The sequence below is a fragment of the Ignavibacteriales bacterium genome (assembly GCA_026390815.1).
In the GTDB taxonomy this organism is placed as follows: Bacteria; Bacteroidota; Ignavibacteria; order Ignavibacteriales; family SURF-24; genus JAPLFH01.
The window spans coordinates 1-115,343 of sequence record JAPLFH010000007.1; the positions used below are offsets into that span (position 1 = coordinate 1).

General features: G+C 33.5%; 105 protein-coding genes, 1 tRNA gene, 1 other RNA gene and 1 pseudogene (1 of these 108 running past the window's edge). 89 read left to right on the top strand and 19 right to left on the bottom strand.

Annotated features, from left to right (window positions below; all coding sequences use genetic code 11):
- Window positions 1-269: 269 nt before the first annotated feature.
- The 45 genes and pseudogenes from NTX22_02450 to NTX22_02670 all read left to right on the top strand — a co-directional run bounded on the left by NTX22_02450 (window position 270) and on the right by NTX22_02670 (window position 50,641).
- Window positions 270-776, top strand: a complete 507-nt coding sequence (locus NTX22_02450; protein ID MCX6149367.1) for a YCF48-related protein — start codon at window positions 270-272, stop codon at window positions 774-776.
- On the top strand, window positions 703-1,305 hold the full coding sequence (locus tag NTX22_02455; protein MCX6149368.1) for a T9SS type A sorting domain-containing protein: 603 nt from the start codon (window positions 703-705) through the stop codon (window positions 1,303-1,305). The genes NTX22_02450 and NTX22_02455 overlap by 74 nt, the downstream gene beginning before the upstream one ends.
- 23 nt (window positions 1,306-1,328) lie before the next feature.
- Window positions 1,329-2,252, top strand: a complete 924-nt coding sequence (locus NTX22_02460) for a glycosyltransferase family 2 protein (protein MCX6149369.1) — start codon at window positions 1,329-1,331, stop codon at window positions 2,250-2,252.
- A 26-nt stretch (window positions 2,253-2,278) separates the two neighbouring features.
- Window positions 2,279-3,418: a UDP-N-acetylglucosamine 2-epimerase (non-hydrolyzing) gene (wecB, locus tag NTX22_02465; protein ID MCX6149370.1), complete on the top strand. Its 1,140-nt coding sequence runs from the start codon at window positions 2,279-2,281 to the stop codon at window positions 3,416-3,418.
- A 251-nt stretch (window positions 3,419-3,669) separates the two neighbouring features.
- Complete coding sequence (locus NTX22_02470; GenBank protein MCX6149371.1) at window positions 3,670-4,842, top strand: glycosyltransferase; 1,173 nt, start codon at window positions 3,670-3,672, stop codon at window positions 4,840-4,842.
- The gene (locus NTX22_02475) at window positions 4,839-6,059 is read left to right on the top strand and encodes a glycosyltransferase family 4 protein (protein ID MCX6149372.1); all 1,221 of its coding nucleotides are present in this window, start codon (window positions 4,839-4,841) and stop codon (window positions 6,057-6,059) included. Before NTX22_02470 ends, NTX22_02475 begins: the two co-directional genes overlap by 4 nt.
- Window positions 6,060-6,128: 69 nt before the next feature.
- A complete protein-coding gene (locus NTX22_02480) occupies window positions 6,129-7,535 on the top strand; it encodes a sugar transferase (GenBank protein MCX6149373.1) in 1,407 nt (468 codons plus the stop codon).
- Window positions 7,536-7,549: 14 nt separating this feature from the next.
- Window positions 7,550-8,653, top strand: a complete 1,104-nt coding sequence (locus tag NTX22_02485) for a DegT/DnrJ/EryC1/StrS family aminotransferase (GenBank protein MCX6149374.1) — start codon at window positions 7,550-7,552, stop codon at window positions 8,651-8,653.
- 120 nt (window positions 8,654-8,773) lie between these two features.
- Entirely contained in the window at window positions 8,774-9,493 is a 720-nt protein-coding gene (locus tag NTX22_02490) for a polyprenol monophosphomannose synthase (GenBank protein ID MCX6149375.1), read from the top strand.
- Between the two features lie 88 nt (window positions 9,494-9,581).
- Window positions 9,582-11,567, top strand: coding sequence for a glycosyltransferase (locus NTX22_02495; protein MCX6149376.1), 1,986 nt, complete (start codon window positions 9,582-9,584; stop codon window positions 11,565-11,567).
- Window positions 11,568-11,691: 124 nt separating this feature from the next.
- Window positions 11,692-12,642 (top strand): acetyl-CoA carboxylase carboxyltransferase subunit alpha, encoded by a 951-nt coding sequence (locus NTX22_02500; protein ID MCX6149377.1) that lies wholly within the window; start codon window positions 11,692-11,694, stop codon window positions 12,640-12,642.
- 116 nt (window positions 12,643-12,758) lie between these two features.
- Window positions 12,759-13,181 carry a thioesterase family protein gene (locus NTX22_02505; GenBank protein MCX6149378.1) on the top strand — a complete coding sequence of 141 codons (423 nt, stop codon included), beginning with the start codon at window positions 12,759-12,761 and terminating at the stop codon, window positions 13,179-13,181.
- Entirely contained in the window at window positions 13,178-14,029 is an 852-nt protein-coding gene (gene nadC, locus NTX22_02510; GenBank protein ID MCX6149379.1) for a carboxylating nicotinate-nucleotide diphosphorylase, read from the top strand. The genes NTX22_02505 and nadC overlap by 4 nt, the downstream gene beginning before the upstream one ends.
- Before the next feature lie 160 nt (window positions 14,030-14,189).
- A complete protein-coding gene (locus NTX22_02515; GenBank protein MCX6149380.1) occupies window positions 14,190-15,692 on the top strand; it encodes a flippase in 1,503 nt (500 codons plus the stop codon).
- 1 nt (window position 15,693) lies between these two features.
- A complete protein-coding gene (gene dut / locus NTX22_02520; protein ID MCX6149381.1) occupies window positions 15,694-16,152 on the top strand; it encodes a dUTP diphosphatase in 459 nt (152 codons plus the stop codon).
- A gap of 320 nt (window positions 16,153-16,472) precedes the next feature.
- Entirely contained in the window at window positions 16,473-19,940 is a 3,468-nt protein-coding gene (gene dnaE, locus NTX22_02525; GenBank protein MCX6149382.1) for a DNA polymerase III subunit alpha, read from the top strand.
- An 87-nt stretch (window positions 19,941-20,027) separates the two neighbouring features.
- Window positions 20,028-20,876 (top strand): SDR family oxidoreductase, encoded by an 849-nt coding sequence (locus NTX22_02530; GenBank protein MCX6149383.1) that lies wholly within the window; start codon window positions 20,028-20,030, stop codon window positions 20,874-20,876.
- Between the two features lie 243 nt (window positions 20,877-21,119).
- Window positions 21,120-22,265: an acyl-CoA dehydrogenase family protein gene (locus NTX22_02535; GenBank protein MCX6149384.1), complete on the top strand. Its 1,146-nt coding sequence runs from the start codon at window positions 21,120-21,122 to the stop codon at window positions 22,263-22,265.
- A 96-nt stretch (window positions 22,266-22,361) separates the two neighbouring features.
- Window positions 22,362-22,682, top strand: coding sequence for a thioredoxin (trxA, locus tag NTX22_02540; protein ID MCX6149385.1), 321 nt, complete (start codon window positions 22,362-22,364; stop codon window positions 22,680-22,682).
- Window positions 22,683-22,890: 208 nt separating this feature from the next.
- The gene (locus NTX22_02545) at window positions 22,891-25,191 is read left to right on the top strand and encodes a T9SS type A sorting domain-containing protein (protein MCX6149386.1); all 2,301 of its coding nucleotides are present in this window, start codon (window positions 22,891-22,893) and stop codon (window positions 25,189-25,191) included.
- A 146-nt stretch (window positions 25,192-25,337) separates the two neighbouring features.
- The gene (locus tag NTX22_02550) at window positions 25,338-26,189 is read left to right on the top strand and encodes a hypothetical protein (protein ID MCX6149387.1); all 852 of its coding nucleotides are present in this window, start codon (window positions 25,338-25,340) and stop codon (window positions 26,187-26,189) included.
- 29 nt (window positions 26,190-26,218) lie between these two features.
- Entirely contained in the window at window positions 26,219-29,089 is a 2,871-nt protein-coding gene (locus NTX22_02555; protein ID MCX6149388.1) for a TonB-dependent receptor, read from the top strand.
- Between the two features lie 40 nt (window positions 29,090-29,129).
- Complete coding sequence (locus NTX22_02560) at window positions 29,130-32,393, top strand: hypothetical protein (GenBank protein ID MCX6149389.1); 3,264 nt, start codon at window positions 29,130-29,132, stop codon at window positions 32,391-32,393.
- A gap of 62 nt (window positions 32,394-32,455) precedes the next feature.
- Window positions 32,456-33,496, top strand: a complete 1,041-nt coding sequence (locus NTX22_02565; GenBank protein ID MCX6149390.1) for a PorV/PorQ family protein — start codon at window positions 32,456-32,458, stop codon at window positions 33,494-33,496.
- A 64-nt stretch (window positions 33,497-33,560) separates the two neighbouring features.
- The gene (locus NTX22_02570) at window positions 33,561-34,925 is read left to right on the top strand and encodes a GWxTD domain-containing protein (GenBank protein ID MCX6149391.1); all 1,365 of its coding nucleotides are present in this window, start codon (window positions 33,561-33,563) and stop codon (window positions 34,923-34,925) included.
- Between the two features lie 216 nt (window positions 34,926-35,141).
- Window positions 35,142-36,515 carry a GWxTD domain-containing protein gene (locus NTX22_02575; protein ID MCX6149392.1) on the top strand — a complete coding sequence of 458 codons (1,374 nt, stop codon included), beginning with the start codon at window positions 35,142-35,144 and terminating at the stop codon, window positions 36,513-36,515.
- Between the two features lie 11 nt (window positions 36,516-36,526).
- Window positions 36,527-37,402: a lysophospholipid acyltransferase family protein gene (locus tag NTX22_02580; GenBank protein MCX6149393.1), complete on the top strand. Its 876-nt coding sequence runs from the start codon at window positions 36,527-36,529 to the stop codon at window positions 37,400-37,402.
- Window positions 37,390-38,430, top strand: coding sequence for a glycosyltransferase family 9 protein (locus NTX22_02585; protein MCX6149394.1), 1,041 nt, complete (start codon window positions 37,390-37,392; stop codon window positions 38,428-38,430). The genes NTX22_02580 and NTX22_02585 overlap by 13 nt, the downstream gene beginning before the upstream one ends.
- Window positions 38,414-39,046, top strand: coding sequence for an L-threonylcarbamoyladenylate synthase (locus tag NTX22_02590; protein MCX6149395.1), 633 nt, complete (start codon window positions 38,414-38,416; stop codon window positions 39,044-39,046). The genes NTX22_02585 and NTX22_02590 overlap by 17 nt, the downstream gene beginning before the upstream one ends.
- Before the next feature lie 63 nt (window positions 39,047-39,109).
- Window positions 39,110-39,940, top strand: coding sequence for a M23 family metallopeptidase (locus NTX22_02595; GenBank protein MCX6149396.1), 831 nt, complete (start codon window positions 39,110-39,112; stop codon window positions 39,938-39,940).
- A 12-nt stretch (window positions 39,941-39,952) separates the two neighbouring features.
- Window positions 39,953-40,318, top strand: a complete 366-nt coding sequence (locus NTX22_02600) for a polymer-forming cytoskeletal protein (protein ID MCX6149397.1) — start codon at window positions 39,953-39,955, stop codon at window positions 40,316-40,318.
- Window positions 40,319-40,460: 142 nt separating this feature from the next.
- Entirely contained in the window at window positions 40,461-40,724 is a 264-nt protein-coding gene (locus NTX22_02605) for an AtpZ/AtpI family protein (GenBank protein MCX6149398.1), read from the top strand.
- 368 nt (window positions 40,725-41,092) lie between these two features.
- A complete protein-coding gene (gene atpB, locus NTX22_02610; protein ID MCX6149399.1) occupies window positions 41,093-41,941 on the top strand; it encodes a F0F1 ATP synthase subunit A in 849 nt (282 codons plus the stop codon).
- Window positions 41,942-41,971: 30 nt separating this feature from the next.
- On the top strand, window positions 41,972-42,190 hold the full coding sequence (gene atpE / locus NTX22_02615; protein ID MCX6149400.1) for an ATP synthase F0 subunit C: 219 nt from the start codon (window positions 41,972-41,974) through the stop codon (window positions 42,188-42,190).
- Between the two features lie 55 nt (window positions 42,191-42,245).
- Window positions 42,246-42,794 carry a F0F1 ATP synthase subunit B gene (gene atpF / locus NTX22_02620; protein ID MCX6149401.1) on the top strand — a complete coding sequence of 183 codons (549 nt, stop codon included), beginning with the start codon at window positions 42,246-42,248 and terminating at the stop codon, window positions 42,792-42,794.
- 2 nt (window positions 42,795-42,796) lie between these two features.
- Entirely contained in the window at window positions 42,797-43,351 is a 555-nt protein-coding gene (gene atpH, locus NTX22_02625) for an ATP synthase F1 subunit delta (protein ID MCX6149402.1), read from the top strand.
- Between the two features lie 123 nt (window positions 43,352-43,474).
- Entirely contained in the window at window positions 43,475-45,025 is a 1,551-nt protein-coding gene (gene atpA, locus NTX22_02630; protein MCX6149403.1) for a F0F1 ATP synthase subunit alpha, read from the top strand.
- Window positions 45,026-45,068: 43 nt separating this feature from the next.
- A complete protein-coding gene (gene atpG, locus NTX22_02635; protein MCX6149404.1) occupies window positions 45,069-45,956 on the top strand; it encodes an ATP synthase F1 subunit gamma in 888 nt (295 codons plus the stop codon).
- A gap of 63 nt (window positions 45,957-46,019) precedes the next feature.
- A complete protein-coding gene (gene ffh, locus NTX22_02640; GenBank protein MCX6149405.1) occupies window positions 46,020-47,348 on the top strand; it encodes a signal recognition particle protein in 1,329 nt (442 codons plus the stop codon).
- Window positions 47,349-47,374: 26 nt separating this feature from the next.
- Window positions 47,375-47,614: pseudogene (rpsP, locus tag NTX22_02645) on the top strand (30S ribosomal protein S16).
- 286 nt (window positions 47,615-47,900) lie between these two features.
- Window positions 47,901-48,134: a KH domain-containing protein gene (locus NTX22_02650; GenBank protein MCX6149406.1), complete on the top strand. Its 234-nt coding sequence runs from the start codon at window positions 47,901-47,903 to the stop codon at window positions 48,132-48,134.
- 11 nt (window positions 48,135-48,145) lie between these two features.
- Window positions 48,146-48,661 carry a ribosome maturation factor RimM gene (gene rimM / locus NTX22_02655; protein MCX6149407.1) on the top strand — a complete coding sequence of 172 codons (516 nt, stop codon included), beginning with the start codon at window positions 48,146-48,148 and terminating at the stop codon, window positions 48,659-48,661.
- Complete coding sequence (trmD, locus tag NTX22_02660; GenBank protein ID MCX6149408.1) at window positions 48,648-49,331, top strand: tRNA (guanosine(37)-N1)-methyltransferase TrmD; 684 nt, start codon at window positions 48,648-48,650, stop codon at window positions 49,329-49,331. Before rimM ends, trmD begins: the two co-directional genes overlap by 14 nt.
- 2 nt (window positions 49,332-49,333) lie before the next feature.
- The gene (rplS, locus tag NTX22_02665; GenBank protein ID MCX6149409.1) at window positions 49,334-49,678 is read left to right on the top strand and encodes a 50S ribosomal protein L19; all 345 of its coding nucleotides are present in this window, start codon (window positions 49,334-49,336) and stop codon (window positions 49,676-49,678) included.
- A gap of 207 nt (window positions 49,679-49,885) precedes the next feature.
- Entirely contained in the window at window positions 49,886-50,641 is a 756-nt protein-coding gene (locus tag NTX22_02670) for a hypothetical protein (GenBank protein ID MCX6149410.1), read from the top strand.
- A 447-nt stretch (window positions 50,642-51,088) separates the two neighbouring features.
- Here NTX22_02670 and NTX22_02675 read toward each other — a convergent pair whose 3' ends face one another.
- The 4 genes from NTX22_02675 to NTX22_02690 all read right to left on the bottom strand — a co-directional run bounded on the left by NTX22_02675 (window position 51,089) and on the right by NTX22_02690 (window position 55,528).
- Window positions 51,089-52,273: an NAD(P)-binding domain-containing protein gene (locus tag NTX22_02675; protein MCX6149411.1), complete on the bottom strand. Its 1,185-nt coding sequence runs from the start codon at window positions 52,271-52,273 to the stop codon at window positions 51,089-51,091.
- A gap of 161 nt (window positions 52,274-52,434) precedes the next feature.
- Entirely contained in the window at window positions 52,435-54,093 is a 1,659-nt protein-coding gene (gene hutU, locus NTX22_02680) for a urocanate hydratase (GenBank protein MCX6149412.1), read from the bottom strand.
- A gap of 2 nt (window positions 54,094-54,095) precedes the next feature.
- Window positions 54,096-54,428 carry a hypothetical protein gene (locus tag NTX22_02685; GenBank protein ID MCX6149413.1) on the bottom strand — a complete coding sequence of 111 codons (333 nt, stop codon included), beginning with the start codon at window positions 54,426-54,428 and terminating at the stop codon, window positions 54,096-54,098.
- Window positions 54,429-54,439: 11 nt separating this feature from the next.
- The gene (locus tag NTX22_02690) at window positions 54,440-55,528 is read right to left on the bottom strand and encodes an adenosine deaminase (GenBank protein MCX6149414.1); all 1,089 of its coding nucleotides are present in this window, start codon (window positions 55,526-55,528) and stop codon (window positions 54,440-54,442) included.
- Window positions 55,529-55,922: 394 nt separating this feature from the next.
- On the opposite strand from NTX22_02690, the gene NTX22_02695 reads away from it, so the two are divergent.
- The 6 genes from NTX22_02695 to NTX22_02720 all read left to right on the top strand — a co-directional run bounded on the left by NTX22_02695 (window position 55,923) and on the right by NTX22_02720 (window position 64,839).
- On the top strand, window positions 55,923-57,089 hold the full coding sequence (locus NTX22_02695) for a tetratricopeptide repeat protein (protein ID MCX6149415.1): 1,167 nt from the start codon (window positions 55,923-55,925) through the stop codon (window positions 57,087-57,089).
- Between the two features lie 85 nt (window positions 57,090-57,174).
- Window positions 57,175-57,504, top strand: coding sequence for a DUF3467 domain-containing protein (locus tag NTX22_02700; protein ID MCX6149416.1), 330 nt, complete (start codon window positions 57,175-57,177; stop codon window positions 57,502-57,504).
- A gap of 46 nt (window positions 57,505-57,550) precedes the next feature.
- Window positions 57,551-60,511 (top strand): triple tyrosine motif-containing protein, encoded by a 2,961-nt coding sequence (locus NTX22_02705; protein MCX6149417.1) that lies wholly within the window; start codon window positions 57,551-57,553, stop codon window positions 60,509-60,511.
- A 214-nt stretch (window positions 60,512-60,725) separates the two neighbouring features.
- Window positions 60,726-61,682: a T9SS type A sorting domain-containing protein gene (locus NTX22_02710; protein MCX6149418.1), complete on the top strand. Its 957-nt coding sequence runs from the start codon at window positions 60,726-60,728 to the stop codon at window positions 61,680-61,682.
- A gap of 64 nt (window positions 61,683-61,746) precedes the next feature.
- Window positions 61,747-63,387: a hypothetical protein gene (locus NTX22_02715; protein ID MCX6149419.1), complete on the top strand. Its 1,641-nt coding sequence runs from the start codon at window positions 61,747-61,749 to the stop codon at window positions 63,385-63,387.
- 9 nt (window positions 63,388-63,396) lie between these two features.
- On the top strand, window positions 63,397-64,839 hold the full coding sequence (locus NTX22_02720) for a DUF5723 family protein (protein MCX6149420.1): 1,443 nt from the start codon (window positions 63,397-63,399) through the stop codon (window positions 64,837-64,839).
- A gap of 93 nt (window positions 64,840-64,932) precedes the next feature.
- On the opposite strand, the gene NTX22_02725 is transcribed toward NTX22_02720, so the two are convergent.
- Both NTX22_02725 and NTX22_02730 read right to left on the bottom strand, forming a co-directional pair.
- Complete coding sequence (locus NTX22_02725; GenBank protein ID MCX6149421.1) at window positions 64,933-66,015, bottom strand: LptF/LptG family permease; 1,083 nt, start codon at window positions 66,013-66,015, stop codon at window positions 64,933-64,935.
- Window positions 66,002-67,372: an LptF/LptG family permease gene (locus tag NTX22_02730; GenBank protein MCX6149422.1), complete on the bottom strand. Its 1,371-nt coding sequence runs from the start codon at window positions 67,370-67,372 to the stop codon at window positions 66,002-66,004. The genes NTX22_02725 and NTX22_02730 overlap by 14 nt, the downstream gene beginning before the upstream one ends.
- Before the next feature lie 344 nt (window positions 67,373-67,716).
- On the opposite strand from NTX22_02730, the gene NTX22_02735 reads away from it, so the two are divergent.
- From NTX22_02735 to NTX22_02865, 27 genes are all read left to right on the top strand, one after another.
- Window positions 67,717-69,081 (top strand): dipeptidase, encoded by a 1,365-nt coding sequence (locus NTX22_02735; GenBank protein MCX6149423.1) that lies wholly within the window; start codon window positions 67,717-67,719, stop codon window positions 69,079-69,081.
- 66 nt (window positions 69,082-69,147) lie between these two features.
- The gene (locus tag NTX22_02740; protein MCX6149424.1) at window positions 69,148-69,996 is read left to right on the top strand and encodes a hypothetical protein; all 849 of its coding nucleotides are present in this window, start codon (window positions 69,148-69,150) and stop codon (window positions 69,994-69,996) included.
- 141 nt (window positions 69,997-70,137) lie between these two features.
- Window positions 70,138-71,235 (top strand): hypothetical protein, encoded by a 1,098-nt coding sequence (locus tag NTX22_02745; protein MCX6149425.1) that lies wholly within the window; start codon window positions 70,138-70,140, stop codon window positions 71,233-71,235.
- Entirely contained in the window at window positions 71,232-71,780 is a 549-nt protein-coding gene (locus NTX22_02750; GenBank protein ID MCX6149426.1) for a cob(I)yrinic acid a,c-diamide adenosyltransferase, read from the top strand. The genes NTX22_02745 and NTX22_02750 overlap by 4 nt, the downstream gene beginning before the upstream one ends.
- A 54-nt stretch (window positions 71,781-71,834) precedes the next feature.
- Window positions 71,835-72,199: a transfer-messenger RNA gene (gene ssrA / locus NTX22_02755) on the top strand.
- A gap of 12 nt (window positions 72,200-72,211) precedes the next feature.
- Window positions 72,212-72,454, top strand: a complete 243-nt coding sequence (locus NTX22_02760) for a GIY-YIG nuclease family protein (protein MCX6149427.1) — start codon at window positions 72,212-72,214, stop codon at window positions 72,452-72,454.
- Between the two features lie 178 nt (window positions 72,455-72,632).
- Complete coding sequence (gene dapF, locus NTX22_02765; GenBank protein MCX6149428.1) at window positions 72,633-73,514, top strand: diaminopimelate epimerase; 882 nt, start codon at window positions 72,633-72,635, stop codon at window positions 73,512-73,514.
- On the top strand, window positions 73,515-73,817 hold the full coding sequence (locus NTX22_02770) for a hypothetical protein (GenBank protein MCX6149429.1): 303 nt from the start codon (window positions 73,515-73,517) through the stop codon (window positions 73,815-73,817).
- A 160-nt stretch (window positions 73,818-73,977) separates the two neighbouring features.
- A complete protein-coding gene (locus NTX22_02775; protein ID MCX6149430.1) occupies window positions 73,978-74,850 on the top strand; it encodes a hypothetical protein in 873 nt (290 codons plus the stop codon).
- A 9-nt stretch (window positions 74,851-74,859) separates the two neighbouring features.
- Window positions 74,860-75,459 (top strand): tetratricopeptide repeat protein, encoded by a 600-nt coding sequence (locus NTX22_02780; GenBank protein ID MCX6149431.1) that lies wholly within the window; start codon window positions 74,860-74,862, stop codon window positions 75,457-75,459.
- A gap of 1 nt (window position 75,460) precedes the next feature.
- Window positions 75,461-76,789 (top strand): NAD(P)-binding domain-containing protein, encoded by a 1,329-nt coding sequence (locus tag NTX22_02785; protein ID MCX6149432.1) that lies wholly within the window; start codon window positions 75,461-75,463, stop codon window positions 76,787-76,789.
- On the top strand, window positions 76,786-78,366 hold the full coding sequence (locus NTX22_02790) for a cytochrome C (protein ID MCX6149433.1): 1,581 nt from the start codon (window positions 76,786-76,788) through the stop codon (window positions 78,364-78,366). Before NTX22_02785 ends, NTX22_02790 begins: the two co-directional genes overlap by 4 nt.
- Complete coding sequence (locus NTX22_02795) at window positions 78,345-81,611, top strand: hypothetical protein (protein ID MCX6149434.1); 3,267 nt, start codon at window positions 78,345-78,347, stop codon at window positions 81,609-81,611. Before NTX22_02790 ends, NTX22_02795 begins: the two co-directional genes overlap by 22 nt.
- Window position 81,612: 1 nt before the next feature.
- Window positions 81,613-83,238 (top strand): hypothetical protein, encoded by a 1,626-nt coding sequence (locus NTX22_02800; protein ID MCX6149435.1) that lies wholly within the window; start codon window positions 81,613-81,615, stop codon window positions 83,236-83,238.
- Between the two features lie 91 nt (window positions 83,239-83,329).
- Window positions 83,330-84,376, top strand: coding sequence for a PHP domain-containing protein (locus NTX22_02805; protein MCX6149436.1), 1,047 nt, complete (start codon window positions 83,330-83,332; stop codon window positions 84,374-84,376).
- Window positions 84,377-84,446: 70 nt separating this feature from the next.
- Window positions 84,447-84,520 (top strand) — tRNA-Arg (locus NTX22_02810).
- A 130-nt stretch (window positions 84,521-84,650) separates the two neighbouring features.
- Entirely contained in the window at window positions 84,651-85,340 is a 690-nt protein-coding gene (locus NTX22_02815; GenBank protein ID MCX6149437.1) for a hypothetical protein, read from the top strand.
- 154 nt (window positions 85,341-85,494) lie between these two features.
- Window positions 85,495-86,058, top strand: a complete 564-nt coding sequence (efp, locus tag NTX22_02820; GenBank protein MCX6149438.1) for an elongation factor P — start codon at window positions 85,495-85,497, stop codon at window positions 86,056-86,058.
- A gap of 15 nt (window positions 86,059-86,073) precedes the next feature.
- Window positions 86,074-86,541, top strand: coding sequence for an acetyl-CoA carboxylase biotin carboxyl carrier protein (gene accB / locus NTX22_02825; GenBank protein ID MCX6149439.1), 468 nt, complete (start codon window positions 86,074-86,076; stop codon window positions 86,539-86,541).
- A 30-nt stretch (window positions 86,542-86,571) separates the two neighbouring features.
- Window positions 86,572-87,909: an acetyl-CoA carboxylase biotin carboxylase subunit gene (gene accC, locus NTX22_02830; protein MCX6149440.1), complete on the top strand. Its 1,338-nt coding sequence runs from the start codon at window positions 86,572-86,574 to the stop codon at window positions 87,907-87,909.
- A 12-nt stretch (window positions 87,910-87,921) separates the two neighbouring features.
- A complete protein-coding gene (gene gcvH, locus NTX22_02835; protein MCX6149441.1) occupies window positions 87,922-88,302 on the top strand; it encodes a glycine cleavage system protein GcvH in 381 nt (126 codons plus the stop codon).
- A 68-nt stretch (window positions 88,303-88,370) separates the two neighbouring features.
- Window positions 88,371-89,912 carry a glutamine-hydrolyzing GMP synthase gene (gene guaA / locus NTX22_02840; GenBank protein ID MCX6149442.1) on the top strand — a complete coding sequence of 514 codons (1,542 nt, stop codon included), beginning with the start codon at window positions 88,371-88,373 and terminating at the stop codon, window positions 89,910-89,912.
- Between the two features lie 2 nt (window positions 89,913-89,914).
- Window positions 89,915-90,787 carry a tetratricopeptide repeat protein gene (locus tag NTX22_02845; GenBank protein MCX6149443.1) on the top strand — a complete coding sequence of 291 codons (873 nt, stop codon included), beginning with the start codon at window positions 89,915-89,917 and terminating at the stop codon, window positions 90,785-90,787.
- A 50-nt stretch (window positions 90,788-90,837) separates the two neighbouring features.
- The gene (radC, locus tag NTX22_02850; protein ID MCX6149444.1) at window positions 90,838-91,515 is read left to right on the top strand and encodes a DNA repair protein RadC; all 678 of its coding nucleotides are present in this window, start codon (window positions 90,838-90,840) and stop codon (window positions 91,513-91,515) included.
- A 117-nt stretch (window positions 91,516-91,632) separates the two neighbouring features.
- A complete protein-coding gene (locus tag NTX22_02855) occupies window positions 91,633-91,902 on the top strand; it encodes a hypothetical protein (protein ID MCX6149445.1) in 270 nt (89 codons plus the stop codon).
- A 39-nt stretch (window positions 91,903-91,941) separates the two neighbouring features.
- Window positions 91,942-92,652 (top strand): LysM peptidoglycan-binding domain-containing protein, encoded by a 711-nt coding sequence (locus NTX22_02860; GenBank protein MCX6149446.1) that lies wholly within the window; start codon window positions 91,942-91,944, stop codon window positions 92,650-92,652.
- A gap of 93 nt (window positions 92,653-92,745) precedes the next feature.
- The gene (locus NTX22_02865) at window positions 92,746-93,729 is read left to right on the top strand and encodes a PhoH family protein (protein MCX6149447.1); all 984 of its coding nucleotides are present in this window, start codon (window positions 92,746-92,748) and stop codon (window positions 93,727-93,729) included.
- A 43-nt stretch (window positions 93,730-93,772) separates the two neighbouring features.
- On the opposite strand, the gene mazG is transcribed toward NTX22_02865, so the two are convergent.
- The gene (mazG, locus tag NTX22_02870; protein MCX6149448.1) at window positions 93,773-94,531 is read right to left on the bottom strand and encodes a nucleoside triphosphate pyrophosphohydrolase; all 759 of its coding nucleotides are present in this window, start codon (window positions 94,529-94,531) and stop codon (window positions 93,773-93,775) included.
- A gap of 127 nt (window positions 94,532-94,658) precedes the next feature.
- On the opposite strand from mazG, the gene NTX22_02875 reads away from it, so the two are divergent.
- Window positions 94,659-95,117 (top strand): RidA family protein, encoded by a 459-nt coding sequence (locus NTX22_02875; GenBank protein ID MCX6149449.1) that lies wholly within the window; start codon window positions 94,659-94,661, stop codon window positions 95,115-95,117.
- A 34-nt stretch (window positions 95,118-95,151) separates the two neighbouring features.
- Here the strand turns inward: NTX22_02875 and trpA are convergent, their stop codons facing one another.
- From trpA to trpE, 8 genes are read right to left on the bottom strand one after another with little or no spacing between them, the layout of a single operon-like run.
- Window positions 95,152-95,946, bottom strand: coding sequence for a tryptophan synthase subunit alpha (gene trpA / locus NTX22_02880; protein MCX6149450.1), 795 nt, complete (start codon window positions 95,944-95,946; stop codon window positions 95,152-95,154).
- Between the two features lie 38 nt (window positions 95,947-95,984).
- Window positions 95,985-97,181 carry a tryptophan synthase subunit beta gene (trpB, locus tag NTX22_02885; protein ID MCX6149451.1) on the bottom strand — a complete coding sequence of 399 codons (1,197 nt, stop codon included), beginning with the start codon at window positions 97,179-97,181 and terminating at the stop codon, window positions 95,985-95,987.
- The gene (gene aroF / locus NTX22_02890) at window positions 97,169-98,200 is read right to left on the bottom strand and encodes a 3-deoxy-7-phosphoheptulonate synthase (protein MCX6149452.1); all 1,032 of its coding nucleotides are present in this window, start codon (window positions 98,198-98,200) and stop codon (window positions 97,169-97,171) included. Before aroF ends, trpB begins: the two co-directional genes overlap by 13 nt.
- Entirely contained in the window at window positions 98,194-98,814 is a 621-nt protein-coding gene (locus NTX22_02895) for a phosphoribosylanthranilate isomerase (protein MCX6149453.1), read from the bottom strand. Before NTX22_02895 ends, aroF begins: the two co-directional genes overlap by 7 nt.
- Window positions 98,804-99,598, bottom strand: coding sequence for an indole-3-glycerol phosphate synthase TrpC (trpC, locus tag NTX22_02900; GenBank protein MCX6149454.1), 795 nt, complete (start codon window positions 99,596-99,598; stop codon window positions 98,804-98,806). Before trpC ends, NTX22_02895 begins: the two co-directional genes overlap by 11 nt.
- Window positions 99,595-100,617: an anthranilate phosphoribosyltransferase gene (trpD, locus tag NTX22_02905; protein MCX6149455.1), complete on the bottom strand. Its 1,023-nt coding sequence runs from the start codon at window positions 100,615-100,617 to the stop codon at window positions 99,595-99,597. The genes trpC and trpD overlap by 4 nt, the downstream gene beginning before the upstream one ends.
- Window positions 100,614-101,180 carry an aminodeoxychorismate/anthranilate synthase component II gene (locus tag NTX22_02910; protein ID MCX6149456.1) on the bottom strand — a complete coding sequence of 189 codons (567 nt, stop codon included), beginning with the start codon at window positions 101,178-101,180 and terminating at the stop codon, window positions 100,614-100,616. Before NTX22_02910 ends, trpD begins: the two co-directional genes overlap by 4 nt.
- A complete protein-coding gene (gene trpE, locus NTX22_02915; protein ID MCX6149457.1) occupies window positions 101,161-102,636 on the bottom strand; it encodes an anthranilate synthase component I in 1,476 nt (491 codons plus the stop codon). Before trpE ends, NTX22_02910 begins: the two co-directional genes overlap by 20 nt.
- 322 nt (window positions 102,637-102,958) lie before the next feature.
- On the opposite strand from trpE, the gene NTX22_02920 reads away from it, so the two are divergent.
- The 5 genes from NTX22_02920 (at window position 102,959) to argS (ending at window position 106,462) form a co-directional block, all read left to right on the top strand.
- The gene (locus NTX22_02920; GenBank protein MCX6149458.1) at window positions 102,959-103,303 is read left to right on the top strand and encodes an aspartate 1-decarboxylase; all 345 of its coding nucleotides are present in this window, start codon (window positions 102,959-102,961) and stop codon (window positions 103,301-103,303) included.
- Window positions 103,304-103,413: 110 nt separating this feature from the next.
- Complete coding sequence (locus NTX22_02925) at window positions 103,414-103,911, top strand: hypothetical protein (GenBank protein ID MCX6149459.1); 498 nt, start codon at window positions 103,414-103,416, stop codon at window positions 103,909-103,911.
- Complete coding sequence (locus NTX22_02930; protein MCX6149460.1) at window positions 103,912-104,418, top strand: LytR C-terminal domain-containing protein; 507 nt, start codon at window positions 103,912-103,914, stop codon at window positions 104,416-104,418. It begins immediately after the preceding gene.
- A 10-nt stretch (window positions 104,419-104,428) separates the two neighbouring features.
- Window positions 104,429-104,791, top strand: a complete 363-nt coding sequence (gene rsfS / locus NTX22_02935) for a ribosome silencing factor (GenBank protein ID MCX6149461.1) — start codon at window positions 104,429-104,431, stop codon at window positions 104,789-104,791.
- Between the two features lie 42 nt (window positions 104,792-104,833).
- Window positions 104,834-106,462 carry an arginine--tRNA ligase gene (argS, locus tag NTX22_02940; GenBank protein ID MCX6149462.1) on the top strand — a complete coding sequence of 543 codons (1,629 nt, stop codon included), beginning with the start codon at window positions 104,834-104,836 and terminating at the stop codon, window positions 106,460-106,462.
- A gap of 1 nt (window position 106,463) precedes the next feature.
- Here argS and NTX22_02945 read toward each other — a convergent pair whose 3' ends face one another.
- From NTX22_02945 to surE, 4 genes are read right to left on the bottom strand one after another with little or no spacing between them, the layout of a single operon-like run.
- The gene (locus NTX22_02945; protein MCX6149463.1) at window positions 106,464-107,171 is read right to left on the bottom strand and encodes a ComF family protein; all 708 of its coding nucleotides are present in this window, start codon (window positions 107,169-107,171) and stop codon (window positions 106,464-106,466) included.
- A gap of 6 nt (window positions 107,172-107,177) precedes the next feature.
- Window positions 107,178-109,328, bottom strand: coding sequence for a hypothetical protein (locus NTX22_02950; GenBank protein MCX6149464.1), 2,151 nt, complete (start codon window positions 109,326-109,328; stop codon window positions 107,178-107,180).
- Complete coding sequence (locus tag NTX22_02955; GenBank protein ID MCX6149465.1) at window positions 109,328-110,194, bottom strand: PhzF family phenazine biosynthesis protein; 867 nt, start codon at window positions 110,192-110,194, stop codon at window positions 109,328-109,330. Before NTX22_02955 ends, NTX22_02950 begins: the two co-directional genes overlap by 1 nt.
- Complete coding sequence (gene surE / locus NTX22_02960) at window positions 110,178-110,963, bottom strand: 5'/3'-nucleotidase SurE (protein MCX6149466.1); 786 nt, start codon at window positions 110,961-110,963, stop codon at window positions 110,178-110,180. The genes NTX22_02955 and surE overlap by 17 nt, the downstream gene beginning before the upstream one ends.
- A gap of 192 nt (window positions 110,964-111,155) precedes the next feature.
- On the opposite strand from surE, the gene NTX22_02965 reads away from it, so the two are divergent.
- The 5 genes from NTX22_02965 to NTX22_02985 all read left to right on the top strand — a co-directional run.
- A complete protein-coding gene (locus tag NTX22_02965) occupies window positions 111,156-112,007 on the top strand; it encodes a hypothetical protein (protein ID MCX6149467.1) in 852 nt (283 codons plus the stop codon).
- Window positions 112,008-112,014: 7 nt separating this feature from the next.
- Window positions 112,015-112,926, top strand: coding sequence for a GNAT family N-acetyltransferase (locus NTX22_02970; protein MCX6149468.1), 912 nt, complete (start codon window positions 112,015-112,017; stop codon window positions 112,924-112,926).
- 474 nt (window positions 112,927-113,400) lie between these two features.
- Window positions 113,401-113,733: a hypothetical protein gene (locus NTX22_02975; protein MCX6149469.1), complete on the top strand. Its 333-nt coding sequence runs from the start codon at window positions 113,401-113,403 to the stop codon at window positions 113,731-113,733.
- Between the two features lie 67 nt (window positions 113,734-113,800).
- A complete protein-coding gene (locus NTX22_02980; protein ID MCX6149470.1) occupies window positions 113,801-114,361 on the top strand; it encodes a class I SAM-dependent methyltransferase in 561 nt (186 codons plus the stop codon).
- 572 nt (window positions 114,362-114,933) lie between these two features.
- Window positions 114,934-115,343 carry the beginning of a TonB-dependent receptor gene (locus tag NTX22_02985; GenBank protein MCX6149471.1) on the top strand. The gene runs 2,134 nt beyond the window's last position, so only the first 410 of its 2,544 coding nucleotides appear in the window; it begins with the start codon at window positions 114,934-114,936; the stop codon falls past the right edge of the window.

The window sequence follows — 115,343 nt, forward strand, 5'->3', positions numbered from 1 at the left end:
ACAGATGAAATAATAATGCAGTATATAGAAAATCAAGAATTGGAACGAGAGGATGGAGATTTTAAGATTTCAGAATAAACCTTTAGTCGTCCTTTAGACGAAAACGAAGCTACCGCCTTCGTAGGCGGTAGTAATTCACTTTTATCAATTGAAGACGGATAATTTTATCCAAACTAAAAAGATGATATTGTTGAGGTAGAAATTTATCGGCTGCCAAGGTAATATCATAAAGAAAATTAAAATGAAAAACACAACTACAGAGTGTACTTATGAAAAGAATATTATTATTGATCACTTTATTTAACTGTTATAGTATTACAAACGCACAATGGTTTTGGCAAAATCCATTACCACAAGGTAATTCACTAAACAGTGTAAAATTTATTACATCAACAGTTGGCTGGGTTTTACAATTAAGCGGAACATACAATGTATTAGCTGGTGTATCCTTTACCGACGCAAATAACGGGACGGTAGTTGGTCAATACGGTATAATTCTAAGAACAACAAACGGTGGAACAACCTGGCTTTTGCAACCAAGCGGAACCGCAAACGATTTGAATGGTGTCTCATTTACTGATGTAAATAACGGGACGGCTGTCGGTGATGGCGGTACAATACTCAGAACAACAAATGGTGGAATAACCTGGACTTCACAATTAAGTGATAAAATATATTTATTAAATGGTGTCTTCTTTACCGATGCAAATAATGGGACGGCAGTTGGTTGCCTACAAATCCTTAGAACTACGGACGGCGGAACAACCCTGGGCTGAACAATCAAGTGGAACATCTGACTATTTGACTAGTGTCTCCTTTACCGATGCCAACAATGGGACGGTTGTTGGTTTGGGCGGCATAATCCTCAGAACCACAGATGGAGGAGTAATCTGGAATTTACAATCAAAAAATCCCGGCTTATTTGATGTTTCCTTTACCGATTCAAATAAGGGAACCGCTGTTGGTATGAATGGTACAATTCTCAGAACCACAAACGGTGGTGTTACTTTTATTGGAGATGAAAATGGCAAAGCTAAACCGCAAGAATATATACTTGCACAGAATTATCCGAATCCTTTTAATCCAACAACCAGAATAAAATTTTCAATTCCTCAAATTGGTTTAGTTACGATTAAAGTTTATAATTTACTTGGTAACCTTGTAACAACTTTAGTTAACCAGGATAAACCAGCAGGAAATTATGAAGTTGAATTTAATGGAGCAGGTTTATCAAGCGGTGTGTATTTTTACACTTTACAATCAGGTAGTTTTAGAGAAATAAAGAAATTTATTTTGATTAAGTAAAAAAGCTGGAAGAAAAGAAAAGTATGGATGTATCAGTTATTATAGTTAACTACATTTCGAATGAACTGCTGGAAGATTGCTTAAATTCTTTAATAAAATTTACCAAAGAAATAGAATATGAAATTATAGTTGTTGATAATAATTCTATCGTTGGGAAAGTAGAAGACGTAACTTCAAAATATCCGAATATTATTTTAATAAAGAATCAACTAAACAAAGGCTTTTCAGCAGCAAACAATCAGGGTATTGAAATTGCCAGAGGCAAGTATCTTTTAATCTTGAATAATGATACAATTTTTATTGAGAATACTATCAAGAAAGTTTTTGATTTTGTCACTTCAAAAAATGAAAAGATGATAGTTGGTTGTAAACTTTTAAATCAGGATAAAAGCTGGCAAAATTCATTCTTCGATTTCCCTTCACCTTTTAATTCTTTTACCTCAAACTTTTTTCTTTATAAATTGTTTCCTAAAACAAAGTTCAACAAGTACAACCAATTTAATAACGGTATCTCCGAGATTTCAGAAGTAGATGTTGTTACCGGTGCATTTATGCTTTGTCCAACAGACGCAATTAAAAAATTAAAAGGATTCGATGAACGTTTCTTCTTTTATTCAGAAGAGATCGATTTGTGTTATCGATTCAAAAAAGATTTTGGAAAGGTTTATTATTTTCCTGTGACTTCCTTAATTCATATAGGTGGTGCAACAGTAGATAAAATGCAATGGTTTAAATATAAAAATCAGGCAAAGGTGTATATTCAGTTCTTTCAAAAGCATTATAAGGGAATGAGTTTATTTTTCGCTATCCTTTCTCATTTTATTGGTTTACTCTTAAGAATCCTGCTATCTTTTTTTTCAGGCTTGATAACTTTCCGAAAAAGTCATCTCATAAAATCATATTTTTACTTGCGTCAAATGTTTATTTATCCAAAGAATGTTTTTTAATAATTACTCAATTCCTGGAATACTCAATGAAAAAAATAATGGTTCTCTTTGGTACTCGTCCGGAAGCAATTAAACTGGCTCCGGTAATTAAAGCGCTTAAAAAAGAAAAAGGATTTAAAACTTTAGTCTGTTCAACCGGACAGCATCGCGAAATGCTCCGCCAGGTTTTAGATATTTTTAAAATAAAGATTGATGCCGACCTCGATTTAATGAAACCTAATCAGGATCTATTTGATATTACGGTTTACTCAGTGGCAAGACTGAAGGAAGTTTTGGCAAAGTATAAACCTGATCTTTTAATCGTGCAGGGAGATACTTCCACGGCATTTGTTTCTGCTCTTTCAGCTTTCTATAAAAAAATAAAGATTGGACATGTTGAAGCAGGTTTGCGTAGTTATAATATTTACAGTCCTTATCCGGAAGAAGCAAACAGAAGATTCATTTCAGTTATTACAAATTACCACTGGACGCCAACAATTGATTCCAAGAAATGTTTGTTATCGGAAGGAATTCCACCAAAGGATGTTTATGTTACCGGAAACACTGTTATTGATGCTTTGAATGAAGTAAAAGATTTACTAAGTAAACCGGTTCATTCCAAAAAGATTGAACAATCATTGCAGGAAAATCTTCCTGAAGATTTCTTTAAGAAAAAATTTGTTTTAATTACAATGCACCGGCGTGAAAAATTTGGAGAAGAATTTAATAACTCTCTTGTTGCAATTAAAGAACTTTCAGAAAAACATACTGAATTGAATTTCGTTTATCCTGTTCACTTAAACCCGAATGTAAAAGGTCCGGTTCATTTCATATTATCTAAATCCACGAATATTTATCTTATTCCACCGCAGGATTATCTGAACTTCATCTACTTAATGAGCAAATGTTATTTCATAATGAGTGATTCCGGAGGAGTTCAGGAAGAATGTTTCGTTTTCCGTAAACCAATTATTGTTATGCGTGATGTTACTGAAAGGAATGAAGCAATTAAAGCGGGTTATGCTTTTTTGGTTGGCAGCAATCCAACAAAAATTAAAAGACAATTTGAATCGATAAATAAAAAACTCTCCGATGGTTTCAACTACTTCAGAACTAAAAATCCCTTCGGTGATGGAAAAGCATCTGAAAGGATTGTGAAAATAATAAAGAAGGATTTTGTAGAATAAATCGATATTAGAAACATCTGAAAAATTAATAATTAGTTGAGTGTCATTCCCACGAAAGTGGGAATCTAGAATAAATTCAGTAGATTCCTGCTTTCGCAGGAATGACATATTGAATTTTTCAGAAGTTACTATTAGTAATTCCTTGTTCTTTGTTCAACTTTTCTTTTCTCATTCACAGTGTAATTTATGTGGAGTTACACCTATTATTTCCTTAATTTTGCTATCGAATTTAATGAAGCAACAATTACCTGATGATTTCAAATCGCGATATAATTATTTTTGGAGATGACTGGGGCAGGTTTCCATCAACTATCCAACATATTGGAAAGGTCTTATCAAAAACTAATAGAATTCTATGGATAGGTTCGCTTGGACTAAGAAAACCAGAACTCAAATTAAAAGATTTGAAAAGAGTATTTGAAAAGGTTTCAAATCTATTTGAAAGAAAAAATATTGAATCAGAAAAATTACCAGTCATAGAACTTCATCCGTTTGTACTTCCTTTTCACGATTTTGAGTTTGTTAGAAAGCTGAATAAAAAATTTATTATCAGCTCGATTAGAAAAAAAATTAGTGAGTTGAAATTTCAAAACCCAATTCTGATTACTTCTTCTCCAATTATTGCCGATTTGATTGGTGAATTTAACGAATCATCCGCACATTACTTTTGTCTTGATGATTATACTCTTTTTGATGGAGCATTTAAGTCTCTTTTAATTCTTGAAAAGCAATTGCTTGGAAAAGTCGATAGCTGTTTTTCAATCTCAGACGTTCTTATGAAAAGCAGAATACCTAAATCTGGAAAAAGCTATTTCCTTCCACAAGGTGTGGAGTCCGGGCATTTTACAAGTGCAAGTATTGAAATTCCAAATGAAATAAAAAATTTAAAGAAACCGGTTATAGGATTTTTTGGTTTGCTTGCTCCATGGATTAATATCGATCTGATTTGCAAGTCCGCCTGTAATTATCCTGAGTATACTTTTTTAATAATTGGAAAGCCGGCAACTGATATCTCTCAATTTGATGAAATAAAAAATCTAAAATTTGTAGGAGAAATTCCTTATAAAGAACTTCCAGCGTATGCAAAAGTTTTTGATGTTGGATTAATTCCTTTTAAAGTAAACGAACTTACAATTGCTGCCAATCCAATTAAGCTACTGGAGTATTTATCAATGGGAATTCCAGTTGTATCTACAGACCTTCCGGAAGCAGCAAAGTTTAAAGATTATATTTTTATTGCAAAAGATGACAAGGAATTTATAAATCAGATCCAGACTGCTGTTTTAGATAACCAGCCTATAAGAAATAAAGCAAGAATGATAGAAGCGGAAAAATATTCCTGGCAATCGATTACAGAAAATATTTCTAAAAGTATTTTGGAAATTGAAAAGGCAAAGAAGATTCTGGCAAAAGAGGTGAGATGAATTTTATCTTAGTTACACAATATTATCCACCGGTTATTGGCGGCGGTTCGCAGCGCAGCGTTGGCTTTGTGGAAGAATTATCTAAACTTGGAGTAAAGGTTACAGTAGTTACACCTTTTCCAAGCTACCTTATGAGTAAAGAAGAAATAAAAACTAAATTTAAGCTTTTTGAAAAAACCATTGAAGATGGAATAACAATCTATAGAACTTTTGTATATGCGAACGACAGGGGAAATTTTGTAAAACGAATGCTCTATTATCTTAGCTTTACCTTTTCTTCTACACTCGTTACTCTTTTTCAGATTAAGGAAATGGATTTTATTTTAACAGTATCGCCTCCGCTTTTTACCGGCATATCTGGCATCATCGTAAAAAAATTTAAAAAGGTAAAATTTATTTTTGATATAGGAGACTTATGGCCCGAGTCTGCAATTCAGCTTGGTTTTCTTAAAAATAAAACCGCAATTCAACTTGCGGAAAAATTAGAAAGAGCCATTTACAGAAACAGCGATATAGTTAATGTTGTTACTAAGTACACATTAAATAAACTTCAAAACTTGCATCCTTACATAAAAAAACTTCTATACGTTCCAAATTTTGTAAACAGTGAATCATACAAAAAGCAAAATAAAAACGATGAAATTTTGGTTAAACATAATCTTAATAATAAACTGATTATCGGTTATGCTGGTAACATCGGCAGCGCACAGGGATTAAAAATAATGACTGATGCCGCCCTGCTTACAAAAGAAAATGAAAGGATATTTTATTTAATAATTGGTGATGGAGTAGAAAAAGGATTGCTTGAATCGGAAATAAGTAAAAATAAATTAAAAAATATTTTACTGCTTCCACCGGTTTCAAGGGATGAAATAATAAAATATATTTCAGTATTCGATTTGATGGTAGTGCCATTAGTAAAAAATGATTTGTTTAAAATTACTATTCCTTCAAAATTATATGAAAGTATGGCTGCGGAAATTCCGGTTTTGCTTTGTGTAGATGGCGAAGCAAGAAAAATTGTTGAAGAAACCAATTGCGGTTATTATGTTGAACCTGAAAACGGAAAAATGCTTGCTGATAAAATTATTGAGTTTTCTAAAAGTAATCCTTCCACAAATTTACTTGGTGAAAATGGAAGAAAGCGAGCTGAAGAAGAATTTGACAGGAAAAGAGTAATAGAAATATTTTACAATGAACTTATAAGTGAAAAATAATTTTTAGCAAAATATGCTGTTTGTTCAATAATAATAAAATCGAAAAGAATAAAATCAAATAAAAGAATTGTGAACAAAAAAATTGAAATATTGCTTCTGCTTATTACGGATTTTATTGCAATTGGCTTAACCTGGTTTGCATATTATTATATCAGGGTAGACGCAGGGTTTGTAATTTACACAATCAAACCAGGTTTATTCTTACCGGGCTTGGTAATTTATTTCTATTGGTTCATTATTTTTCTTTTTGTGGGAATGTATCGGACGTGGTTTGCAGCATCACGGTTTGATGAACTTTCCACATTATTCAAAGCATCATTTGTCGGAATCTTTATACTGTTTTTTTTAATTTTTGTTGATGATACTTCATCACCTGATGCCACATCAAAAAGCAGATTCCTGATTTTTATTTACTGGGGATTTTTCCTTTCCTTTGTTGGATTCGGTAGACTTTTCATCCGTAGCTTACAAAGAAATCTTCTAATAAAAGGATTTGGCAGAAAAAACACGTTGATAGTCGGATTCAATCAAAGAGCAAATAATCTTCACGACCAGATTATTCGTTATAGGGCGCTTGGACTTGATATTGTTGGTTACATTGCAACTATTCCTGAAAATATTGAAAAAGAATACCGGGGCGTAAAGGTGTTGGATTCTGTTGAAAATATTGGTGCAGTAAACGAACTTTTTGGGATAAAAGAAGTTATTATTGCATTGGATAAACACCAGGAAGATGTTGTGATGAATGTTATTTCTAAGTGCGATAGTAATGCAGTCGGAATAAAAATTCTTGCCGATCTTTATGAATTAATAAGCGGGCAGGCAAGAACTTCGCACATTTATGGTTTTCCGCTTATTGATATTATGCCAGAGCTGATGCCTGAATGGGAGAAAAAAATCAAGCGATTGATGGATATTACAATTTCATTAATCATTTTAATACTAACTGCACCAATAACTATTTTAACTTTTATCGCTATAAAATTAGATACCAAAGGTCCAATCTTTTATAAACAAAATAGAGCGGGTATGAATGGCAGGGAATTTAACATTATTAAATTCCGTTCCATGAAGCAAGATGCAGAAAAATTATCAGGTCCTGTATGGTCGCAAAAAAATGATCCGCGGATTACAAGAGTTGGAAGAGTTATACGCACTGTAAGAATTGATGAAATCCCGCAAATGATTAATATTCTAAAAGGGGAAATGAGCCTTGTTGGACCACGCCCGGAAAGACCTTTCTTTGTAGAAAAACTTTCGGAAGAAATCCCATTGTACAAAAAGAGATTACGAGTTCGCCCCGGAGTAACTGGCTGGGCGCAGGTAAAACATAAATATGATGAGAGTATTGAAGATGTAAAAACAAAACTTCGGTACGATCTTTTTTATATAGAAAATATGTCGCTTAGAATGGATCTAAAAATTATTTTCCGTACTGTCTTTGTCGTTCTGTTCGGCAAAGGACATTTTGATTAATAAAAGGAGAACTTATGAAAATCCCAATGGTTGACCTTAAAAAACAATATGAAGCAATTAAAGAAGAAATTGATTCATCAATAATGGAAGTGGTTGAATCAACACAATTTATTCTTGGAAAAAAAGTAGGCGAATTTGAAAGCAACTGTGCTGGTTACCTGGATGTGAAATTTGCAATTGCTTGTGCAAGTGGAACAGATGCATTGCAAGTTGCAATGATGGCTCTTGATATAAAAACTGGTGATGAAGTTATTACTACTCCATTTACTTTTGTTGCAACTGCAGAAACTATCGCCATCCTTGGTGCAGTGCCGGTTTATGTTGATATAGATGAAAAGACTTACAATATCGATCCGGAAAAAATTGAAGCTGCAATTACTCCAAAAACGAAAGCAATTATTCCTGTTCACATTTACGGACAATCTGTTGATCTTGATCCGATTTTGGCTATTGCCAGAAAACATAATCTTTATGTTATTGAAGATGCAGCACAGGCATTTGGAACCGAGTATAAAGGAAAAAAAGTTTGTGGATTTGGTGATGTTGCTGCAACAAGTTATTTCCCAAGTAAAAATCTTGGCGCATATGGTGATGCAGGTATGATGTTTACGCAGGATGAAAAGATTGCGGAAAAGTTAAAGATGATTGCACTTCACGGTTCTAAAGAACGTTACATACATGAAATACTTGGTGTAAATTCCCGTATGGATACATTGCAGGCCGCAGTTCTGAATGTTAAATTGAAACATATCGATGAGTGGAACAAAGCCCGAGCAAAGAATGCTGATTTGTACCGGGAAGGATTAAAAAATGCTGATTTAATACTTCCATACGTTGCAGAATTTTCTACACATATTTATCATCAGTTTACAATTAGAGTAAAGGATAGAGACGGCTTACAAAAACATCTTACAGAAAAAGGAATTCCTTCGGCAGTACATTATCCAATTCCTTTACATATGCAGCCGGCTTTTAAGGATGTAAATAGAAAATATAATTTGCCAATAGCTGATAAAATGGCAAAAGAAGTTGTTTCTTTACCAATGTTTCCGGAACTAACAAAGGAACAAATTGTATATATTACTGAAGCAATAATTGAATTTGTTGGGAAGAAATAAGGACCATAATGGAATTATTGTTTTAAAAATGTTTTGTTTAATTAAAGATAAAATGTTCAATTGTTTTTAGCAGGATTATAATTTCACAATTTTATTGTATTAAACTTTTATTTGGTGATAATGAAAGAAAAAGCATTAGTAATTATTCCGACTTTTAACGAACTGGATAACCTTCAGGAACTTTTACCTGATTTGCAAAAACGCCATCCGGATTTAGATATTCTTATTGTTGATGATAATTCGCCAGATGGAACTGCAAATTTTGTAAAGCAGTTGATGACCACGGATCCAAGGATAAAAATACTGGAACGACCTGGTAAAATGGGTTTGGGAACAGCCTATGTTGCTGGATTCAACTATATGCTTCAAAATGGGTACGATTTAGCTTTCCAAATGGATGCTGATTATTCCCATCATCCAAAAGAAATAAAACATCTTTTAAAAGCTATTGAAGAAAATGATTTAGTAATTGGTAGCCGGTATATTAGCGGAGTTAATGTGGTAAACTGGCCAATGAGAAGATTATTATTAAGTTATTTTGCCAATAAATACACAAAATTTGTAACAGGAATTCCGGTTGCTGACGCTACGGGTGGATTCAAATGTTTCAGAAGAAAAGTTCTTGAATCGATTGATTTGAACAGAATAAAATCCAATGGTTATTCGTTCCAGATAGAAATGAATTTCAAATCCTGGAAAGCTGGATATAAAATTAAAGAAGTACCAATAATTTTTGTTGATCGTACAAAGGGCAGCTCCAAAATGTCCAAGAAGATTGTAAGAGAGGCTGTCCTTATGGTTTGGAAGCTAAGACTAAGAAGTATTTTAGGAAAATTATAAAATTAACTTTCCTGTAATTAAAATAAATTATTTCATTTTCTACTTTTTCTATTTTACTAAATCTACACCGTAGCTTATAATTATTAATATGAACAACATTGACCTTTCAATTATAATAGTAAACTACAACGTCAAGGAGTTCCTTCAAAACCTCCTTGGCTCAATACATAAAAGTGCAAAGAATATTGCAACAGAAATTATTGTTGTCGATAATTCATCTGATGATGGAAGTGTAGAATCCATTAAAGAAAAATTTCCTGATGTTAAATTAATTGCCAATAAAGAAAATGTTGGCTTTGGTGTTGCAAACAACCAGGGATTAAAGATTGCCAAAGGAAGATTAATTCTTCTATTAAATCCTGATACAATCGTTCAAGAGGATACATTCCAAAAACTAATAGAATTTTTTAATAATACACCGGATGCCGGTTTGGCTGGATGTAAAATTATAAATTCGGATGGATCACTTCAACTTGCATGCAGAAGAAGCTTCCCCGGTCCGTGGACTTCCTTTTGCAAGGTTACAGGCTTAAGTAAATTATTTCCAAAGAGCAGATTATTTTCTCGGTACAATTTAACATATCTGGATGAAAACAAAACATACGAAGTTGATGCAATATCCGGCGCATTCATGATGTTTCGCCGGGAAGTTTATGAAAAAGTTGGTGGCTTCGATCCGCAATTTTTTATGTATGGTGAAGATTTGGATTTGTGTTACAGAACGCAAAAAGCAGGTTACAAAGTTTATTATGTTCACTCAACACAAATAATTCATTACAAAGGAGAAAGCACTAAGCGTAGCAGTCTTGATGAAACAAAAGTATTTTATGATGCTATGCACTTATTTGTAAAAAAACATTTTTCAACTTCTCTGCTTGTTCAATTTATTTTGGATCTGGCAATAATTCTTCGGCAGGTTGTTGCTTTTATAAATGTGTATAAATTTGTTTTGATAGCAATTATCTTCGATTTTATTTTTTTTGATGTAGCTCTTTTTCTGGCTGATAAATTATATGCATCACCACACTGGCATGGTTTTCCAGATAACACATTGCTTACAGTTTATACACTTCCAGCTTTAATTCAAATAATAATTTCCAGCTTGCTTGGCTCTTACAGAAAAGACTCTTTTTCCGTATTAAGAATTCTTTATTCTATTTTCATCGGATTTTTTATTGTTTCATCAACAACATACTTTTTTAAACAATATGCTTACAGCCGGGCGATTGTAATAATAACTTATTTAATTCTTTTTCTAATTTTTCCTATTTGGAGGATTGTTGTTAAAAGTGTTTTCAAATTTGGATTGAAAGCTGAACTTAGTAAAACCAGAACTCTGGTTGTTGGAACAAACCAGGAATCAATAAATCTTGCATTAAAATTAAAAGCAAGGTTTACCACAATCCATAATATCATTGGATTGATTGGTAAGAGCAGAAAATATCTTGGCAAACAAATAGAAAATTTTGAGGTAGTGGGCAGCTTGGAAAATATTAGAAAGGTAATCCGGGAAAACCAAATTAACGAGGTTATTTTTTCTTCAAGCGATATTACCTACAGCGAAATGCTTGCTGTTGTATCCAAATGCCAGGGCGAAAATGTTGAATTTAAAGTTGCCGGAAACGAACTTGATTTTCTAGTTGGTAAATCATCCATAACAATGTTGGATGATATTCCTCTGTTAAACATTTATTATAATATTTCATCAGTTACTAGTAAGCTGTCAAAATTCTTCTTCGATTTCATTATTGCTTTTCCAATTTTAATTTTGATATTTCCTTTTGTACTTGTCTTACACAAAGTAACAAAGAAAAAAAGCGACTTAATTAATTTTGTTCTAAGCATTCCTTCCATCTTTGCCCGGCAATCAAGTTTAGTAGGACCACAAACCAATAGAGATATAAATCTATATCTTGGCAAAAAAGGTCTTACCGGGCTCTGGTATACAGAAGGATTTGATTCTAAAGATAAAGATGAAGCAGTTAAGCTGGATATTTTTTATGCAAAAAATCAAAACATCTGGCTTGATTTGGAAATCCTTGGCAAGACAATTAGCAAAATGTTAAATAATTGAAAACCCTGTTTAATTAAACAATAATTTTTTAGAGTTAAAATTAACTATGTTAAATTGATGTATTGGTTGTTTTAAATTCCATCAGTAAATTTCAATACAGAACAAATCAAGTAAAAGGATATAAATGCCAAAAACAGTTTTAGATTTTGAAAAACCCATTTTTGAACTTGAATTAAAAATTGCTGAAATGAATCAATATGCTGATCAGGTTGATATTAAAGATGAGATGATTAAATTAGAAAGAAAGGTGCGCAAATTGAAAGAAAATATTTATAGTAATTTAACTCGTTGGCAAAGAGTACAACTTGCCCGACACCCGGAAAGACCTTACACACTTGATTACATCGGTTTAATGACTAAAGATTTTATAGAACTGCACGGGGACAGGTATTTTAAAGATGATAAATCAATTGTTGGAGGATTTGCAAAACTCGACGAATATAAAGTGATGATAATTGGTCATCAAAAGGGAAGAGATACCAAATCCAATGTTTTTAGAAACTTCGGGATGCCAAATCCGGAAGGCTACCGTAAAGCTCTTCGGTTGATGAAACTTGCAGAAAAATTTGGGAAGCCAATCATTACTTTAATTGATACACCCGGCGCATTTCCTGGAATGGAAGCCGAACAACGCGGGCAGGCAGAGGCGATTGCCAGAAATCTTTTTGAAATGAGCCGAATTCGTGTTCCAATTTTAGTCGTTATTATTGGTGAAGGAGCAAGTGGAGGCGCTTTGGGGATTGGTGTCGGTGATAAAATGTTGATGATGGAAAACTGCTGGTATTCTGTAATTAGCCCTGAATCTTGTTCAAGCATCCTTTGGAAAACATGGGACTTTAAAGAACAGGCAGCAGAAGCACTTAAATTAACTGCATTTGATTTACTTCAACAAAAAATTATTGATAGAATAATTCCTGAACCACTTGGTGGTGCCCATACTGATTACCAGAAAAGCGCAGAAACTTTGAAAGCTGTTCTTAAAGAAGAATTAAAAAATCTTGTTAGACTTAAACCTGAAAAATTATTGGACTTAAGATTTGAAAAGTTTTCTAAGATTGGAGTTTGGGAAGAGTAAAATGATTGTAGATTGTAGATTGCAAAAATGAATTTTCAATCTTCATTCTGCACTCTTCATTCTGCACTCTACACTCTTATGGTTCAATTATTAATTGCAAACAGTAATTTAAAAATATGCTAATACACAAAACATCAATTCGCGTACGATATGCAGATACAGATAAAATGCAATTCGTTTATAATGGAAAGTACTTTGAATACTTTGAGGTTGGCAGAACTGAATTACTCAGATCTTGTGGTTTACCTTACAGAGTGATTGAAGATAATGGTTTTCAGTTGCCTGTTCTTGAACAATTTGTACGTTACAAGAATCCCGCGTATTACGATGACTTGCTGGAAGTAGAAGCAAAGGTAATTGAGATGCCGCGACCTAAAATTCATATTGATTACCAAATTAAAAGAAAAGAAACTGGCGAAATTTTAGCTGAAGGTTACACTGAACACGTTTTTATAAAAGTGGATACAAAAAAAGCGGTTCGCCCTCCGCAGTTTTATATTGATGCTATACTTCCTTATATCAGTCAGGATAATAAATGAAACACCAAAAGAAAATTGACAAAATAATTAAAAGTGCATTTAAAGAAGATATTGGAAGTGGCGATATTACAACAATTGCTACCATTTCTAAATCAATTAAAAGTGACGGAAGATTTATTGCTAAAGAAGATGGAATTGTTGCGGGATTGGAAATTGTAAAAAGAGTTTTTGATTTATATGACAAAAAATTAAAGTTTAAAACCTTTTTTCAAAATGGCGATGCGATAAAGAAGGGGGACATTATTGCAATTGTTTCCGGTAGTGCCTCATCAATTTTAACATCTGAAAGAACTGCTTTAAATTTTTTGCAAAGGATGAGTGGAATTGCGTCTTACGCAAATAAATTTTCAGAAATTATTAAACACACAAATGCAAAAGTAATTGATACAAGAAAAACAGTTCCGGGCTTGCGTATTTTGGATAAGCTTGCTGTATCGTATGGCGGCTGCCAAAACCATCGGATTGGTTTATATGACATGTTCCTAATTAAAGATAACCATATTGCTGCGGCTGGATCAATTTTAAATGCGGTACATTCCTGTATTAAGTTGATGAAGAAGAAAAATAAGAAATTCAAAATTGAAGTTGAAACAGAAAACCTTGAAAAGGTTGCGGAAGCATTAGAAGCAAAAGCTGATATAATTATGCTTGATAATTTTGATATTGATAAGATGGCAGAAGCTGTTCAAATGATAAATGGTAAAGCAAAGATAGAAGCCTCCGGAGGTGTAACTCTGGATTCAGTTAAACAAATTGCAGAAACCGGAGTAGATTTTATTTCAGTTGGAGCATTAACTCACAGCGTAAAAGCGCTTGATATATCATTGGAATTAGAAAATAGAAATTAGAAATTAGAAATTAGGAATTAGAAATTAGGAATTAGGAATTAGAAAATAGAAATTAGGAATTAGGAATTAGGAATTAGAATATTCTTCTTTGCATTTTGTCCAATTAAAGCTTGAATTAAGAAATTACTTTATATTGCTGGAACGCTAAGTGGTTAAATAAATGAAAGAAAAGTTTAAAGAACTTACAAAAGATACTGCCATCTATGGAATTAGCACTATTCTTAGCCGATTTCTAAATTTCATTCTTGTTCCTTTCTATACTAATGTTTTTTCTACTGCTGAATTCGGAATTCAAAATACAATTTACTCGTACATCGCTTTCTTTAATATCATTTATTTATATGGCATGGATTCAGCCTTTCTGAAATATGCTTCGATGAAAGAGGAAAGAGATTCTCGTACTGTGTTCTCAACGTCGTTTTTATTTGTTCTTTTAACTTCAGTAATTTTTTCGATTTTAATTGTTTCATTTAAGCCGGCTATTTCTCCATTAATTGATCTTCCTGTAAAACAATCTGGATTACTTAATTATGTTTCTCTAATTCTCTTTTTCGATGCACTAACAATGATTCCATTTGGGCATTTGAGATTAATCAGAAAAGCAAAAAAGTTTGCGCTTATAAGAACAATTAATATAATTATCAATGTTGCTCTTAACCTGATTTTAATTCTGAAATATCACATGGGTATTGAGGCTGTCTTTATAAGTAATTTAGCCGCTTCTATTTTTTCACTTGCCGCGCTTTTGCCGGATATTTTAAGTAACATTTCTTTCAAGCTGAGATTAGATTCCTTAAAAGAATTGTTGAAATTCGGAATTCCATATTTGCCGGCTGGACTTGCTTCAATAGTTATTCAGGTTATTGATAGACCGGTTTTGCAAAAACTAACTAATGAAAGCACCGTTGGAATATATTCAGCCAATTATAAACTGGGAATTTTTATGATGCTTTATGTTTCCATGTTCCAGTTTGCCTGGCAGCCTTTTTTTTTGAACAACGCCAAATTAAAAAATGCAAAAGAAATTTTTGGCAAGGTGCTTACTTATTTTGTACTTGTCGGAAGTATCGTTTTAGTTTTGCTTTCTCTTTTTATTGATGATTTGGTTAAAATACAAATCTTTAACCATCGTTCAATAATTGAATCCGCTTATTGGGGAGGATTAAATATTATTCCTATCATTCTTTTAGCGTATCTGTTCAATGGAATATATGTTAACTTAACAGCAGGAATTTTTATTGAAGGGAAAACTCAATTTATTCCATACATAACCGGTCTTGGTGCATTTATAAATATTGCATTTAACTTTTTGCTTATTCCAGTTATAGGAATTATGGGCGCAGCGCTTGCAACCCTTGCCAGTTATGTGGTGATGGCAATTGGACTTTATTTTGTTGTTCAAAATTTTTATAAAATTGAATATGAATATAAAAAACTGCTGAAAATTTGTATTTCATTAATTCTTACTGGACTTTTATATTACTCGGTGGCAATTAATCATATTTTTTATAAAATGATACTTTTCGTTTTTTTCTTTTTTCTGCTTTATCTTTTTAAAGTTGTAAAAATTAGTGATGTTAAAAGCATGAGAAATTTATTTAGATTTGATTCCAGAAGTGAAAGGGGAAAAAATTTATCAAATACAGAAGATGTAATTAAATAAAATGGAAGAATCAGTAATACTAAAATTCAAACGTCTGTCAAATAAATTTCCGGATATTCCGTTGCCAGCGTATGCAACCAATGGAAGTTCAGGATTAGATATTCGTGCTGCAGTTGATACTGAATTTATAATTCCATCAGGAAAAATTAATTTAATACCAACAGATTTGTCAGTTGAAATTCCATCTGGATACGAATTGCAGGTTAGACCAAGAAGCGGTTTAGCAATAATCAATGGAGTTGGAGTACTTAATTCTCCAGGTACAATTGATTCCGACTACCGTGGTGAAATAAAAATAATTTTGATAAATCTTGGTGACAAAGATTTTCATATTCATCGCGGGGATAGAATTGCACAATTGGTATTAGGCAAAGTTTATATGGCGGAAATTGTTGAGACAAATATTTTAAATGATAGCAAACGCGGAGACGGTGGATTTGGTCACACTGGGAAAACTTAAAGATGGATGATTGATGATGGTTGATGGTTGATGGTTGATGTTGGATGGCTGATGGAATGAGTTTAATTTGAGCTGAAAACTTAATTTGCATTAATATACTAAATAGAAAGTGGTTTTGGGGATGTAGGTATAGAGGTATAAAGGTATATGGTAAAGTTCTCTGCGTATTTTATACTCTATACCAATATACCTTTTTACCAAATATCTCTAAGTATAATTTATTTTTTGCTTTGTAAATGAAAACCAATTTATTTCATATATATATAATTCGGTTAATCCAAATTTATAAGAAAACTTAAAATGCTTGATCAGGAACCTTAATGTCGGACTTTATACATTTACACAATCATACTCATTACAGTCTGCAAGATGCGGCTTGTACAGTTGATAGTTTGGTTCAAGCTGCAAAACGATTTAACATGCCCGCTGTTGCTTTAACTGATCACGGGGTTATGTACGGTGCTACAGAGTTTTTCAGGAAAGCTAAGAAAGAAGGAATTAAACCTATCATCGGGATGGAAGCTTACATTGTAAAAAGCGGGAGCCGATTTGAAAGAAAAGGTGAAGATGTTTCCGGTAAAAAAAGAGCAAAACATTATAATCATCTTATTCTACTTGCCAAAAATAAAACAGGTTATAATAACCTTATGAAGCTTTCTTCATTAGGACATACCGAAGGATTCTACTATCGTCCAAGAATTGATTTGGAGATTTTAGAAAAGTATAAAGAGGGTTTGATTGCAATGTCTGCGTGCGCTGGTGGAATTGTTGCTGTTGATTTGGTAAATGGCAATTACGATAAAGCTGTCCAGACTGCAAAGACGTATCAAGAATTATTTGGTGACGATTTTTATCTGGAAATCCAGAACCACAACATGGATGTTGAGAAAAACATTCTTGAAGGAATGCCAAAAATTTCCAGGGAGTTAGGAATAAAATTGGTGGCAACAAACGACTGCCATTATATTGAAAAAGAACACTCACTTGCTCATAACATTCTACTTCTTCTTGGCGATAAAACCGGTGAAGCAGATTACCACAATCTACGTTATGGAACAGACCAGGTATACTTTAAATCCTCTGAAGAAATGGTTAAACTTTTTAAGAATTTTAAAGGGGCAGTTGAAAATACTCACGAGATAAATGAGAAAATAATTCTTGATTTAACTTTTGAAGGTCATCTATATCCCGAATTCCCAATTCCCGCAGATTCGCCGGCAAAAAGTTTAGATGATTATTTTGAACTTCTTGCAAGAATTGGCTTAGATAAAAAAATTATTAAGATTACTAAAGAAATTGATGACCGGTTTAATTATGAATTGGAAACAATTAAGCAAATGGGATTTTCTGGTTACTTTCTTGTAGTTTCTGATTTTATAAATGCAGCTAAAAATAGAGGGATAGCTGTTGGACCGGGCAGAGGCAGCGCTGCCGGAAGTTTAGTGGCTTTTGCTTTAGGAATAACAAACGTAAATCCTCTTGATTACGATTTACTTTTTGAAAGATTTCTAAATCCTGCCAGGAAGTCTATGCCCGATATTGACGTTGACTTTGCTGATGATAAACGCTCAAAAGTAATTGAATATGTAAAAGAAAAATATGGTGAGAATTCCGTTAGTCAAATTATTACATTCAACAGGTTATCTTCTAAAGCTGTAATAAGAGATGTTGCCCGCGTTTTGAAAATTCCGATTCCAACAGTAAACAAAATAACCAAATTCATTCCATCAAAGTTTGGCAAAGTTTATACTATCGAACAGGCGCTTAAAGAAGTGCCGGAATTAAAGTGGGTAAATGAATCAGACGATCCTATAATTAAAGAACTGATTAAGTATGCAAAAGTGCTGGAAGGAATGAATCGAAATGCTTCCAAACATGCTGCTGGAGTAGTGATTACTCCCGGTGAAGTAAGCGATCATGTTCCTCTATCAACTCCTGGAGGAAGCATTGGAGATATTGTAACCCAGTACAATATGAAAGAGCTTGATACTGTTGGTTTGTTGAAGATGGATTTCCTTGGTTTAAGAACTCTTACAATCATTTGTGATGCAATAGATTTGATAAAGAGAAATCATCATGTAGAAATTGATATCGATAATATTCCCACCAATGATGAAAAAACTTATTCACTCTTTTCCAAAGGTCAAACTACTGCAGTGTTCCAGTTTGAATCTGGACCGATGCGGGAATATTTAAAAAAATTAAAACCTTCCAGTATTCGGGATCTTGCCGCAATGAATGCGCTTTATCGCCCAGGACCAATGGATTTTATTGATGATTTTATTAAACGAAAACAAGGACTTGCAAAAGTAGAATATCTTCACCCGGTTTTAGAACCGATCCTTAAAGAAACATATGGAATTGTTGTTTACCAGGAACAAGTTATTCAAATTGCAAACAGAGTAGCTGGAATGAGTTTGGCTGATGCGGATAATTTACGACGGGCTATGGGTAAAAAAGATTTGCTTGCTATGGCTCAGCAAAAAGAAAAATTTGTTACTGGAGCAAATTCGCAAAATAACATTCCAGCAAAAGTTGCTGGGGAAATTTTTGATACAATAGATAAGTTTGCAAATTATGGATTTAATAAAAGCCACGCCGTTGCATATAGTATTGTTGCATATCAAACTGCTTATTTAAAAGCCCATTATCCAGCAGAATTTTTAGCCGCAAACATGACAAATGAATTTGGAGATACATCAAAAGTTACAACAATTTTGGATGACTGCAGAAAGTTGAAGATAGAAGTTTTACCGCCGGATATTAATATTCCCAACGTATTTTTTAATGCTGATAATGGGAAAATAATTTTTGGAATGTCTGCGATAAAAAATGTTGGCGTAAATGCAGTTGAAGAAATTAAAAGAGCCAGGCAAAAGTTGAATAGAAATTTTACATCCATATTTGATTTTTGCGCAAACGTGGATACGCGTGTTGTTAATAAACGCACTTTGGAAAGTTTTGTTCTTGCTGGTGCATTAGATAAAATGAAAGGTACAAGGTCTCAGAAATATGCAGCTGTTGAGGCAGCTCTCGATTTTGGTTATAAGGTTCAAAATTCATCTCTTGTTGCTCACGAAAGTCTTTTTGGTGGATTGGATTCTGTTGAAGTGGAAATTAAAGAACCAAAACTTCCGGATATTAAATCCTGGAGCAATAACATTGAACTATCTAAAGAAAGGGAAGTACTCGGATTTTATTTGACAAGCCATCCACTAAGTAAGTACGAGCTGGAATATCGATCCTTCGCCACAGTTAAATTAGGTGAACCTGAGCAGCTTGAATCAACCGACTTTGTTAGGGCAATTGGAGTTATCACTAGTTTAAAAACAAAAATAGATCGCTCTGGCAAAATGATGGCTTTCTTTACTCTTGATGATTTCTCAGGTTCATGCGAATGTTTAATGTTTGGTTCTACTTACGAAAAATGCGGTGGTGTAATCAAGGAAGAAGCTACAATTATGGTAATTGGCAAACCGGAATCAAGCGGAGATGCAATTAAACTCCAAATTGAAAATGCAATTCCTCTAAATGAAGTAAGCCAGGAGTTCACCAAAAGTTTTAATATTATATTAGATTCTGAAAAGTATAATAACGAGATTATAATAGAATTGAAAACAATTTTTCAAAAGTATTACGGCACAGTTCCGGTTATAATCCAGGTGAATGCCAATGGAACAAAACCTAGATGCTTTTTTGTTAAAGAATACCGAGTAAATATTAGTGATTCGTTGATGAAAGCTGTAACTGATTTAATTGGAGAAGACAACATTTTGTTATCTTCTTAATTCAGTAATATTTTTCTTCCATTTGAATCATACTTTTGATTTCATTATAATAACAGTTAATAATTATTGAATTAAGAGGGAATTAAATTGGAACATAAAGTAACACATAATAAACCATGGGCATTAATTCTTGGTGCATCAAGCGGATTTGGTGGAGCAACAGCAGTTGAACTTGCTAAACATGGTTACAATATCTTCGGGGTACATCTCGATAGACAAATAACAATGCCAAACGTAACCACCATTATAAAAAAAATTGAAAGATTTGGTGGGCAAGCTATTTTCTTCAATATTAATGCTGCAGATTCTATCAAACGCCAGGAAGTTATAGATGAAATTCAGGAAAGATTTCAGGCTGAAAAAGAGCATTCCAAAATAAAAGTACTTGTTCATTCTTTAGCATTTGGAACTCTTAAACCCTATTTCGGTAAAAATCCGCAAGATGTAATTTCTCAAGCTCAAATGACGATGACTCTTGATGTAATGGCACACAGTTTAGTTTACTGGACTCAGGAATTAGTTTTCCAAAATTTACTTGCAGAAAACGGAAGAATATTTGCATTAACAAGTGCAGGTTCTCAAACAGTTATTTCAAATTACGGTGCGGTATCTGCCGCCAAAGCTGCACTGGAAGCGCATATACGGCAAATTGCTGTTGAGCTTGGATTTATGAAGGTAACCGCAAATGCTATTATGGCTGGTGTTACAGATACACCGGCTGTGCAAAAAATTCCTGGTGCTGATCGAATGCTTGAAGCCGCAAGAATGAAAAATCCGATGGGCAAATTAACTATTCCGGAAGAAGTGGCTAAAGCAATTTTTATGCTTTGCGATGATAATGCCGGATGGATTTCCGGAAATGTTATTGGTGTGGATGGTGGTGAGTATATAGTAAATTACACTGGCGAAAAAATAAGTAAGGGATTCCATAAATAAGTTTTTTTGTTCACAGTCTTCAGAGTAATATCTATTTTAATTTAAAAAGGTTGGTGTAAGCAACTGAAGACTGGAATTTAATTCTTTCAAATGCAATTCTGCATTTTGCTTTCAATTTATTGCGCCAATATTCACCCTCCCAATTTTTTCTTCTTGATTTAAAAACATTTTGTATATTTGGAACGCTTTTGCAATAGAATAATTTTTCTCATCACACACAAAAATAAAAACAGGTGAAAATATATGTTCGAATTCAAATTTACCGAAGAACAAAATATGCTTCGTGAAATGGTTCGCGACTTCGTAAATAAAGAAATAAAACCAATCGCACAAAAAATTGATTCTGAAGAAAAAATACCGAAAGAACTTATAAATAAGTTAGCGGAACTTGGATTACTTGGTGTGGCTTTTCCGGAAGAATACGGAGGCAGCGGTTTTGGTGAAATTGGTTATTGCATTTCTCAGGAAGAAATTGCACGCGGTTGTATGTCCACAGCTACTTTTATTGGCGCTCATCAATCAATTGGTACTAATGCTATTTACCTTGGTGGTTCAGAATATCTTAAAAGGAAATATGTTATTCCTTTAGCAAAAGGAGAAATGATAGCTGCTTTCTGTTTAACCGAAGCACAAGCTGGTTCTGATTCATTCAATCTAAAAACAAAAGCTATTCTTGATGGGAATGAATGGATAATTAACGGCGACAAATTATGGATTACTAACGGCTCAATTGCAGATATAGTTTCTGTGTTTGCAAGAACTCAAAAAGGAATTACTGCCTTTGTAGTTGAAACTAAAACATCTGGATTTAGTGCTGGTCCTGCCGAGAAAAAAATGGGAATCCGTGGCAGTACAACTAACCCAATTACTTTTGATAATGTAAGAGTTCCAAAAGAAAATCTTATTGGTCAGGATGGCAGAGGTTTTATTATAGCTATGAAAACTCTTGATGCCGGAAGATTGGGTCTTGGAGCTGCTTGTTTAGGCGCCGCAAAAGAACTACTTGAATTGTCTACAAGATATGCAAAAGAACGAGAACAATTTGATACTTCCATAAGTAATTTCCAGGCAATTCAATTTTACCTTGCGGAGATGACAGTTCTTATTTATAATATGGAATCTATAGTATATAGAACTGCGGTAGATTATGATTTGAAGAAAAATGTTTCCAGGCAGTCTGCAATTGTTAAATATTTTTGTTCGGAAAGTTTAGATAAAGTTGCCGATTGTGCAGTTCAAATCCATGGTGGAATGGGTTACTCTCGTGAACTTCCAATCGAACGGTATTACCGTGATTCTAGAATTAATAGAATTTTTGAAGGAACAAACGAAATACAAAAAGGAATTATTGCCCGGGACATTCTTAAAAAGAATGGCAAGTGGGATTAGTTAATTTTCTGCTAGCAGTTGGAAATTGATTACAATTCCAAGGTGAAAAACAAAATTTGAATAATAATAGATTTGTGAAAAAGGAGATTTTAAAATATGAAACCGATTCATTTTTCCGATGATAATTTTGAAAAAGAAGTCCTTCAATCCACCCAACTTGTAGTTGTAGATTTTTGGGCTGAGTGGTGTGGTCCTTGCAAAATGATTGCTCCAATCATTGAAGAACTGGCTAATGAATATGATGGTAAGATTAAAGTTGGAAAGCTGGATGTTGATTCTAATCAGCAAACGGCTATTAAATATGGTGTAAGAAGTATTCCAACAATTCTATTTTTAAAAGGTGGAAAAGTTGTTGATTCGATTATTGGTGCAGTCCCAAAATCGCAATTTGTTGCAAAGTTAAATAAGTTAGCCTGAAATATTTATTAGAAAATATTTTGTAAAATGCAAATAAAAAATTTTTCCTTCATTTGGCGATACCCGGAAAATTACTTGACAATACTAAATGTAAATATTATCTTGACCTCAGTTTTAACGGGATTTACGATTTTTATAAGGTTATGAGGACCTTATAGATTTTTGAGTTCAATAAACTTTTAATTTAACAAAATAAGGAGTGTAGATTATGTTGAGAAAAACTACCATTCTCATGCTAGTTCTTGCTTTGCTTCCAATATTAACATTTGCACAGAACAAAGCAATTTTAAAACCCGGGGGCCAAACTATTTATCTTAATTCAAATGAAGATGCCCGGGAAGTTTTTAGTGTTAGTAATTCTAAATATCATAATAAAAGTGTTCTTCCTTTAAGAAATGTTACCGGTATAAATGGCGTAACCGGAACAATTGATACTTTGGACTATAACGGTTTAGGTACTGCTTATACAAGTACTTTCGGTGGTTTTGGACAAGACGTTTTAGTTGGTTGGTTTGTTGCTCCTGCTGATTTAACAATTAAATCAGTTGGATTTGATTGCGGTGACAACCCCGCTGCAGTTAGTGGAGAATTAAAATTATACAAAGTTGGTAATGGCTGGACAGTTTCTAAACTTAAATCAATTACAACTGCTTTAAATTTAGGTTACTGGATTGCAAAAGGAAATGGATTTAATGACATTGCTCCATTTGAAGATGAAGCTACAGAACCTAAAACCTGGGTTGCTCACTCAGCAAATGCATTAACACCATTTGTTGAAGATATTTGGAGTGATGCTGGAACTGGTGCTCCTGTTACTCCTGCAGATGATGCTGATCGTACTACTTATCAATGGGTTGAAATGAACCTTTTAGGTTTTGAACCTGAAATTAAAGGTGGTGAAATTTTTGCAATTATTCTTAAAAATGCCGATCCACAATTTGATTTAAACAGATTTGGTGTTATGGCAAGTACAGAAGTTAAATATGGTTTGTTTAAATATTATGCTAATGGCAGAACTTCTAATGATACTTCAACAGCAGGCTGGTGGAAGAGAGAATATCTGCTTAATATTGCTGCAGCAGTAGACATTACTGGTGATACTCCTCCAACGGTTTCTGGTGTAAAGAATCCAAGAGGAACGTTAGATGTAGGACCGATGGAAATTACTGCTACTTTAACAGATATTAATCCTGGTGGCGGTCCTGCTGGTATTAAAGAAGCTTTTGTTATTTATTCTACTGATAAAGATACTGCAAAAAAAGAAGTTGCAATGGCTGTTAAAAGTGGCAACATTTGGGCTGGTTCAATTCCAGGTCAAGAACCAGCTACTTGGGTATATTTTAAAGTAAAAGCCGCTGATATGAATGACAATGTTACTTTTGGTCCAGATAGACAATATTTTGTGTTTGGTCCAACTGCTGGTGTAAATACATTATTAGTATTTAATGGTTATAGCTATTTAGGTGCTGCTGCAGATCAATACCCACAAAACTATTATTTTGGTATTGATGATTTTGCTGCATATAAAACTTTAGAATTCAAGCATGATATTTGGGCATATGGTCCATTATCAAAAGCTTTAGTAGATAACTATACAAATATTATTGAAATTGCAGCTCCAACAGCTACATACTATACAGATGCTGTTTACCGAGACTGGTTAGCTGCTGATGCACACCACAATTTAATGATCGCTGGTCAGGAATGGCTTGGCGCAAGATACGGTTATGCTGATTCAACTTTTGGAGCCGGATCTTTTGAATATGATATTTTTGGTATTACACATAGTTATAACGATGTTAGCTATGATGGTACTGCAGGTCAAAACCTGCCTTCAAAACTTACAGTTCCGAATCCTGCTTCAATAATTACTGGTCCAATGTTAGCTAAATTCAACTCTATTGTACCAGTTCCGGATTCATTAAACTATGATCCATACTACGAAATTAACACCTCTTATACCAACTGGATAGATGGATTTGATGTAGTTGATGGACAAGCAGTTGATTTACAAGTTGAAACACGCGGTGTTTTAGGTGCACCAAAAGTTGAAACTTTAAACTGCGCAACACATCGTGAATTACCTGCAGGTAACAAAATTGTTTTCTTAGCCTACGATCCTCTATCAGTAAATACTAGACCTAATTATTATTGGTTAGGCTTTAGTGCAACCTCCCCACAAGATCAAGTTCTAACATGGTTTGGTGTTCAGGTTAATGTAGAAAAAATGATTGATAATAAACCAAATAAATTTGCATTATCACAGAACTATCCAAACCCATTTAACCCAGCTACAACAATATCATTTTCAGTTCCAGAAAGAAGCAGCGTTAGTCTTAAGATTTATGATATGTTAGGTAAGGAAGTGCTTACCTTAATCAACGGTGTAAAAGATGCCGGTTCTTATGAATTTAATTTTGATGCTTCAAAGTTAACTTCTGGACTGTATGTCTATACTCTCACCGCTGGTAATTTTACTGCTTCTAAAAAAATGATGTTGTTGAAGTAATCTCGGCTAAATAATTTTAAAGTAGATTGCCTACTCCATAGTGAGTGGGCAATCTTATTTTAGAAAAAAACATGACATTTTAGTAGTCTAATGTTTGAGATTCTAAAGCTAAAATAGTTCATCCTAAAATTATTATGAGGTCAAGAATGTCCTTTAAACTTATAAAAAACTTTGTAATTGTTGGGCTTTTTATCACTCTTGTATATATGAGCGGTTGTATAGAAGAGCCAACAATTGCACCTATAAAAAGACCGTTCTCATCAACGAGGATTGGTAATTTTGCATATAATGCAGAATCAATAAATGTTACTATATACAATCCGGATAATACAACTATTGTTAAAAATGATATAAAGAGAAATACAATTACAGATTATTTTGATCTGCCATCTGGAAAAAGAAGAGTTGTTGTTATAAATGCAGGAAATGGTGATACGCTTATTGTTAAAGAGATTGAATTTTCATCTTATGAAGAAAGTGGTATTTATTTTACGGGTTATTTTTCAAAAAGCAATTTAGAAAACACTTTTGCATTTGTTTCAGATGCGGAAGGTGATACTTATGTAGAAGAAAAACCGGCTGCTGGAAAAACCTGGATTAGATGGATCCATCTAAGCGGTGATTCTAAAATAGAAGCTGGGAAAAAAGTGCTTGTTCATGTTAGGTTAACCAATCCTGGAAGCACAAAGAAAGATTCTGCAACAATGTTTGCCGCAGTTGGATCAATATCATATGCTTATGGTGTATTGGAATTTCCAAACGTGAAAAGCACAGTAAATAAAGTTGTTAAAAAATATCACGATTCACTCGTGGTTACTGGTAAAGTTCATTTTAGTATAGTAAATGCTAATAGCCTTAAAGATACATTAGCTTGGCTTAACACTACCATAGAACCAGGTTATATTTATAATCTCTACATTACTGGTGAACCTAATGATAGTACTACAATGAAGATTTTTGAAAGCAAACAGCTTCCACTTCCAGCTCGACCAAAATGATTAAAGAAAAAATATTCGGGAGATAGATTATGTTAAAAAAGTTTCAATTAATTTTAATATTCACCTTCTTACCTGTTTTTCTTTATGCACAAACTGGTAAGATAGTTGGAAAAGCTACTGACCTACAAACTGGTGATCCTCTTATTGGTGCTAATATAATTGTTGAAGGGACCAGCTTAGGGGCAGCAACCAACGCTAATGGTGAATATGTTATCTTAAACGTACCACCTGGTACATACACCGTTAAAGCACGCTATTTAGGTTATCGCGAGGTTACATATCAAAATATTAAATTGTCTGTTAACTTAACTACAGAAGTAAATTTCGAATTACCCACAGAAGCATACCAAACAGAAACGGTTACAGTAGTTGCGCCAAAACCATTAATAAATAAAAACACAACTAATGCTACCAGCATTGTTAGGCAGGAAGATATTGAAAATATTCCTATTAGAGGTGTTAATAATATTGTTGCTACACAAGCTGGTGTTGTTGAACAAGGTGGTAATCTATATGTTCGCGGCAGCCGATCTGATGCCGTTGCATTTTATGTAGATGGAGTCTTGGTTAATAATCCAGTTTTAGGTGGATCTCGTACACAGGTAATAAACAATGCAATTGAAGAAATTCAATTTCAGGCTGGTGGTTATTCAGCAGAGTTTGGTGGAGCAAATGGTGGTATTGTTAGCACGCAAACCAGAACCGGCGCCGAAAATTATAAATTAAGTTTTGAAGGAATTACCGATCACTTTACAGAAACTGGAAAGAAGTTCCTTGGTACATATTCATATGGTTCTTCTGAGTATGTATTAACAGCTGGTGGTCCAATTATTCCAGGTAGAAAAGATCTAAAATTCTTCCTAGCCGCAAATAATACTTACCAGGGATCGCCTGCTAATTTTTACAAGGGTTTTGATTTTAAGAATGTATATGATCCATCTTTAGCAGCTGGTGGTACAGCTGATACCTTTGATGTTTACTATCCTGACGGTATTAATGCAAGTAGTGAACAAAATACATATCAGGTACAGGGGAATCTTTCCTGGGATCTTAATCCGTTCACAATTCGTTTAAATGGTGGATTTACATATACGGAAGGAAGAAACGGAATTGGGAGACAGGCATACAACAACCATGATAGAGCTGGTCTTAATCAAGGACAAACTATAACTTCAAGTCTAAAATTAACTCATGTTATAAATCCAAATTCATTTTATGATATTATCTTAAATGTATTTGATGATTTTTTTGTCAATATGGATCCCGTTTTCAAACATAATATTGCTGCTTATGGAGATTCAATACAGAATGCATTGTACGGTACTACTCTTAAGCGCGACGGTGCTGATGCTGACCCATATACAGCCTACGGCTTCCAATTTGAAAAAGGGACAATCCCTTACGATTTATACCAAAAACAAAAAACACTGTCATTTGGAGGTAAAGCAAATTTCCTTTATCAGGCCGGGCTGCATCACGAATTAAAATTTGGTGGTGAATACACATATTATACAATCAGAAGATATTCTTTTGCTCCGGAACAGCTTGCTGCAAATGCTAAATCAGTTGCAGATGGAAGTATAAACAGAATTTACGCAAGGCTTGATAATTATGGGTATGATGTTTATGGTAACCAATCCGACGCTGGATTTGATAAAGCCAGACATCCCGTATTTGCCGCAGCTTATTTCCAGGATAAAATTGAATTTCCGGATCTTGTAATTAATGCTGGTTTAAGACTCGATTATATAAACATTGATGCTCAAATTTTTAAAGATCCAACAAATATTGTTTTTACTCCGGATAATCTTATTGATCCAACAAGTTTGAAAGATGTAGATCCATTACTTCAAGTAAGTCCTAGATTGGGATTCTCTTTTCCGGTTACAGAAAGAACAGTGTTCCATGCCCAGTATGGAAAGTTTGTTCAGCAAACAAGGTTAAGAGATGTTTTTCAAGGTATAAACTTAATTGCTGATAATATTAAAGGTGGCTTTGCAATTCAAAATCCGGTTGGATTTGGCTTGCGACCAGAAAGAACTACTTCCTACGAAATTGGATTTAAACAACAGATAGGTGAAGTTTTTGCATTTGATATTACCGGTTTTTACAAAGATATAAAAGATCAGATTCAAATAAGAACTATTTACGGTGCAGCTAATAGCAGCACTCCTGCTTATTATGCATGGGTTAATGGCGATTTTTCTACTGTTAAAGGAATTGAATTCAAATTGGATTTAAGAAGAACCCAAAGAGTATCAGCAACATTTGATTATACATATTCTGATGCCGAAGGTACAGGTTCAAATCCTTCTACTTCGTTCAGAGCTATTTGGCAATCGCCAACTGGTGTTCCTTTCTTCCCTATGCAGATTTCTCCATTAGATTTCAACCAGGCTCATCGAGCATATATAAATGTTGATTATCGGTTTGATACTGACGATGGTCCTGCTGTTTTAGGTAGTAAACCATTGGAGAATTTGGGTGTAAGTATACTAATGTCCTTCAACAGTGGTTTTAACTTTACAAGGTGGGAAGGATATGGAAATTCCCGTGTACCTCTTGAACCTTTAAATGCATCTACTACACCATGGACTTATCAAATAGATGCAAGATTAGATAAAACAATTAAACTTGGACCAGTGGCGTTGAATATTTACATCCTGGTTGCCAATTTACTAAACACTCAAAATGTCGTAGCAGTATTCAATAATACTGGTGATGCTTACGATAACGGATTTTTAAACGATGCACAAGGTAAAGCAATTACAGAGGGATACCGGACTTATGGCGAAGATAAAGCGCAGGAATATTCTCAGCTATATAAAGCTTTAAATTATGCTTCGGGTAATTTTGGTACACCAAGACAGATTAAATTAGGCATAAGACTTAATTATTAAAAACCTGATTTAATTATAAAAATTATATGGAGATTGAAAAATGAATAAAAAAAGATGGATTTATTTTCTGCTATTTATCGTTTTTCTTTGCTCTGCTTCATTAAGCGTTGCAAAAGAAAAAGAAGGTGATAAAGACAAGCGGTTATATAAAACTAATTCCAATGATTATAGTAATTTCATCACCATAAACCAGATATTTATGTGGTGCGAAAACAATGGTGATGGTTCACACGATCCCCGAACAGATGGACAAGGTTTTTATTGGCCAGGTGGTGAGAGCGCAACTCTTGGAGTTGTATTTGAAGATGGCTTGGTTTGGGCAGGAAAAATTGGTCGTGAAGTTAGAATGAATGGTAATACACATCGTCAGGGTTTGCAGGCTGGTAAAATTTTGGAAAATGGGCAAGCTGATGATGTATCTAAAGAAAAATACCGGGTTTATAAAATTAGAAAAACATGGGAAAGTTTTCCTCCGGGAGATTTAAGAAATCAATATCAAAAAGATCTGGAAGAATGGCCAGTTGAAGATGGTGCCCCCTGGGAAGACAAGAATGGTAATGGAAAATATGATGTTGGTGAAGCTCAATTTGTTGGTGATGAAGTTTTGTGGTATGTAGCCAACGATTTAGATCCGACCAGGTCTACCTTTACTTACGGTTCACAACCGATTGGACTAGAACAACAATGTACAATTTTTGGATTCCAACGGACCGGTGATTTAGGAGATATTCTTTTTAAGAAATACAAGATGATCAACAAAGGTCAAAATACTATGTCAAATATGTATTTTGGGATGTGGACTGATACAGATTTAGGTGATGGCAACGATGATTATACCGGCTGTGATACTTTATTAAGTTTGGGTTATACCTACAATGCGACGAACAACGATGCAACATTTGGTGCTGCACCTCCTTCAATGGGATATGACTTTTTCCAGGGACCTATAGTTCCGGGTGAACCGTTAGACAGTGCTAAATTTGATGGAAAATGGAGGAAGAGTTTTAAGAATCTTCCTATGACAGGATTTATAGCTTACATTAATGGCAGCGCACTTTTACCGGATCCTTCGCAAGGACAATATAAAGGTACACTGGAGTTCTATAATTATTTACAAGGGATAATTTGGAATGGTACTCCGTTCATAGATCCAATAACAAATAAAGTAACTACAAAAATTCTTTATGGTGATCCGGTTGCGGGAACCGGTTGGTATGAAGGACCAAAAGGCTGGCCTGGTGGTAGTTTTGCCCCTGGTGATAGAAGACATTTAATGTGTTCCGGTCCTTTTACTATGGCACCGGGCGATACACAAGAAATTGTTGTGGGTTTAGTTATTGCCCGAGGATCGAGCAATTTAAATAGTGTTACTGAATTAAAGAGAAAAGATCTTGCGGCGCAAATTGCGTATGATCTTGATTTTAAATTGACCGATGCCCCTCCTCAGCCAGTTTTACATGGGCTTCCACAGGATGCTGCTATTTCTCTTTGGTGGGAACCAAATGCTGAGAGCTACAAAGCAAAAGATCCTCTATTACCTGATCAAATAAGATTTAATGTAAATGAAAAAGAAATTTTAATTGATGTTACAAACAAAGATTATGTCTTTGAAGGATATAGAGTTTGGCAATATGAAGATATGGCTGGTTCTAATCCCAAATTGTTAGCCATTTACGATATTAAAAATGGAATTAAAGATATTTATAATTATCAATATGATTATTTATTAGTCAATGGTCAGATTAATCCAAAAATTCTAATTCAGGCTCCGAATGATGGCATTAGAAGATTTATAAATCTCAGTACAAATGCTTATACAAATGGTCCATTCTATAATGGAAATCCATATTACTTTGGAGTTACTGCTTATGGCGTTTCTAAATATAGTGATCCGCCATATCTTGAATGTACTCCATCAATTATGGAAGTTCGTCCATCAACCCGTAAGGCTGATTATAATACGCCATATGATGATGGACAATCTGTAATTGCAAATCATACTGCTGGGCACGGGGATGGTAAAATTACTTTTAGGATTGTTGATCCACAGTCTTTAACCGGGGATAATTATAAAGTTGTAATTAAAGGACAGGAAGGCGATACTTTAAATGCATTACGATACGATTTGATAAATGTTACTAAAGGTGATACCTTATTGAAAAACAAGACAGATTTTATAACTGGTTATGTTTCCAGTCAGGATTCGCTTGTGCGTGGAATTAGAACATTAGCTGACACAATTAACAAACCTGTTATTCAGGGATTCCAATTATATGTTCAGAATGTAGGAAAAGATGCAATAAGTGGTGTACCTACCAGATATCGTATAAAAGAAGTAAATGAAATTAAAGGTCCCGGTGGTACAATTCTACAACAACCAGTTCCTGTTTTAAATGAACTTAATTCAACAAGAAAATGGATGATTAAACCCAAGGGCACTTTGAAAAGATTGATTTGGCAAGATAAAAAAGAAAATGAAGGTCTTGGTTATCTCGATTATGAAATCAGGTTTGGTACCCCATCTATGTTCTTTGTTGCTGGTTATAAACCATCATTCAATCCAGCCTTGGCAGATGATAGTGTTGGTACAGGTACAGTTCCATTTGAAATTTGGAATATCGGAAGAGATCCCAATTCTACTGCCGATGATACATTATTAACCATAAAAATTTTGGATTATGACAAAGGAGATTCGACTCGCGCTGTTAAAGATAGAATTTGGACAAAATTATCTTTAGGTGCAAATGATGGTGATTGGGAGGAAATTTATGCTTTAATGACATCTTGGGATCCTCACAATTTGCCAATTAAGTCTGGAAAATCTAAACCAACCGATCATAGATTCGGCGCTTTATCATTCAGTGGTGATGTACCGGAACAAGGGACTGTAATAAGAATTACTTCTTACAAACCATTAACTAATGAAGATGTATATGAAGCTACTTTAGTGGCTCCTAAATTTAATGATTTAAATCTAGCTAAAACCCAATTGGATAAAATTACCGTTTTTCCAAATCCATATTTTGGTGCAAACTCATTAGAAAGAGATAAGTATCAAAGAATTGTTAGATTTACTAATCTTCCCAAAGATGTAACTGTTAGAATATTTTCTTTAGCTGGCATCTTTATACGCAAATTAGAGAAAGGAGATAATAGCCCTTGGATGGATTGGGATTTAAGGAATGCAGATGGATTACCAATAAGCAGTGGTATGTACATTGCATATTTAGATATGCCTGGTGTAGGTACAAAGATACTTAAGATAGCTGTTATTTCAGAAACGCAATATATCGATAGGTTATAAAAGATTAGAGGGAGTTTCTCCCTCTGACTTAAAAATTATTAAAACATTAAGGAGTTTTAAAGATGTTTAAGAAAAATATACTGTTAATAATTATAACTCTGTTGGTATGTATATCTTTAACAGATATCTATGCTGGCGGAGATAGGAGAAATGGAACTGCAGGGGCACAAGAACTCCTGCTTCCTGTAGGAGCCCATGGATTTGCTCTAAGTAGTTCCTATGTAGCAGGATTGGAAGGGATAGAAACTATTTTTTATAATCCTGCTGGTCTTGGTGCAATGAAGAAATCTGCAGAAGCAATGTTTTCTCATATGAGTTATATTGCAGATATTGGAGTTTCTTATGCTGCAGTAGCTGTTCGTTTTGAAGGTTTTGGTTCCATAGCATTTAATGTTAAAACAATTGATTTTGGTGAAATTCCAGTTACAACAGTACAAAGTCCTTACGGAACTGGCTCTACATTTTCACCAACATTTGTTGTTGCTGGTATTACTTATTCTAATGCTATTACTGATAGAGTTAGAGTTGGTGTTACTGCAAATATCATCACCGAAAAAATATTAGCTACAAGCGCTTCCGGTCTTGCCTTTACAGCAGGAGTACAATACTATGGTATTGCTGGTGTTGAAGGATTAAAATTTGGCATAGTTTTAAAAAATATTGGTCCACAAATGAAATTTGATGGAGCTGATCTTTTAAGAACTGCATCAGAGGAACAAGCAAACAGAGGTTTGCAAAATTATAAAATTGATGCAGCAGGATTTGAACTGCCCTCTCAATTGGAATTAGGTTTAGCGTACGAGAAAAACTTTACAGATGATTTTAAAGCTTTATTATCAACCTCATTTACTAATAATAACTTTCTAAATGATGAATATAAATTTGGTGGCGAATTAAGTTATGCAAATTCTTTCTTTGTTCGCGGCGGTTATACTTACACAAAGGAAGGTGCCGATAATCCGCAAGATCAACAATTATTTGGACCTACATTTGGCGCTGGCTTTAATGTAAATGCAGGAATTGATGTTACAGTTGATTATGGTTACCGGTGGGCACGTTATTTCGATGCGAACCACATGTTCTCAGTAAAATTAGGTTTTTAATAAATAATATTTTAATCTGTTCAGAAAGGCTGGAAATCCAGCCTTTCTTTTTATGTAAAATGATATGAAAAAGTTTGTATTAATTCTGTTTATCTCATTTAATATTTTTGCTCAAAGCAAGTTTACAATAGATGTTGATTATGCAAGATTTCGCTTTGATGATTCTACCGGTTATTTAGAGATTTATTATGGATTCCATCAAAATGAACTTAAACCAATAAAAGCCAATGGTAAATTGGTAGTAAACGGAATAATAAATGTCTTATTGAAAGAAAAGGATTCCGGTAAAATTATAGTTAATAAATCCTGGCAGATTTCAAATGATGTAGATTCAAATTCTGTGGCAGATAACCAAGAATTAAATGGTATTTTAAGTTTTCAACTAAGTTTTAATACTTACAATTGTTCTATCAAAGCTAAAGATGGAAATAACATTGCGGCGATTGATTCTCTATCATTTGATGTAAAAATTGAACCTATCGAAACGCAAAAATTTTCAATTAGCGATATCCAATTAGCAAGCACAATTACCAAGTTAGTTAGCAAAACCAATTCCTTCTTTAATAAAAATAATTTTGAAGTTATACCTAACCCACTTTTGGTATATGGAGAAAAATTACCTGTACTTTATTTCTATAGTGAATTTTATAATATTCCGAAGGATTTAAAAAGTAATTTTCTTAAAGTTAATTACACATTGTTTAATTATTCTGAAAAAAATATTTATAATAAATCAAAATTTATTTCTACCGCAAATCCTTTCATTGTTGATGTTGGTGCCATCAATATACTTAAATATCCTTCTGGAGTTTACAAGCTAACAGTGGAATTGTTGGACACAGTTTCTAATACTTCTTTTTTTTCAGATAAAAAGTTGTATATATATAATCCTGGAGTAAAAGATACAACTCATCTATCCTCCGAATATTCTAAATTACTTTCAACTGAGTTTTCCTATATGGAAATTGATGAACTCGAGAGGTACTTTGATTTTAGCAGATATATAGCTACTAACTCTGAACTTGAAGAATGGGGAAGATTAAATTTGGCATCTTCAAAGCAGCAATTCCTATCCAAATTTTGGCAGGATAAAAACAAATTATTTACACAAGATGGTAAAAATTTTCAATCAGAATATTTGAATAGAATTGATATGGCTAACCAACGCTATTCAACTTTTCAAAAGAAAGGTTGGAAAACTGACCGGGGCAGAGTTTTTATAAAATATGGTGAACCTGGTGAGATTGTTAGAAATCCTTCGCAAGCCGATACCAAGCCATATGAAACTTGGAATTATTATGAACTGGAAGGTGGTGTAATTTTTGTTTTTGCCGAAATGCAGGGTTTTGGTGATTATACTCTTGTACACTCAACAAAAAGAGGTGAATTGAGAGATGATAACTGGCAACGTAAAATAAACACAGAATAGTTTTATTTAACTAAGCTATTCACGCTATCCAAACTTACTAGAAATTTCCAGAATATATATCAAACCAAAATAGTTTATTGTTTGTAATAAATGCACAATTAATTCCGCTAAACATTTTACCACCTAAATTTAATAGTATAATATTAAATCTATCGACTTTTTATTTATAATGTAGTAATTTCAACTTGGAAATTTTAAAATTGATACAGGCTTGAAATGAAGAAATTATTTTTACTTATTCTGTTGTTTTTGTCTTTCAAATCATTTGGACAAAAATCTTTTGATTTTGATTTCGATTACGCACGTTTTGCTTATGATTCCACATCAAACTTTTTGGAATTATATTATTCATTCAACCAGCAGAACCTCACTTTATCAAAAACAAGCACAGGTTTATTCCTTCAGGCTGTTTTATTTATCGAAATTCAGGATACAATTTCAAAAAAATATTTATTAAGGAAAAATTGGAAAATTGAAAATCCTTTAAATGATACTACCGAACTGCATACAAATAAAAGCTTGATTGGAGTAGTTGGATTTGCGGTTCCAAAAGGTATTTACAAATGTACATTATCAGGTTTTGATGCCCAGGATAGCACAAAAAGAAAAACACTTACGGAATTAATAAAAATCGAACCTTTCGTTGATAATAAAATTTCAATCAGCGACATTCAACTTTGTTCTAATATCAAACAGGAAGGTGCTGAATCTAAATCAATTTTTTATAAAAATACTCTTGAGGTTTATCCTAATCCAACAATGGTATTTGGTGCAGGTATGCCTGTATTGTTTTATTATTCTGAAATTTACAATTTAAAAGTTGATTCCTTACCCAAGCCCCTAAAATTAAGAACTGCTCTTTATAATAGCCGTGGACAGAAAGTAAGTGAGAAATATAAAGCCATCGTCCTTAATGCTAATTCGCGCGTGGAAGTTGGTACCTTAAATCTTACAAAATATCCAACGGATACTTACACTTTAGCACTTTCAATAATTGATAGTTCTTCTAATTATGGAATATCTTCTACTAAAAGATTTTTCATTTATAATCCTTCTGTAAAGGACACGGTAAAAGTTGCAAATATAAATAGCGATATTCTAAGCAGCCAGTTTAATGTGTTTAGCGATGAAGAATGTGATCAATTATTTGAGAAAGGAAAGTATTTAGCCTCGCCAATAGAACTTGAACAATATGCCAAACTTGATTCCACAAAAAGTAAACGCGAATTTTTATATCAGTACTGGAAGAGAAGAGATCAGGATCCTTCAACAGCAGAAAATGAGTTTTATAATGATTATATGAACAGGGTAAAAGTATGTGAGGAAAGATATGGGACTATAAACAAACGCGGGAATAAAACTGATAGGGGTAGAGTTTTTATTCTTTATGGTGAACCGGATGAGATTGATAGATACCCCAACGACATAGACAAAAAACCTTACGAAATATGGCAGTATAACCAGATTGAAGGTGGTGTAATGTTTGTATTTGGTGATGTTACAGGTTTTTCTAATTACGAACTTCTTCACTCAACTAAGAGAGGAGAACTGCGCGATGATAATTGGCTCCGCAGAATTCAAACGAATTAGGGCGGATATAAGTGTATATACAAAATAGAATAGAATATATTCTCTTTATTTCATTTGTCCGATTTTTCAACTTGATTGGATTTGAACGAGCAAGACGTTCAGCTAAAATAATTGCATTTATTATTTTTTATTTTATTCCAATTAGAAAATCTACAGTTATTTCTAATTTGAAAACTGCCTTCCCGGAATATTCTGAAAAGGAAATTAACAAACTTGCTTTCAGATCTTATATTAGTTTTTCAATAACACTAAGTGAGATATTTTGTTTGCCATATATATCCAGAGAAAAATTGAAATCCCAAATGGATTGCCCACAAATTGATTTTGTGCGTGAGGTTTATAATAAAGGAAAAGGAATGCTAATTATGACGGCGCATTTTGGTAATTGGGAGCTTTGTGCAACTGCTATCGGTGCGCAACTTGACCTTCCAGTTTATGTCGTTGCTAAAAATCAGAGAAACCCTTTTGTTACCAAATGGTTAAATATGATGCGTGAAAGTTTTGGGAATAAAGTTACTCCACTTGGCGTTTCAATTAAAAATGTTTACAAGGAATTATTAAATAAAAATATTTTAGGTATTGTCGGGGATCAACGCGGTCCGCGGGAAGGTATTAGAGTTAATTTTTTTGGTAAAAGTACTTCCGTATATCCGGGGGCGGCATTTCTTGCTGTTAAAACTGGGTCTCCGATAGTTGTTTCAATAAATCCTAGACTGGAGAATTTTAAATACAAAGTTTTTACTGAGTTCATTGATCCCAAAATGCTAACCGGCACTGATGAAGAAAAAATTCTTGAGATCAACCAAAAATATTTTTCAATCCTTGAAAGTACGATTCGTAAATATCCCGACCAATGGTTCTGGATGCACAAAATATGGAAGTATTAAACAAGGAAAGAATTTTAGTAATTCAAACGGCATTTATAGGTGATGCTGTTTTAACACTTCCAATGCTGCAAAAGCTAAAGGAAACATTTCCCGATTGCCAGTTAGATGTTATTTGTAATCCGGTTACTGAAGAAATATTTTTAGCAAGTCCATTTGTAAATTCTGTTATTGTTTATGATAAACGGGGAAAGCAGAAATCTTTTTTTCAGTTATTAAAGTTTGTAAAGATAATCCGGAATAAACATTATACCAGAATTTATTCTCTACATCGGTCATTCCGTTCAGCATTGATTGTTATGTTATCCAATGTTCGGGAAACATATGGATTTACAAATTCTTCATTTCGATATGTTTACAAAAATTTAACTCCTTACAATCTGAATCATCACGAAGTAAAAAGAGATTTGGATTTAATCGGTTTTGATTCTTCTAATGAAAAATGGAAAATACTTCCAATCATTTCTGTTAATGAAGTTATCAAAAAAAATGTGGAAACTTTTCTATTAGATTTTAAGGATAAAAACCTTGTTGCTGTGGCTCCCGGCGCTGTTTGGGAAACGAAAAAATATCCAGCAGAATATTTTTCTGAATTAATAAAATTCTTGAAGGATAATAATTTTACAGTTGTCTTAATCGGTAGCCAGTCAGATTCCAGCTTGTGTGAGAATATTGCTACCAAATTTGATGGCGGTGTTATTTCATCTGCAGGAAAATTTTCTGTTCCAGGCACAGTGCAGCTTTTAAGAAGTTGCGAACTACTTATTACAAATGATAGTGCACCAACTCATTTTGCAATGGCAGCAAATATTCCGGCAATTACAATTTACTGCTCAACAATTGCCGGGTTTGGATTTTATCCTTATACTAAAAATAGCTGTACAATAAGTTATAATGAGTTAAAATGTAAACCTTGTGGAATTCACGGATATAAATCTTGTCCAATCAAAACTTTCGATTGTGCGCATAAGCTGGAAATAGAAAAAATTAAAAAACAAATAATGAATATCTTGGATGAAAGAAATAAATAAACTGGTTTTAATCGAAGACAATTTCAACTCAGCGATTCAATTGGCAATTCAGATTTACGATGCAGGCGGAGTTTTTGTTTACCCAACTGATACAATATATGGTTTAGGTGGTAATCCGTTTGATGAAAGAACAATAAAAAAAATTAATGAGATTAAAGGAAGAATTGAAAATCAGAAGTTCATATTCCTGGTAAGCGATTTGGATGAACTTAAAAATTATGTTCAAATAAAGACTGATTTGCTGCATGATTTCCTTAACAGAATTTGGCCTGCGCCAGTTTCCATTATTCTGGAATTGAATGGAGAAACTTCAAAGAAGTTAAAAGTACCTACAGCGGCGTTCAGAATTCCGAATCATAAATTTTGTTCGGTCCTTTTATCAAGAATCAATTCACCTTTAATCTCCACAAGCGTTAATAAAAGTGGAAAACATCCAGTAAACGATGAAAAAATTATTCTAAACGAATTTGGTGAAGAATTGGATGCGATATTTTATTCTAAAAATAAATCTATCTTTTCAGCTTCCACCTTAATTGATTTAACACGTGACAATCCAAAACTAATTAGGGAAGGTGCAGTTAAGTTTGAAAGTATATTGCGAAAATTCTACACATAATTATTTTTCTAAACAATAAATTGATTTTTCCTTTCTCCTTCTTTAACTTTGAATCAAGTTACTATGGACATATCTAAAATAAAAAATATTAAGGATTACTCTTTTCTTATCATTCCAAATTTTCATGGAATACAAACCAAGAGTCATAAATTATCCGGAGTAATCCTGTTATTGTATATAATTGGATATACAATTGTGCTTGGAGTATTTTTCTATTTACTTTTTAGTTTTACCCCTGCAAAATATTTACTCCCTTTTGATACGAGCGGATTATACAAAAGTAAAAGTGGAGAAATTCAATCGTTGAGCAAGCAGGTTTATTTCCTTACAAGGGAGTTAGAGAGTCTTTCATCACTTAATAAAAAACTTAGAATTGCTATTACAATGGGTGATTCCCAAATGATTGACTCTATTAAACAAGTGAAAAAAAAGATTGACAATAAAGTAAGTCCATACGGTGGAAATATTTTATTTATCATCCAAAGGCTTTTCTTTCCTGTGCAAAAAGATTCTATCATCCAACGAACATTTTTTATGAGACCGATTCCTAACGGATTTGTAAGCCAAAAGTTTGAGGAAGAAAAAGGTCACTTTGGGATTGACTTTGCAGTTAAAACCGGAACGCCTGTTCTTGCTGCCGCGGGTGGATACATAATTTTTGCGGATTATACTTCTGCTGATGGTTATATGATAATAATCCAACATGAGAACAATTATACAACTGTATATAAGCACTGTGCAGAATTGAACAAGAAAGTTAGAGATCACGTAGTTCAAGGTGAAACGATTGCATTAAGCGGTAATACTGGTTTCAATACTACCGGTCCGCATCTTCACTTTGAAATTTGGCAAGATGGACAAACAATCGATCCAACTACAGTTTTAATTAATTAATGGAGTTTTTTTATGGCAATGATACAAAAAAAATCAAATGGAGATTACTTGGAAGACGTAAGCATAATAAGTAAAGGGGTAAATATTGAAGGGAAGCTTAAGAGTGATGGCAATGTTAGGATTGATGGCATCATTCGCGGCGATGTTTTAGTACAGGGTAATTTAACTTTGGGAGAAACTTCCGAAGTAACTGGCGAAATTAAGGCAGAGAATATTACTCTTAGTGGTAAAATAATCGGGACAGTTTCTGCTAATGAGAAACTTGTTCTTGAGGCAAAAGCAGTTTTAAAAGGTGATATGATAGCCAAGATTTTGGTAGTTGAACCCGGAGCAAGGTTTGATGGTAAATGCTCAATGACAAATGAAACTGAAGTATAATTACTAAAAACCTGAATTACATTACGAATATTTTCTAATCAACCCTCTTCCTAACCTAATTGTTTTTAAAAATTGGGATTTAGAAATTGGTAATTATTTGAGATTTGTTTATTGGAATTTATTATTTAGAAGTTCCGATGAGATGAAAAAAATGAGTAGTGAAGACGAAAATAATAAGTTTTTTCAGGTTTACAAAGACGTGGGTCCATATTTAGGACTTGGTTTTCAGTTAGCAGCTTCTATCATTTTAATGTTTTTTTTAGGCTGGTGGTTAGACGGGAAATTTGGGATTAGTCCAGCACTTACTATTATTTTTTCGTTCGCTGGCGGATTTGCCGGAATTTATAGCGTAATTAAAGCAGTTTTAGATTTAAACAAAAAGAAGAAAAGTGAAAAAAGTTCTTAAGCAATTGGCTTTAGTTTACATTGTAATTTACGGATTGCTTTTTCTATTCTTCTTTATTGGAGTCTTACCTTTCCAATCTCTTTATTCTTCTTTTCCGAGTGGCATCATCAATTTAATGAACAGTTTGGCAGCAATTTATGCATTCCACATTGGTTTTAATAAGTCCAACAATAAATTCCTTATTTATACAATGGGGGGAATGGTAACCCGGTTATTATTAATGCTGTTGTTAATATTTATTTCCCTAAAATTCTTGAACATTGACAAACTTGGCTTTATATTTACGCTGGTCATTATCTATTTTATAAATCTAATTCTGGAAATTAATTACTTCAGATTAAAAATTGCAGAAAAGAAAAAGTTAAATTATGTTCGGTAATGTTCAGGCAGATACAATAAAAGCAGTTGCAGATACTCTTTCCAAAGCTCACGAAAAATCAGACAGCGGTTGGATTCTTCACCATATTTTGGATAGTAAAACTCTCGATTTACCTTTTATTTCCATTCCTCTTCCAGAAATTCATGTTTTCGGTTTGGATCTTTCTATTACCAAGCATGTTGTTTTTATGTGGCTCGCTTGCATTATATTAATCACTACTTTTGTTTTAGTAACAAAAGCATACAGGAAAAGTCGCGTTCCAAAAGGAGTTTCTAATCTTGTAGAACTGTTAGTTGTTTTTGTGCGTGATGAAATTGCTCGTCCAACTATTGGAAAAGGGTTTGAAAAATTTCTTCCATTTTTGCTTACTGCGTTTTTCTTTATTCTAACCTGCAATTTTTTAGGATTGATTCCATACGGTGCAACTGCTACCAGTAACATTTCAGTAACCGCAACCTTAGCTATCATTTCTTTCATTGTAATTCAGGCTGGTGGAATGATTAAGAATGGACCGATTGGTTATTTTAAAGGATTGATACCGCACGGTGTTCCAATATTCCTATTACCTGTTATGTTTGTAGTAGAGCTGCTTGGCTTATTCACAAAACCATTCGCATTGGCTATTCGTCTTTTTGCCAACATGACAGCGGGACATATTGTAATTCTTGCGTTGATTGGTTTAATATTTATTTTGAAAACAATTGTTGTTGCCCCTGTTTCGGTTGCATTCGCTTTGTTCATTTATCTTTTAGAAATTTTGGTTGCACTATTACAGGCATATATTTTTACAATGCTGTCATCCTTGTTTATAGGAATGGCAGTTCACCAGGATCATTAAATTATTTTATAAATTCATTCGGAGGAATAAATGGAATTCGCATATTTAGCAGCAGGATTTGGTGCAGCTTTAACAGTTATCGGTGGTGCTTTTGGAATTGGTAAACTTGCAAGTTCAGCAATGGAAGCAAGCGGTCGTCAACCGGAAGCTGCCGGTGATATCAGAACTTCAATGATTATTGCTGCTGCTCTTATCGAAGGTATTTCACTTTTCGCATTGGTTATTTGTATTTTATTAGCATTGAAGTAAGTCGACAGTATCAAATTCTCGTTTACTTTGAAGTAAAATTGAAAAGGAATTAGAAATGTTTGCTAATTTAAATTTAGCTTTGATTGCTTTGCTATCCGAAGGTGAGAAGAAAGGCGGTCTGCTGGATGTAAATCCAGGATTAATTATTTGGACTGTAATTACCTTTGTTCTTTTATTGCTCATCCTAAAAAAGTTTGCCTGGAAACCAATCCTTGGCGCACTTGATGAAAGAGAAAAGTATATAAAAGATTCACTTGAAAAATCTGAGAGGGCAAGAGATGAAGCAGAAAAATTGCTTTTGGAGAATAAAGCAAATCTTGCCAGGGCAGAGGAAAATGCACAAAAAGTTCTTGCTCAAGCAAGGGACATGGCGGAAAAATTAATCAATCAGAAGACTGCAGAAACCGAAGTAAAAGTTAAAAAGATGATGGAAGATGCCGGAGCGGAAATAAAAAGAAAAACAGATGAATCATTTGAAACTTTGAAAAACCAGGTTGCTCTTATTGCTATTGAAGCAGCAGAGAAAATTTTGAACGAAAATTTGGATAAAGAAAAACAAGCTAAGATCGTTAATAAATTTATCAATGAATTGCCGAAGAACTAATTATGAGTGATCTGAATATATCAAACCGGTATGCACACGCATTGATGAATCTGGCAACGGAAAAGAATTTTCTTGAGAAAGTTTCTGAAGATATTGATTTGATTAGTAAAACTTTTTCAGCTTCTAAAGAATTGCAGTTAATGTTAATCAATCCAATCATCAAACCAGAAACGAAATTATCTGTCCTTGCAGAAATATTTAAAAGTAAAGTTAATTCTGATACTTTTGAGTTTCTGGAATTTGTGATTCATAAGGACAGGGAAATCTTATTATTTAAGATCATAAAACAATTTTTAGTTCTTCGGGATAAAAAATTTGGTATTCTTAATGCCAAAATTATTAGCTCAACCGAATTGCTTGATGATCAAAAAATGAATCTTCAAAAAAAATTGGAAGACTACACAAAAAAAACAGTACGGCTTTCATTCGCAATTAATCCTAAACTGATTGGTGGATTTATTGTTAAGATGGATGATACAATTATGGATGCTTCTCTCAGGCATCAACTTGATTTGCTTAAAGAAAAATTCCTGCAAGGGAATGTTTCAATGAATTAGATTAAACGGTCATTCTCACGAGAAGCTGCTTTCAATAGACAAGTGAGAATCATAAAAAAATAATTGCTTCCTGCATCAACAGGAATAGCATAATTGAAAAGAAAATTATAAAAGGAAATAAATATGGCTGAAGTTAGACCTGATGAAGTATCAGCAATATTACGGAAACAATTAGCCGGATTTGAAAACGAAGTTGACATTTATGATGTTGGAACCGTGCTGCAGGTGGGTGATGGTATTGCACGCGTTTATGGTTTATCTCAAGTTATGGCAAGTGAGCTTGTTGAATTTCCGAATAATGTTTTTGGAATGGTTCTTAACCTTGAAGAAGATAATGTTGGTTGCGTTCTATTTGGTGAAAGCGAATTGGTTAAGGAAGGAGACACAGTTAAAAGAACAAAACGTGTTGCTTCATTTCCTGTTGGGGAACAAATGTTAGGTAGAGTAATAAATCCTCTTGGAATTCCAGTTGATGGAAAGGGGACAATTGCTCACGATAAATATCTCCCGATTGAAAGAAAAGCTCTTGGTGTAATTGCACGTCAGCCAGTAAAGCAGCCGCTTCAAACTGGAATTACTGCAATTGATGCAATGATCCCGATTGGCAGAGGTCAACGCGAACTTATAATTGGCGATAGACAAACCGGTAAAACTGCAGTTGCTGTTGATGCAATTATAAGTCAAAAGTATACACATTCAGAAGAAGCAAAAAAAGTTGGCGTTAAACCAGTTTATTGTATCTATGTTGCAATAGGACAAAAAAATTCCACAGTTGCTCAGGTAGTTGCCAAGCTTGCAGAACATGATGCAATGGCTTACACAACTGTTATTGTAGCATCGGCTTCTGAACCAGCTCCTCTTCAATATATTGCCCCATATTCTGGTGCCACATTAGGAGAATATTTTAGAGATACTGGAAGAGATGCACTTGTTATTTATGATGATCTTTCAAAACAAGCTGCTGCTTATCGAGAACTTTCTCTCTTATTGCGTAGACCTCCTGGACGAGAAGCTTATCCTGGTGATGTGTTTTATCTTCATTCAAGGCTGCTGGAGAGAGCTTCTAAATTAAGTGATGAGTTAGGTGGTGGTAGTTTAACTGCCTTACCCATAATTGAAACTCAGCAGGGTGACGTTTCCGCTTACATTCCAACAAACGTTATCTCAATTACTGATGGTCAGATTTATCTTGAGCCAAATCTTTTTAATGCTGGAATCAGACCTGCCATTAACATTGGTATAAGTGTTTCCCGGGTTGGTGGTAACGCACAAATAAAAGCGATGAAGAAAGTTTGCAGCACATTAAGAACTAACTTAGCTCAATATAGAGAGCTTGAAGCATTTGCTAAGTTCGGTTCCGATCTTGATAAATCAACCCAAAGAACATTATCCCAAGGTGCAAGACTTGTTGAGTTATTAAAACAGGATTTGTATAAACCAGTACCTGTTGAAAAACAGGTCTTGAGTGTATTCATGGGTATTAATGATTACCTGGAAACTATTCCGGTTGTAGATATAAAAAGATTTGAAAAAGAAGTAATAGAATATTTCGATTTAAAATATTCTGATATTTTTGAAACTATACGAGTGGAAAAACAATTAAGTGATGAAACAGTTAAGAAAATAAAATCTGGTGTAGAAGAGTTTTTAACGAAATTCAAAAAGAGTATATAATTTTTTTATAATTTGAAATTTGTTACCTGGTATTTGAGAAATTATGGCAACATTACGGGACATAAAAGGAAGAATTAGAAGCGTAAAAAGCACGCAGCAAATCACTAAAGCGATGAAGATGGTTGCCGCTGCCCGTTTACGCAGAGCCCAGGAAAATATTATAAATTCCAGACCATATTCAAGAAAAATCGCACAAGTTCTTAATGATCTTCTTGTTCAGGAAGAAAACAATTTTTCAAATCCGTTGCTAATGCCAAGAGAAATAAATAACGTTGCATTTGTAGTCGTTACCTCGGATAGAGGACTTTGTGGTAGTTTCAATATGAGTATTATCCGCGAAGCTGCAAATCTTATTCAAGGTGAATACAAAAACTATTATGATAGCGGTAATCTTCACCTATGGTGTGTTGGTAAAAAAGGATTAGATTATTTCTCGAGACGAAATTATAATATCACGGGGAAATACTCAGGCATCTTTTCCAAATTAAATTTTTCCTCAGCCTCTAATTTAATAAAGGAATTGTCCACAAAATATTTAAATAATGAAATTGATAAAATTGTTATTGTGTACAATGAGTTCAAATCAGTAATTCAGCAAAGGGTTGTGGTTGAACAATTATTACCCATTCTTGAAATAGAAAAACCAAAGATTCCGGCTCAACAACCAGTAGATTTTATTTATGAACCGGACAGACTTTCCATTATAACTAATCTTCTCCCCAAGCATCTTAATTCGCAAATGTGGCGAATCCTGCAGGAATCTTATGCGGCTGAACTCGGCGCAAAAATGACGGCTATGGATATGGCTACAGAAAATGCTAAAGAGCTTATCAAAGGTCTTCAACTTAAATATAACAAAGAAAGGCAGGCAGCTATTACAAAAGAACTTCTGGAAATTGTTAGCGGCGCCAACGCACTTAAAGGTGAATAAAGTTAAATTATTTGTATTGAAAGACATTTTTCGCTAAATTTGAAGCCAATTTTTGCGTAATATATGTTTGAAGATTTAACTCATAAACTTGAGACGGCGTTAAAGAAAGTTCGCGGACAGGGAAAACTTACTGAAAGCAATATTTCTGAAACTTTACGTGAAATTAGACGTGTTCTTTTAGATGCTGATGTTAATTATAAAGTTGCTAAGAAGTTTATTGATGATGTAACTGTAAAAGCTCTTGGTACTGAAGTGTTAACTTCTATTTCTCCAGGACAGTTAATTACTAAAATTATTTATGATGAGTTAACTGTGCTGATGGGCAGTAATCATTCTGAATTAATGATTAATGCTTCTGGTCCAACTATTATTATGGTTGTAGGATTGCAGGGATCTGGAAAAACCACATTCAGTGCAAAACTGGCTCGTTCACTTAAATCTAAATCGAGAAAAGTTCTTTTAGTTGCAGCAGATATTTATCGTCCGGCTGCAATTGAGCAGTTAAAGCAGCTTGCAAACCAGATAAGTGTTACATGTTATTTTACTGATGAGAGAAATGCTGTTAAAATAGCAAACGATTCGGTAAAATTTGCAAAGGAAAATGGACTCGATACAATAATCATAGATACTGCTGGCAGGCTTCATGTTGATGAAGAAATGATGAATGAAGTTGCCGCTATTAAGCAAACTATGAATCCGACAGAAACTTTGTTTGTTGTTGATTCAATGACTGGACAGGATGCAGTAAACTCTGCCAAAGCGTTTCATGAAAAAGTAAATTTTGATGGTATTGTTCTTACAAAACTTGATGGTGATACTCGTGGTGGTTGCGCTCTTTCAATACGCGCTGTAGTTGATAAGCCAATTAAATTTGTTAGCCTTGGTGAAAAGCTTGATACTCTCGAAGTGTTTTATCCCGAAAGAATGGCTTCAAGAATTCTTGGAAAAGGGGATATCGTTTCACTTGTTGAAAAAGCTCAAGAACAGTTTAATGACAAAGAGGCTGAAGAACTACAAGAGAAATTAAAAGAAAATCAATTTGACTTTGAAGATTTTCTTAAACAAATTAAACTTATCAAAAAAATGGGTTCTTTAAAATCGTTGCTTGGAATGATTCCAGGTATTGGAACCCAGTTAAAAGATGCCGATATTGATGATAAACAACTAGTAAGAGTTGAAGCCATAATTCAATCGATGACCAGAGAAGAACGAGTAAAGCCAAAAGTACTGAACGGAAGCCGAAGAAAAAGAATTGCACGAGGAAGTGGTAACAGTATTCAGGATGTAAATCGGTTGATAAAACAATTTGAAGAAATGCAAAAAATGATGAAAATGTTAAATTCAAAAGGAAGAAAGAATCCTTTCATAAATAAAAATTTAAGATTCAATTGAAAAAATAACTTGGAGGAAAAAACAATTTGTCAGTTAAGTTAAGATTAAGAAGAATGGGTAAAAAGAAGCAGCCGATTTATAAAGTGGTTGCTGCAGATGCTCGCTCGCCAAGAGATGGAAAATTTTTAGAAGCAATTGGTTTATATAATCCATTAACCAATCCCGCTACTGTTGAAATAAAAGAAGATAGAGCACTTTATTGGTTAGGTGTTGGTGCGCAACCTACGGACACAGTGAAAAATTTATTCACTAAAAAAGGTATTCTTCTTAAAAGAGAATTGATGAAAAGAGGATTATCTGAGGAACAAGTAATCCAGAAAATGGGTGAATGGTCCAAGCTTAACGAAGCCAAGATTGCTTCCTCTATAAAAAATAAAAAACCTGCTGTTAAAGTTGAAGATAAAAAGAGCAAGTAAAGGAAATTGCAGCGGAAGTAAAAAGCACTGCTTCCGAAGAAAATCCATCTGAGAATTCAGAAGCATAAAAACGCTCCAGGATTTTCAATGCACAGTTAACAAAGTGCTTATCGCTCTAAAGAAAGAGGGTTAATTTATGAAGGAGTTCATCGAATTTATCGCTAAGCATCTTGTGGATAACCCCGATGCCGTTACTATTGAGGAAAAAAGTGGTGAAGACAAAAAATTCATCTATTCTTTAAGAGTAAGCCCCGAGGATGTTGGTAAAGTGATCGGCAGACAAGGTAAGACGGCTCAAGCTATGAGAACCTTATTAACTGCTGTTGCAGCCAAAGATCACAAGAGAGCGATCCTTGAAATCTTAGACTAACTAATCAGATTGTGGGTGAGTTTTTTCTTTTTGCAGAAATAAAATCTGTTTTTAGTAAAGATGGTTTCGTATCCGTTATTTCTTATTCAGATTTCCCGGAACGTTTCTTAGAAGTCGAAAAAGTATTTATAGAAATTTTTGGCGGTAAGAAAGAGTTCTTTGTAGAGGAAATAAAACATCTTAAAAATAATTTTGCTGTAAAATTTAAAAACTTTAACAGCGATAAAGAAGTTGAGTTTTTAATTGGTAAAAAGATTTTCATTGATTCTGCGAACCATGTTTCACTGAAAAAAGACACCTTCTTTGTGCACGATTTAATTGGTTGTAAAGTTTATAGAAACGGTGAAATGTTTGGAATACTTAAAGAAGTTTTAAGTTTTCCTGCTAATGATGTTTATGTTATAATGAATGAATTGAACGAAGAGATTCTAATACCAGCTATTAAAGATTACGTAGAAAGTGTTGATACGATAAATAAAATTTTGATTCTGAAACCTGGCGGAAAGATTTACGATGATGAGGATTGATATTATTTCTGCGGTGCCGGATATGTTGGTTAGCCCTTTAAATACCAGCATACTTAAAAGAGCCCAGGATAAAAAAAAAGTAGAAATTGTTGTTCATAGTTTAAGAGATTATACACACGATAAGCATAAGACGATAGATGATAAACCGTTTGCAGGTGGAGCAGGAATGCTTCTTAAACCCGCACCGTTCTTTGAATGTATTGAAAAGTTAGTTAGTGAAAGAGAATATCAACATATAATTTTTTGCTGCCCTAAAGGGAAAATTTTTAATCAGCAATTAGCAAATAAATTTTCAATTTCAAATAACATCATCATCATTGCCGGGCACTACAAAGGAATTGATGATAGAGTAAGAGAAAAATTTGCTACCGACGAAATATCGATTGGTAATTATGTTTTAACAGGTGGGGAAATTCCAGCACTGGTAATTATTGATTCAATTGTTCGTTTAATTCCTGGTGTATTAAATGACAGCGAATCAGCCTTGAATGATTCTTTTCAGGATGGCGATGTTGTTGAACCGCCATATTATACGAGACCAGCAGATTATAAAGGTATGAAAGTGCCGGAAGTTCTTTTATCCGGCGATACAAAAAAGATTGAAGATTGGAAAAAAGAACAATCAAAAGTTTTAACTGATAAATGGAAAAAATTAAATAGTTCGGAGTAGTTATGGATAATCTTAAAGAGTTTGTAGTAGATCAAATAAAAACAGATTTACCCGCATTTAATTCGGGTGATCACATTCGTGTTCACGTTAGAGTTATTGAAGGTGATAAAGAAAGAATCCAGCCTTTTGAAGGTGATGTTATAAGTATAAAAGGTACTGGCATTTCTAAAACTTTTACTGTAAGAAAAATTTCGAGCGGTGTTGGTGTAGAAAGAATTTTTCCTTTGTACTCACCTAAAATTGCCAAAATAGAACTTCTTAAACAAGGCGATGTTAGAAGAGCTAAGTTGTATTATCTTAGAAATTTATCTGGCAAAGCTGCAAGAATTAAAAGCAAGACAAAATAATAACAACTGGTTGTTTAAGCCGCTTACTAAAGCGGCTTTTGATTATTTTAGTTACCTGAAATTAAACAGGCAATAAATTGCCAAGACCAAATTAATCCAAATCTCCAATATCAAATACTGTTTTTGTTTGGATTTTGAATTTTATGATTAGGATTTGTTTGATATTTAGTCCCGCACTGCGGGATTGATGTTTGGAATTTGATATCAATGCGAATAGTATTTCCCCAAAATATTTTTTCTAAAATTCTTTCTTTCGCTTTACCGGAAGAATTCAGGCGTAACATTTCTTTTCAAGATGTGTCTCTTATTTCGAGAGAGTTGGAAAAAGGTAATGCTGATCTGGCACTTGTACCTTCCTGCGATTTAGTTAAGCACCCGGAATTATTTATCTCAAAGAAAATTGCCATTTCATTTGATGGACAATTATCGAGTTCTTACCTTTACTTTGTACCCGGACAGAATAGTTTTACTGATCTATTTTTAAGCGGAGAAGTATCCGCCAATGAAATTATTTTAAGCAAGATTTTATTTGCCGAAAGATATTCTTCAGACATTAATGTTCATCTTGAAACAGGGAAGCCAGACGATCAAAAAAATTGTTTAATTTCTGGTAACGTAAATTTTAGTCAGGGAAAATTTCTTCGCGGATTAAGTTTTGCAGACGAGCTTTCAACTATGATTTTCCTTCCTTATGTGAATTTTATAATCGTATCAAGAGAAGAAAGAATGATTGAAGCCTTTAATAAATCCATAAGCAATATTGACAAATGGGTTGATGATAATGTTGATGCGATAATTGAAAAGCTGCAATTGGAATTACCCACAGTAAATTTTATCAAAGAAAATTTCAACTCAGTTTATTTTGAAATGACAGAGAACGAAATTGACAGTCTCTCCGAACTAATCCGCCTGCCTTTTTACCACGGTATAGTTGATGAACTGATTGATTTAAAGTTAGTATGAGATTAATGAAGAATGAAAAATGTAGAATGTAAAATGAAGATTATTGATTTATTACAAATAGATTGTTGACAGTAAATGATAAATGATTTATTTTGAATCCGAAATAATTTATAAGGATCGAAATATTGATCACGGGGAATTCATTCCAAGATTACAGACAGTTTAAGATTATTAAACTGACCGACTCCGTTTATTGTACTTCCCAAACAATAACAGCAAAAGAACGATTTAAAATAGAGCTAAACATTACATTTTTTTTTCATCAGTCAATGTACAAACACTGACGGAGAAAACTTTACTTGCTGATGAAAGTGTTATAATGGTGGAGAAAAAATTCAGCTCACTAATTTTATAAAAATAAAGTTTAGCAATTCTGACAAGAAATAATCCGCAATAACCTAATAATGAAACGACTCACCAAAAATATGTCGTCTCATTGTTTTTTTATTATATCTCTATGTGTGAAATATTTAGCACATTATCATTCTTGCGGATTGCTTCCAGCATATTTGGTGTTGCTGCCTGGTTCAACTTCATTGTACAACTTGCAGCAATACCGCCATCAAAAATTACGTTTTCAACTTCTTCAATATTAATATTTCCGTCTTTCAGAATATCAAAAACTGCAGCAAGAACACCGGGTCTATCATAATGCTTAACAACAAGCTGGTAATGCGCTTCAATTTTCTTTGCGCGGTTTACCCAATGTGCAATTACTCCGCTTCCTAAAAAGTCGCGGATAATGTTTACAGTTTCTTCGGCAACAGCATTCTGTGCCTGCTCTGTAGATGCGCCAATATGATGCGTCACATAAACGTTCTCAAGTTCCTGCAGTGGAGATTTAACCGTTCCATCTTTACCTTCAGGTTCATCTTTAAACACATCCAATCCAACCCGCAGCTTTTTAGTTTTTACAGCTTCAATAAGAGCTTCTTCATCAATTATTTCTGCACGCGAAGTGTTAATTAAAATTGCACCAGGTTTTAGGTAGTCAAAAATTTCTTTGTTAAACAAATTTTTTGTTTCTTTATTAAGAGGTAAGTGAATTGAAATTATATCAGTCAATGGAAGAAGTTTGTCCATTTCGCTAAAATCTTTTACCGGAACTCCTTCTATCCTTGAAATATCTTTTCCATAAACATTCATTCCCAAAGCAATTGCTCTTTTTGCTACTTCTTTCCCAATGTTTCCAACTCCAATTAGCGCAAGTGTTTTACCAAATAAACCTTCTGCCTTAGAATATTCAGCTTTGTTCCAAACACCTTTTTTAAAATCCATAACATTGTTTGCTATTCTTCTATCAAGAGCAATCATAAATCCAATTGCCAGTTCTGCAACTGCAATAGAATTTTTCCCTGGGCAATTTGCAACATAAACCCCTTTTTGATTAGCTGCAGCAATATCTATGTTGTTTACACCGGCACCCGCCCGTACGATCAAATTCAATGTTTCGCTTTTATTAATTGTTTCCGCAATTACATTGGTTGACCGAACAACAAGAATATCAACTTCCTTTGCTGCTTCCGGCAAATCATTTTCACCAAGTTTTGGTTGGTAGATAACTTCAAGACCAAGATCTTTAATTTGGTTTACATAAATTTCAGGAAATTTATCAGCGACTAAAACTTTCATGTTTCCCTCCAGGTTAAATATTAAAAATTCATTTTAATTATTTTTTTTTGTGTTGAATAATGAACAAGGAATTTTGAATTTCGAAGGATTGCAAACTTCATCATTCATTTTTCTTAATTTGAAATTTGTTTTAATCATTGTAGTTCCAATTATTTCTTAAGCTATTTTAGCATTGGCATTTTTATTTTAAACTTCTTTGCATTGCCAATCGCCTGTTCATATCCCGCGTCTGCATGGCGGACTATTCCCATTCCCGGATCGTAAGTTAAAACCCGCTCTAATCGTTCCTCAGCTTCTTTTGTACCATCAGCAACCACAACCATTCCCGCGTGGATAGAGTTACCAATTCCAACTCCACCACCGTGATGTACAGAAACCCAACTTGCTCCACCGATCGAATTTAATAAAGCATTCAAGATTGGCCAATCGGCAATTGCGTCGCTGCCATCCAGCATCTTTTCAGTTTCCCGGTTTGGAGAAGCAACTGAGCCACAGTCCAGGTGATCCCTTCCAATAACAATTGGTGCTTTTACTTTTCCATCAGCCACAAGGCGATTGAATATTTTTCCCATCTTTGCACGTTCACCATATCCAAGCCAGCAAATGCGTGCTGGTAATCCCTGGAAGTGAACTTTCTGTTGAGCCTTTTCAATCCAATTAATAAGCAATTTATTTTCAGGGAAGGATTCAACAATTGCTTTATCAGTTTCAAATATATCCTGCGGATCGCCTGAAAGAGCAACCCAGCGGAACGGACCTTTTCCATCGCAGAAAAGCGGACGAATATATTCCGGAACGAAGCCCGGTATATCAAACGCATTTTCTACTCCATTATCTTTAGCTTCTCCGCGAATGTTGTTACCGTAATCAAAAGTTATTGAACCTCGTTTCTTGAATTCTAACATCGCTTTTAAATGAGCAACGATTGTATTCCTTGCAAGTTCAATAGATTTTGATGGATCAGATTTTCTTAATTCAATTGCCTTATCGAAACTCATCCCCATTGGAATGTAACCATTTAAAGTATCGTGTGCAGAGGTTTGATCAGTAAGAACATCTGGAATAATATTCCTCTTCAAAATTTCCGGAAGAATTTCTCCGGCATTTCCAACTAATCCAACTGAAAGAGCTGAATGATTTTTTTTAGCGTTAAGAACAAGAGTTAAAGCTTCATCCAAATTTTCAGATAGGACATCGATGTAGCCAGTATCTAATCTTTTTTGAATCCTGCTTTTATCAGCATCGATCCCAAGAAAAGCAGCGCCATTCATTGTTGCGGCAAGTGGTTGTGCACCACCCATTCCACCAAGTCCGGACGTAAGAAGAAATTTTCCGCTCAAATTGGTGCCGAAATTTTTTCGAGCACATTCTGCAAATGTTTCGTAAGTACCTTGAAGAATTCCTTGTGTACCGATATATATCCAACTGCCAGCAGTCATTTGACCATACATTGTTAAACCCAAACCTTCCAATCGCCTGAACTCATCCCAGGTAGCCCACTTAGGAACTAACATTGAATTGGAAATTATTACGCGTGGAGCATTAGAATGGGTTTTAAAAATTGCAACCGGTTTACCGGATTGCACTAAAAGTGTTTCATCATTTTCAAGATTCTTTAATGATTCTACAATTGCATAATAGCAATCCCAGTTTCTGGCGGCTTTTCCTTTACCACCGTACACAATAAGTTCTTCTGGATTTTCAGCAACATCTGGATCGAGGTTATTCATTAGCATCCGCATCGCTGCTTCCTGAATCCAGCCTTTACAAGAAATTTTGTTCCCTATTGGCGATCTGATTATTCTTTCTTTTGTTTCCATGATTAATCACTAAAATGATTTTCAATTAAATTTTTATATTGAAGATAAACAGAACGATAAAGCCAGCGCTTTATGAAAAATCCTTTTTCTGCTTTTGGTTTTAGAAATTTAAGATTTTCTTTTAATTGATTTGCCAGCTTGAAATATTCATCCTTTGTAAATTTAATACTCTCAACATCTTCTGCCAGCTTTGAAACTATAGAATTAAATACTTTTACTTCTGCAAAAAATTTATTATTCCCTTCAACTTGTTTTAGAACTTGCTTGGAAAAACTTGTTAGAACCTTTTTTTCATTTTTATCAAACTCGTACGTGTAATTTCTAAACGATTTCATAAATCTCCATATTAAACTTTAAGTGAAAGTAATTTCTCTCTCATTTTTTGATAACCCGGTTTTATTATCTTGTAAATGTAATCTAACCTGTCTTTATGGGGATTAAAAGCAGATTTCATTGCATTGATGGTTATCTTTTCAATGTCATCAAGAGAAATATTGAAATACTTTATTGCTACAAGAAATTCTTTTGTTAAAGTAGTATCGCTCATTAATCGGTCATCAGTATTAATCGTTACCCTAAATTTTTCTTTATAGAAAATTCCGAACGGATGGTTTTCAATTTTATCTATAGCACCAGTATGAACATTACTAAGCAGACAAATTTCCAGTGGAATTCTTTTATCAAGAATGTATTGGGCAAGGTCTCCAAGTCCAACAACATTACCATCTTTATCAAAAGTAATATCTTCAGTCAGCCTGGTTGCATGTCCAATTCGATGAGCACCGCACCATTGCAAAGCTTGCCAGATAGATTCTTTGCCAAATGCTTCGCCAGCGTGAACGGTGATATTAAAATTAGCCCGCTGAATAAATTGAAAAGCCTCAAGGTGTTTTTTGGGTGGGTAACCGCCTTCTTCTCCGGCAAGATCAAATCCAACAACACCTTTTCGGCGATAGTTTACAGCTAATTCTGCAATATCCAGATTATTAATTTTATTTCTCATACCACAAAGAATTAAACCGTAACCAACACCAAAATCTCTTTTACCTCTTTCAAGTCCTTCAAGCACTGCATTAACAACATCATCTTCATGAAAATCTTTCGAAGTATGAAAGATTGGGGAAAATCTTGTTTCTACATAACATACTCCATCATTTTTCATGTCTTCCATCATTTCATAAGCCACTCTTTCAAGCGATTCTCTGTTATTCATAACTGCACAGGTGTGTTCAAATCCTTGAAGAAATTCTACCAGGTTTCCTTTATTTGCTCCACGATGAAACCAGATTGCTAATTCTCCGGCATCTTTAGTGGGCAATTTTTTGTATCCAATATCTGCTGCAAGTTCAATAATAGTTTGTGGTCGTAAACCACCATCAAGGTGATCGTGAAGTAAAACCTTGGGTACTTCCTTAATAATTTGTTCTATTTCCACAGTGGTTCCTATTTTTATTCAAAAAATATTCTTTTAAATCTGTAAAATCAATTTTAGTTCTTTACAAAGAAATAAAAGTAATAGGGTTGGATATCTATAACTGCAATTATTTTGTTAAGTTCTGGTATTTATCTGGTAAGGGACCTTACTCAAAGAATTTTAATTGTCATATTGAGCGAAGCGAAATATCTCAAAACAGTTTGAAATCGAGGTGTCGAGATTCTTCACTCCGTTCAGAATGACAATTTTGCGTAAGGTGACCTGGTAACTAAAATTTTCAATTATCATCTTCAATGGAATAAATTAATACCAAATACTCCTTGACTATCCATACCTAAATTGGTAATTTTTCACATCAATTTAAAAGAAAAACTTATATTATTTAGGAGTTTAAATGAAGCGCACCATAATTTTTTCCATATTATCTGCTTTGTTGATGTTAAGTTTAAGCGCATTTCAATGTTCATCTACTGAATTAACAAGCGCAAAATTATACATTCAACAAAAGAATTACGCTAAAGCCATTGAAGCATTGAAAAAAGAGGTCGAAAAAAATCCTAAAAGCGACGAAGGTTTTTATTTCTTAGGTTATCTTCATGGTGAACAAGGTAATTATAAAGACATGATGGATGCATTTGATAAATCATTAGCCATCAGTAAAAAATTTGAAAAGAATATTGTTGATTCCAAAAAAGCTTATTGGGCAAATTCGTTTAACCGAGGCGTAGCATTTTTTAATAAATCCGCCAAAGCTACCCAGGAAGATAGTGTTAAAGGTTATATGGATAAGGCTATTAGTTCTTTTAATGATGCAATAATGATCGAGCCAGATTCTGCTGATACTTACAAGAATTTATCCTTTGCATTGCTTCAAACAGGTAAAGCTGATGAAGCGGTTCAACCATTAGAAAAATTAATTAAACTAAAGAAAACACCGGATTCTTATAGAATTTTAGGACAATTATATATCCAGAAAGGTCTTACAGACCAGGGTATTTACAAGCAATCAAAAAAAGCCGAAGATAGTTTGGCGGCTGTAGCTAATTATAATAAAGCAATTGTTGTTTTAGAAGAAGGAAGGAAACACTTTCCGGAAGATTCAGACATTTTATTCTTCTTATCAAATGCATACGTTTCTGCCAACAAAGCTGAAGTTGCGATGGATGTATTTAAAGCTGGTGTAGAAAAAGATCCAACCAATCAATATTACAGATATAATTTTGGTACATTATTATTGCAGGCTAATAAGTTTGAAATGGCAGCAGAACAATTTCAGAAAGCAATTGATATAGACCCGAAATACCATAGCGCTTATTATAACCTTGCAGTAACTTATGTTAGATGGGGAACTGCACTACGCGAAAAAGCCGATGTCGCTGGTGTAGAGGATCCAGAACGCAAGAATAAGTATAAACAAGCATTGCCTTTATTGCAGAAAGCATTGGAAATAAAACCTGATGATGCAATTTCCTGGGAAACTATTGCCAAAGTTTATGCAGTTTTGGGAATGAATAAAGAATCTCAGGATGCTTTTAGTAAGGCAGATCAATTTCGTAAATAAAATTTTTTATTGTAAGTTAAGCCCAAGAATTGTTTTCCAAACAATTGTTGGGCTTTTTTATTATAATTTAAACAAAGGAAAAATCATGAATTCAAATTCTCAGCAACAAAATCAACAAATAAATATTGAGCTTGGTGAAAAGGAAGCCGAAGGTATTTACTCTAATCTTGCCATCATTACACATTCACCTGCGGAATTTATTATTGATTTTACTCGCGTTGTACCAGGTGTACCAAAAGCCAAAGTACATGCACGAATTATAACTACACCACAGCATGCAAAAATGCTTCTAAGAGCGTTAACAGATAACATAGAAAAATTTGAAGCAAGATTTGGTGAAATAAAAATTGAAAATCAGCCAGCACCACAACAGTTTGGTTTTATGAATGTAAAAAAAGACGAGAAGATAAATTAGTTGTTACAGGATTTCCCCAAAAATGAAATAATAAAATATTTCTTTTATGAAAAAATTTATTCTACATAAATGTACGTTTCTGTTTTTCATAATATCAATTAAAGTAATCTTTTCACAACAGCTTGCCTTTAAAAATTACACCGTAGAAGATGGATTAGTTCAATCATGTGTTTATACAATCCTGCAGGATAGAGAAGGATATTTATGGTTTGGTACCGAAGGCGGACTTTCCAAATTTGATGGATTAAAATTTACCAATTATAATTCTTCCAATGGTCTCTCGCAAAATGAGATTCGATGTTTAACCCAGGATAAGGAAGGTAATATTTGGATCGGAACTGAAAATAAAGGAGTAGTAAAATTTGATGGAAAGAATTTTAGAATATTTGATGAAACAAATGGCTTAACAAACAATACTGTTCTTTCAATTTTCCAGGATACTGATAATTCAATTTTATTTGGTACTGATGGTGGAGGCATAACGAAACTTAAAAATTCCAAATTTTATTATATTACAAAAAAGGATGGGATTGCCAGGGATACTGTTAGAAGAATTTATAATGATAGTAAAGGAAATATTTGGTTTTGTTATTCAAGTGCGGGTGGTGGAGTTACCAAATATGATGGTAAAGAATATAAATCTTACACAACTAAAGATGGTCTTATTAGCGACGATGTGATAAGCATTTGTGAAGATTCGCAAAACAATATATGGTTTGGTACATACCGGGGAATTTCCAAATTTGATGGCAAGCGTTTTATTAATTTTGATTCTAAAAATGGATTACCTAATGATCCAATCCTTACAATAAAGGAAGATCAAAATAAAATTATTTGGATTGGTACATATGGAGGTGGGTTGGTTAAATATGAAAATGATAAATTTTCTATTTATACAATTCAAAACGGATTAACTGGAAATATTGTTTATGCTATTCAGGTTGATTTACGCGGGGATGTTTGGCTGGCAACGAATAATGGAGTTAATAAAATTCCAGCCGAAAGATTTTATTCCTATACTCTAAAAGATGGACTTCCAAATGAACAAGTTTATGCAATAAATCAGGACAGAGACGGTAGTATCTGGCTTGGTACTTACGGTGGAGGAGCTATAAAAATTGAAGGTAAAAAAATAATTGCTTTCAATTCTACAAAAGGATTTCCGGATGATTATGTTTCTTCAATCTTTGTAGATAGGCAAGGTGTTGTTTGGTTCGGAACCTTAAATTCAGGCATCGTTAAATTGCAGGATGGAAAATTTACTTCATATTCCGAAAAGGAAGGGTTGATAAATAAATATGTTTTTACTATTGCCGAGGATGAAAAAGGAAATTTATGGATTGGGACTAAATCTGGTGCAAGTTATTTTGATAAAAAGAAATTTATTAATTTTAACAAAAGAAGTGGATTAATTGGTGATATAGTTTATTCAATTTATACGGATAAAAACGGCGACGTCTGGTTTGGTACTACTAATGGTGTTAGCAAACTTTACAACGGGAAATTTTTCAACTATACAATTAATGATGGATTAGCCGATAATAATGTTACACAAATTAAAGAAGATTCCTTTGGTAATATTTGGTGTGTTACACAAGATGGAATAAGTAAATTCATCAAAACAGGATTCAAAAGCTATAAAATTGGTTTGTCGAGTAATTCTTGTTATAGTCTCATTCAAGAAGGACCATTCCTTTACATTGGTACAAGCAATGGTATAAATAAAATTGACTTAGAAGATTTGGGGAACGAAAAGTATGTTTTAAAGCCTGTTATATATACAGCTAAAGAAGGGTTGGCTGGATCCGAATGTACCCAGGCAGGGATGTTTGTTGATAAGCAAGGTAATTTATGGTTTGGAACGCTAAAAGGTGTTACAGTTTTTAATCCAGGCAATCAACCTAATCCTACACCACCTTCAGTTTATTTACAGCATCTTAAGTTGTTTGATACTGAAATCAAGATAAATGATAACTTATCATTTTCGTATAATCAGAATTACATTAATTTTGAGTTTAATGCAGTAAGTTTTGCTTCACCAGATAAAATAAAATATTTGTATGCACTTGATGGAATTGATCTTAATTGGAAAGAGACAAATCAGCGATCCATAACTTATCCATACTTGCCACCAGGAACGTATAATTTTAAGGTAAAGGCAATCAACAGTGATGGAATAATAAGTGACCATATTGCACAAGTTTCCTTTATCATCAATCCGCCATTTTGGTCTACCTTTTGGTTTAGAACCATTAGCTCCCTTATGCTGGTATCTATGGTTTACGGAATTTATTTATACAAAACCAAGCAAGTTAAAAGAAGAAATATTGAACTTGGTATTATGGTTAGTGAAAGAACAAAAGAACTTGAATTAGAAAAAAATAAGTCTGATGACCTGCTCCAAAATATTTTACCAGTTAGTTTAGTTGAAGAATTAAAGAAAAATGGTTTTGTTCAACCAAGAGAATTTAAAAATATCAGCATTATGTTTACAGATTTCAAAGGATTCACTTACATTGCTAACATACTTCCAGCTGATAAATTGGTAAAAGAATTAAATGATATTTTCAAAGAATTCGATGTAATTATTGAAAACCACAACCTGGAAAAATTGAAAACAATTGGTGATAGTTATATGGTTGGAGCCGGTTTACCGCAAGAAGCAGAAGATCATGCAGTTAGAATTATAACAGCAGGTTTGGAAATGCAATGCATGTTAAAAGAAAGGAATAAAACTTCTGCAATTAAATGGGAAATGAGAACTGGTATACATTCCGGACACGTAATAGCTGGTGTTGTTGGTAAGAAAAAATTCACTTATGATATTTGGGGTGATACGGTTAATATTGCAAGCCGAATGGAAAGCGCTGGAATTCCGGGGGAAATAAATATTTCTGCTTACACTTATATGTTGATTAAAGATTTTTTTAATTGTGAGTATAGAGGTAAAGTTTCCACAAAAGGATTGGGTGACCTTGATATGTACTTCGTTAAAGGGAAAAAATAACCTTAATTTTACTGCATAAATAATCTTCTTGAACAATTTTCTAAACTCCCTTTAACTTTATTTTTTTATTTTCGATTCTAAATTACAAAATTGACAATCTGCCTTAAATCCTTTACTTTGTGATAAGTGGTACACTTAAAGGTAAGTGGCTTGACTTTGAAAGGAAGATTGCCAAAATTCCATCGGGATATTTTAATAATTATAAGGTGAGACTATGAAAAAGGTATTTACAATATTTTATTTGTTCATTCTGCTAATTATAAGCAGTTATTCGCAAAGTGCAGATACAATTAAATACAATTGGTATATGGACATTCCAGGTTTCGGTTTAGATAATGTAGCATCCGGGATCTTTTTGGAAGGTCAACACATGACACTTGAACCAACAACCCTTCCCCCTTCAGCCGCCAGATATCAGTGTGTTTTTGATGCATTAGTCGGTTCAGAATTAGGTTTTGAAGATGGTGCAATAAATAATAATATAGAAATAAATGTAATGTTAAAACAACTTGATCAGGATTCTTGTAAATTTGAAATGGTTGTTGGTAATACAGTTTTTTTGTACATGGAAGTAGAAGTACTTGATCAAGGTGTGTATTATTCGGTGGATAGCAGCTATTATTTTAAGAATGGAAAGAAAGCTTATTTAATTATTCCTCTTACAGAAGCATTTAAAGGTTTTTGTACCAATGTTGGAATAAATGTTTATGATGGTGTATCATTTGTGTATGTTATTAATGACCCAATTACTGGTCTACCAAGGTTGGTACCTAACGGTTTAACTTGGGCTATGGAAGAACGTGCCCCGGGAGACACTGTTATAAATTTAAGGTTAGAACACTTTTCCAAATTTGGCGGAGGTGGTAAAACTCTTGTTACCAAAGTTGAGGATCAAAACAATAAACCAACTGTATTTAATCTTGCTCAAAATTATCCTAATCCTTTTAATCCATCAACAAAAATTTCCTTTAGCTTACCCAGCGATGGTTATGTTTCATTGAAACTTTATAACACACTTGGTTCTGAAGTTGAAACTCTATCTTCTGAATTTAAGAAAGCTGGAAATTATGAAGTTACATTTAATGCTAGCAGATTAAATTCCGGAGTTTACTTCTATACTTTGAGATATAATAATCTTACACAATCTAGAAAAATGATATTAATTAAATAAAAAATAATTATCTTACAACCGCAGTTACTCTGCGGTTTTTTTTCCCCTTTATTGCAGGATTCTTATGAGCAAAAGTAAAAATTTAGCAATCCTTTTATTGTCGTCATCCATATTGTTTTTTGTAAATGGTTGCTTCGATTCTCCAAAGGAACCGGTTTTTCCTAACTGGGATGTTGAACTAAATATTCCTATAACCCAGCGTTCTTATAAACTATCAGAGATAATTAAGCCGGATAAAAATCCTAATTTAAGTATTGTTGATTCTACTGGCAGCGATAGCCTGTATGTTTTTTTAGCCTCCGACTTAGAGAATACTTCGCCTATTGCTAACCAAATAAAGGTACCTGTTAAATTAGTGCCGGACGATTTGGATATAAATGGTACTGGCAGCGGAAGTAACGATCTTATCTATAATGCAGATGTAAACTATCGTTTAGATACAGCCGAATTTAAAAGTGGTTCATTGTATTTGGCACTTACGAATAATTCAATTACTACTCTTACTTACGAATTGAAGGTTCCCGGTTTTAAAAGAAAAAGTGATAGATCAATTCTTAAAATGCAGGGTAACCTTAATCCAGGTGACAAAAAATTAATTGAAGTTCTTCTAAGTGAATATATTTATGCGCAAATGAAAAAGGGGGGGTTTTCCAATACGGATTCTACACAAAAATCTGATGGAATTCTTATCCGGGGTAAAGCCTCTTCGACCGGAGGTGGGAATGTTGATTTTAAAACTCAGGTAACCAACAGCGAAATTACATTGAGCCATTTAGTTGGTAAGCTAAAAAAAATCGATCTGGGTTTTCAGAAACAAGAATTTAATGACGTATTTGGAAAACAAACACAGGACTTTAATTCTAAAATTAAATTTAAAGGAACACGAATTGGATTCGAAGCCAAGTCTATTGGATCTTTAAGGAACCTGAAAATTCTTATCAGCTCTCTTAGAATTGCCGGGTATAATAAGTTGCCTAATGGATCGTACGGAGCACCTTACTATTTAAAAATCCTTTCCAATGAATTCTATTCTGATTCTTTAGTTGCCGGCACAACAATGAAAAGATTTTTTGATGAAAACAATACTAACCTTTTAGAATTTCTACAAAAATTTCCGGAGCTAATTACTGTTGAAAACAAATTTTTAATTGATAATGAAAATCCCAATGTTGGTGGATCAATCTCTGATCAGGATTCGATCAAAATTATTTTGGATATTTCTGCTCCAATAATAATATCAGTTTCTGATGCTGGTTTTACAGATACAACGACGGTTGACATTTCCAATAATGATCGCGAAGATATTATTAAAAGCAATGAAGCAAAATTGACTGTTGAGATGGAAAATCATATTGCGTTAGGTGTAATTGCTAAATGTACTTTCGCTGATAAAAATTACAAACCATTATTCTCTATAAGGAATGAAGCAGCCAGCGGCGAAATATTTGAAATACCACCATCGGCAGTTGATAATAATGGAGTATCTTCCCAGCCATCAATTTCTAAGATAACCTGCGTTTTGAACGATGTTGAATTTCAAAAATTAAAAGATGCGGAATATATAATTTTTAATGTTAAACTGCGCTCTACCGGAAGCACGAGCACTGCATTTGGACCTTTTGTTCAGGTAAGGGCAAAGGATTTTATAAAGTTCAAAGTATATGGCGGTGTAAACTACAACTTAGATCCTGAAAATTTGAAGTAGGAAAACACCATGAAAAAAATATTTATAATAATCGCCTTATTCAATTTTTGTGTTATGGATTTATATGCGCAGATGGGATCGGTTGGAACATCAGACGCTCGATCTGTAGGAATGGGGAAAACATCTACGTCAACTTCGCGCGGAGTTTTTTCTATTGGCTACAATCCGGCTAATCTTTTGTTTGATGAAGATAATCATTTTGAATTTGCTACCGTTATTCCTTTCCCAAATTTAAATATGAGATTTGGAACTAACTTTATTACAATAAAAGATTACAATTATTTCTTTGGTGGAGTTAAGGACGAATCGGGTAAAACTGTTGGAAGATATCTTTCGGAGTCTGACAAGAATAATTTAAAAACAATATTTAGTGGCGGAGGATTTTTTGTTGCAGATTTTTCAACTTCCATTTTTACGGCTACACTAAAAATAAATGATGAAGTTGGAGCATTTGGGTTTGGGATAAATGATATCATTGCGTTTAAAGCAACTTTCCCGGGACAATTAATTAATTTAGCTTTAGAAGGAAATCCAATCGGTTCAGTTTATAATTTTAATGATGCAAATGCAAAAGGCTGGTGGTTAAGGGATTATTCTTTAACTTATTCCCGTGCTTTACCGGAAATTTCTACAAAGTATTTTAAAAAACTTTCGGCGGGAATTTCTTTCAAATACATCCAGGGATTTGCTTATGCAGGAATTGATAAAATTGAAACATCACTTTCAACTGGAGCGCACAATGAAATAACAGCTAAAGGCAATGTACTTGCTCATTCTTCTTTCTCAGATGATTTTCAAGTTAAATATGATTTTGATTCAACCGGTACAAAGCAAGATGCGTCAGTTGGTCCTTTCCCTTCACCAGCCGGAACAGGTTTAGGAATTGACTTTGGCATTTCTGCACAACTTGATGATGTTTGGACTTTCGGTTTAGCTTTAACTGATATTGGAAGTATTAACTGGAATAAAAATGTAGCAATGTATTCTTCAAATACAGTTATGATTTTAAGAGATATTACAAACAAAGAAGAAGTTGATTCACTAAAAGATGTATTTACTGGTAAAGGTAAATTTGTAAATGAAGTTTCTACTCCGTTACCAACAGCCCTTAGGATTGGCGCTTCTTTTCAATTAGATAAATATGTCAGCGGCTCATTCCCCGGCTCTTTGCTGCTTGCATTGGATTATAACCAGGGATTTAATGATCAACCCAGGAATAGCAAAAATCCCAGGTTATCACTTGGCGCAGAGTGGAAGCCGATGAATTGGATTCCATACATCAGAACTGGTTTTTCATTTGGTGGTGCAGATGGTTTTGGTTGGGCGTTTGGATTCGGTTTTAATGCTGGAATATTGGAGTTTAATTTTGCTTCACCTGATTTTCATTATTTGTTTATGGCAAATCAGGCTAAGAGAATTTCACTTGCTATTGGATCGCGGTGGAAGTTTTAAGTTTTTTTGTGAATCAAGAAAATAAATTTGGAATGACGGGTTCACGAAAAATTTAGTAAATAAGTATTTAGTATTTGATTCTTAAAAGTTTATTTACTTCTGTGCTTTTATCAAATTTATAATTGCAAAAACAATAAAGACAATGTTTGCAAACCAAGCCGTTAGCAATGGATCGAGAACACCATTTTTTCCAAATGCCTGGCTGATTTTCATAAATCCAAGATAGATAAAAGTAAAAAGCAAACTTATACCAAATTGAAGAGCCAATCCTCCCCGGCGTTTACTTGCCGCCAACGGGAGCCCAATAAATACAACAATAAAACTCGCAATGGAAAAAGCATACCGGGAATGATATTCAATCAAAGTCCGGGTTGGGTCATTACCGGTTCTTGCCTGGTTTTCATAATATTTTTTCAGATCAGGAATGGACATCTCTTCCGGTTTTTCCTGTTTAGTTTTTATATCCATTGGTTTAAAATTTAACTCTTTTAAAATTTGATGAGTAAACTTTTCTACTGATTCATGGTTACCATTAAAAATTCTTTTAGTACCGTTAAATGCTTCCCATTGTTGCTTAAGCGAATCATATTTCATTCTTCCAACATCAATCCGGGAGGTCATTTCTGCCGGAATATTTTTGTTAAACTCCTGAATGCTTACTCTGTTTGCTTGTTGGTTCTGAACATCATAATAGGATATCCAAACAATTCTTGTATTGCTATCCTGAAAAAAAATATTACTTCCGGGAGGTGGTATATCTTTTTTCATGTAAGTTATTTCTATGTTAACTTTTCCTTTGTTAGCAAGAGGAACAACATAACCACCAAAGTAAACTGAAAAAATACTTATTACTAAAGATGTTGCAAGATACGGCAACATAATTCTGTAAATGCTTGTTCCGGCAGAGCGGATTGCGGTTAATTCGTTTTGGTTCGCCATCTTTCCAGTTGTAAATAAACAAGCAAGGAATACCGCCACCGGAGTCATTAATCTTAGAATCTCTGGAATAAAATAAAGGTAATATTCAAAAATAATTTGATAGGGAACAGATTGATCAATAAAATCATCAAGATTTTCCATCATATCTATTACTACAAAAATAATTGCAAAGGCAATTAATCCGAATACAATAGTTTGCAGGAATTGTTTTATAAAATATCGATCAATTATTTTCATTTACTTCTTGAGATGATCTCCAATTTTTAGGAATAAGTTTTTGCAAGAATGAAAAATCCAAAGTAATTGTTTCCCTTGCCGATTTTACTGTTATTATAATTCCGAAAATTCCTAAAACAATATTTGCGCTCCACATACCCAAAAATGGTGAAAGCAAACCACGGTCAGAAAGTTTTTCGCCTCCAATTAAAAAAGCCCAGTAGATTAAAAAGAATACTATACTTATTCCTGCTGCTACACCTATTCCTCCTTTCCTGGTCATCATACCAAGCGGCGCTCCAATAAGAATAAAAACAATACACGCTGCAGGAAGCGAATATTTTTTGTGAATTTCAACTTCATATTTATTTATATCTTCTTTGTTACTTTTAAGATATTCTACATCAGAAAGTATTACATTTTTTGCTGAGTTAATCCTATCCTTAACTCTTAATAAAACAAATTCATCTGAACTGGAAGCTGTAGTAGTAGGCACTGTTAAGTTCGCTTTCAAAGTAAAAAAATCTGCAGCATCATTTCTTAGTCTTGTTAGAAAAGTATTTCTGATCTTCTTCAAACTATCAACAATAACCATCATATCGCCTGCACTTAATTCTCTATCTCCACGCTGCCCACCGGGTGTGGATTGCTGGAAGGTAAATTGTTCAGCATCCATAAGAATTCTGTGTTTTGAAAAAATTAATTTTCTATAAGCTGCATTATCACTAACACCTTGTTGATGGATTTCACCATCGCTTAAATCCATAATTAATTTTCTTTGATCACCTGAAAAATAAATTTTTCCCTTCTTTGCAGTAATCACATTCATCCTGGATGGATCGTTATAATCATAAATTATTACATCTTCTAATTCATTACTATTTTCCTGAATCTTTTTTACCAGAATTGCATAGTTTGAAACTTCCTGTGAAAAAAGTCCTGGTACTAAAGATAGTGTTGGTTTTTTGTTAGAGATATCCTGCATAAGAATTCTTGCAGCATGATTTGCATCTGGATAAATATTATTATTGAACTCGATTAGCAATAAACCGATTATAGCGCTTACAATTAAAGAAGGGAACATCATTTTGTAAATGCTTATTCCAGATGCTTTCATTATTGCAACTTCATTATTGTTAGACATGTTTCCATATGCCATTAGTGTTGCAACAAGAACAGACATTGGGATAACGAGTACTACCATCCAGGCAAGATTATATGCAATCAGTTTGGTTATTATCCAAAAACCTAATCCTTTTCCTACAAGTCTATCAGCAAACTTTGTTAAGAAATTAAAAAGTAACATAAAAATTAATGTAACCAGCGAAAACAAAAATGGACCAATATGATTTTTAAGTATGTAGCGGAAAAGGATCATTTATTTTAATTATTTACTTTATAACTAATTGGAAAAACAGTAAAGCCTTCTTGTCTTAATTCTTATATCTTATTAGATTTGTATCAAATTTTACAGAATCTTTTCTAAATGCTGGTTTCTTAAATAATGATCTGCTTAAGAAATAACAAGATAAAATTAACTGTAATAAAGATAAATATTTCTTGCTGAGGTTGAAAGGAAGAAAATTTATTTATCAATGGTTAAATTGTAAACAGATAAGAAATAAAACCGTAAAAATTTACTAAGAAACTAAATATAAATTTTGTAAATTCATTAAGTAAAATTTTCAATAAAATCAATATTGATTACTGAAGAGGAATAAAGTGGAAAAAGTAAAGAATTACATTCTGGCTAATTATGATAGTTATGTTGAAGAATTAAAAGATTTTTTAAAAATCCCGAGCATAAGCACAATGCCAGAAAACAGAAACGATGTTGCTAAAGCCGCTGAGTTTGTGGCTGGTAAATTAAAAACTGCCGGATTAAGCCAGGTAGAAATCTATAAAACGGAAAATCATCCTATTGTTTATGGGGAGTGGTTAGGTGCGCCAGGAAAACCCACGTTATTAGTTTATGGTCATTACGATGTTCAACCGGTTGATCCTATTGAACTTTGGACAAATCCTCCATTTGAACCAATTATTAAAGATGGAAAAATTTGGGCACGTGGTGCTACAGATGATAAAGGTCAGATGTTCGTTCATATTAAAAGTGTAGAAGCATTTTTCAAAACATATGGAAGCCTTCCGATTAATATTAAATTTCTAATTGAAGGTGAAGAAGAAATAGGAAGTGAGAGCTTGGGATCATTCCTTGAACAGAATAAAGATTTGTTAAAATGCGATGCAGTTTTAGTTTCAGACACTTCTATGTATGCTCCTGGTGTCCCTTCATTAACTTATGGTTTACGCGGTTTAGCTTATTTAGAAATTGAAATAACCGGACCGAATAAAGATCTTCATTCTGGTAGCTTTGGTGGTGCTGTTTCAAACCCAATTAATGTATTAACCGAGATAATTGCAAAACTTCATGATAAAAATGGGAAAGTAACAATACCAAATTTTTATAAAAACGTTATTAAAATTACAAAGAAGGAAAAAGATAATTTTGGGAAACTTAAATTTTCCGATAAGAAATATGCTAAAGAATTAGGAGTTGCAGAATTATCTGGCGAAAAAGGATTTTCAACCTTGGAAAGATTGTGGACAAGACCAACATTAGATTGCAATGGAATTTGGGGAGGATTTATTGGTGCAGGAGCTAAAACTGTAATTCCATCTAAAGCCACTGCAAAAATTAGTATGCGCTTAGTCCCTAACCAAGATCCGAATAAAATCGCCAATCTATTTACAAAGTATATTAAATCAATCACACCAAAAAGTGTTAAAGTTAATGTTAGAAATCTACATGGTGGATATCCTGTTTTAGTACCGCTTGAAGATAAAATAGTTTCTAAAGCAGCAATTGCTATGGAAAAAGCCTTTGGAAAGAAAACCATTTTTATGCGTGAAGGCGGCTCTATACCAATTGTAGTGGAATTTGTAAAAAGCCTTAAGATCCCTGCAATCTTAATGGGCTTAGGTCTGGATAGTGAAAATGCACATTCTCCTGATGAGCATATGGATTTATCTCATTTTAAATATGGGTTGCTCTGTTCAGCATATTTCATTGATGAGTTATCGAGCTAATAAATATTAAACAACTTACAATAGTATTGGGATTAGTAAACTGGTAGGATGGAGGGGTAATTGTTTATGAAAAATAATCTTCCTTTTTATATTATTTTAATTTTTACTTCTATTATTTTGATATCCTGTGGCAAAGAAGAAGATAAAAATTTGCAAGGTGAAGACCCTGCTTTTTCTGAACAGAAAGATCAAAGCATTCAGTCGTATAATATTGATGTGCAAAAGGAACAAACACAAAATAGAAATCCTTGCGATACGATTGCATTGAAAGAGTATATTCTAAATAATTATCCTGCAGGTTCCTATTTGTTGGAGTTTGATAGAACACTCACATACAACATTCCCAAATCAGCGGTTATTTATTACAAATCCGATGCAAGTTATGTATTTGCAGTAATTGCAAAATCGAAATCTGGGGAAAGATTAATTGAACGCAAAAATATAAGAGGATTTGAATCAAGTTTTATAAATCTTGATAGTACCAAATTAGGAACGGCATTCTTTTTCTTAACACTATTTACCTGTAATAATGATGGATTTTCAAAAATTTGGGAAAGAGAAATTCCTATACATGGCGGATTCAACAAAATTTCTATGAAAACCTGGAAGGCAAAGGGAACACCATATATAGAAACAAACTATGAAGATGGGATAATTGTAGGTCATCGTAATTATAATTTTTTTATGCTGCATGGAATAAAATCTTACCCGCATCTTTTGGAAACTTATGAAGGACTGGCAAGAAAAAGAACTATGGCGAACGTAAATGATGATATTTATCCTGATTATTATGAATATCATTTTTACAATCTTGCAGATAGAATCAGATCTGCGGATTCTGTTGCTTTCATATGGAAAGTAAAAGATAGTTTGTATGTAAACACTAAAAATCCACGGCAAACTAGACCGTACTGATAATATAAAATTTCATTATCTTTAGAACGCATTTTATATTTTTCAAACACACCTTAGGGCAAAAAATTACTCCCAGGGTTTTTAAAATTATTTCTTTCTATTTGGTTTTTTAATTTTAAGTTAGAGTTATTAGGAGATTTAATGTCGGAACTGGAATTGAATGTTGCATCTAGACTAGATGTTTATTTGTCGCTATACAATAATATGCAAGTTGATAATCAAAATAATACCGTTAAAGTTTATGATAATTTGCTTGAAGAATATCAAACACTTCGTAATGGTGTTGGTTTAAGGGATATTTCTACCAATTGTATTCTTGAATTTGCGGGCGGTGAGAGTTTAGATTTTCTAAATAGAATAACTACTAATTTATTAAGGGATCTTCAACCAAATAACTTTCGTGTAACTTTATTTACAAATGAAAAAGGAAGAATTATTGAACGCGGAGATGTAATTAGATGCAATGGATCTATTTTACTATTAAGCAGCGCTCATTGTAAAAATAAACTTTTCAGTTGGGTGAACAAGTATATTATAATGGAAGATATTAAAGTAGTTAATGCAACTGGTAATTATAATATATATGAATTAATCGGACCTCAGGCAGAATCTTTTGCTACACTTATTTTTGATAATGATGTGGATAAATTGTCACTTAATCAGGTAAAAAGTTGTAATGTTGATGGAAATGAATATTTAGTACTTAAAAAGAAAGAATTTGGATTGGATAAGTTCGTCATACTTCATAAATCAAAACCTGATGGCAAATTTGTAAAACATTTATTTGAACAAAAAAGTGTTTTTGATTTTAGATTAATTGGTGAAGATGCCTATGAAAAATTTCGAATTGAAATGGGAATTCCAATTGCACCAAATGAACTAAATGATGCCTACAATCCTCATGAAGCAGGATTAATAAACGAAGTGAGTTTTACAAAAGGATGTTTCATTGGTCAGGAAGTTATTGCACGTTTGGATACTTATGATAAAGTTCAGAAATCTCTTACTGGGGTAATAATAAATTGTCAGGAAATTCCTTTGGGTAGTTTGGTATTGTTGGAAGCTAAGAATGAAATTGGTAAGATTACTTCAATTACATATTCTCCTTTCCTTAAAAAATTTATTGGTTTGGCTTATGTAAGAAAAGAATTTAAGATTAATGGTACAATACTTATTGCTAAAGCTGATGATGGATTAGAATATCCAGTAACAATTTGCGATCTTCCTTTTAAAAGATGAAAATATATACTAAGACTGGGGATAGAGGGGAGACAAGTTTAATTGGCGGAAAGCGGGTAACAAAAGATAATTTGCGAATTGATGCTTATGGAACGATTGATGAACTTAATTCCGCACTTGGCATTGCAATAATTGAAATAAAAAACGAAGCATTAATAAAACTCCTTCAAAAAATTCAGAATCAGTTATTTGTTGTTGGTTCTGATCTGGCAACACCAAAATCTGAAACATCTGAAAAACTAAACATTGCAAAAATTACAATAGATTATTATGAAGGAATTGAGAAGGAGATAGATTTTTTTTCCACTCAGCTTCCGGAATTGAAAAATTTTATCCTACCAGGTGGTTCCAAAGGTGCTTCTTATCTTCATCTGGTAAGAACAATCTGTCGTCGTGCAGAAAGAATAGTTGTGGCACTAAGTAAATCTGTTGATATTGGTGAGAATATAATCATATATTTAAACCGTCTTTCAGACTTGTTCTTTGTCTTAGCAAGATATGAAAATAAAGTTCTTAATATCCCTGATATTATTTGGAAGATGTAGAAAATTAAAAGCTACTTTTCCATTATCATTATTCCGAAATCTGAGTTAGATTCCGGGGGTGAAATTGGTTTCGACGGGGTTAGAAGGCTTTGAACTGCGCACCGTGATCTCCAATTACACGTTAAACGTTGGAAACAAAAATATAAACGGCGAATATAATTACGCCCTAGCTGCTTAATCCCGTAAAGCGGGAGCAGCCGTTCATTATTTTTCCTCATACCGGGGAATAATTGAACGTCGCTTAGGTATGATAGCTGAATCGAGTGCCAGGTAGATAAGGCGAAATAAACACTGGCGGGATTTAAAGACAGCTTTGCTTGTTAAGGAACTTTAAGTCTAAAAAAAATAACAGGCTATGTGTGTAGACGTTCACTGGATTTTAATTTCGGACGCGGGTTCGACTCCCGCCACCTCCACAAATATTTTGTATTATGTTTTATACTTATATACTTTTTAGCGAGATTGGGAATAAACATTATTATGGTTCGACAAAAGATATACCGACCAGATTGAATGAACATAATAATGGGAAAGTAAAATTCACAAAGCCATTCAGACCCTGGCAAATAGTTTATTATGAAGAATATCCCACCCGAAGTGAAGCTTGTAAACGTGAATTATTTTTTAAGAGTGTTGATGGACGTATCTGGCTAAAAAATAATAGAATACTCTAAGACAAGAAGAAATTTCGGACGCGGGTTCTGCACAGCATCCCTTTGGGAGACTCCCGCCACCTCCACAATTTTTACGTTTAATAACTGTAAAAAGCATTTCTATTTTCCAATCAAATTATTCCAAAACAAACAGATTTTTATTGCTTAGAAAAGTTTATTCATTTAAATTACATACGCTATGAAAAAAATTTCCTTTGCAAAAATGAGCGGCGCTGGTAACGATTTTATTCTATTCGATAGAAGGTTTAATCCGGATATGGAACTGCATCCCGCAGTTATAAAAAAATTATGTAATAGAAGAACTGGAATAGGTGCTGATGGAATCCTTATTATATCAGATTTTCCCGGTTATGATTTTATGATGGAATATTTCAATTCAGATGGTTCAACTGGTTCATTGTGTGGGAATGGTGCAAGATGCGCAATCAGATATGCACATTTAAGTGGCAGAATAAATAATGCAACCACCAATTTTATCTCCAATAATGTCCAATATGCTGGTGAAATTCTGGATGCTGATAATGTAAAATTTTATTTATCTGAACCAAAGAATTTTAAGTATAATTTTAAAATTAAGACCTTTAATCAACTTGTCAGTTCAAGTTTTGTTGATACAGGTTCACCTCATGTTGTTATTAAATTGGGGGATGTATTGCAAAACGTCCAAATTCCAAATTCTTTTTATCAGGATTTAGATGATTTTCCAGTTGTTCAATATGGAAGAGAGATTAGAAATTCAAAAGATTTTGCTCCATCTGGCACTAATGTTAATTTTATAAAAATTGTTGATAATAAAATATTCATTAGAACTTATGAAAGAGGAGTCGAAGACGAAACTTTAGCCTGCGGAACTGGTTCTACCGCTGCTGCAATAATAAGCTATGTTAATGATAAACTAAAACCACCTATTACTGTTGTTACCAAAAGTGGTAATGAATTAATAATTGACTTTAAAGTTGAAGATCAGCATATAAGGAATTTATCCTTGACTGGTCCTGCGGAAATAACATTTACCGGGGAATTTTACTCAAGTTTATATTTTAATAATTCGGAGAAATAAATGGGAAAAGTAATTTTTTCAATTCAATATGATGTTAATTCACCTAAAAGGGATGAATATTTAGGTATTATGCGTGAATTGAAATCGCTTGTAAAAGCCGATGGCTTGATAAGTTATTCTGTTTTTGAAAAGAAAAATAAACAAAATAGCTTTGAGGAATTATATCAGTTTGAAAGTGAACAAGCATATGAAGAGTTTGATGATAATCAGGATGAGCGTGTGGATATTCTTATGTCCAAACTTTCAGACCTGATTAAAGAAAATTCTACAAAATACACAACAATGCACGAAGTTGTGGAATAGTAATTAAGGTATTTTCAAGTTTATATTGGGGCACAACTGATTTGACTGTGACCCCTCTATTTCTTTTATTGAGCAATCAGAATCCCAGTTTATTTTTTAGATTTGAAATAATAAGATCACATAGCTAACTTATTCTCCAAATATTATAATTCCAATATCAATGTCAAAACGAATTCATACTATTTACATATCATTTTTTTTCTTAGTAACAATAGTAGTAACTATATATCTAACAATTACCGGATTTAACTATTTCACAACACCAGTAACCGAACGTTTCTGGAATCCTGATTATTCTTCACTTAAACCAAGTGGTATAATTGGTCACGGAACCGGAATTATTGGCTCGTTATTGATGATAGCCGGTGTTGCTATTTATATGCTAAGAAAACGTGTTAGAAGATTTTTTCATATTGGAATTCTTAAATATTGGTTAGAATTTCATATCTTTTTATGTACTCTTGGTCCAATACTCGTTTTATTCCATACCTCATTCAAATTTGGGGGAATTGTTTCTGTAAGTTTTTGGAGTATGGTTGCAGTTGTACTTAGCGGTATCATTGGTAGATTTATTTATATACAAATTCCAAGATCTATACAAGGACAGGAATTGGGCATTAAAGAGCTTGATGAAATAAATTTTAATCTTAACTTTCGACTTAGAAATGAATTAAAAATAGAAGAAAGCATTCTTTTGGAAATAGAAGAAGCTGCTTCAATAAAAAGGTTTAAAAATTTGACTTTACTTAAAAGTATTTATTTAATATTTATTGATTACTATAAAACGAAGTTATTAGTTAGAAAATTTAAAAAGGAAATTAAAACAAAACAGCCAAATGCGAATGTTTCAGAAATAGTTAAGGCGGCTAAAAGTAAACTTATTCTATCCAGAAGAATTGGGTTACTCAGATCGATGCAGAGTTTATTTAAATACTGGCATGTAGCTCATCTTCCTTTTGCAATGGTAATGTTTTTAATAATGATAATTCACATAATAATTACAATAACTTTTGGTTATAAATGGATCTTTTAGGAGGAAAAAATGAAAATTAAACCACTTTATATTTACCTAAGTATAATTATTATTGCAGTAGTTCTTTTGATAATTTTTACAACTAATCAAGAAACTCCAAATACAAATATAGCAGCACAAATGCCTCAGGATGAAATTCATAAAGGATTAACAAAACCAGGTATGGGTGGTGGGCCATCCGGCTCAAACGTAAGTGAAGAAATTAAAAAAAGAATGGAGATGTTAAAGACTGCTTATGATAAAAATCCTAATGATACATTAAAAGCGCGAGAGTACGCAGAATTTCTTGCTGCTGCACATAAACCGAATGATGCAATTACTGTGTACGAAAAAATATTGAAAAAAGATCCTAAAAGAACAGATTTAAGATTTTCACTGGCTTTGATTTATTTCCATAGACAGGATTACGCTAAAGCCGAACAATTGATTTCCGAAGTTTTTAATTACGATAAAAAAAATGCTCAAGCCAGGTATAACCTTGGCGCCATAGCTGCAAATAAAGGTGAATCAGATAAAGCTAAACAATTATGGACTGAATTAGTAAAGGAGCAACCAAACACTGAATTAGGCAAAATGGCGCAAGAATCGCTTACCAGTTTAGGTAAATGATTTGATAGAAACATTCTTAGAAAATACATTAGCCTATATTTTAATTTTTTTAATTTTTGCCCTTGTACTTTTTATTTATATAAAAACGGTTGCCAAGAAATCTGACTCTGTAAAAGAAAAAATTAAAATAGCAAAAGAACTGGGGTTTCATGAACCTGTATCTTTACATCCGTACATAAATCATGAAATTTGCCTTGGGAGCGGTGCCTGCGTTCTTGCATGTCCTGAAAAAGATGTGCTTGGCTTAGTAAATGGAAAAGCTTTTACAATTAATGCTTCCAGATGTGTAGGTCACGGAGCCTGTTTTCATGCCTGTCCTGTTCATGCAATAACTTTAGTTATGGGGACTGAAACAAGGGGGATTGAATTACCACATGTATCCCAGGATTTTGAATCTAATGTTCCCGGAATTTATATCGCCGGAGAATTAGGTGGAATGGGGCTCATCAAAAATGCTGTAGAACAAGGTAAGCAGGCAGTTGAAAATATATCCAAGAACTTAAAACGATCCTCCAAAGCAAGCTACGATGTGGTAATCGTTGGAGCTGGTCCAGCAGGTATTTCTGCAACTTTAACTGCTGCAAAAAATAATCTTAAATTTCTAACCATTGAACAAGACAGTTTAGGTGGAACCGTCTTTAATTTCCCGCGTGCAAAACTGGTTATGACTTCCCCAATGGATTTACCTTTATATGGCAAAATAAAATTGATGGAAACTTCAAAAGTAAAACTACTTGATTTATGGAAAGAAATTCTTCAAAAGAACAATATAAAAATTAATGAACAGGAAAAAGTTATTAATATTGAAAAAAAGGAAGATCATTTTATAATTGTTACAAGTTGTAGCACTTATACTTCCAACGCAATTTTACTTGCTATTGGTAGACGCGGTTCTCCGCGGAAACTTGGAATACCTGGTGAAGAATTGGAAAAAGTAAGTTACAGGCTTTTAGAACCAGAATATCTTAAAAATCAAAATGTATTAATTATCGGTGGTGGGGATTCTGCAATTGAATCCGCTTTACTTTTAGCTGATGATAATGAAGTTGTTATTTCATACAGGAGTAATTCATTTAGCAGAATAAAACCAAAAAATCTCGAGAGAATAATTAAAGCACAATCTGAACAAAAATTAAAAATAATTTTTAATTCAGGCGTGGAAGAAATAAAGGAAGATAAAGTTATTCTTAAAATGACGGATAATTCCTTGGTTGAATTAAAAAACAATCTTGTTTTTATTTTTGCGGGTGGCGAACTGCCAACACAATTTCTTGAAAAAACTGGAATTAAAATCACTAAAAAATTTGGAGAAACAATATTAAAGCATTGATTAAGAATTTACTATTTCTTTTTCTTCTCTTTAGTAGTCAAAAAATTCTCGCTCAAATTTCACCTGGCGAATTATCCAGAGCACACTCTCAGTTTGAGGGAATAAGCAATTGTACTAAATGTCACGATTTAGGTTCAAAACTTTCAGATACAAAATGTATTGGATGTCATAAAGAAATAAATTTTCAGGTACAGAACAAACTTGGCTTTCACTCTTCAAAGTATGTTAATGGGAAAAATTGCTGGCAATGTCATGGTGAACATTTCGGACGTAATTTTCAACTGATCCGATTTGATGAAAAGAAATTTGATCATTCAGTAACAGGATTTGAGTTAACGGGGAAACATTCTCCATTAGCTTGTAAACAATGTCATCAACAAAAAAATATTTCTTCATCAGAAATAAAGAATCGTAAAAATACTTTCCTTGGATTAGATCAAAATTGTAATTCCTGTCATCAGGATTTTCATCAAAATACATTGGGCAATAAATGCGAATTCTGCCACAATACTTCAACCTTCAAACCTGCTATTTCTTTCAATCACGACCGGGCAAAATTCAAACTACTTGGTGCACACGCAAAAGTAGATTGCATCAAATGCCATTTAAAAGAAAAAAGAAATGGGAAGGATTACCAAAAATTTACAGGATTGAACTTTAGTAATTGTTCTCCTTGCCACCAGGATGCGCATAAAGGTAAATTCGGTAATGACTGTAAGAAATGCCATGTGGTTTCTGGATTTAAATTTGTTAACAAAGGATCCTTTGATCATGATAAAACAAATTATCCTTTAATTGCAAAACACAAATTAGTAAACTGCGATAAATGTCATAAAGGAAACATTAGTGTTAAACCAGTTTTTGATAAATGTTTTAGATGCCACGAAGATTTTCATAAAGGACAGTTTACGGTAAATAATCTCCAGCGCGATTGCTCAGAATGTCATCAGCTTGAAGGATATTCGCCATCAACTTTTTCATTGGAAAAACATAATAATTTAAAGTTTGCATTGGAAGGAAAACATAAAGCAATTGATTGCAAGAGTTGTCATATCAAAGAAACAAAATGGCAATTTATACTTGGTGATGTAAAATGCATTAATTGTCATTCAAATGTTCATGGAAATGAAATATCCGGAACGTTTATGAAAGATGATAATTGTATAAGTTGTCATACTGTTGACGGATGGAAAATAATAAACTTCAATCACTCAAAAACAAAATTTGATCTTACAGGAAAACACAAAGAAGCCAGTTGTAAAAAATGCCACATTAAAGAAAATAATCTTGGAGAAATAAAATATTTTTTCAGTTCGGTAAAAAGCTATTGCGAGTATTGTCATAATGATGTACATTTTAACCAATTTAGAGATGGCGATAAAACACTATGCGAGCGATGTCATACTTCTTCTGGATGGATTCCAGTTAGTTTTGATCATCAATCCACCAAGTTTCCACTTGAAGGAGCGCATAGCAAAGTTGAATGCAGAAAATGTCATAAAGAAATTTTAGAACAAGGGCATAAATTTATTAAATTCAAAATCGATGAGTTTAAATGTTCAGATTGTCATTCATAATTATATTTCTTCTATCAGGTTTGTTGGCAGCACAATCACCTCACGGAAAGAATTTTAAATTAGATTGTGGTACCTGCCACAACTCTGAAAACTGGAAAATTACATTAGGTAAGCTGAAGTTCGATCATAGTAAGACAAAATTTTCCCTAATTGGACAGCATAATTCCATAGCTTGTAAGGCATGCCATTCAACTTTGATTTTTTCTGAAGCAAAAACTGAGTGTGTTAGTTGCCATAAAGACATGCATTCTAATACAGTTGGTAATGATTGCGCAAAATGTCACGAACCAACTTCCTGGCTTGTCCGGAATATTAATGAATTGCATCAGCTTGGTAGATTTCCTTTAGTTGGCAAACATATATCTGCCAGGTGCGAACAATGCCATATCCAAATTAATGAATTAAAATTTCCGCAGATGGGGACACGATGTTTTGATTGTCATTCATCTGATTATTATTCGGCTAAATCACCAAATCACGTTGATGGAAATTTTTCTCGCGAATGCCAGGATTGTCATCAACTTTCGGATGTTCAGTGGAACGTATCGCAATTTGCACATAATTTTTTCCCTCTGGTTGGTGGACACAATGTTAAAACATGTTTTTCGTGTCATCAGCAAAATAAATTTACAGGGTTATCTAAGGAGTGTATTACTTGCCATCGTTCTAATTTTGAAGCAGCTAAAAATCCGGACCATATTGCTAATAATATTCCCATAAAATGTGAAAACTGCCATAGTATTAATGCCTGGCAGCCAGCAAGTTTCAATCATGCACTTACAACATTTCCGCTAACCGGTGCGCACATTAATACACAATGTACTCAGTGCCATATTAGTGGTTATGGTAAGATTTCAACTGATTGTTACAGTTGCCATAAACCAGATTATGATAATTCGAAAAACCCTGCACATAAAACTGCTGGATTTTCAACTACTTGTAATTCCTGCCACACTACAAATGGTTGGAGTCCGGCAACTTTCGATCATAATTTGACAAAGTTTCCTTTAACAGGAGCTCACATTGCAACACAATGTGCTTCGTGTCATAAAGATGGTTACTCAAATATGTCAACTGATTGCTATAGTTGTCATAAATCTTCTTATGATAATTCAACTAATCCAAATCATATTGCAGCAGGATTTCCAACAGATTGCCAGCCATGCCACAGCACAACAGCGTGGAAGCCAGCAACATTCGATCACGATGCTAAAAATTTCCCAATTTACTCAGGCAAGCATAATGGAAAATGGAATTTATGTTCAGACTGCCATACGAATAACGCCAACTATGCAGTATTCAGCTGCGTAACGTGCCACGAACATAACCAGACAGATATGAACAGCAAGCACCAGGGAATACAGGGCTATGTCTATACAAGTGATGCGTGCTTGAGTTGTCATCCAAAGGGCAGTTCAGAAGGAAGCTTTAATCATTCAACATCAATATTCCCATTAACCGGAGCACATACCACAGTAAACTGTTCAAGCTGCCACACGAATGGGTATGCAGGTACACCAACAAATTGTGTAAGCTGTCATCAGACAAAATACAACAGCACAACAAATCCGAATCATACAACACTGGGAATATCAACAGATTGTATAACCTGCCATACAACAAGCGAGGGATGGAAGCCAGCACAGTTCCCAACACACAGTACTTATTTTGCATTTACAGGAGCGCACACAACAATATCGAATGACTGCGCAAAGTGTCATAATGGAAATTATACAAATACATCAAAGACTTGTGTAGGATGTCATCAGACAAAATACAATAGCACAACAAATCCAAATCATAGCGCACTTGGAATATCAACAGATTGTATAACCTGCCATACAACAAGTGCAGGATGGAAGCCGGCACAGTTTCCGATCCACAATACAATATTTGCATTGGTAGGGGCTCACGCAACAATATCGAATGATTGTGCAAAGTGTCATAATGGAAATTATAGCAATACACCGAAGACTTGTGTAGAATGCCATCAAACGAATTATAATAATACAACAAATCCAAACCACGTAGCAGCAGGATTTCCGACAGATTGCCAGCCATGCCATAGCACAACAGCATGGAAGCCAGCAACATTCGATCACGATGCTAAGAATTTTCCAATATACTCAGGCAAGCATAATGGAAAATGGAATTTATGTTCAGACTGCCATACGAATAACACAAACTATGCAGTGTTCAGCTGCGTAACGTGCCACGAACATAACCAGGCAGATATGAATAGCAAGCACCAGGGAATACAGGGATATGTCTATTCCAGTGATGCGTGCTTCAGTTGTCATCCAAAAGGAAGTTCAGAAGGAAGCTTTAATCATTCAACATCCATATTCCCATTAACCGGAGCACATACAACAGTAACCTGTTCAAGCTGCCACACAAACGGATATGCCGGTACACCAACAAATTGTGTAAGCTGCCATCAGACAAAATACAATAGTACAACAAATCCCAATCATAGCACACTTGGAATATCAACGGATTGTATAACCTGCCATACAACAAGCGCGGGATGGAAGCCGGCACAGTTTCCAATCCACAATACAATATTTGCATTGGTAGGAGCACACGCAACAATATCAAATGACTGTGCAAAATGCCATAATGGAAATTACACAAATACATCAAAGACTTGTGTAGGATGTCATCAGACAAAATACAATAGCACAACAAATCCAAATCATAGCGCACTTGGAATATCAACAGATTGTATAACCTGCCATACAACAAGCGCAGGATGGAAGCCGGCACAGTTTCCAATCCACAATACAATATTTGCATTGGTAGGAGCTCACGCAACAATATCAAATGACTGTGCAAAATGCCATAATGGAAATTATAGCAACACACCGAAGACTTGTGTAGGATGCCATCAAACAAATTATAATAATACAACAAATCCAAACCACGCAGCGGCAGGATTTCCAACAGATTGCCAACCGTGCCATAGTACAATAGCGTGGAAGCCAGCAACATTCAATCATGATGGGCAATTTTTCCCCATATACTCCGGAAACCATAATGGAAAATGGAATTTATGTGTAGACTGCCATACCAATAATACTAATTTTGCTGTCTTTTCTTGTATAACTTGTCACGAGCATAATAAAACAACTACGGATAATAATCACCGAGAAGTAAGTGGGTATTCATATGTAAGCTCCGAATGTTATCGCTGTCATCCAAGGGGTTCATCTGGCGGAGCTAGAAAATCTATTGAGTTAAAGTAAAATGAAATTTATTCTATTAAATATTTTAATCATTCTCTTTATTCATTCTATCTTAAACTCCAGGACAGAAAATATGAATGAATATTTTGGTAAGATTACTTATCAATCCTCTCAATATTCTTATTTGAGTTTTAAAAATACTGATGGGTTGAATTCCGGTGATACGTTGTATACAATATCTAACAATACATCTAAACCTATTTTAATAATTAAATTTGTGTCCAGCAGGTCGTGTGCAGTAGTTATTTTAGCTGGGGCAAAACTTAAAGTAGGTGAGGAAGTTACTTTATTCAAAATCGGTCCAGTAGAAATTCCTTTACAGGTAACGGAATTAAAGAAATCCAAAGATTCTATTGAAACTGCTCCCGTACTTATAGTTGAAAATAAACCTGAAAATAAAATTTCAAAACAACAGATTTCAAGTTCTTTCCGAGGTAGATTTTCGGTTCAATCTTATGGTAGCTTGTCAAACATTTCATCCTATGTAAATGATCAGGGTTGGCGCTACACTTTTTCAACTGATGCAGAAAACATTAACGGTTCAGGTTTTTCCTTAACAAGCTATTTGAATTTTTCCTATCGTACAATTGAATGGAATAGGATTAAAGATGATATTTGGAATAATATACGTGTATATGATCTTGCTGTAAAATATAATTTTGATAAATCGATGTTTGCTTTATTTGGCAGAAATATTAATCAGAAAATAAGCAGCCTGGGTTCAATCGATGGAGTCCAGTTTCAAAAAAGTTTTAGCGGCATTTATACTGGGATTGCAGTAGGATCCAGGCCAGATTATAGCAATTTTGGATTCGATTCAAAACTTTTTGAAGTTGGTGCATATGTTGGTTATTTGGATACTTTAAATAGTGGAATTATGGAAAATACATTTGCTGTCTTTGAGCAAACGAACAATTTTAAAACAGATAGACGTTTTTTATATTTTCAGCATAACAGCAATATTTTTACTGATTTTAATTTCTTTTTCTCTTCTGAAGTTGACCTTTACAAAAAGGAAAATGGTGAAAACAAATCCACATTATCCTTAACAAGCATTTACTTAAATTCCAGGTATTCACCATACAGATGGTTATCTATTTCATTTTCGTATGATGCCAGAAAGAATGTTATTTACTACGAGACGTATAAAAACCTTGCCACTACTTTATTTGATAATGAAACCAGGCAGGGATTCAGGTTGGGACTAAGTTTACGTCCAATTAATAACATTTATATCAGTCTAAATGCTGGGTATAGATTTCAAAAGAATGACGTTACTCCATCCAGAAACTTTGGAGGAAATATTACTTATTCTTATATCCCAATTATAGAATCTTCAATTTCACTTTCAGCTACGAGTCTTATAAGCAGTTATTTGGATGGAATAAACTATGGAATTATGATTTACAAAGATTTATTCTCCGGGATAATTTCTGTTTCTGGTGGATATAGTAAAGTAGTTTATAAATATCGGATCGGCGATTTCAAACTGAGTCAGGATATTTTATCAATAGATATTTCTACCAGAATTATAAAAAGTATTTATCTTAATTTTAGTTTTGAAAGTACTTTAGAAAAGAAAAATACTTCAAATAGAATCGTGGCTGATTTAACATATAGATTTTAAGTTTTAATTATTGAATTCACCTTCCACAAGTTTTAACCGCTTTTCTCTAAAATGAATTATGGCTATATTTACAAGCAAAATTTAAGTTTTTATGTTTGAATATGTCGGTGCTATTCATGTTCATTCCACCTATTCTGACGGGTCTGGAGAAATTAAAGATATTGGTTTTACAGCAAGCGAAGCAGGGCTGGATTACACTATTATAACAGATCATAACACTTTAAGAGGATTAAAGGAAGGTTATGAAGGTTGGTACGGAAAAACTTTAGTTCTTATTGGGTGTGAGTTAAACGATAAAGAAAATAAAAATCACTATCTTGCATTAGGAATTGAAGATACAATTTCAACAAGAAATCCTGCAGCAGAAATTGTTGCTAAAGTAAAACAAAATGGTGGTATTGGATTTATAGCCCACCCGCATGAAAAACGCTCTTCGATGAAGGAGCATCCACCTTATCCGTGGATCGATTGGCATGTTACTGGTTTTAATGGATTGGAAATCTGGAATCATATGTCTGAATGGATGGAACGATTGACGGAAGAAAATAAATATCAATCGTTTGTGCATCCATTAAGAACAATTGAAGCGCCACCTAAAGAAACACTTGAATTGTGGGATAAACTTAATTTGGAACGTAAAGTAGTTGGAATTGGAGGCGTAGATGCCCATGCACATAAAGTTAATTTACTGGGATTTTTTGAAGTAGAAGTTTTTCCATATAAAGTATTGTTCAAATCCATAAGAACACATATTTTAACGAATGAAAAAATTGAAGTTGGTTATAATCCAGCGGCTGTGGCTAAAGCAAAAAAAATAATTTATTCCTCACTGGAAACGGGAAGATGTTTTGTTTCTAACTATTACACCGCTGATGCTTCAGGTTTCAGGTTCTTTGCGGAAGATGGACATAAAATTTACCAGATGGGTGATAATCTAAATTATTCTCCCAAATTGAAACTAAGAGTTCTATTACCAAATCTTAGTGGAAATATCAGGTTGATTCGGAATGGAAAACAATATGATTCAGTTGAAAGTTTTGAAGCAGAATTTAGAATTGGTGAAGCTGGTTCTTATAGAGTGGAAGTGTTCCTTGATAATAGGGCTTGGATATTTTCCAACCATATAAGAATAGATTGATTTCCAAATGGAGATTTTAGATTTAATGATTGGAAAAATTCAATCTGAATTAGGTGTTCTAAAATTATTTGCGCCCATAGCTCAACTGGATAGAGCGTTGGATTCCGGTTCCAAAGGCTGGGGGTTCGATTCCTCCTGGGCGTACTAAAAATAATCGGATTAGATTTGTCATCTGATAATACCGTCACTCAATTATTAAAATGATTGCGGACAATTAAGATGACTATAGATTTTAATTAAACTTGTAAACATCAATTATTTGTTAGGAGTTATAGTGTTAACTAAAAAGAAAAAAATTAGTAAGAAAGAAATTAAAGAGGATAAACTAGTTACTACATATTACAAAACTATACAGTTCGTTAATGATTATAAAAATCAGATTTATATGTATGGCGGAATTTTATTAGTGCTTGTGGCTGTTGTTTATTGGTATATAGATCATAGATCTTCCAATAATGATAAAGCCAGTACTGAATTAGCAAAAGTTTTAGAAAGCTATGAAAGAGGTGCTTACCAGGAAGCAATTGATGGTAAACCTGCAAGCAAAAGTATTGGATTGAAGAAAATTGTTGATGAATATGGCAGTACTCAAACTGGAGAAGCAGCCAAAATATTTTTAGGGAATGCTTATGCAGCACTTGGAAAAATGGAAGATGCTTATAAGTATTACAATGACTATAATGGAAGTAACGAAACTTTTAAAGCAACTGCGCTTTCTGGCAAAGCAAGTTATTATGAATTCAAAAAGGAATTTAGTAAAGCCGGAGATGCGTTTAATGAAGCAGGACATGTTTCTAAAGTTAACGCAATGAATGCTGAATATTTGCTAAAAGCAAGCATCAATTATATTGATGCAGGTGAAAAAGAAAAAGCCAGAGAACTTCTTAAACAAATTAAAGAAGATTATAAAACTTCCACGGCTGTTAGAGATGTTGACCGGTATTTAGTACAGGTTGAAGAATAAAAAAAATAGGAATTTGTAACAATTCAAATTGAACTTCGGGTAAAGCTGGAGTTCAATTATAACGGTTGTAAGATTTTTAATTAGCAAATCATTTATTGACTTTTATACACATCTGTAACTATATTTTTGCTGTTAATAAATAATAAAGGGAATTATGCCAGATACATCAGATTTCAGAAATGGTTTAATCATTCGATACAAAAATGATTTATATTCAATCGTCGAGTTCCAGCACGTAAAGCCTGGAAAAGGTGGTGCATTCGTTCGTACAACATTAAAAAATCTTAAATCCGGCAGAGTTTTAGAAAACACTTTCCGCGCCGGTGAATCTATTGAACCAATTAGAATAGAAAGAAGAAAATATCAATATCTGTACAGAGAAGGAGAATTCTTAGTTTGTATGGATAACGAAACTTACGAACAGCTTTCAGTTACTTTAAATCTTTTTGGCGATGGAGTTAAGTTTCTTAAAGAAAGTGAGCAGGTTGAAATTCTGTTTAATGGTGAAGATATAATAAATGTTGAAATACCGATTTTCATTAATCTTAAGGTTGTAGAAACAGAACCCGGATTTAGAGGTGATACAGCTACTAATGTTAATAAGCCTGCTAAGTTAGAAACCGGTGCATCAGTTTCTGTCCCGCTGTTTGTTAATGAAGGGGATTTACTTAAGATTGATACAAGAACCGGTTCTTATGTAGAACGGGTTAAAAATTAGTTTAACAGGCGAACGATGGATCTCGATTTAATAAAAAAACTAGTAAAGATTGTTGATACAAGTGGTGTGACTGAACTTGAAGTTCAGGAAGGCGAATTAAAAATTAAAATTGTAAAGAATTCGCAATCAAATGTTGTCTACTCTCAACCAGCTATTTCTTCTCCGCAACATTTGGCTGCAATTCCACAAATAAAAAGTGAACAGGAAATTAAAGCTCCTGTTGAAAAAGTACAAGCATCAAATCTTTATGAAGTTCGTTCCCCAATTGTTGGTACGCTTTATCGTGCTCCTGCTCCAGACGCTGATCCTTATGTTCAGGTTGGAGATACAATTTCTAAAGGAACTATCCTTTGCATTGTGGAAGCTATGAAACTTATGAATGAAATCGAATCTGAAGTTGATGGAAAGATTATGAAAATTCTTGTTGATAATGGAAAACCCGTCGAGTATAACCAACCGCTATTCTTAATTGAACGGAATTGAGTTCTTTGCAAAGAAATTTTTGAGGTGAAATTGTTTAAAAAAATTCTGATTGCAAATCGAGGGGAAATAGCATTAAGAATAATAAGGACGTGCAAAGAACTTGGAATTAAAACTGTTGCCGTTTATTCAGAAGCAGATCAGGATTCCCTGCATGTAACCTTTGCCGATGAAGCAGTTTGTATCGGTCCGCCTTCCGCCAAAGAAAGCTATTTAAAAATCCCAGCAATAATTTCTGCTGCTCATATAACTGGTGCAGAGGCAATTCATCCTGGATATGGATTTCTTGCAGAGAACGCTAACTTTTCAGAAATTTGTGCAGAATCAGAAATCAAGTTTATTGGTCCTTCTCCGCAAATGATAAACTCGATGGGAGACAAAGCATTCGCAAAGGAAACAATGAAAAAAGTTGGTGTTTCGGTTATTCCTGGTAGCGATGGAATTGTAAAATCAGTTCCCGAGGCAATAGAAATAGCCAATTCAGTCGGCTATCCAATCATTATTAAAGCTACTGCCGGCGGTGGTGGAAAAGGAATGCGGATAGTTTGGGAAGATGAAAAATTGGAAAATGCGTTTCAGACTGCAAGAGGTGAAGCTGAATCATCTTTTGGAAATGCGGAAGTCTATATAGAAAAATATATCGAAAACCCGCGCCATGTGGAAATTCAAATTATTGGTGATCAGTTTGGTAATGTTTTTCATTATGGTGAAAGAGATTGCTCTGTTCAGCGCCGGCATCAAAAATTAATTGAGGAATCACCTTCTCCTGCTGTTGATGATGAACTTAGACTTAAAATGGGAGACGCTGCTGTTGGTGGTGCTAAAGCTGTAAATTATGAAGGTGTTGGTACTATTGAATTTCTTCTGGATAAGCACAAGGATTTCTATTTTATAGAGATGAATACAAGAATACAGGTTGAGCATCCAGTTACGGAAATGGTGAATAATATTGATTTGATTAAGCAACAAATTTTAGCAGCCGCCGGTGAAAAACTTTTTGCACCATTAAGAAATCGTTTTGGGCATTCAATTGAATTTAGAATAAATGCTGAAGACTATGAAAATAATTTTAGACCAACACCGGGTAAAATTACTTCGCTTCATTTTCCAGGTGGATTTGGTGTGCGTGTAGATTCGCACATATACCAGGATTATGTGATACCTCAATATTATGATTCATTATTGGCAAAACTAATTGTATGGGCAGAAGATAGAGAACAAGCCATCAAACGAGCAAGAAGAGCTTTGGAGGAATTTACTATTGAAGGGGTTCCAACAACAATTCCTTTTCAGCTTAAAGTTCTGCAAGATGATAGATTTTTATCCGGAAAATTTGATACAAGTTTTATAGATAATCTTTTAACAAAATAAATCGAGGTTAAAATGAACGTTCCGCAAAATTTAAAGTACACCAAAGAACACGAATGGATTTTAGTTGAAGGTAACTTAGGAACTGTTGGTGTAACAGATTATGCTCAAGGAGAATTGGGGGACATAGTTTATGTGGATATTGATGTAAACAAAACAGAATTAACTGCTGGTGAATCATTTGGTACCGTTGAAGCGGTAAAAACGGTGAGTGATCTCTATGCCCCTTGCAGTGGGAAAGTAAAAGAGTTGAATAAAAAATTAGCTGATGAGCCGCAGGTGGTAAATACTGATCCATACGGTGAAGGTTGGTTGATTAAGATTGAAATAGCAAATCCAGCAGAGTTGAACGATCTGCTTGACAGTGAAGCGTACAAACTACTTATTGGTCAATAAAATTAAATGAATTAGTTTTTTCGCATCTATTAAGTTGCATAGAAAACTAAAATTATAATCAAACAAAAATGCTCCATAAAGAAATAATTTTAATTCTCGATTTTGGATCTCAATACACGCAACTGATTGCGCGGCGAATTCGTGAGTGCGGAGTTTATTCGGAAATCCACCCATTTAATTTTAGTGTTGAGAAAATTTCAGAACTTAAACCTGCTGGAATAATTCTTTCTGGTGGACCATTAAGCGTTTACGATGAAGGCGCTCCAAGACTGGATAAGAATATATTCGAATTAGGCATTCCTGTTTTGGGAATTTGTTATGGACTCCAATTAATATGTTTTCAACTTGGTGGGGCGGTGAAGAGCGCCAATAGCCGTGAATATGGAAAAGCTACTTTAAATCTTTCTCAGCCATCACCTTTGTTTAATAATGTAAAAACCAGTTCTATTGTTTGGATGAGTCATGGTGATAATGTAACAAAAATTCCTGAAGACTATGATGTAGTTGGCACATCAGAAAACTCGCCTTTCTGTGCAATAGAACATCAATCCAAAAAAATATTTGGGATTCAATTCCATCCGGAAGTTGCTCATACTGAAGAAGGAATTAAAGTAATTAAAAATTTTCTTTTAGAAATTTGTAAGGTAAAAGGTGAATGGACTCCAAAACATTTTATTGAATCAACTACGAATGAAATAAAAAAAGTTATTGGTGAAAAGAAAGCGATTTGCGCTCTAAGCGGTGGCGTGGATTCATCGGTAGCTGCAATTCTTGTTAGCAAAGCAATTGGTGAAAAATTGATTTGCATTCATGTTGATACTGGTTTAATGAGGGAGAATGAAAGCGCACAGATAAAGGAAATGTTTGAGAAAAATTATTCTCTAAAAATAATTCATAAGGATGCTTCGGAAATTTTCTTAAAAAAATTAACCGGTATTACAGATCCTGAAATGAAAAGAAAAATTATTGGTAATACTTTTATAGATGTATTTGAGGAAGAAGCCAAAAAATTTTCTGACGCCGAATATCTTGTACAAGGTACTTTATATCCAGATGTAATTGAATCCGTTTCAGTAGTAGGTTCCTCCGTTACCATTAAAACACATCACAATGTTGGCGGTTTACCGGATAAGATGAATCTTAAATTAATTGAACCGTTTAGGGAATTGTTTAAAGATGAAGTACGGAGAATTGGAAAAGATTTAGGATTACCGGAAGAATTCATTGCTCGTCATCCTTTTCCAGGTCCAGGTTTAGCAGTGCGCCTTTTAGGTGAAATAACAAAACCACGTCTTGATGTTTTACGAAAAGCAGATGATATTTTTATTTCAGAAATTAAAATTGCTGGACTTTATGATAAAATCTGGCAGGCATTTGCAGTGCTTCTGCCCATTCAAACAGTTGGTGTAATGGGTGATGCACGTACATATGAAAATGTAATTGCATTAAGAGCGGTTAATTCATCTGATGGAATGACGGCAGACTGGTTCAGATTTGATAATGAATTCCTGGCGAAAGTATCAAACAAAATTATTAGGAATATCCGCGGTGTAAATAGAGTCGTTTACGACATCAGTTCCAAACCGCCATCAACTATTGAGTGGGAATAATAATGCTTCAATTAGAATATAAAATAAAAAAAGCTAATGACTTTGAATCTGAAGGTAAATTTCTTCATGCCATTCAAATTTATAAAAGCATTATTGAAATGGATTCAAAATATTCCCTGGCGTATGTTAAACTTGCTGATTTATATGACCGAATAGGAAAACATGAAGCTGCTATTTCACTACTTAACAATTTTCTGCTTGAATATTCTGATGATAAAGAAATCAGATTGTTTCTGGGACAAATACTTATTAATCATTTACTCTGGAATGAAGCAATAGAAATTCTTTCTTATTTTACACCCGAAGAACAGCCTTTAGCTTCGTTTTTACTTGGCTATGCTTACTTTATGAATCATGAATTGGAAATTTCAAAAATAAATTTTCAGAATTTTCTTTCATTTAGCAGTAATGTTGAATTTAATGCAGAAGCAAATCTTTATATCGCTAAAATTTCCATTGGTTTAAATCAATTTAACGAAGCATTGGAAGCCGCTAAAAAAGCTGAGGAGATTTTTGGCTACAACTGGGAAGTTCATCTAGTTTATGCAATTATTAGTTACCAAAAAGGAATGTATTTACATGCATTAGCTTCTATTGAAAAAGCGAAAAACTTAAATCCGCAAGAAATTTCTTTAAATGAATGGGCTGGCAAAATTCATTTTAAACTTGGCGATTATGTTAATGCGGAAAAATATTTTCTTGAGTATGTAAAAAATTCCGAAGCTGATGCTTTAACTTATTCATATTTAGGATTAGTCTGTTTAAACTTCAATAAGCAGAAGGATGCAAAAATTTATTTTGATAGAGCCTTGAAACTCGATCCAAATAATGAAATTGCTTTGGATGGTAAGAAAAAGTGTAGTAGAAAAAGTTAAACAGAAACTTTTGTTTTTTTGTCTTTAATAAAAAATAAGCAGGGTAGAATTTGAAAGTAAAAGATCTTCCTTTAGATGATAGACCTAGAGAAAAACTAATTTTGCGAGGAGCTCAAAATTTAAGTGATGCTGAGTTAGTTGCAATTCTTTTACGTACTGGAACCAAAGGAAAACCGGTAGTTGAAATTGCACAAGATATTCTTAACAAATATTCTAACCTCGCTGTATTAGCTTCAACTTCATTACAAAAAATTAAAGAAAATAAGGGAATAGGTAATGATAAGGTTGCAACACTTGCAGCAGCTTTTGAAATTAGCAGACGAGTATCTTCTCAAAGCAAGTATTTATCGGATAAAAAAATATCTTCACCTTCAGAGGTTGCAGAGTTCTTCATCCCACTTTTAAGAGATGAACTTAAAGAAAAATTTTTTGTTGTATGTTTAAATACTGCAAATAAAATGATAAAATATGAATTAATTTCAGTTGGTAACCTTAATTCAAGTGTAGTTCATCCGAGAGAAATTTTTAAGGTAGCTATTGAAAATAACGCAGCAAATGTTATATTAATACATAATCATCCAAGTGGAAATGCAGAACCAAGCAATGAAGATATTTCGATAACAAAAAAGTTAGTGGAAGCAGGAAAGGTTATGGATATTCAAGTATTTGATCATATTATAATTGCTGGAAATTCATTTACAAGTTTTGTAGAAAGAAGACTTATTTAGCCAAAGTGGAACTATTATAAATTAATATTGGTTTTTGCTTGACATATTAAGCATTTTTGTTAATATTTTATCAGTACTTTTACAATTTTAATCAAAACTATTTTTAGGAGGAAAGATATGACCAAACTAAAAGGTCTTTTGATATCGAGTCTCGCGGTTGCTTTTGCAGCGGTTTTATTTGTTGGCTGCGGTGGAGTAAACGAGGAGGAGATGGCGCAATTAGAATCTCTTAGGAAAGAGGTTAATACACTTAATGGTGATATTAACGGTCTAAGAAGTGAAAAAACAAAATTAGAAAGAGAAATTGCTGAGAAGAATGCAAAATTAGAACAATGTGCAAAGGACAAAGAAGAAACTCAGAAAAACTTAGAAAAGTTACCTAAGTAATCTGTTAAATTATAAAACGAAATTCGGAGGAAAATATAAATGAAAAAATTAACCTATCTTGTTTGTAGTTTAGTATTGTTCCTTTCTGCATTATCCTTTGCTCAGGAAAAAATGACAAAGGAAGAATGGCAGAATGAGATTAGTCGTTTGACTGACCAAAAAACCACTCTTACAACAGAACGTGATGCAGTTGAAGGTGAGGTTTCCAAGTTAAAGGAAGTTAAGGTTCAAACAATTGAAGATTGTTATGATGAACTTTATGCTCTAATTGGCACCACAAAAGCTGATGTTGATAATTTTAGAAAATTAGTTGCTGATTTAAATGGCAAGATAATGAGAAAAGAAGCTCCAAAAGCTGATCGTCAGACAGAATTGGATGCATTAAAAAAGAATAGAATTTCTGCTCTACCAGAATTTTTTGATAAAGTTCAGAATCAGATGCAAAGATCACTGGATGCTTGGGTAGAAGCTCCAAAAGAAGTTATGTACACAGTAGTTAAAGGTGATTGTTTATGGAACATTGCTAAGAAAAAAGAACATTATGGTAATGCATTTGCTTGGCCAAAAATTTATCAGGCTAACAGGGATCAAATTAAGAATCCTGATTTGATTTATCCAAAACAAATCTTCAAGATTCCTAATTTAACTGAAGAAGAAAAAGCTAAATATGATAAGTTGAGAGCTAACTACAAACCAGCTCCTGTTTCCACAACTCCAGCGGCTGATACCAAACCCGAAGTTAAGAAATAATTGAGGATAAGAGAAAACTTACCTTTGATGATTTATTTAATATTTATTTCAACTCGCCCTTTTCAACTTTGTTGAAGAGGGCTTTTTTTATTTATGAATATGACACAATTAGAAAGAGTAATTACATTAGAAAACGTTGATATGCTTTCCTTGCTTGGAATAAATGATATCAATTTAAGACCTCTTGAGGATAGATTTAATACTATCATTACAGTACGAGGTGAAACTGTTCTTATAAAAGGTGTTCCCGAAGAAGTGGAGGCAGTAGATAAAGTAATTAAAGAAATGGTTTATGTTTTAAATACAACAGGTACGTTGAAGAATTCTGATGTACAAACAATTATTGAGCTGACTTTACAAGGTAAAGAAATTATCAGCGAGAAAGAGTACGATACCATCGTTCTTTACACAAAAAGTGATGTCATTAAAGCTAAAACTCCAAATCAGATAAAATACTTCCAGGCAGTTAAGAAGAATGATATTTGTTTTGCTATTGGTCCTGCTGGTACAGGTAAAACTTATTTAGCCGTTGCATTTGCTGTTGCAGCATTAAAAAAAGGAATCATAAATAAAATTGTACTTGCACGTCCAGCCGTTGAAGCGGGTGAAAGTCTTGGTTTTTTACCAGGAGATTTTAGAGAAAAAATTGATCCTTATCTCCGCCCTCTTTATGATGCACTTGATGATATGCTTCCTTCAGACAAATTAAAAAATTACATTGAGAAAGGAATTATTGAAATTGTTCCGCTTGCTTACATGCGTGGCAGGACTTTAAATAATTCGTTTGTAATTTTAGATGAAGCACAAAACGCTACTTCTATGCAGATGAAAATGTTTTTAACTCGTCTTGGTCCAAACTCTAGAGCAATAGTTACAGGTGATATTACACAGATAGATCTGCCATTTAAAACTATAAGTGGATTAGTTCAGATACAGGAAATTTTAAAAGGTGTTGAAGGTGTTACATTCGTCTATTTTGAAAAGCTTGATGTAGTACGACATAAATTGGTTAAAGATATTATCAATGCTTATGAAAAATTCCATAATGGAAGCGGAGAACAGGGAACTGGGAACTGAGCTTTATTTTACCAATTCCCAATATACCCATTCGCCATTTCCATTATTTGGTTTTGCTTTCATTCCAATATAAATCCATCTCTTCCAAATTAGAATCAGAAATTGATCTCCCTGTTGCTTTTATTCTTTCCTGAACATAATCAAATCTTTTAATAAATTTTTCATTTGTTCTTCTTAAAGCATTTTCCGGATTTACTCCAAGGAAACGCGCATAGTTTACGAGCGAGAAAAATACATCGCCAATTTCATTTTCCAGTTCATCCTTGTTTCCGCTCTTTTCGGATTCGTGCATCTCTTCTATTTCTTCAATAACTTTTTTCCAAACGTCTTCCTTGTTTTCCCAGTCAAATCCAACCCGTGCAGCCTTTTCTTGCAAGCGATGAGCTCTTTGTAAGGAAGGAAGATTTTTAGGAACGCCTTCCAGAACAGAATCTCTCCCTTCGGATAATTTAATTGTTTCCCAGTTTCTCTTAACTTCTTTTGAGCCTGAAACTTCTGTATCTCCAAAAACATGTGGGTGACGACGAATTAGTTTCTCATGTATGTTTTCAATAACCTCATCTAATGTAAAATGATTATCTTCCTGGGCAATTACAGTATGAAAAACAACATGAAGCAATAAATCTCCAAGCTCAATTTTCAATTCTTCAAAATCTTTATTGTCTATGGCTTCAACAACTTCATAAGTTTCTTCAATTGTTGCATCTTTAATTGAATCATTTGTTTGTTCACGATCCCATGGGCATTCTTTGCGCAGTTTTTCAACAACTTCAACAAATTCTGCAAATTTATTATTCAGCATTTATTTCCTTTCTTTTATTTCAAAGTTACTAAGAATGAAAATTCCGAGCAAACAAAGAACTTAATTCTGTTGCGAATATTTTTCCTTTAGAGTAACTTGGTACAGCATTAATTTAATGAGGAAAAAAATGATTGAAGAAAAAATATTGCAGCTTGGATATTTTCTCCCCGATGCGCCAAAGCCAATTGCTGCCTATTTACCATCCTTAGTTGTTAACGGGTTGGTATTTACCGCTGGACAGATTCCGATGGTAAAAGGAGAATTGACTTATAAAGGAAAACTTGGTAAAGATATTTCGGAAGAAGAGGGACAAAAAGCCGCAGAAATTTGTGTGCTGAATTGTTTAAGTGTTGTTAAATCTGCAACTGGAAGTTTAGATAACATTGAAAGAATTGTTAAGCTGACAGTTTTTGTTAATAGCGCTGATGGATTTACCTCTCAACCAAAAATTGCAAATGGTGCATCGGAATTATTGGTAAAAATATTTGGCGAGGATGGTAAGCATGTAAGAAGCGCTGTTGGTGTAAATGAACTTCCATTAGGTGCTGCTGTTGAAATTGAGATGATTGCAAAACTTAAGTCCTGAATAATCGGGAAACCAGAAATTAAATATTTGTATATCAATAATTAATTGTGCAAGATTGTTTTAATTCTTTTATCAAGGTTAAGGTTTTGTCGTAACTTTTATTATCATTCATCAGTTGCTTGATTATAGCGCTTCCAACAATTACTCCATCGCAGTATGGAGTAATTTCTTTTATGTTCTCCGGAGTTGAGATTCCAAATCCGATCAACATTTTATTTTTACTAACGAGTGAGTAAGTTCTTTTTAAAGAGTTTAAGGTTTCTTCAGAAAAGTTTTTCCGAATTCCAGTTGTGCCGGATACGCTTACACAATATACAAAACCGCTGCTTTTTTCATCAATCATTTCTATTCTTTCATCTGACGAAGTTGGAGTTGTTAAAAGAATAATATCCAAATCACTTCGATTATTTTCAAAAAATGAATCCATTTCTTCCAGAGGAATATCCGGAACAATTAGTCCGGATGCACCAGAGTTTTGTGCATCTTTTAGGAAATTCTTTACACCATAATTAAGAATAGGATTTGCGTACCCCATAAGTATAATTGGTTTAGAAGTTCGAACATTGATTTTGTTGGTAAACTCTAAAACTGTTTCTAAATTTATTCCATTCTCTATGGCTAAATGCGATGATTGCTGAATAATTACACCGTCTGCAAGTGGATCGCTAAATGGAATGCCAAGCTCGATTAAATCTGCACCGGAATCTAAAACTTTTATAGCAAGATCAACAAAATTATTCTTATTCGGAAACCCCACAGTTAAGAAAATTGATAAAGCTTTTTCTTTTTTATCGTTTATTGATTTAATGTATTCTGATAGTTTTATCAAGAGCCTGCTCCAAGTTCCTTCCATAAAGGAAAAGGAAATTAAATATTAATATTTTTTATAATTGTATTTAAATCTTTATCACCTCTGCCACTAATATTTACTACTATAATTTCATCTTTGGAGGTTTGAGGTAATAAATATTTTAGATAAGCAATTGCGTGAGCGGTTTCTAATGCTGGCAATATTCCTTCTAACTTAGAAAGAAGTTTTGTTGCTTCAAGTGCTTCTTCATCAGTAACGGAAAAGTATTTAACTCTTTCCAGATCTTTCAATAAACTATGCTCAGGTCCAACGCCAGGATAATCCAGTCCTGCAGAAATTGAATGCACTTCTGATACCTGTCCATTTCCATCCTGAAGTAGGTAACTTTTCATTCCTTGAAATATTCCTTCTTTACCCAAGGTAAGAGAGGCACAGTGTTTTCCGGAATTCAATCCTAACCCGGCGGCTTCAATTCCAATTAATTTTACATTATCATTTATAAATGAATAGAAGATTCCCATTGCATTACTTCCGCCGCCAACACAGGCAAGGATATAATCAGGAAGTTTGTGCTCTTGTTTTAAGATTTGTTCTTTTGTTTCAATTCCGATAACTGATTGGAAATCTCTAACGATCATTGGATATGGATGCGGACCAACAACAGAGCCAATTATATAATGAGTATCCTTAACATTGGTAACCCAATCGCGAATTGCTTCATTCGTTGCATCCTTTAAGGTTTTGCTGCCTGATGAAACCATAACAACTTCAGCTCCCAATAACTTCATTCTAAACACATTTAAACTTTGTCTTTCAACATCAACTTCACCCATATAGACAGCGCATTTCAATCCGAATTTGGCGCAGACGGTTGCAACTGCAACTCCGTGTTGACCAGCACCAGTTTCAGCAATTATTCTTTTTTTACCAAGTCTCTTTGCAAGTAAAACTTGTCCAAGTGCATTATTTAATTTATGTGCTCCTGTATGACATAAATCTTCCCGCTTAAGATAAACTTTTGCTTTACCAAAATAATCTGTTAATCTGCCAGCGTATGTTAGTGGTGTTGGTCTTCCGTTATAATTTTTCTGAAGATCATTTAATTCAGAAATAAATGAAGGCTCATCTTTAACTTTAGTATAAAGTGATTCTAATTCTCTTAAGGCAGACATCAAAGTTTCCGGAACAAATTTACCGCCGAACTTTCCAAATTTTCCTTTTATATCCGGACTATTATATTTTAGGTTGTACATAATAATTTCATTTCCTTATCTACAATTGGAGCTAATTGTTCAAGTTTATCCAACAACCGTTTAAATGTTTTTGGAGTTAAAGATTGATATCCATCTGATAATGCAGTTTCCGGTTTATGATGAACTTCGATAATCAGACCATCAGCGCCAGCAGCCACCGAAGCCATTGCCATTGCAGGAACCTTATCCCAAATTCCAATTCCGTGCGAAGGATCGACAATAATTGGCAAATGCGAATGTTTTTTTATAACTGGAACTGCATTTAAATCGAGAGTATTCCTGGTATATGTTTCGAAAGTTTTAATTCCTCTTTCGCAAAATATTACTTTATGGTTACCATTATACATTATATATTCTGCGCTCATCAGTAAATCCTCGATGGTTGCTGCCATTCCTCTTTTAAGAAGAATTGGTTTTGAAATGTTACCAAGTTTTTCCAGCAAACTATAATTTTGCATATTTCGTGCACCAATTTGAACTATGTCAGCAACTTCAGCAACCGCTTCGAGAGTTTCACTATCTTTTGCTTCAGTTACAATCATCATATCAAATTCTTTTTTTACATCTGCCAAAATCTGTAATCCTTTTTCTTTCATTCCCTGGAAAGCGTATGGACTTGAGCGCGGTTTATAAGCGCCAGCTCTAAAGAATTTTATTCCCATTTCTTTAAGTTGTCCGGCAATCTCAAATATTTGATCGCGACTTTCTACAGAACACGGTCCCGCAATTATTCCAAGTTCCTTTCCACCGATTGAATGACTACCAAAATTGATTACAGTATCTTCATTTTTTACTTCGCGGCTTACAAGTTTATATTTTTTACTTACGCGCAAAACTTCTTCCACAGAATCCATTAACTGGAATTCTTCTTCATCGAGTGCTTCTGTTGGACCGGTTAATCCAATTGCCAATTTTTGTGCGCCATAAATTAAATGTGGTTTACAACCAACAGTTGCAATTTTTTCTTTTACTTTATCCACATCGGATTGTGGTGAATTAACATCCATTATGATTACCATAATGCTCTCCTTATTTGATTTATCTTATTGAAAAATTCTTTCACTTTTATTTCATCTTTCTTTCCCGGTTCGCTTTCAAGTGAAGAAGAAAGATCAACGGCAATAGGGTTCACTTCTTTAATTACATCTTCGATATTGCGGTAAGATATTCCTCCAGACAAAATTATATTAGTGCGAATATTTTTTGGAATAATTTTCCAATTAAAACTCTTTCCAGTTCCACCATACTGTATATTAGAAAATGTATCCAGCAGGGGAGTAATATTTTTGAATTCATTAATTGCATCAAAGTTAAAATTATCTTTTACGCTAAAACTTTTTATAACCGGTGCTTCTATTTTAGCAGCAAGTTCCGGTGTTTCATTCCCGTGAAGCTGTACAGCATTAAGTTTAAGTTGCGATACTATTGAATTTATTAATTCTGGTGATTCGTTTACGAAAACGCCAACCTTGATTGTAAAAAGTGATAGCTTTTTAATTATTTGGATGGCTTCTGCAAAATTAATAAATCTTTTACTCTTGTTGAAGAAAATGAATCCCAGCAAATCGGCTCCACTGGCTTCACAAAGAAGTGCATCATTCAAGTTTGTTATTCCACAAATTTTAACTTTCAATAGTACACCAGCTTTTAAATTCATTAATGCTTTCTTCAATATCTTTTGCTTTCATAAAATATTTTCCAACAAGCACAGCATCAATTTCTGCCGTTTTCAAAATATTTACATCTGATTTGGATTTTATTCCACTTTCTGAAACCAATAGAACATCATCAGGAATTAGTTTTGAGATGTTGACAGTTGTTTGAATATCTGTTATAAAACTTTCCAAATTACGGTTGTTAATCCCGATTAATTTGTTCAGTCCAAAATCAATTTTACTAATTTGATTTTCTGAGTGAAGCTCAAGCAGCACTTCTAAACCAACTTGTTGGGCAGTCAAAGTTAATTCTTTAATTTGAGTTGCACTTAATACCTCAGCAATCAAAAGTATTGCGTCCGCTCCGTTCGCTTTGGCTTCATAAACCTGCAACTCATCAAAAATAAAATCTTTGCGAAGCAATGGCTTATTTTTTATCTCAGCAATATCTTTTAGGTATAAAATATTTCCTTGAAAATATTTTTCGTCTGTTAGAACAGAAATTCCATTTACATTTTGGGAAAAATAAGCTCTGGCAATTTCTAAGTGATTAAAATCTTCTTTTAGAATCCCTTTAGAAGGACTGGCTTTCTTGATTTCCGCAATGATAGATATATTTTTATCGCTGGAAATATGGTTCATCAAGCTGTAAGAAAGTTTATTGAAAAGAGGAGATTTCTCAAAATCCTCAATGGAAAATTCCTTTCGGAGTTTTTTTACTTCCTGCTTTTTTGAATCAACTATTTTATCAAGTATGTTCAAGAAAATCTCTCGCTTATTGATTTAAGTTCATGCAATTTTGATAAAGCGCCACCGCTTAAAATAGCTTCTTCTGCTGCATCTTTACATACCTTCAAATCCTTGGAAAAGTTACCACAATACAAAGCAACCGCTGCATTAGCAGATGTTACAAAAAATGCAGCGTTCTTTTTTTTACTTTTGAATAAATTTAAAATTAGTTCTGCATTATATTTTGGAGAAGCGCCTTTGATGTCATCAATATTAAGCTGTGGATAGTTGAAGCTATCGTGCGATAATTTGTAATTATTCAGTTCGGTATTTTTATTAAATTCATTTACATCAGTATCTTCAATAAGAGAAATTTCATCCAGATTGTTTCCGGTACAAATGAAACAAACTTTTTCCATATCAAGATGTCCAGCGGCTTCTGACATCAGTTTTGATGACTTATTATTATAGACACCTATCAATTGTTTTTTTGTATTTGCTGGATTTGTTAGCGGACCCAGTAAATTAAAAACTGTTTTCATTCCCAATTCTTTCCGAACGGCTGCTGCATATTTCATTGCTGGATGAAAATTTGGCGCAAACAAAAAGCTTATTCCAATTTCCTTTAAAGCAACACAAGATTGCTCCGCATTTAAATTTATGTTTACTCCAAGCTCAGTTAACACATCTGCGCTGCCAGAGTTACTGGAGATTGATCTGTTACCGTGCTTTGCAACTTTTACACCTGCTGCCGCAACTACAAATGAAGCAGCGGTAGAAATGTTAAATGTACCGGATGAATCTCCCCCGGTGCCGCAAACATCAATAAGATTTTCATTGTCAACATCAAGCTTAATACTTTTATATCGCATAGCTTTTGCCAGTCCTGCGATTTCTTCAGCAGTTTCACCTTTTACTTTTAATGCAATCAGAAACGCAGCAAGCTGCGAATTATTTACTTTACCACTCATAATATTATCCATAGCGTCATATGCTTCCGAAATTGTTAGATTCTCTTGTTCAAGTATTTTTTCTATATAATTTTTAATCATAATTGTAACCAGTTGTTTATTATTTTTTCACCTTCAATAGTTAAAATAGATTCAGGATGAAATTGTATCCCTTCAATCGGATAGTTCTTGTGCCGTACTCCCATTATAACTCCAGCATCAGTGAAAGAAGAAATCTCCAACTCTTTTGGTAAGCTTTCTTTTTCAATAATTAAAGAATGATACCTTGTGGCTATAAACTGCTGTGGAATATTTTTGAATATTGTTTTTTCATCATGTTTGATTTGAGATGTTTTCCCATGCATCAGTGCGGGTGCTTTTACAATCTTACCGCCAAAACAATAACCAATTGCCTGATGCCCAAGACAAACTCCTAATACAGGAATATTTTTCCCGAATTTATTTATAGAAGTTAATGTCATTTTGGAATCCTCCGGACGACCAGGTCCTGGCGAAAGAAGAATTTTATCCGGAGCTATTGTTTCAATTTCCTCTTCAGTAATTTCATCATTTCTTTTTACAACCATTTCCTGTTTGAATTTTCCCAATAACTGAACCAGGTTGTATGTAAATGAATCGTAATTATCAATCACTAATATCTTCATCTATTACCTCTGCATGTTCTAAAGCGTGTTTCATAACAGCCGATTTGTTTTTAATTTCCTTTGATTCGAGATGTGGAATACTATCTGCCACTATTCCCGCACCAGCTTGCCAGTTTACAATTCTTCCTTTTGCAAATAAAGTTCTAATAGCTATGCACATATCAAGGTTGCCAGAAAAATCGATGTAACCAACTGCGCCAGCATAAACATTACGACTCATTTTTTCATATTCATTTATAAGCTGCATTGCTTTAATTTTTGGAGCACCGGTTACTGTTCCTGCAGGAAAACATGCTTTTAATGTATCAATGCAATCTTTATCGTCCGCTAATTTACCCTGCACTTTAGAAACAAGATGCATAACGTGTGAGAAGCGATGAACTTTCATTTCTTCGATTACCTTTATTGTGTCGTACTCACAAACTCTTCCTAAATCATTTCTACCCAAATCTAAAAGCATAATGTGTTCAGCAATTTCTTTTGGGTCGCTGACAAGATTATTTTCCAGTTTTAAATCCTCTTCAACGGTATTTCCTCTTTTTCTTGTTCCTGCAATCGGCAATATCTCTGCAACTCGATCCTTTACTTTAACTAAATTTTCGGGTGAAGTGCCGATGATTGTGAAATCATTCTCAAACTCAAGGAAATACATATAAGGTGAAGGATTTATTATTCGCAGAGAACGATATACATTAAAAAGATCGCCGCTAAACTCGGATGAATATTTTTTGGATAATACAATTTGGAAAATATCTCCTTCCAGAATGTTATTTTTGCTTGCATCTACAAGTTGATGATAAGATTCATCACTAATGTTTACTTCAACATCTTTCAGGAGTTTAAAATCAGATTTAAAGATGAGAGGTTTTGCTAAGTCTTTTCTAAGGTTTCTAATTGTTTTTTTTGCTTGAAGATATGCTTCTTCCAAATTTGTTTCATCCTGAACATTTACATTTGTAACTAAAATAATCTGATGTTTATAATGATCAAAAGCTATAGTAGTATTATAAACTCCAAAAATTGAATCAGGATTATTAGAATCATCTCTTTTAAAACTTAGAACGTTTTCAATAAGTGAAATATTTTCGTAGCCAAGGAATCCAACAATTCCACCTGTAAAGTTTGGAAGTTCGGCAAGCTGCGGATGGTGACGTGAATTTATCTCTTCCTTGATAAAATCAAATATATTTTTCTTCATCTGGGTCGAAGAACCATCTTTATGTACTGTTAAATCCATTCCGAAGTTAGAAAATGATTTTTCGGGATTTATTCCAATGAATGAGTACCGTCCTAAACTTTCTTTACCTTCAACTGTTTCCAGAAGAAAACTTTGTGTATTCGGTTTTCTTAATTTAAGATACGCAAGTACTGGAGTAAGTAGATCTGCAGTAATCTTTTCATAAACCGGAATAAAGTTGTATTTATGAGCTAATTCTTTAAATATTTCAAATGTCATTTTGTTTTATCCAATAAAAAAGCCTTTCCTAGTGAACTAAGAAAGGCTTTTTATATGTTTAAATATTACTTACTTTAATTCACTATGTTAGGGTGTTTATAGTAAACCACCAAAAATTAATTGTAAAATTAAAGTAATATGTTTTGTTTCTTTTCATATAATTCTATATGAAATATATGAAATTAAGACGAATAGTCAAGAGCCTATAGAAAAAATATTGTAATAGAGCAATTTTTTTTTGATATTTATCAACGTTATTACAATTTGTTTTTAAGTTCTAATTATTAAAAAAATAGCGAATTTGTGAATTATGATGCTTGAAATGTTCAAATCGAAGATTCATCGTGCAACCGTTACGATGAGCGAACTTTATTATGAAGGCAGTATAACTATCGATAAAGATCTACTTGATGCTGCAGGAATATTGGTTGGTGAAAAAGTTCAGGTTGTTAACGTAAATAATGGTTCACGTTTAGAAACCTATACTCTTGAAGGTCCTTCCGGAAGTGGTATGATCTGCTTGAACGGACCAGCAGCAAGGCTCGGTGCTGTTGGAGATGAAATAGTTATTATAACTTACGCTTCAATGACTCAAGAGGAAGCAAAAAATTACAAACCCAAAATCATTCTGGTTGATAAAGAAAATAAAGTTAAAAATGTTGTTTAATTTAGATTAAGGAACCTTTTCCCAATTTAGAATTGTATAAGTTAAAAGTTGAATTCATTGCTTTTTTATTTTCTTTTAATTACAATTGTTTTGGTAAAGGAAGGTTAGATATGAAAAAGTTATTTATAGTTTTATATTTGGTCATTACTGCTGTCTCATTTGCTCAATTTAAAGATCAGGTGGATAATAGACCAACTATTCATGAAGGACTTATAAGGAATGATACTCCAAGTTTAGTACTTGGATTTATAAATCCTAATAATTTTTCAATGCACCATTCAGTAGATCTTTCATATTCAGCTTTTGGAAATAATGGCATGGCGCTGGGTGTTTATACAAATAGTATGTTTTACAAGTTTGCTGAAAATCTCAATGTTCAGGCTGATATCAGCTTGGTTAATTCTCCTTACAACTCCTTTGGAAAGAATTTTGCCAATCAAATAAATGGACTTTATTTAACAAAGGCAGCTATCAATTACGAACCCTGGGAGAATTTTAAAATAAATATACAATATAGAAATAATCCATTAGGATACTACAACCCTTATTATGGCAATTCAAGATATATGAATCGTGGATTAATGGATAATGAATGGTTAGGATGGTAATTGACAAATAAAGTAAAACGATCAGATAAACCTACCTCAAAAGTTGATAAAAAATCATCAACAAAAAATTTGTTTTTAAACGTAGCCATTTTACTTCTTGGAATTATAATTATTTATATGACCTTTTCGATTATCTCCAAAATATTTATTAAAGAATCTGATAATGGACTGGAGGATAATAAGCATACAGCATCTAATATTGTTCAATTGGAAGTTTTAAATGGATGCGGCGTTAGTGGAACAGGACAAAAAGTTACAGATTTTTTACGGAAAAATAATTTTGATGTTGTTAACGTTAGCAATTACATAGTTAACAACCAATATATAAATGATATATCGCATACATTAGTAATTGATAGAATTGGTAATAAAGCAAATGCAAAAAAAGTTGCTGATTTACTTGGTGTTAAAAATGAAAATATTATTGAACAAATTAATAATGATTACTTTTTGGATGTTTCGTTGATTATTGGAAGAGATTTTAATCAACTTAAACCTTACAAATAAAAGGAGCAATGTGGATTCGAAAGTTTTAGCAAAAAAAATTTCAAACCTTATCTTTAATAAGAAAGGTTATGAAGTTAAAATTATGGACTTACGGAAAATAACTTCTATTACAGATTATTTTGTAATCTGTTCGGCAGATTCCGATATGCAGGTTAAGGCGATTGCAGATGAAGTTGATGACAGGCTTAGTGAGCAGGGAATTAAATGTTATCACAAAGAAGGATACAAAGCACTCAATTGGGTACTTCTGGATTACTTTGATGTAGTTGTTCACGTATTTAAAAATGAATCGAGAAAGTATTACAACCTGGAAAAACTTTGGGGAGATGCACCAACTGAACTGGTTGAAGATAAACTACAATCATTAAGTTAAACCACCTACAATTACATCCATTGGAAATTGCTGGAGAATAAATTGAAAAAGTATTTGAATGAAATATTTGTAAACCTTTCGCAAAAATTAGATTACTTAAAAAGTGTAAATATTAATTTTAATGTTCCTAACATTTCCAATTATGGTGATCTTTCTACAAACGTTGCTATGCTTCTTACAAAACAATTGAAAAGAAATCCAAGAGAAATTGCCACAGAAATTATTTCAAATTTAGAATACAACAAAAATATAATCTCCAAGGTAGAAATAGCTGGTCCTGGCTTTATCAATTTTCATTTTACATCTTCTTTTGTTACTAAGATTGTAAAGGAGATAATTGAAGCGAAAGAGGATTACGGCAAATCTAAAAAATATATTGGCAAAAAAGCGATGGTGGAATTTGTTTCTGCAAATCCAACCGGACCATTAACTGTTGGACATGGCAGAAATGCAGTTTTTGGAGATACAGCTGCCAATATGCTTAAGTGGATTGGATACGAAGTTGATCGCGAATATTATTTTAACAATGCCGGCAGACAGATGCGCGTTCTTGGTGAATCAGTTAAACTTCGTTATAAAGAATTACTTGGTTATGAAATTGAATTTCCCGAAGATTACTACCAGGGTGAATATATTAAAGATATCGCCTCAACTCTCCTTAAAACTTACGGCTCAGAATTAATTGATGAGCTTCCTGAAGGAAAATTTAAAGAAGCTGCCGAGAAAGAAATTTTTACAGATATTGAAAAAACACTTGCACGGATTAAAATTAAGTTCGAAAATTATTTCAACGAAAATACTCTTTACGAAAATGGAAAGATTAAAGAGCTGCTAAATACCTTTAAAGCTAAAAATCTTTCTTATGAAAAAGATGGTGCTGTTTGGCTTAAACTTACTGAACTTGATCAAGAGCAGGATAAAGTTATTGTAAAATCAACCGGTGAACCAACATACCGATTACCTGACATAGCTTATCACGAAACAAAATATCATCGCGGTTACGATCTGATGGTTGACATTTTTGGCTCTGATCATAATGCTACTTATCCGGATGTGCTTGCAGGATTGAAAGCCCTCGATTACGATACTGACAAAGTAAAAGTCTTGATTCACCAGTTTGTTACCATTATGGATAAAGGTGAAGTTGTAAAAATGTCAACGCGCAAAGCGAATTATATAACTCTCGATGAATTGATTGATGAAGTTGGGAGTGATGTTGTAAGATACTTCTTTAATATGCGCGGAATATCAAGTCATCTTAATTTTGATTTAGAATTAGCAAAAACTCATTCTGATGAAAATCCAGTTTTCTATCTTCAATATGCGCACGCAAGAATTTCTTCTATCCTGAAAATGACTAAAGGTGAAGAGTTAGAATCATCAATTGAAAATTTGGATTTACTTACTACTGATGAAGAGCAGAACTTACTTAAAAAGCTTCATGAGTTTGAAGAAGAAATTTTATACGATGCTGAAAATTTTGAGTCACATAGAATTACTGCTTACCTGGAAGAATTGGCTGCCTCATTCCACCGGTTCTATACACAATGCCGGATTATTGGTTCAGAAAAAAAATTGGCTGAGGCAAGAATTGCGCTTTGTATTGCAACACAAATTGTTCTGCGAAACGGATTGAAAATACTGGGAGTGGAAGCGCCGGAGAGAATGTGATCTAATCTGCAATCGCCACCGATACAGCATAAATTTTACTTGCACCGCTTTCCAATAAAACTTTTCCGCATTCTGCTGTTGTAGCACCGGTTGTAATTACGTCATCAATTAAAAGAAAGTTTTTATTAGCTACATTAGTTTTTCTTTTTATGGTAAAAGCGCCACCGACATTTTCCTTTCGTTCAATCAAAGTCATTGTTGTTTGGGATCCTGTATTTCTACTTCTCTTCAATAAATTTTGCTTTACTGGAATTCCGGTTTGTCTGGAAATCCCTTTTGCAATAAAGAAAGATTGATTATAACCTCTTTCAGCTTTTTTAATTGAGTGGAGTGGAACCGGGATCAAATAGTCAATCTTCCAATCTTTCAATTTATCTTTTACTTCATTACCAACTATTTCACCAAGAAAAATTCCATTTTTAAACTTCTTTTCATATTTCAAAGAATGAATTAAATTTTGCAGTGCTTTATCTTTTTCAAATACAAAATGAGAATAAAATCCTGATATGATTTTTTCTTTGATGAACTTTCGCTCAAATTCATGTTGGATTCTTTCTGTGGATGCAATCTGGATTGTAGAAAAGCAATTACGGCAGATTACCTTTTCATCAACTTTTAATTTTTCTTTGCAGCTTGAACAGAAACGGGGAAGAATGAAATCAAACAGAGGATTGAGTTTTGCTGTAATATTTATTAAATAATTCCCCATCTATAATCAAAGCATCCCACTTCGTTTTCTAAAAAACCATTCAATTCCAAATAGAAGAACAGCAATAATAAGAAGCCATTCGCTGGACCAAATATTAAATTCGCTTTTGATGAGTTTGATGTTTGATTTTCTTTCACTCAGACTTTTTATCAAATTAAAATATTGCGAATAATCTTTACTGAAGAAAAATTTCCCACCGGTTTGTACGGAAAGAAGATTTAAAAATTCTTTATCCATCCTTGGATTAACCATCTCAATTTCAACATCTCCAATACTGAATTTCCCAATGTCCGTACCAAGAGTTTTTCCATTTAGCTTTGCTATGCCATCAAATTTAAAATCACCAGATTTATTAACTGCTAAGGTCCCCTCGTAAATCCCACCACCTATTGAGTTCATACTAACCGAATAATTTTCTTGTCCTGATTTAACATTAACCAATATTTCGGCGTCATCAACTGGATTGAGTGTTTCATTATAAACCTGGGCTGTGAATTCAACCGGTTCTCCCAGCGAATAAATTTTCTTTGATGATTTGATTGAAACAAGTTTCTGATCTTCTTTTGTATTCATCCACTTAACGCTGCTGGAAAAAAACCGATCAAACAAATCAAGATTTTTCTCTGCTGTTTGAAGTTTCCATTTCCAAATATCTTTGGCAAGGATAGCAATTGCGTGTTTGCTGCCAAGTTTTCTGGTAAGAATCAGTGGAGCGTTTATCGGGATGTTATTCATTTTGATTTTTGCAAGAACTTTGCTTTCAGGCTTGGCAAGCAATTCGGTATTATCTTTATTTATAGGTGGAAGATTATTCCAAGCCTCAATAACATTTTGTGCGTTACTCTTTAATAACGGATCTTCCATTTCTTCAAACGAAATAGATGGCTGCACTTCATTTGAACCCGGGGCGATTGTCTTAATTGTAAATGGTAGTTCCGGTTGCAGCAGCTTTAATTTATTATAATCTAATCCAGATGAAAGAACAATAAAGAATGGTTTATTTTTATCGCGGATGGCTTGAAGTACTTTATTTAACAATTCTGATGAAGTTTGTTGGGATGGAAAACCTACAAGGTATAAAACATCGGCGCTATCAATCAGTTTATTTCTATCTATACTTTCCAAAAATTTATTTGATGCAATCTGGGTTATACTTGATACTTTTAGATTTGGATCTGAAGAAAGTGAATTTTTAATAAATGATAAATCTGCGGATGGGCTTCCTGCTAAAATGAGTGCGTGGATTTTATTATTTAATACATTTACATAAACAATTTTTTTGTTATCTGCGGCAGATGATTCTCCGCTAAGTTCATTTACACTTATTGTTATTTTTTTTTCTCCGGCATTCCGTGGTGTATAAGTTAAAGTTGCCGTTGATAATTCTTCATTATTCAAATTTATGTTTTGCTTTTCCATTAGTTGATTATCTTCGAAAAGACTAAGTGTTACGTTTTTATTTTTGAATCCAGTATTTGAAATTGTGACACTTATTGTTGTTGGAGTTTCAGCATAGACATACTCGTTTATTAAAACTTTTCTAATCTCAATATTATTCTTTTTTGTTGTATCTCCAACGCCAATTGTAAAGATAGGAATCCCAAGTTTCTCAGCATTGTAAAGCGGATTAACACCTTCCGTTATCACTCCATCACTGATTATAGAGATTGAAGAAATGTTATTTTCTTCATTCTTAATGCTTGCAAATAATTTTGCAAAGTTAGTTGATGGCTCTGCAAATTTAAGTTCATTTAAACTATCGGGATTTTTTTTGTTTGCTTTACTTCCAAAACTAAACAGTTCAGAATTTTTAAATAAACCAGCGTTTTTAGCTTTAGTTAAAAATTCATTTATCGATTCTTTCCGATCAGTACCGTCAGCAATTTGGATGGATTTGGAGTTGTCAATAAAAATCAAATTAACCGGTTCAATTATTTTCTTTCTTGTTAAGCTTAAGATTGGTTCAAATATGGCAAAGAGAATCATCAACAATGCTAATGTTCTTAAGCTAACTAAAAAGATTTTAAATGTTTGGTTTACCTGGGGAATTGTATGGCGATAAACATAAACTGAATAAGCAACAATTAATATTGCACCAAGAATGAAAAAGAAAGCGGAGTAAGTAAAACTGAGACTAATCTTTTCTATATTAAACATTAAAAAGAAAGTTCTCCACTTAAAACTGTTACAGCTTTTCCACCGATGTATAATTCATTTGTTTCGGGATAGTGAGTTACCCTTACTCTCCCTCTCCTTCCAATAATATCTCCCTGTTCAAATATTTTTGTTACTGGCTTGCTTACTTCTTTTATAAAATTTAATTTCTTAAGCACCAGCATAAGTGGTCCATTGGCAGAACCAGTTACTGGATCTTCATCTATTCCATAATGAGGTGTAAAAAATCTTGAATGAGCAAAGCTCTCTTTATCATAAGTTTCCAGAGTAAAAATATTTATTGCGTTAAAACCATATTTAGCTCCAAGTATTTTTATTAAAGGAAAGTTAGGAGTCATTTCCTTCATAGCTTTAAGAGAATCTGTACAAACATAAAGATAGCCATTATCAGGTAGAAGGAATGGGATTTCTTTATCTATCGAAGCATTGTCGATTCCGAGAGCTTCAATAATCTCTTCGTTATAACCATCAAATTCCTCAATTTGTAAAATTGGAATTTGCATAAAGTATTCATCATCATTTACGCCGCAATTTAAAACACCAGATAGGGTTTCAAATTTAATATTGTTTCTGTTTTTAATTTTTCCAAGTTCATTTAAAAAATGAAGTGATGCAATTGTAGCATGCCCACAAAGCGGAACCTCGCTTGTTGGTGTAAACCATCGCAATTTATAATCGGCTTTATCTGATGAACTAATAAAAGCAGTTTCAGAAAGATTCATCTCGCGGGCAATTAGCTGCATTTCAACATCGCTTAAATCCGGAGAAAATGTTACGCCTGCAGGGTTTCCCATAAATGGTTTATCGGTAAAAGCATCAATTTGGTAAATGTTATATTTTCTTTTCATTTAATAACTCCTCAAGTTTCCAACTCTTCATTTTATCATAAGTCTGGTAATCTGTCAAATCAAAATGAATTGGTGTGATGGAAGCATAATTATTTTTTATTGCAGCGTGGTCGTTATCCAATTCTTTATCAACCTCAATCAGGTTGCCTGTTAGCCAATAATAATTTCTTCCGTAAGGATCGATACGTTCAACGTAAATATCATCCCATTTTGTTTTGCCCTGTTTAGTAAGCAGCACTCCTTTTATCTCTTCTTCCGGTACATCCGGAACATTTACATTCAACAAAGTTCCAACCGGTATTTCACTTTCTTTCTGAAGAACCAGCGGAACAAGAAGTCTGGCAAGCTTTGCAGCGTAATCATAATGCAAAGGAGCGTGGTTTGTAACTGAGATAGCAATTGACGGGACATCCATAATTGCAGCTTCGCGCGCGGCTGAGACGGTTCCGGAATAAATTATATTAATTGCTGCATTAGATCCATTGTTAATACCGGACACAACTATATCCGGTGGAGTTACCATAATATTTCTGATTCCAATCTTAACACAATCTGCCGGTGTTCCAGTAACAGCATAACCAAAAAAATCTCCGTTCTTAAAAATTTTATTTATTCTTAAAGGAACCTGCATTGTAATTGAATGACCAGCGGCACTTTGTTCTTTGTGTGGTGCAACCACTGTTACTTCTCCAATTTCTTTTAACGACTTCACCAGAAGTTGAATTCCAACTGCATCAATTCCGTCATCATTACTAACAAGAATTCTCAACTTATTCTCCATATTTTTTATGAAAATATACCACTTTAAGAGTTGATACTCAATTGATGCTATCAGAATGAAAAGAAAAAATAAGAATCATAATGTAATTTATTTTCACTATTCACACGAGAAACTTCTTACTTAACAATTTGAATAAATTATGTTAAATTAAATCTGTTAAAAAACAATTTGCGGTTAATGATGAAAAAATACTTAATGCTTTTTATAATATTTCTCCTTTCTTCTTTTATTGATCTTAAAGCGCAGGAAGAAGCTTCAAATTCAGATTCGTTAGAAATATTTTTAATCGATTCTTATGTAACACCGGAAACACCAAATAGATTTATCTTGTCTTTTATAACAAGCAGAAGATGTCAATCCAAAGTAATGCTTCAAAACAAATATGAATTTAAGATAAGTGAAAATTTTTCTGAGGATCACAAAACTTCAATTGATATTTCTGCACTTAAATTTGATTCTTCATTTATACCATTCGTAATTATTGTAAAAGATTCTTTAGGGAATGAAATCCAAAGTGAAAAATATGATGTATCACTTGGAAATGAGCAGAAACAGGAAGTTGTAGAAAAATCAAATTATTTATTTATGTGCTGTCTTGGCGGAGTAATCTTTGGTTTTCCATCTCCAACACTTGTGGTTCAAAAAGATAAACAATATTTCAGCTTAACTAAAGAAATTCCAATATTTTCTATTCGTGCATTTAATTCGCGGTACCCGATTGGATATTTTGCAGTAGAATATTCATATATTTTTAACGCTGAAACCAGGAATTATTTCCGAGCCGGGTACAAACATGTGTTTGAAATTCCTTACCTGGAATACATTTCTCCTGGTATAAACTGGTTTACAAATTTTAAAGGATTCAACGGCATTAGTCCAGAAATATCGATCGGTTTGGTAAAATTTTACGATGTGTTTACTGTTTATACAAAGTACAGGTACAATTTAAAACCAAATGATAAAAGCAGAGATTTTCATGAAATAACCGTTGGATTGTATTCAAGTTTCTTTTCTCTGAATCTTAATTTTTAGGTGTGTAATGATCATTAAACGCTTTTCTGAAGATCTTCTTCCGGCGGTTGCAAAACTTTGCAGGCAAAATATGAATCTCGATATTATGCCAGACTTTCTTCTTAAAGAAAAAACTTTCGAAGATCCAGATTTTAATCCGAATATTACTCTTGTTGGATTTAATGATAGCACTCAGGATTTAGTTGGATTTATTCAAGGTGTAATACGAATAAGAGAAACCGGCAAAATGGGATATATCAAATTGATTTGTGTTGATTCCAATGATAGAAGAAAGCATGTTGCAAGCAATCTTTATGGAATTGTGGAAGAAAAAATGAAAGCGGATGGTGTAAATGCGATTCGAGTTTATGAATCGTGGCCAAATTATTTTATGCCTGGATTAGATCCCTATTATACTGAAGCAGTGTGTTTTTTTGAAAGGAAAGGATTTAAGAAGATTGGAGATACTTCCAACCTTGAAGCAGATTTAGCATATCAAAATTTTGAAACTACGAAATCTGAGGAAGTACTTGCTCAAAAAGGAGTATCAGTAAAACGTGCGGAATTATCTGATAAAGAAAGAGTAATTGGATGGATTAGAGAAAATTTCAAAGCCTGGGAAAGTGAAGTAACATCTTCATTTGAGAATAATCCAATCTCAATTCATCTGGCTGAAATGGAAGGAAAGATAATTGCTTTTTCTGGCTACGAAGGGAATAACAAAGGAACTGGCTGGTTCGGTCCGATGGGAACAGCAGAAGCTGCAAGAGGAAAAAATGTTGGGGGAGTATTGTACCGCCGCTGCCTGGCTGATATGAAAGAAATCGGTTTTGTAAAAGCAATTATTCCGTGGGTTGGACCAATTCCATTTTATATGCATTACTCAAATGCAAAAGTAAAAAGAGTTTTCTGGCGATTTGAAAAGCAAATTATTCAATAAAAGTTCTTGATCATATTCTTGAACTTGATTTTGTAGGTGTTCTTGTTCCCAACAGAGATTATGCAACACACTGGACGCTATTAAACAACAATTCGGAACTAAAGTTGAGAATAAATATTAAGATTAAATCTTTGTTGATAGCTCCTTGTGGAATGAACTGTGGATTATGTTTGGCATATCATCGGGTTAAAAATAAATGTGCGGGCTGCCGATCAACGAATTCTAAAACATCTAACCATTCCATTAATTGTTCAATAAAAAATTGTGAATTGTTATCAAATAATAAATCAAAGTATTGTTTTAATTGTCAAAAATATCCTTGTATTAGAATTAAAAATCTTGATAAACGCTATAGAACTAAATATGGTATGAGTATGATTGAGAATTTAAACACAATTAAGGAAATTGGTATTCGAAAATTCACAAAACAAGAAAAACAAAAATGGGCATGTTCGATGTGTGGAAATATTATTTGTGTTCACAGAAAAAATTGTTTGGTTTGCGGTGGTAATAGAGATTTTAACGTTAGTAGCTATGGATTATAAACACCACACAATTGAACCAAATAGAACCAGGATTTTAAGATTTGATCTACCAGTGTATATGTTTCATGGTTCAGATGATGCAAACTGTCCGGTGGAAGGAATTATTCAATTAAAAAAAAAGGCGGAAGAGCTTAATAAAAAAAATATACAAGTATTTATATTTCCCGAACACGGTCATTCTCTGGAGTTTCTAAGTTGGGTAGGAAGAAAATCATTACCAGTTGGATTGAAAACATTGTTTGAGGAAATTGAAAAATTTTAAAATATTGTTTGCCCTTTACAAGGTAAATAAAGTGTGCATCGTAAAACACAACTAAAAAGGAAAGGTTATGAGTAATGATAAGAATCGTGTTTGTCCCGTAGAACTTTCAGGTACTTTGGATAGTAAAATTAGGAGGTGGTTACAAAATCCTCAAAAACTATTAGAGCCATATATTAAGGAAGGAATGAAGGTTCTTGATATTGGGTGCGGTCCCGGTTTTTTTTCAATTGAAATAGCAAAAATGATCGGCAAAACCGGGAAACTATTCTCGGTTGATTTGCAGGAAGGAATGCTTCAAAAAATTAGGAATAAAATACAAGGGACAGAAATTGAAGAAAGAATAACACTTATAAAAAGCGATCAGGAGGAAATCAGTGTACCGGAAAAAGTTGATTTCATTTTAGCTTTTTATATGGTTCATGAAGTTCCGAATAAAGATAAGTTATTCGAAGCACTAAAAAATCTTCTGGTTGAAAAAGGACAATTTCTTATTGTAGAACCTAAGTTTTTTCATGTATCGAAAACAGAATTTGAAATGACAATACAGAAAGCAGAGAAAGCAGGATTCAAAGCAACTAAAGGTCCAAAATTACATTTTAGTTTTTCAGCAATATTAAAAAATGCCTAACGTTATAGTGGAAAGATACCCTGGCTGTCTACCTGGTATGTTATCCAAACGTTCTTTCATTTGCAAGATGCCGGCTAAAAAATAATGATGCTGAATGCCACCAAACAGGGCTACTTAATTAGAATGAGGTTAAGAATGCGGTGCTTAAAAATAAATTAAATTTCTCGACAAAGATTTACTAATCCTTGTGAAGTGTCCAATGAAAATATTTGTTGTGTAATTTAAAATTGAAACATAATTAAAGTAGTACTTACAGAATTTAACTATTAGTTCCTGGTGAAACCGTTGTTTCCAATACATATTTGTTGTGTTGTGGGATAAAAAGAATTTAATCGATTTTTATTACTAAAAACGAGTCTGTAAAATATTTTATTTTAGCAATTCTTTTTCCAAAGGTTTTAATCACTTCTTTATTTCAATTGAAGTTATGGGATACCTTCCTTTTATCAATGTTTCCATTTTAAAATTCCTGTCTGTATTTTTCATGTAAACAATACAGGAGTTATTACAACTTGGGAAATGTTAACATTGTTGATTTTGATTATAATTTTTGATACAAACTTTATAACAGCTTGAAAAAAATAATTTACATTTTCATATCCTTCATTACTTTTACTTCATTTAGCTTCCCGCAAACCGGAAGTATTAAAGGAAATGTATCCGATAAAGATTCACCAATAGCTGGTGTAAGTGTATCTATAATTAATACCGGGCTTGGTGCAGTATCAGATCTTAATGGAAACTATTTTGTTGCCGATATTCCATTCGGAAGATATAAAGTAAAGTTTAGTGTAATTGGTTATCTAACAGATACTCTCGATATTCAAATAACGACTAACAAAACCTTCGAACTAAATGTTGTATTACGGGAAACTATAATTGAAGTTTCTGAAGTTGAAATTATTGGAAACCGGGTGCAGAGACAAAGAGATACCAGAGTAAGCCTGCTTAGCCTAAAACCATCAAGTGCAAGAGTTTTACC

What these genes read in the sequence shown, in the direction of transcription:
- NTX22_02450 (MCX6149367.1), top strand. Translation starts at nt 270, where the DNA reads ATGAAAAGAATATTATTATTGATCACTTTATTTAACTGTTATAGTATT.
- NTX22_02455 (MCX6149368.1), top strand. Translation starts at nt 703, where the DNA reads ATGCAAATAATGGGACGGCAGTTGGTTGCCTACAAATCCTTAGAACTA.
- NTX22_02460 (MCX6149369.1), top strand. Translation starts at nt 1,329, where the DNA reads ATGGATGTATCAGTTATTATAGTTAACTACATTTCGAATGAACTGCTG.
- wecB (MCX6149370.1), top strand. Translation starts at nt 2,279, where the DNA reads ATGAAAAAAATAATGGTTCTCTTTGGTACTCGTCCGGAAGCAATTAAA.
- NTX22_02470 (MCX6149371.1), top strand. Translation starts at nt 3,670, where the DNA reads ATGATTTCAAATCGCGATATAATTATTTTTGGAGATGACTGGGGCAGG.
- NTX22_02475 (MCX6149372.1), top strand. Translation starts at nt 4,839, where the DNA reads ATGAATTTTATCTTAGTTACACAATATTATCCACCGGTTATTGGCGGC.
- NTX22_02485 (MCX6149374.1), top strand. Translation starts at nt 7,550, where the DNA reads ATGAAAATCCCAATGGTTGACCTTAAAAAACAATATGAAGCAATTAAA.
- NTX22_02490 (MCX6149375.1), top strand. Translation starts at nt 8,774, where the DNA reads ATGAAAGAAAAAGCATTAGTAATTATTCCGACTTTTAACGAACTGGAT.
- NTX22_02495 (MCX6149376.1), top strand. Translation starts at nt 9,582, where the DNA reads ATGAACAACATTGACCTTTCAATTATAATAGTAAACTACAACGTCAAG.
- NTX22_02500 (MCX6149377.1), top strand. Translation starts at nt 11,692, where the DNA reads ATGCCAAAAACAGTTTTAGATTTTGAAAAACCCATTTTTGAACTTGAA.
- NTX22_02505 (MCX6149378.1), top strand. Translation starts at nt 12,759, where the DNA reads ATGCTAATACACAAAACATCAATTCGCGTACGATATGCAGATACAGAT.
- nadC (MCX6149379.1), top strand. Translation starts at nt 13,178, where the DNA reads ATGAAACACCAAAAGAAAATTGACAAAATAATTAAAAGTGCATTTAAA.
- NTX22_02515 (MCX6149380.1), top strand. Translation starts at nt 14,190, where the DNA reads ATGAAAGAAAAGTTTAAAGAACTTACAAAAGATACTGCCATCTATGGA.
- dut (MCX6149381.1), top strand. Translation starts at nt 15,694, where the DNA reads ATGGAAGAATCAGTAATACTAAAATTCAAACGTCTGTCAAATAAATTT.
- dnaE (MCX6149382.1), top strand. Translation starts at nt 16,473, where the DNA reads ATGTCGGACTTTATACATTTACACAATCATACTCATTACAGTCTGCAA.
- NTX22_02535 (MCX6149384.1), top strand. Translation starts at nt 21,120, where the DNA reads ATGTTCGAATTCAAATTTACCGAAGAACAAAATATGCTTCGTGAAATG.
- trxA (MCX6149385.1), top strand. Translation starts at nt 22,362, where the DNA reads ATGAAACCGATTCATTTTTCCGATGATAATTTTGAAAAAGAAGTCCTT.
- NTX22_02545 (MCX6149386.1), top strand. Translation starts at nt 22,891, where the DNA reads ATGTTGAGAAAAACTACCATTCTCATGCTAGTTCTTGCTTTGCTTCCA.
- NTX22_02550 (MCX6149387.1), top strand. Translation starts at nt 25,338, where the DNA reads ATGTCCTTTAAACTTATAAAAAACTTTGTAATTGTTGGGCTTTTTATC.
- NTX22_02555 (MCX6149388.1), top strand. Translation starts at nt 26,219, where the DNA reads ATGTTAAAAAAGTTTCAATTAATTTTAATATTCACCTTCTTACCTGTT.
- NTX22_02560 (MCX6149389.1), top strand. Translation starts at nt 29,130, where the DNA reads ATGAATAAAAAAAGATGGATTTATTTTCTGCTATTTATCGTTTTTCTT.
- NTX22_02565 (MCX6149390.1), top strand. Translation starts at nt 32,456, where the DNA reads ATGTTTAAGAAAAATATACTGTTAATAATTATAACTCTGTTGGTATGT.
- NTX22_02570 (MCX6149391.1), top strand. Translation starts at nt 33,561, where the DNA reads ATGAAAAAGTTTGTATTAATTCTGTTTATCTCATTTAATATTTTTGCT.
- NTX22_02575 (MCX6149392.1), top strand. Translation starts at nt 35,142, where the DNA reads ATGAAGAAATTATTTTTACTTATTCTGTTGTTTTTGTCTTTCAAATCA.
- NTX22_02585 (MCX6149394.1), top strand. Translation starts at nt 37,390, where the DNA reads ATGGAAGTATTAAACAAGGAAAGAATTTTAGTAATTCAAACGGCATTT.
- NTX22_02590 (MCX6149395.1), top strand. Translation starts at nt 38,414, where the DNA reads ATGAAAGAAATAAATAAACTGGTTTTAATCGAAGACAATTTCAACTCA.
- NTX22_02595 (MCX6149396.1), top strand. Translation starts at nt 39,110, where the DNA reads ATGGACATATCTAAAATAAAAAATATTAAGGATTACTCTTTTCTTATC.
- NTX22_02600 (MCX6149397.1), top strand. Translation starts at nt 39,953, where the DNA reads ATGGCAATGATACAAAAAAAATCAAATGGAGATTACTTGGAAGACGTA.
- NTX22_02605 (MCX6149398.1), top strand. Translation starts at nt 40,461, where the DNA reads ATGAAAAAAATGAGTAGTGAAGACGAAAATAATAAGTTTTTTCAGGTT.
- atpB (MCX6149399.1), top strand. Translation starts at nt 41,093, where the DNA reads ATGTTCGGTAATGTTCAGGCAGATACAATAAAAGCAGTTGCAGATACT.
- atpE (MCX6149400.1), top strand. Translation starts at nt 41,972, where the DNA reads ATGGAATTCGCATATTTAGCAGCAGGATTTGGTGCAGCTTTAACAGTT.
- atpF (MCX6149401.1), top strand. Translation starts at nt 42,246, where the DNA reads ATGTTTGCTAATTTAAATTTAGCTTTGATTGCTTTGCTATCCGAAGGT.
- atpH (MCX6149402.1), top strand. Translation starts at nt 42,797, where the DNA reads ATGAGTGATCTGAATATATCAAACCGGTATGCACACGCATTGATGAAT.
- atpA (MCX6149403.1), top strand. Translation starts at nt 43,475, where the DNA reads ATGGCTGAAGTTAGACCTGATGAAGTATCAGCAATATTACGGAAACAA.
- atpG (MCX6149404.1), top strand. Translation starts at nt 45,069, where the DNA reads ATGGCAACATTACGGGACATAAAAGGAAGAATTAGAAGCGTAAAAAGC.
- ffh (MCX6149405.1), top strand. Translation starts at nt 46,020, where the DNA reads ATGTTTGAAGATTTAACTCATAAACTTGAGACGGCGTTAAAGAAAGTT.
- NTX22_02650 (MCX6149406.1), top strand. Translation starts at nt 47,901, where the DNA reads ATGAAGGAGTTCATCGAATTTATCGCTAAGCATCTTGTGGATAACCCC.
- trmD (MCX6149408.1), top strand. Translation starts at nt 48,648, where the DNA reads ATGATGAGGATTGATATTATTTCTGCGGTGCCGGATATGTTGGTTAGC.
- rplS (MCX6149409.1), top strand. Translation starts at nt 49,334, where the DNA reads ATGGATAATCTTAAAGAGTTTGTAGTAGATCAAATAAAAACAGATTTA.
- NTX22_02670 (MCX6149410.1), top strand. Translation starts at nt 49,886, where the DNA reads ATGCGAATAGTATTTCCCCAAAATATTTTTTCTAAAATTCTTTCTTTC.
- NTX22_02675 (MCX6149411.1), bottom strand. Translation starts at nt 52,273, where the DNA reads ATGAAAGTTTTAGTCGCTGATAAATTTCCTGAAATTTATGTAAACCAA.
- hutU (MCX6149412.1), bottom strand. Translation starts at nt 54,093, where the DNA reads ATGGAAACAAAAGAAAGAATAATCAGATCGCCAATAGGGAACAAAATT.
- NTX22_02685 (MCX6149413.1), bottom strand. Translation starts at nt 54,428, where the DNA reads ATGAAATCGTTTAGAAATTACACGTACGAGTTTGATAAAAATGAAAAA.
- NTX22_02695 (MCX6149415.1), top strand. Translation starts at nt 55,923, where the DNA reads ATGAAGCGCACCATAATTTTTTCCATATTATCTGCTTTGTTGATGTTA.
- NTX22_02700 (MCX6149416.1), top strand. Translation starts at nt 57,175, where the DNA reads ATGAATTCAAATTCTCAGCAACAAAATCAACAAATAAATATTGAGCTT.
- NTX22_02705 (MCX6149417.1), top strand. Translation starts at nt 57,551, where the DNA reads ATGAAAAAATTTATTCTACATAAATGTACGTTTCTGTTTTTCATAATA.
- NTX22_02710 (MCX6149418.1), top strand. Translation starts at nt 60,726, where the DNA reads ATGAAAAAGGTATTTACAATATTTTATTTGTTCATTCTGCTAATTATA.
- NTX22_02715 (MCX6149419.1), top strand. Translation starts at nt 61,747, where the DNA reads ATGAGCAAAAGTAAAAATTTAGCAATCCTTTTATTGTCGTCATCCATA.
- NTX22_02720 (MCX6149420.1), top strand. Translation starts at nt 63,397, where the DNA reads ATGAAAAAAATATTTATAATAATCGCCTTATTCAATTTTTGTGTTATG.
- NTX22_02725 (MCX6149421.1), bottom strand. Translation starts at nt 66,015, where the DNA reads ATGAAAATAATTGATCGATATTTTATAAAACAATTCCTGCAAACTATT.
- NTX22_02730 (MCX6149422.1), bottom strand. Translation starts at nt 67,372, where the DNA reads ATGATCCTTTTCCGCTACATACTTAAAAATCATATTGGTCCATTTTTG.
- NTX22_02740 (MCX6149424.1), top strand. Translation starts at nt 69,148, where the DNA reads ATGAAAAATAATCTTCCTTTTTATATTATTTTAATTTTTACTTCTATT.
- NTX22_02745 (MCX6149425.1), top strand. Translation starts at nt 70,138, where the DNA reads ATGTCGGAACTGGAATTGAATGTTGCATCTAGACTAGATGTTTATTTG.
- NTX22_02750 (MCX6149426.1), top strand. Translation starts at nt 71,232, where the DNA reads ATGAAAATATATACTAAGACTGGGGATAGAGGGGAGACAAGTTTAATT.
- NTX22_02760 (MCX6149427.1), top strand. Translation starts at nt 72,212, where the DNA reads ATGTTTTATACTTATATACTTTTTAGCGAGATTGGGAATAAACATTAT.
- dapF (MCX6149428.1), top strand. Translation starts at nt 72,633, where the DNA reads ATGAAAAAAATTTCCTTTGCAAAAATGAGCGGCGCTGGTAACGATTTT.
- NTX22_02770 (MCX6149429.1), top strand. Translation starts at nt 73,515, where the DNA reads ATGGGAAAAGTAATTTTTTCAATTCAATATGATGTTAATTCACCTAAA.
- NTX22_02775 (MCX6149430.1), top strand. Translation starts at nt 73,978, where the DNA reads ATGTCAAAACGAATTCATACTATTTACATATCATTTTTTTTCTTAGTA.
- NTX22_02780 (MCX6149431.1), top strand. Translation starts at nt 74,860, where the DNA reads ATGAAAATTAAACCACTTTATATTTACCTAAGTATAATTATTATTGCA.
- NTX22_02795 (MCX6149434.1), top strand. Translation starts at nt 78,345, where the DNA reads ATGTTCAGATTGTCATTCATAATTATATTTCTTCTATCAGGTTTGTTG.
- NTX22_02800 (MCX6149435.1), top strand. Translation starts at nt 81,613, where the DNA reads ATGAAATTTATTCTATTAAATATTTTAATCATTCTCTTTATTCATTCT.
- NTX22_02805 (MCX6149436.1), top strand. Translation starts at nt 83,330, where the DNA reads ATGTTTGAATATGTCGGTGCTATTCATGTTCATTCCACCTATTCTGAC.
- efp (MCX6149438.1), top strand. Translation starts at nt 85,495, where the DNA reads ATGCCAGATACATCAGATTTCAGAAATGGTTTAATCATTCGATACAAA.
- accB (MCX6149439.1), top strand. Translation starts at nt 86,074, where the DNA reads ATGGATCTCGATTTAATAAAAAAACTAGTAAAGATTGTTGATACAAGT.
- gcvH (MCX6149441.1), top strand. Translation starts at nt 87,922, where the DNA reads ATGAACGTTCCGCAAAATTTAAAGTACACCAAAGAACACGAATGGATT.
- guaA (MCX6149442.1), top strand. Translation starts at nt 88,371, where the DNA reads ATGCTCCATAAAGAAATAATTTTAATTCTCGATTTTGGATCTCAATAC.
- NTX22_02845 (MCX6149443.1), top strand. Translation starts at nt 89,915, where the DNA reads ATGCTTCAATTAGAATATAAAATAAAAAAAGCTAATGACTTTGAATCT.
- NTX22_02855 (MCX6149445.1), top strand. Translation starts at nt 91,633, where the DNA reads ATGACCAAACTAAAAGGTCTTTTGATATCGAGTCTCGCGGTTGCTTTT.
- NTX22_02860 (MCX6149446.1), top strand. Translation starts at nt 91,942, where the DNA reads ATGAAAAAATTAACCTATCTTGTTTGTAGTTTAGTATTGTTCCTTTCT.
- NTX22_02865 (MCX6149447.1), top strand. Translation starts at nt 92,746, where the DNA reads ATGAATATGACACAATTAGAAAGAGTAATTACATTAGAAAACGTTGAT.
- mazG (MCX6149448.1), bottom strand. Translation starts at nt 94,531, where the DNA reads ATGCTGAATAATAAATTTGCAGAATTTGTTGAAGTTGTTGAAAAACTG.
- NTX22_02875 (MCX6149449.1), top strand. Translation starts at nt 94,659, where the DNA reads ATGATTGAAGAAAAAATATTGCAGCTTGGATATTTTCTCCCCGATGCG.
- trpB (MCX6149451.1), bottom strand. Translation starts at nt 97,181, where the DNA reads ATGTACAACCTAAAATATAATAGTCCGGATATAAAAGGAAAATTTGGA.
- aroF (MCX6149452.1), bottom strand. Translation starts at nt 98,200, where the DNA reads ATGGTAATCATAATGGATGTTAATTCACCACAATCCGATGTGGATAAA.
- trpD (MCX6149455.1), bottom strand. Translation starts at nt 100,617, where the DNA reads ATGATTAAAAATTATATAGAAAAAATACTTGAACAAGAGAATCTAACA.
- NTX22_02910 (MCX6149456.1), bottom strand. Translation starts at nt 101,180, where the DNA reads ATGAAGATATTAGTGATTGATAATTACGATTCATTTACATACAACCTG.
- trpE (MCX6149457.1), bottom strand. Translation starts at nt 102,636, where the DNA reads ATGACATTTGAAATATTTAAAGAATTAGCTCATAAATACAACTTTATT.
- NTX22_02920 (MCX6149458.1), top strand. Translation starts at nt 102,959, where the DNA reads ATGTTCAAATCGAAGATTCATCGTGCAACCGTTACGATGAGCGAACTT.
- NTX22_02925 (MCX6149459.1), top strand. Translation starts at nt 103,414, where the DNA reads ATGAAAAAGTTATTTATAGTTTTATATTTGGTCATTACTGCTGTCTCA.
- NTX22_02945 (MCX6149463.1), bottom strand. Translation starts at nt 107,171, where the DNA reads ATGGGGAATTATTTAATAAATATTACAGCAAAACTCAATCCTCTGTTT.
- NTX22_02950 (MCX6149464.1), bottom strand. Translation starts at nt 109,328, where the DNA reads ATGTTTAATATAGAAAAGATTAGTCTCAGTTTTACTTACTCCGCTTTC.
- NTX22_02955 (MCX6149465.1), bottom strand. Translation starts at nt 110,194, where the DNA reads ATGAAAAGAAAATATAACATTTACCAAATTGATGCTTTTACCGATAAA.
- NTX22_02965 (MCX6149467.1), top strand. Translation starts at nt 111,156, where the DNA reads ATGAAAAAATACTTAATGCTTTTTATAATATTTCTCCTTTCTTCTTTT.
- NTX22_02970 (MCX6149468.1), top strand. Translation starts at nt 112,015, where the DNA reads ATGATCATTAAACGCTTTTCTGAAGATCTTCTTCCGGCGGTTGCAAAA.
- NTX22_02980 (MCX6149470.1), top strand. Translation starts at nt 113,801, where the DNA reads ATGAGTAATGATAAGAATCGTGTTTGTCCCGTAGAACTTTCAGGTACT.